Consider the following 115343-nt stretch of genomic DNA (forward strand, 5'->3'; position numbering starts at 1 on the left):
TCGAACGCATGTTGCTGCAGGCCCAGGTTTCCCAGAATGAGTCCGGTCGCTCCAGCGGCAGCAAGGGGGCGCAGGCGCTCTCCGACGAGCAGATCGAGGAGCTCAAGGCGTTCTATGGCCTCGACAAGCCCATGCTGGTCGCCTATTGGGAGTGGCTGCAGAAGCTGGCGGTGCTGGATCTCGGCGAGTCGACCCGCTATTACGAGCCGGTGTGGGATCTTATCAAGGACAGGTTGCCGGTGACCGCCTTCTTCGGGCTGGCCACCTTTCTGCTGAGCTACGCCGTCTCCATCCCGCTCGGGGTGGCCAAGGCGCTCAGACACAACACCCGCTTCGATTCAGTCAGCTCCATGCTCATCTACATGGCCTATGCGTTGCCCGCCTACGTGGTGGGCATCTTCCTCATCACAGTGTTCGCGTTTCATCTGGAGTGGCTGCCCATGGGTGGCTTCCCGGGAGACGAGTTTGACGGGATGGAGAACAGCTGGGATCAGATCCGTACCCTCTTCGCCCACGCGCTGCTGCCGCTCATCGCCTATGCCATCGGGGATTTCGCCATCCTCACCATGACCATGAAAAACAGCCTGATGGAGAACCTGTCGGCGGATTACGTACGTACCGCCGTGGCCAAGGGCTTGCCGTTTCGCAAGGCGGTGACCGATCACGCCATGCGCAACAGCCTGATCCCCATCGCGAGCCACCTGGGATCTGTGCTCACCGTCTTCTTCGGCGGATCCTTCCTCATCGAGACCATCTTCAACATCGACGGCATCGGCCTGCTTGGTTACGAGGCCATCGTGGAGCGGGACTACCCCACAGTGATGGGCATTCTGGCCATCACCTCCATGCTGATGCTGGTGGGCAATATCGTCTCCGACATCTGCGTCGCCCTTGTCGATCCCCGCGTGCGGTTTGGAGAGTGAACATGAACCTGAATCCGGTAACGCTGAAAAAACTCAAGCGTTTCAAATCGATAAAACGCGGCTACTACTCCTTTATCATCTTCACCACCCTGGTGCTGCTCTCCCTGCTGGCGGAGCTCTTGGTCAACAGCCGGGCACTGATGGTGAGCTATCAGGGGGAGCTCTATTTCCCCACCTATGGCGACGTGATCCCGGGTCAGCAGTTCGGGCTCGATTACGAGTACGAGACCAACTACCGCCAACTCCAAGACAAATTCGCCGCAGAGGGCAAGGGGGACTGGGTGCTGCTACCACCTGTGCCCTGGAATCCCTATGAGCAGGATTTCAAGCAGGACGCCTACCCACCCTATGCGCCGAGCCTGGCCGAGCGCCACCTGCTCGGCACCGACACCAGCGGCCGCGACGTGCTGGCGCGGCTGGTCTATGGCTTTCGTATCGCCATCGGCTTTGCCTTTATCGCGCTGGTGGCCAGCTACGCCATCGGCGTCACCATCGGCTGCATGATGGGCTTTCTCGGCGGACGCTTTGACCTGGTGCTGCAGCGCTTCATCGAGATCTGGTCCCAAGTGCCGTTTCTCTACGTCATCATGATCCTGGTGTCGCTGGCCAAGCCCAACTTCGGCCTGTTCGTGGCCATCAACGTATTGTTCGGCTGGATGGGCATCACCTGGTACATGCGCACCCTCACTTACAAGGAGCGGGCGCGGGACTACGTGATGGCGGCGCGGGCCCAGGGGGCCGGCACCGGGCGGATCATCTTCAACCACATTCTGCCCAACACCCTGATGATGATCGTCACCCTGGCGCCGTTTGCCGTGGTGGGCAACATCTCCACCCTGACGGCGCTGGACTACCTGGGCTTTGGCCTGGCCCCGCCCACCCCGAGCTGGGGGGAGCTGCTCTCCCAGGGGATCAACAACCTGGATGCCATCTGGATCGTGAGCTCGGTAGTGGCGGCGGTGAGTCTGGTGCTGATCATGGTCTCCTTTATCGGCGAGGCGATCCGCGAGGCGTTCGATCCGCGCAAATTTACCCGTTATCAGTGACCTGTGGCGCACCCAAGGCGCCGGGTTGCTCACCCTTAAATTGCTAAGCCCCCAGTGCAGGGGTATGACCAGGAAGTCAAACATGAACAATAAAATCAAATGGATAGGTGCTCTATTCTTGTTGGTGAACGGGACCTGGGTGTGGGCGGCCAGCCTGCCTGCGGATCTCAAGTGGGAAACCAACGACACCGACCCCGTGTTCGCCTCGCCCAAGGCGCTGCCCGGCGGCAGCATCACCATGTTTATAGACAGTTTTCCGCTGACGTTTCGCACCGTGGGGCCGGACTCCAACGGCGCGTTCCGCTCCTTCATCATGGACAACCAGCTGAGGCTCATCAGCTTCCATCCCAATACCGGCAACCCCATCCCTGCGCTGGCGACCCACTGGGCCATCGCGCCGGACAACCAGACCGTCTACTTCAAGCTGGATCCGCGTGCCAAGTGGTCCGACGGCAAGCCGGTGGTCGCCGATGACTACACCTTCGGCTACGAGATGATGCGCTCCAAGGACATCAAGGGGCCCTGGTTCAACAACTACTACACCACCGAGGTGGTGGCGGTGGAGAAGATTGATGACCACACCATCCTGGTCAAGGCGGGCACCCGCAAGGCCAAGCTGGATCTGCTCAACACCACCGAGTTGTGGCCCCAGCCCAAGCACTACTACAAGCTGACCCCCAACTGGGTGAAGCAGTACAACTGGGCCGTAGTGCCCACCACAGGCCCTTATGTGATGACCGACGTGAAGAAGGGCAAGTCCATCACCTTCAGCAAGCAGAAGGGGTGGTGGGCCCAGAACTATCGCTACAACCAGCACAGGTTCAACCTCGACACCATCAAGGTGCAGGTGATCCGCGATCACAACATCGCCTTCCGTCACTTCCTGAAAGGGGAGCTCGATACCTTCGAGATGATCCTGCCCAACTGGTGGCATGAGAAAGCGGTCACTCCCGAGTACAAGCAGGGATACGTGCAGAAGGTGATGGCCATGACCGACACCAAGCAGGGCGGGCAAGGGCTGCATCTCAATATCGCCACTCCCAAGCTGGCGGACATCAACGTGCGGCTCGGCATTCAGCATGCCCTCAACATCGACAAGATGATCAAGACGGTGCTGCGTGGCGACTACGACAGAGCCACCACCTTCGGCTCGGGTTTTGGCGAGTTCACCGACATGCAGCTGCCGGAGCGGGCCTATGACATCAGCAAGGCGCGCGACTACTTTGCCAAGGCGGGCTACAGCAAGCCGGGGCCGGACGGCATCCTGCAGAACGACAAGGGTGAGCGGCTGAACCTGGCGCTCACCTACACCAGCCAGGAGCACTCCAAGCGACTGACCGTGCTCAAGGAAGAGGCCAAGAAGGCGGGGCTGGATCTGGAGCTCAACCTGGTGGACGGCGCCACCGGCTTCAAGGCGATGCTGGAGAAGAAACACGAGGCGGCCTGGATGGGCTGGGCCGGCGGCGGTCTCTATCCGCAGTATTGGGAGTCGTTCCACTCCGCCAACGCCAACAAGCCGCAGACCAACAACCTGTTCAACGTGGCTGACAAGGAGCTCGACACGCTGATCGACGCCTACAACGTCGAGTTCGACATGGCCAAGCGGGCCGAGCTCTCTCGCCAGATCCAGCAGCGCATCTATGACTTGGCCATCTTCGTGCCCGGAGTCCAGCTCAACTACGTGCGGGCCAGCAGCTGGCGTTACGTGATGCTGCCCGAGGTGCCCGCCACCAAGAACACGCCGGATCTGCTCTACTGGCCCATGGACGGCTATCCCCACAGCAGTGGCGGCCTGCTCTGGCTCGATCCCAAGGTGAAGGAAGAGACCCTGAAAGCCAAGGAGGCAGGGGAGGCGCTGGCGCCCATCAACCTGCTCGACAAGACCTATGCACGTCACTGATATGGCGCAGAAGGGAGCAGCAGTCATGCCCAACACACAGGCTCCCCACCCGGGTGCCCGGGATCATGGGAGGCAGCTCGGCATGGATGATGGCCAGAGCAAGGCCCCGATTCTTGAGGTACGCGATCTCGAGGTGGAATTTGCCGTCGACGACGGCAGGATCAAGGTGCTCGACGGGGTCAGCTTCCAGGTTGCCCCCGGCCAGACCCTGGGGGTGGTCGGCGAGTCCGGCTGCGGCAAGAGCGTCACCTCGCTCGCCATCATGGGGCTGTTGCCCAAGCCCCATGGTCAGGTGGTGGCGGGCTCCATCCGTTTTCAGGGGGAGGATCTGCTCGCGCTGTCACCGGATCAGATGTACAAGGTGCGCGGCAACCGCATCTCGATGATCTTTCAGGAGCCGATGACGGCGCTCAACCCGGTGCAGACGGTCGGCGATCAGCTGATGGAGGTGTTCCGCCTCCACCGTCCCGATTACAACAAGGCCCAGCGCAGGGAGGCGGCCATCGCCATGCTGCAGAAGGTGGGGATCCCCGAGCCCGCCCAGCGCTTCGCCGTCTATCCCCACAACCTCTCCGGCGGCATGCGTCAGCGGGTGATGATCGCCATGGCGCTCGCCTGCGAGCCGGCGCTGCTTATCTGCGACGAGCCGACCACGGCGCTGGATGTGACCATCCAGGCCCAGATCCTGGAACTGATGAAGGAGCTGCAGGCCCAGACCGGCATGGCCATCATCTTCATCACCCACGATCTCGGGGTCGTGGCGGAGCTGTGCGACGAGGTGGTGGTAATGTATGCGGGCCGGGCGGTGGAGCAGGCCGACGTGTTCGAGCTGTTTGACCACCCGCGCCATCCCTATACTCATGGTCTGATGAGCTCGATCCCGCGGCTCGAAGATGAGCCCAAGAGCCTGCTCAAGACCATCAAGGGGCAGGTGCCCGCCCTGCACGAGATGCCCGCCGGGTGCCGTTTCTCCAACCGTTGTCCCCATGCCACCGAGATCTGCGTGAGGGCCATTCCGGCCACCGAGCAGCTCGCCGAGCGGCACGGGGTGGCCTGCCACCACTGGAGGGAGCTAGCCGTATGAAGACGCTTTTATCGGTGCGCGACGTGAAGCAGCACTTCCAGCTGGGCGGCGGCTTGTTGCGCAAGAAGTACCACGTCTACGCGGTGGACGGCATCAGCTTCGATCTCAAGCAGGGGGAGACACTGGGGCTGGTGGGCGAGTCCGGCTGCGGCAAGTCGACCCTGGGACGCACCCTGCTCAAGCTGTTCGAACCGACCGCCGGCACCATCACCTTCGAGGGGCGTGACATCACCCACCTCTCGCCCAAGGAGATGCGCTCCCTGCGCCAGGAGATGCAGATCGTGTTTCAGGATCCTGCAGAATCCCTCAACAGCCGCCACACGGTGGGGCAGATCCTGGAGGAGCCCTTCGTCATTCACGGCAAGGGCAACGCCGAACAGCGGCGGGTCTGGGTGCAGGAGCTGCTGGAGAAGGTAGGGCTGCCCGGCAGCGCGGTGGATCGCTATCCCCATGAGTTTTCGGGCGGCCAGCGACAGCGCATCGGCATCGCCCGGGCCATCGCCCTCAAGCCCAAGCTGCTGGTCTGTGACGAGGCGGTGTCGGCGCTGGATGTATCGGTGCAGTCCCAGATCGTCAACCTGCTGCTCACCCTGCAGCGGGAGATGAATCTCGCCATCATCTTCATCGCCCACGACCTGTCGGTGGTCAAGCACATCTCGGATCGGATTGCGGTGATGTATCTGGGCAGGATCGTCGAACTGGCCGAGGCCCAGTCGCTCTATCTGGCGCCGCGTCACCCCTATACCCAGGCACTCATCTCGGCCATTCCGGTGCCGGACCCGCGTCGGCGCAGCCAGCGCATCCTGCTGACCGGTGATGTGCCATCCCCCATCTCGCCGCCGAGCGGCTGCCACTTTCACCAGCGCTGCCCCTATGCCGGCGAGCTGTGCCGCACCCAGTCACCGAGTCTGCAGTCGTGCGACGGGGCCGGTCACCAGGTGGCCTGCCACACGCCGTTGCCACTGGCCGAGGCGATCCCCCTGGGAAAGGCAGTATGATGCCGGTGCCAGCATCGCAGCAAGATGGCACGGGAAACAACGAATAAAAAATGGGGCCTGCGGGCCCCATCTTCATGGTTGGAGTTCAGGTTTGGCCGTGGAACATCTGGCCAGGGCAGGACAGCGCCCCCGAGAGGGGATGGCTGCTGTGTGGATTGCTGTTGTTTGTAATTTTACTACTTAAATACCCGGTAACTCTTTCACGAAATTGGCCGCTGGTGGTATCAGGCGCCATAACGGAAGTAGTAGTTGCGGGTTGACGGTGCATAAGTATCTTTCTCTGCCACGCCTTTCTTGCTGGTTACACCCTTCAGGTGGAACAGTACTGCCAGATTCTCAAACATATATTCACCTCATCGCTCTGTCGTTGACTTGTTATCTGTGACCTGGGTCACGCTTTGATCCTATGGCCTTCTGTGAGCTGGATCAACCTTTTGTGTTGTAAATTTACATAAATCATGGAAAGGGTTTTCAAATCCAGCGCTGCTTATGGAGACGGTTTCAGCAGACTCTCAGATTGATCCCCGTGGTCTGGCTGACGAGTCTGGATTAGCTGCGGATGGGGGGGGCAGAGCAGTCCGGCGGTTTCGAGGGGAAGCACGCCAAGGGCTGGCGGGAGCAGGCAAAAAAATACCCCGCACCTGGCGGGGTATGTGGTGTAGCCGGTCGGCCTTGACCTGCGGGCTTATTTGGCCGGGATCTGTTCCAGCACGTGAACCAGCAGCTGCCAGAACCGCTCGACCGCCGGGATGTGCACCTTCTCGCCCGGCGCGTGGGCGCCGCGGATGGTCGGGCCGAAGGAGACCATGTCCCACTCCGGGTAGGCGCTCTTGAACAGACCACACTCGAGGCCGGCGTGGATCACCATGACGTTCGGCATTTCGCCGAACAGGGTCTGGTAGCTGCTCCGTACCAGCGCCATCACCGGGGAGTCCACGTTCGGTGCCCAGCCAGGGTAGGCGCCGGTAAACTCGCAGCTGGCGCCAGCCAGATTGAACAGGGAGCGGGTCATCTGCTCGACGCTCTCGCGACCAGAGTCGATCAGGGAGCGGATCAGGCACTGCACGTACACTTCGCCATCCTGGGTCTTGATGACGCCCAGGTTGGTGGAGGTCTCGGTCACGCCCGGGATGGCATCGCTCATGCGGATCACCCCGTTCGGGCAGGCCATCAGGGAGTCCAGCAGGCGAGCCTGCAGGGACTCGCTCATCAGCTGGGCCGGTTTCTCCTGGGCGGTGAGCAGCACGGTCAGGTTGGCTTCGGTGGCAGCCAGCTCGCTCTGGTAGATGCCGGTATAACGGTCAACCAGGGCCTTGAATTCGTTGACGCTGGCGGCGGGCACCAGCAGCTTGGCACGGGCCTCGCGCGGGATGGCGTTGCGTAGGGTGCCACCGTGGATCTCGGCCAGGCGCAGGCCCAGCGGCTCGGCGGCCTTGAGCAGACGCACCAGCAGCTTGTTGGCGTTGCCGCGGCCGCGATGGATGTCGACCCCGGAGTGACCGCCGCGCAGCCCTTTTACCTGCAGCTCGAAACCTTCGCCTTCAGCGGCGGCAACCTGCTCCAGCGGGAAGCGGATATTGGCATCCACCCCGCCGGCGCAGCCCATGTAGACCTCGCCATCCTCTTCGGAGTCGGTGTTGAGCAGGATCTCGCCCTCCAGCCAGCCCGCTTCCAGACCGAAGGCGCCGGTCATGCCGGTCTCTTCGTCGGTGGTCAGCAGCACTTCCAGCGGGCCGTGCTTGATGCTCTTGTCGGCCAGCACGGCCAGGCAGCCGGCCATACCCATGCCGTTGTCGGCACCCAAGGTGGTGCCGCGGGCGGTGACCCATTCACCGTCGATGTAGGCATCGATGGGATCCTTGGTGAAGTCGTGCTGGGTGTCGGCGTTGGCCTGGGGCACCATGTCGATGTGGGCCTGCAGCACCACCGCCTTGCGGTTTTCCATCCCCGGCGTGGCCGGTTTCTTGATGATGATGTTGCCGACGGCATCTTGCTTGACCGCCAGCCCTTCCCCTTTGGCCCACTGCATGATCCAGGCGCTCAGCTGGGCTTCGTGCTTGGAGGGGTGGGGGATGGAGCAGATCTGTTCGAAGAAGTGCCAAATCAGTTTGGGAGAGAGAGAGCTAAGCTGTGCCACGTCGGGACTCCTTACCAGCACGGAAAATGACAGAGCCCCGGCAGCGGGGCGAGGAAGAGGATAACGATAATACAGTCAATCACACAAAAATGTGAGCGATCAGCGCAAATTGCGGGCAGCTTGTGCTGGCAGGCGGGGGATTGGCAGCGAACTGCTCCGATGGGGGCAAAATGAGCCAGCACAAAAGATTTTTTTGTGATTCACATCACAAAAATATTGAGTTTATGGCGCCGACTGGTAAATTAACGACCGTGGTTCGCCACCCGTCAGGATGACGATGAATGCCTCCAGGGAACCGAAGCAAAGCAAGTGCGCCTCCATGGAACCGAGTGTCCGTTCAAGGATTTGAACCCGCATAAAGGTACGTAACTTGTTAAGCAATCAGGAGTTTATTATGTCAGGCAGCAATTCAACCTATTGGTTCGCCCAGTCTCTTTATACCCAGGGCTTCAGCTACCCGAACCCCTACGCCAACCGCCGTTGATGCGAGCCGTCAGCCAGGCTGACGACGGGCGTATCGAAAAAAGCAGGTGAGTGAGGAATCCATCCTCCCCCTGCTATTTTTTTATCTGCCGAGCGGCAAACCCCGCCGGGGAGAAGAAAAGAGGGAGTCAGCCGGACTTGCTTCGATTTTTTTCCTGCATTTCGCATACGTTTGCCAGTCAATTTATCCGCAAACGATGGTATCATGCCCGCCCAACAGCCTGTCTGCGGTCCTGCCCCCGGGTGAGATGACCGCCAGCTCTGCCCATCCTGCTTCCATTGCATCTGTTTTCGCTGCCGAGGGTCTTCTCCCGAGGCGGCCGCGGTGCAAGCCGAATTTGGGGAAAAGGGCCGTCAGCATTAACGAAATCACGTGCGTCTGCACGGGGTTTAAAGTCTTAAGTGATTGTTTTTATAACTCGTTGAGATCGATAGTATGCCGAAAAAGTTTTATGTGTCGTGGGACAACCTGCAACGTGAAGCGCGCCGTCTGGCCCGTCGTCAACTGCCTGTCAGCCAGTGGAAAGGGATCATCGCGGTCAGCCGCGGCGGCCTGGTTCCGGCGGCGCTGATGGCCCGTGAACTTGGCATCCGCAACGTCGAAACCCTCTGCATCTCCAGCTACGACCACAACAACCAGCGCGATCTGGTGGTGGTGAAGGCCGCCAGCACCGCGGGTGACGGCGAAGGCTGGCTGGTGGTGGAAGATCTGGTGGACACGGGCACCACTGCCAAGGTGATCCGCGAGCTCTACCCCAAGGCCAAATTCATCGCCATCTTCGCCAAGCCCATGGGCGAGCCGCTGCTGGATGATTTCGAAGTGGCCATCCCGCAGGACACCTGGATCGAACAGCCGTGGGACATGGCGCTGGAGTTCGCCACCCCCATCTGCGACGAAGAGTAAGCCGCAAAGCTGCTGCAAAGGGCCCCTGTATGGGGCCCTGTTTTTTTGTGGTGCAACTGGCTGCCCGGCGGCAAAAGTGGTTAAGATGGAGCCATTGCATGACAGAAATGAGTAACAGCTTTGGACTTGAACGACGACCTCAACCTGACCGAGCAGCTCTTTACCCGGGTCAAGAAGGTGCTGGAGACCTCCGAAGTCTCCAACTCCAGCCCGGTGGAGGAGCAGGATCACAATGTGGACGAGAGCTTCATCGACGGTTCCATGTCAACGCGCTGGTATCGTCTGCTGCGCCGGCCAACCTGGGCCTGGCAGGGGGCGGATCCGGTCGAGGTGGAGCAGACTCTGGCCCGCATCGCCATGGGCGAGGGCGAGCGTACCCACGAGCGCTTCCTCGACACCATCAAGGGTTATGTGCCCGGCAACTGGGTCTATGAGTGGAGCCAGCTGGCCGGCCGCTACTTCAACCGGGGGCGCGAGCTGGTGGCGCAGGGCGAGCGGGGCGCAGCCCTGAAAAGCCTGCTCAAGGCGGTACGTTACTACTCCATTGCCAGTTATCCCCACCTGAAGAATGACGAGCTGGCGGATCAGGCCCAGTTGCTCGGCAACATGGCCTACCGCGAGGGGGGCCGCCTGTTCAAGGTGCCGCTCAAGGAGCTCCAGGTGCCGTTTCGCGGCAAGCACATTCAGGGCTACCTGCACCTGCCGACCACCGACAAGCCGGTGCCCCTGGTCATCGTCAGCGGCGGCATCGACTCGCTGCAGGTCGACTTCCTCAACCTCTATCTCAAGTGCCTGGAGCCCAACGGCATCGGCATGCTGTCGCTGGACATGCCGGGCATCGGTTATGCCGAGCACTGGCCGCTGGTGCAGGACACCAGCAGGCTCCATCAGGCGGTCTTGAACCATCTGTCCGAGGTGGCCTGGGTCGATCACCAGCGCATCGCCATGGTGGGATTTCGTCTGGCGGGCAATGTGGCGGCGCGCCTCGCCTTCATCGAGCCGTTCAAGCTGCGGACCGTGGTCTGCATCGGTGCCGGTGTCAACCAGGTGTTTACCAATCATGAGATGTTCGCCCGCTGCCCGCGCATGATGCGGGACGGGCTGGCCAACCGCCTCGGCGCCGATGCGGCCGAGTGGGAGTCGCTGCGCACCAAGTGCCAGGTATTTTCACTCAAGACGCAAGGATTGCTGGGGACTCGCACATCTGTGCCGATATTGAGTATTGGACACAAGCGAGATTTCATTTGTCCCGAGCAGGATGTACGGGCATTGGCCTCCGCCAGCCGCAACGGCAAGGCGGTGGTGTTCGATAAACAACCCTTGCTGGAGGTGTACGACGAGGCGTTGAAAGAGATGGTCGACTGGCTCAAGAAGCACTTATGTACATGATATAGCGCTAAAATTTATCGTCATCCCAGGGTGACGTGGCTTGTTCAACAGGGAGGTTAACATGTCAGAAAGAGTGACCTACAAGCGACTGCTGAGGCAGTTTGCCGCGATTGGCCCCTATTTACGTGAGGACCTGTGTGAAGAGGGGCGTTACCGTTTCGACTGCCTTTCCGTCTGTGTCAGTGCCAAGCCGGCACCGGACAAACGGGAGTTCTGGGGCTGGTGGCTGGTGCTGGAGCAAGACGATCACAGCTTCAGCTACCACTATCAGGTCGGCTTCTACAATGCGGACGGGGAGTGGCTCGACAAGCCGTTGCCCAAGAAGCATCAGGTGGAAGTCGAACGCACCCTCAACCACTTCTACAAGCTCATCAGCGACAAGCTGCACCAGCTTGGTTGCCAGCTCGCTCCCGCCGAGCAGGTCACCAACGAGCTGACCGTCACCGCCGCCTGATGACCCGCCGCCCCGCCAGCCACCCATCGGCTGGCGGGGCATTTCTTTGCCGCGCAGCCGGCCATCCCGATTTCCCGCCTGCCGGGCGGCGTTAATTGCCTTGCAGGGCAACAGGGCCGTGGGTATAAAGGGATTCCTTACATTTCAGCCTTTTTGCTCCCATGGAAAACAGAACCATAGTCGTCAAACTGGGCACCAGCGTGCTCACCGGGGGATCTTCCCAGCTCAATCGTGCCCACATGGTCGAGCTGGTCAGACAGTGTGCAGCCTTGCACCGTGACGGCCACAGGGTCGTGATGGTCACTTCGGGGGCCATCGCCGCCGGCCGTGAGCATCTGGGCCACCCTCCGTTGGCGCCAACCCTGCCCAACAAACAGATGCTGGCGGCGGTGGGCCAGACCCAGCTGATCCGGGTCTGGCAGGATCTGTTCAACCTCTATGGGCTGCACATCGGCCAGATGCTGCTGACCAGAGCCGATCTGGAGGACAGGGAGCGCTACCTCAATGCCCGCGACACCCTGCGCACCCTGCTGGATCACCGCATCATCCCGGTCATCAACGAGAACGACGCTGTGGCCACCGCCGAGATCAAGGTGGGGGACAACGACAACCTCTCCGCTCGCGCCGCCATCCTGGCCGATGCGGATCTGCTGATCCTGCTCACCGACCAGAAGGGGCTCTTCACCGCCGATCCGCGCACCAATCCGGATGCCCAGCTCATCGAAGAGGTACAGACCATAGACGACACCCTGCGCAAGCTGGCGGGTGACAGCGTCAGCGGGCTCGGCACCGGTGGCATGGCCACCAAGCTGCAGGCGGCTGATGTGGCACGTCGCGCCGGGGTCAACGTGGTGATCGCCACCGGCCAGATGCCGGAGGTGGTGGGTCGTCTCGCCAGGGGCGAGCGTATCGGCACCCTGTTCCCGGCGCTGGCCTCTCCGCTGGAAGGGCGCAAGAGCTGGATCCTGGCAGGGCCGCCCCCTCACGGCGAGGTGCAGGTGGACCAGGGGGCTGTCGCCGCCATGCAGGAGAAGGGCTCCAGCCTGCTGCCCAAGGGCATAGTTGCGGTGAAGGGGGATTTCGTGCGCGGCGACGTGGTGCGTATTCTCGATCCCAAGGGGGCCGAGCTGGCGCGCGGCATCTGCCGTTACAATCATCTGGAGCTGGATAAACTGCGCGGCGTCCATTCGGACAACATCGAACAGGTGCTGGGTTACGGCTACGGCGCCGTTGCGATCCACCGCGACGACATGGTGCTGCTGTGAGGCGTCAGTCGCGGCAGAGCATGGGCTGCGGCACACCAGGATAAGAGAGGCGCCGCCATCAGGCGGCCCCGCAAGAACCAAAGGGAAGAGAGATGAGTCTGGAGAAAATGGGGCAGACAGCCCGCGAAGCCGCCTATCAGCTGGCCACCGTCAGCACGGCGCAGAAGAACCGGGCGCTGGCCGCCATCGCCGACGAGCTGGAGGCGCGCAGCCACCAGATCCTGGCCGCCAACGAGAAAGACATCGCCGCCGGGCGCGAGGTGGGCCTCTCCGAGGCCATGCTGGATCGGCTGCTGCTCAATCCGGCCCGACTGGCCGGTATCGTGGCGGACGTGCGCAAGGTGATCTCCCTGGATGATCCGGTCGGCAGCGAGATCGACAGCCGGGTGCTGGAGAACGGCCTGCGTCTCTCCCGTCGCAGGGTGCCCATCGGGGTCATCGGCGTCATCTACGAGGCGCGCCCCAACGTCACCATCGACATCGCCAGCCTCTGCCTCAAGACCGGCAACGCCAGCATACTGCGCGGCGGCCGCGAGACCTTCCACTCCAACCTGGAGCTGGTGCGGGTGATCCAGCGCGCGCTGGCGGCCTCCGGCCTGCCCGAGGCGGCGGTGCAGTACATCGACAATCCGGACAGGGCCCTGGTGGGTGAGCTGCTGCGCCTCGACCGTTACGTGGACATGATTATCCCCCGCGGCGGCGCCGGCCTGCACAAGATGTGCAAGGAGAACAGCTCGATTCCGGTCATCATCGGCGGTTTTGGCATCAGCCACATTTTCGTGGACGAGAGCGCCGATCTGGCCCGGGCCTTGCCCCTCATCGACAACGCCAAGGTACAGCGCCCCTCCGCCTGCAACGCCCTCGACACCCTGCTGGTGCACGAGAAGGTGGCGCCGGCCCTGTTGCCGCAACTGGTTGGCTTAATGAACGAGCGCAAGGTGGCCCTGGTGGCCACGCCGGAGGCCATGCCGCTGCTGGCGGGCGCCGACAGCCTGCGTGCCGCCGGCCCGGAAGACTTCGATACCGAGTGGCTCTCGCTGACCCTGGGGATCAAACTGGTGGCGGATGTGAACGAGGCGCTGGCTCATATGCGCGAGCACAATGCCGGTCACTCCGATGCCATCCTCACCAACGATCTGGCCAATGCCGAGCGTTTCGTCAACGGCGCCGGTTCGGCGGCTGTCTACGTCAACGCCTCCACCCGTTTCACCGATGGCGGCCAGTTTGGTCTCGGCGCCGAAGTGGCGGTATCGACCCAAATGTTGCACGCTCGTGGCCCCATGGGGCTGACCGAGCTCACCAGCTACAAATGGGTGGGATTGGCGGATTATCTGAGCCGCGCCTGAGCCCCCTTTTGGCCCTGTGTGAAGATGCCGACCCTGGTCGGCATTTTTTTGCTTTTTTCTTGCGGGCTATCAGGGGGTTGCATATAACTATCCAGCAGGGTGTGGCGATATTTTGCACACTTTGCTAGCAACAAAAACGGGAGCAGATTCAAGGATGAAGCAGACAGATTGGATAAAGCGCTGGGGAGCGCTGTGGCTGAGCATGCCACTGTTGCTGGGGGCGCTCTGTTTCAGCAGCAGCAGCCACGCCAGCTGGGATCAGGATCTCTATCGCCAGCTGGGGCTGGCCGGCAAGCTCGACAAACAGGTGTTTCGCAAGGCCCTCAACAGTTACCAGAGCGTGCGCCACAAGCGCAAACCCATTCTCACCATCATCGACTACAGCAAACCCTCAACCCAGCGCCGCTTGTTCGTCATCGACGTGAAACGCCACAAGCTGCTCTATCACACCTGGGTCAGCCATGGCCGCAATTCGGGTGAGCGGGACGCTCGCCAGTTTTCCAACCAGTTCAACTCCATGAAGAGTTCGCTCGGGGTCTATCGCACCGCCGAAACCTATCAGGGCAAGCACGGCTATTCGCTGCGCCTCGACGGCCTGAGCCCGGGCCAGAACAGCAACGCCCGCAAGCGGGCCATCGTCGTGCACGGCGCTGACTATGCGAGTCCCCGTCATCTGCTCAAATATGACAAGCTGGGGCGCAGCTGGGGTTGCCCGGCACTGCCCAAGGAGCAATCCAGGGCCATCATCGACATCATCAAGGGGGGCAGCGTCATCTACGCCCACGGCTGAGGCCTGCCTTAGGGCCAAAAAAGAAGGCCAGCATATGCTGGCCTTCTTTTTTCGGGTGATGGATTACTTGCGCACCACCAGCACGGGGCAGGGGGCGTGACGGACCACGGATTCGGCGACGCTGCCCACCAGCAGGTGGCTGATGCCGGAGCGGCCGTGGCTGCCCATCACCACCAGATCGGCCTTCTCTTCTTTGGCCTGTACGACGATCTCGTCGGCGGCGCGGCCGAAGCGTACCTCGAAGGTGGCCGGAATGGGCAGGCTGGCGATCAGCTCCTTCATCTGGCTCTTGGCCTGACGCTCCATCTCGTGGGTGATCTCGATGGCGGTCATGTGCAGGATCTTGTAGCTGTCGAAGCCGTGCAGCTGGTCCACCACGTGAACCAGTTTGAGTTCGGCCTGATGGCTCTGGGCCATGAATACGGCATAGTCGAGCACGGCTTGCGACATCTGGGAAAAATCGACCGGGCAGAGCAGGGTTTTGATGGATGGCATATGAAGGCTCCCCTATGGTTGGGTTACTAATGAATCTCATTGTCAATAATACCCATTCGGTCGGCAATAACCCTCGACTCGCTCGCAAAACCGGTAAAAAGTGGTGCTTTGCCGACGGATCTTCATATCATGGGATATGGCCTGTGCACCCTTGCCAGATAGGCCGGCTCGATGGGTGACAGCATTCGCCTCCGGAGAAATAGTCAAGACATGGTTCGTTTGCTGCTTTCATGGGTATTGCTGCTACTCTGCTGGCCCGGTCGGGCCGATCCCCTCAATGTCTATTGCGATGACTGGCCGGGTTTTTGCCAGCGGGATGGGCGTGGCATCTATCTGGACATAGTGCGTGCCATCTACCAGCCCAACGGCTACGAGGTCATCCCCCGCATCGTGCCCTACAAGCGGGCGCTGGCGGTGATCGCCCAGCAGGGGGGCGACATGGCGATGGGAGTCTACCGGGATGAGGTGAGCGGCGTGCTGCAGCCCCGTTATCCCGCCTCGGCCGATGACCTGACGGTGCTGATGCTCAAGAAATGGCAGCCCCAGTGGCTGGGCGAGTCGAGCCTCAAGGGACAGGGGGTGGTGTGGCTGCGAGGCTGGGCCTTTGACAAGTACATCCCGGTATCCATGCGCTGGCACGAGATAGACAGCCACGACATGGCGCTGCAACTGCTGGCCAAGGAGCGCTACCGTTACTATCTGACCGCCGGGGTGCTCTACTCGGAGGACTCCATTCCTGCCAACATGCATCGTACCTTCCTGCGCTGGATCCCGACCTACCCCATCTTTGCCGATACCGAGAAGGGTCGCACCCTGCAGCAGCTCTGGGATCAGGGCATGGTCAACCTGGTGCGGCACGGCACCCTGGCCGAAATCTACCGACGCTATCGGTTGCACGACTACTACCGCGGTTTTATCGAAGAGCAGGAGCGGCGGCTAAAGCCTGACAACTAAAACGCCCTGCGTCGGGGAGGGCTGGTTACCTGTTCAGGAACTTTTCTGTCAGCTTGCCGAGTTGCCGCGCACCTGCTTGGCCAGTGGGTCATAGAGAATGACGTTGACCGAGGCGGCTAGATTGATGCAGCCCTTGGGTATGGCCACGCAGATCACCTCCTGTTGCTCGTCTTTATCATCAGCGCCTCAACTGCTTGGCCAGCCGATCGTAGAGGATCACATTGACCGAGGCCGCCAGATTCATGCAACCGTGCGTCGGTACGTAGATCACCTCTTTCACCGCCTTGAAGCGGGCCGGCTCCAGGGTGCCGTCTTCGGGGCCGAAGATGTAGAAGGCGCGCTCGGGGTGGACGTAGTCCGGCAGCGAGGTCGCCCCCTCGATCAGATCCACCAGCACCGGGGTGCAGCCGTCCGGCACCATGGCCATCAGATCGTCGACCCCGAGCAGGGGGATCTGCTCCACCATCTGCTTGGTGTCGGTGACGAAACGGCGCGCCAGTTCGAAGCGGGTCCCCGTGTAGTAGACCTCGTCCGCCCCGTAGCAGCCGGCGGCCCGCATCACGGCCCCCACGTTCTCCGGTGACTTGGGGTTGACCAGCCCGATGCAGCAATAGCCTGCGTCGCCATGCGGTGCTGACTCATCCCCCTGTGGTGGCAGGCATTCGTGGTCTGACTCTCTCATCTCGCTCTCCTCTGTGGCGGCCGCATTATAAGCCGTGCCCGCCGGCAAACGCAGAAAAAGTAACAGGTAGAGGCCGAGATTCGCTTGCTTCCCATTGTCGAGTTTTTGTGCGCAAGCCGACAATTTTTGCACGAGGCGATGGCGGGTAAACGTTTTTTGGAAATAATGGACAAACGTTTGTAACTGGATGTTTGTCTATGACGGAACGTGAGCAAGAGATCCTCGCCCTGCTGCGCCAGGATCCCATGATTGCCCAGCAGGAGCTGGCGGACAGGCTCGGGATCAGCCGCTCGGCGCTGGCGAGCCACATCTCCAGCCTGATGCGTCAGGGCTATGTGCAGGGGCGCGGCTATGTGCTGCGGGAAGGGCCCTACGCCGTGGTGATCGGCGGTGCCAACATGGATATCTGCGGCTGCAGCCACGACAACCTGCGCATTGGCGACTCCAACCCGGGCCGGGTGCGCACCTCCGCCGGCGGGGTGGGGCGCAACATTGCCGAAAACCTGGCGCGCCTTGGCACCGACACCCGGCTGCTGACCGCGGTGGGTAACGATCAGTACGGCCATCACCTGCTGGAGGTGAGCCAGCGCGCCGGCGTCGACGTGCGCCAGGTGCTGGTGCTGGACGGCCAGGCCACTTCCTGTTACCTCAGCCTGCACGATGGCAGCGGCGAAATGAGCTGCGCCGTCAACGACATGGGGATCATCGACCAGCTCACACCGGCCCGGCTCGCCCCCCTGAGCGGCTTTCTCGGGGCTGCCCGGCTCTGGCTGCTCGACACCAACCTCGCCACCCACACCCTCGACTGGTTGTTCGAGCGTCAGGGGGAGCACACCATCTTCGTGGACACCGTCTCGGTGGCCAAGGTGGAGAAGATCCGCCCCTGGCTGCACCGCATCCACACCCTCAAACCGAATCGCAGCGAGGCGGAGCAGCTGTGCGGCTTGCGCATCGCCGGGCCCGACACCTGGCCCATGGCGGCGGCCTGGTTCCACCGCGCCGGGGTGCAGCGGCTGTTCCTGAGCCTCGGCGATCAGGGGATCTTTTATAGCGACGGGGAGTGCCAGGGCCATCTGTCCGTGCTCGGCAGCCCGGTCGTCAACGTGACCGGCGGCGGCGATGCCTTCATGGCAGGGCTGGCCCACGCCTGGTTGCAGGAGCAGGACATCGTCGAGACCACCCGTTTCGCCCTCGGCTGCGCCGCCCTTACCGTCAATTGTCCCGATACCGTCTTTTCCGGCCTATCCAAGGCCGCCGTTGAACGCATGCTGGAGGAGTACCCATGTTGAACGCTTACCTCGATATCCAACCGGTCGTCGCCGAAGCCCTGGCCGCCGGCAAGCCTGTGGTGGCCCTGGAGTCCACCATCATCTCCCACGGCATGCCCTATCCACAGAACGTGGAGACGGCGCGCCAGGTGGAGCAGGTGGTGCGGGACAACGGCGCCGTGCCGGCCACCATCGCCATCATCGATGGCCGCCTCAAGGTGGGTCTGGATGAGGGGGCGCTGGAGGCGCTGGGTCGGGCCGGCCACGCCGCCACCAAGTGCAGCCGCCGCGACATCCCCTTCGTGCTGGCCAACAAGGGGCTGGGGGCGACCACGGTTGCCTCCACCATGATCATTGCCGCCATGGCCGGGATCCGGGTGTTTGCCACCGGCGGTATCGGCGGCGTGCATCGCGGCGCCCAGGAGACCTTCGACATCTCCGCCGACCTGCAGGAATTTGCCCAGACCCCGGTGGCCGTGGTCTGCGCCGGCGCCAAGTCGATCCTCGACATCGGCCTGACCCTGGAGTACCTGGAGACTCAGGGCGTGCCGGTGATCGGCTACCAGACCGAGGAGCTGCCCGCCTTCTACACCCGCGAGAGCGGCTTCAAGGTGGATTACCGCCTCGAGAGCCCGGCGGCCATCGCCGAGGCGTTGCGCCTCAAGTGGGAGCTGGGGCTGGCCGGCGGCGCCGTGGTGGCCAACCCCATCCCGGCCCAGTTTGCCATGCCCAAGGCCGACATCGATGCCGCTATCGCCCAGGCACTGCGAGAGGCGGACGAGCAGGGAGTGAAGGGCAAGGCGTCCACCCCCTTCCTGCTGGCCCGGGTGTGCGAGCTGACCGGCGGCAACTCCCTGGCCGCCAACATCCAGCTGGTGCTGAACAACGCCGCGCTGGGGGCGCGCATCGCCGCCAGTCTGTAATCAGTTGCTGCAAACGAAAAAGAGGGCCTCTTGGCCCTCTTTTTTCATTTTGGCTCTGTGAGTTGCCGGGGGCGTTATTGCAGTACCAGCCGACCGTGCAGCGGCTGCACGGGTCTGTTGTTGGGGTGGTGCATCACCGCCTTGAAGGCATCGATCTGGGCCTGACTTATCTGCACCGGCTGTTTCATCACCAGCCAGCGCACCCCTTCCGAGCAGGGCGGGGTGGTCAGCGAGCCGCTGAAGCGGTAGTAGTCCCGTTTGGCGGGCAGCAACTGCTCCGCCGAGACCGCCTCCTTGAGCTGGTGCTGCTCACCTGCCTTGGCCGGCAACGACGTCCAGGCCCGGCCGAGGGCCGAATTCGCGCTGCCCGGCTCGAACATCACCGCGACCACCGCCAGCTCCCCCTGGTCATTGGCATGGACCAGGTGCCCCTCCAGGGGGTAGGATTTGCCCTCGATGAGGTTTTCGCTGGGAGCGTGGAAGTGGAACTGCTTGAGGGTGAAGTGCATGCCGTCGAGCTCCAGCGTGCTGCCCGGGGCATAGTCGACCTGCACCGTGTGGCCGTTGTTGGTGACGCTGCGGCCCCCCGCCAGGTAGTGAAACTGCAGCGGGGCCAGCTCGGCCTTGACCAGACCCGAGAGATTGACCGGCGACTGGTTGCTGCCCGCGCACTGGCCATATTCCGGGGTCAGGCTGGCCCATTTTGCCGGGCCGGCCTCGCCGCTGTATTCCCAGTGCACTGTAGCGGCAAAGGCGGCGGGGCAGAGCAACAGGGTGGCGGCCAACAGGGACTCTTTCATCATGCATCCTTATCTTGATTGAAAAGCACGGCGATCCGTTTCCTGCATTGACGAGGAAATAACGGAGGGCATCATCTGAATTGCGGGATACAGAAGGTCAGACGCTATTTTTATTATTGGCTGGGTGAACGCCGGCGATATTTATGATGCATTCAAGATGAATCTAAATAACGGGGCGGTCACGCCTGCATATTGAATAATCGCTTTATTCAATGACAGCAATCTAATTAATTGGCTGTCATTGTGGATGAATTTGCTCATAATTTATTCGTCAGAATTCAGCTCTTTTTTGCCGCGCAAGTCCCCGCCATCAGTCCGTCCGCAATATATTAATTCATTGTTTTTAATGTGGTTTTTGTTGGTCTCATTTGATCTTGAGCAAATTATGCACAGGCTTTCCCGGGCAGGCTGAGGCTGCTGTTATGCACAGCCACAAGGGAGAGATAAAAAATGAATAAATATTATCTGTTGCTGGCGCTGGGCCTGCCAGGGATGGGGTGGGCGAACGAGCCGATCCAGGCAGTGGAAGCAGCCAAGGTGAGCGCACCGGAAAAAGTCGAGTTGGGCAAGATGCTGTTTTTCGAGCCGCGGCTCTCGAAATCCAACGCCATCTCCTGCAACTCCTGCCACAACCTGGCGACCGGCGGAGTGGACAACCAGGTCAGCTCCCTCGGCCACAAGTGGAAGGAGGGGCCGATCAACTCGCCCACCGTGCTCAACTCCAGCCTCAACTTCGTGCAGTTCTGGGATGGGCGCGCCAAGGATCTGCAGGCGCAGGCAGCGGGCCCCATCGAGAACCCGCTGGAAATGGCCTTCAGCCACAAGCTGGCGGTGGAGACCCTGCACACCCTGCCCGAGTACCGGGCCCGCTTCAGCGCTGTGTACGGCAAGGGGGACTTCGGCATCGACGAGGTGACCGATGCCATCGCCGCCTTCGAGGAGACCCTGGTCACCCCCAACGCGCCGTTCGATCGCTGGCTGAAGGGGGATGCCAAGGCGCTGACTGCGCAGCAGCTGAAGGGCTATCAGCTGTTCAAGGAGAAGGGCTGCACCGCCTGCCACAACGGGGTGGCCATCGGCGGCAACTCCTACCAGAAGATGGGGCTGGTCAAGCCGTTCAAGACCGACAACCCGGCCCAGGGACGCGGTGGAGTGACCGGCGAGAAGCAGTTCATCGGCTGGTTCAAGGTGCCGACCCTGCGCAACATCGAGCTGACCTACCCCTACTTCCACGATGGCTCGGTGTGGGATCTGAAGGAGGCGGTGCAGATCATGGCGGACATCCAGCTCGGCCAGACCCTGAGCGAGCAGGAGGCGGACGACATGACCGCCTACCTCAAGAGCCTGACCGGCGAGCAGCCGCAGATCGTGTTGCCGATCCTGCCGCCCTCCCAGCCCGATACCCCCAGGCCTCAGGTCAAGAGCTGAGCGGGCGTGATGATTGCAGCGGAGCCGCCGGCTCCGCTTTTTTGTTCCTATCTATCTGATAAGCCTCTCGAAGTTACTGCACTACACAATGACAAAGGGATGACAATCCCCCAGCTGGCGACGGCGATTTTACCGATTTGCAGCCCTCTTCACATTTCCGACACGCTCACAATTCGTTCGATTGCCTTACTCATCCGACCTGGTGTCAAATCACTCCGCCTAACACAAGGAGTGGCATAATAATGAATAATATCAATAAATTAGTTCTGGCTATCGGATTCACTCTCACCACCTTCCCGAGCCTGGCGGCGGGCTTCCAATGCAAGGATCACGTCAAGCTCGGGGTGCCCAGCCAATCCAGTCAACTGCTGTGCCGGGACGGCTATGCCGCCGGTTACAACTACGACACCAAGGTCTCTGACTGGGTCTCTTATCGGATGACGGCCGCCAGCGCCCAGGGTCAGGTGCCGCGCAAGGATGCCTTTGCCGAGGACAAGGAGGTGCCGGTGCAGTTCCGCGCTACCCTGGCCGACTACAAGGGCTCCGGCTATGACCGCGGTCACCAGGCGCCCGCGGCGGACATGCGCTCCACCGCCACCACCATGAAGCAGAGCTTCCTGCTGACCAACATGACCCCGCAGCTGCCGGCGCTCAACCAGGGGGCCTGGCGCATCCTGGAGGAGAAGACCCGGCAGTGGGCCATCGCCTATCAGGATGTCTATGTGATCACCGGTCCCATCTTCACCAACTCCGATGCCTCCATCGGCAACGGTGTGACCGTGCCCCACGCCTACTACCGGGTGGTGATGGATGTAGCCAACCAGGAGGCGATCGCCTTCATCCTGCCGCAGGAGAACGTGTCGGCCAGCCGGCTGGCGGATTACATAGTGACGGTGGATGAGGTGGAGCAGCAGACCGGGCTCGATTTCTTCACCGAGCTGCCGGATGAACAGGAAGAGGCCATGGAGTCCCAGCTGATGGCCATGTGGAGCAACTGAGTTCACCCATGACGCTGATGAAAACAGGGGCCTGTCGGCCCCTGTTTCTATTTGCTCAGCTCATCACCGACCTTCTTGACGGTGTCCCGGGTGCCGTGACCGATCTCGCGGGTCACGTCCCGGGTGGTGTGGCCAATCTCGCGGGTCACATTGCGGGTGGTGTGCCCCACGGTTCTGCCCGCCTCCTTGATGTCGGCGCAGCCGCCGAGCAGGCTGCCCAGAACCAGGCCGAGGGCCATCAGGGCCATGCAGTCACGCCTCATGCCGTGCTCCTTCTCGTTTCATCATCGTTATGCCGATGGCGGCATTATGGCCTCGTGTGCAACGGGCGGGCAACCAGCAGGGTGTGGCCCGGGCCCGGGATCTCGTGCTCGGCCTCCACGTGGAAGTGGGCCTCGCGCAGGCACTGGTACAGCTCCTTGGAGTGGTAGAAGCGGCTGTTGCCGTTGGCCAGACAGGTGAAGTAGAGGGAGGTGGCGTTGAGACTGAAACTGGCGGCTTCAAAGGATTGGCGGTCCCAGAACAGCTCCAGGATGCAGACCCGGGCGTCCGGCTTCATGGCCAGCCGTATCCGGTTCAGGATGGCGACGATCTGCTCGTGACTGAAGCAGTCGAGGAACTGACTCATCCACCAGATGTCCGCCGCGCCGGGCAGGGTGCCTGGCTGCAGCAGATCCACCGGGTGACCCTGTACCCGCTCCGTCAGCCCCGCCTCATCGATGTTGCGGCGAGCCAGTGCCAGCTGTTCGGGCAAGTCCAGGATGGTGACTCGCAGGGCGGGATCCCGTTTGGCGCAGGCGATGGCCCACTTGCCGGTGTTGCCACCCAGGTCGTAGAGATGGCGCGGCTCGTAACCGAACACCTTGTCCTGGGCCTGCTGGAAGGCCCAGTCGGAGTAGAAGTGATCGAACGCGAACCAGCTGCGGCGGGCAGGCTCGGGCAGCTCGCTCAGGTGCGGATAGAGGGTCTGCCAGGGGCCGAACTCCTGCAGGCCGGCCGGCGTACCGTTGCGGATGGCGTCGAGCAGGTGGGCGAGGGGCTGGTAGCAGACGTGCTGGGTGAAGTCGAGATTGACCCGGCTCATGGTGTCGTTCAGCAGGTACTTGCCGACCCGCCCCAGCACATAGTGCTCCTCGGCCAGGTAGCAGAGCCCGCCGCCGAGCCCCATGTCCAGCAGCACGCCGGCGCCGTATTCACTCAGCTCGCATGCTTGGGCGATGTCGACCAGTGGTGCCCCCCGCTGGCCACGGGTCTCGAGATAGGCCAGCACCCCGGTTTCGCGCAGGCACCAGCTGGCCTGAAACAGCATGGGCCCGAAGGCGATTTTCTGGGCCTCGCTGATGGCTTCCAGCGCGTTGTAGGGGTCTGTCTGATAGTGATTCACGGGGGGCTCCTGCCGGATCAGCGGCTCTGCGCGCGGGCGAGTTCCAGCTGAATGGCCTGGTTCAGACCCAGTATCCAGCGGTTATAACTGCGGTGGATGCTGCCCTTGCCCTTGTCGTCCAGATTGACGCTGCTCACATAATTGATGGAATAATCGCGAGCGCTGTAGGGAATATTGATCACCGCCTGATGCTGACGCACATTGACCTGGCCCCGAATTAGTCCCGGCTGCTCCTGACGCATTACCCAGCTCTTGCTGATACCGGCCGTAATAATGGCGTTGGCGACCTGCTCCTCGGTGAGGTTGGATGGCACCGGATTGGCCGCCATATTGCGGATGGGCTGGCTGGTGGAGCAGGCGGCCAGCAGGGCACAGGCCAGCAGCAGGGATATTTTATTAATAATCTTCATAATATTTTCCTTGGGAAGGATATTCATCAATTGAGCGTGGCAATGAGACAACACAAATTGTTTATTTTCAATCACCAAGGCGGTGGATAATCCGGGCTGGCTATTATTTCTGATGAATAATGGTATTATCCGCCCGGTATTCACCTGATGACGCCATTCAATACCATGGCGCAGGCACTGCCCGTCGGGGGAGTGCCTTTTATGCTCTTCGCTCCCACCACGGTTTTAAGGACAGGTCGCCTGCAACATGCTCTCTTTCTCGCTGCTGGATAGTCAGGCGCTGTCACCCGGTCTGGCCGATGAGGCCGCCTGGCAGGCGTGGGCGCAGCAGGGGCGCTGGCCCGTCGACCCGCCGTTTCCCGCCACTCCCTTGCTGCCCATGATGATGGCGCGCCGCCTGAGCCAGGGCTCACGGCTGGCGGTACAGGTGGGTCTGAGCCTGCTGGCCCGCCACCAGGTAGACAGTGCCATCTTCGTCAGCCGCCACGGCGAGTTGGCCCGCTCCATGACGCTGCTGCGGGCGCTGGCGGACGGGCAGGCGCTCTCCCCCACCGATTTCTCCATGTCGGTCCACAACACCGCCGCCGGGCTCTGCTCCATCCAGGGCAAGGCCGCCATTCCCATGAGCTCGCTGGCTGCGGGGGAGAGCAGCCTGATGGCAGGCCTCACCGAAGCGGTCGGCGCCCTGCAGGCCGGCGCTCGCCGGGTGCTGCTGGTGGCCTTCGAGGGGCCTGTGCCCGAATTTCATCGCCCCTGGCTGGGGTCGGAGGCGCCGCCCCACGCGCTGGGACTGGTGCTGGAGGCCGGTGAGCAGTGGCGCTGCGAGGGAGTTAGCCCCGCAGTTGACGCTGCCCACCCGTGGCCCCAGAGCCTCGCCTTGTGGCGCGCCCTGCTGCTAGGCGAGCCGACCCTGATCCTCGGCGATGACCGTCAGGTGTGGAGATGGCAGCGTTGCTGAACCGGGCCTGGCGGTTGATCGGCACGGCCCTTGGCTTCACCCTGTTCGGGGTGGGGGGGCTGCTGCTCACCCTCTTCTGGTTCCCCTTGCTGGCGCTCTGTCTGCGCGGGGAGCGGCGGCGCACCCTGGCCCAGCTCACCATCCGCCACAGTTTCCGGCTGTTTCTCGCCATGCTGCGGGGCTGGGGGGTGCTCGACTATCGCGTCAGCGGCATGCCCGCCGATTTGCGTGGCGCCCTGGTGGTGGCCAATCACCCCAGCCTGCTCGACTACGTCATGCTGGCGGCCGAGATGCCGGTGTGCGACTGCATCGTCAAGCAGTCACTCTGGCGCAACCCCTTCATCGGCGGCGTGGTGCGGGCGGCCGACTACCTGCCCAACGTGGCGGGGGAGGATCTGCTGGCCCTGTGCATGGCGCGGATCCGGGCCGGCGGCCTGCTGCTGATCTTCCCGGAAGGGACCCGCACCACCCCGGGCGAACCCATCAAGCTGCAGCGCGGCGCAGCCCAGTTGGCGGTGCGCAGCCAGGTGCCGCTGCAGCTGGTGCGGATCCACTGCAGCACCCGATTTCTCACCAAGCAGGACAAATGGTTCAAGATCCCGGAAAATAAGCCGACTTTCACCATAGAATTCCTGCAGCAAGTGGCGGCGGACGAGGTGGTCGCCACCGGCCAGAGCAGTGCGCTGGCCGCTCGCCAGTTGACCCGGTTTCTCACCCGGGCCCTGCAACCCGGGCCCCAATGACAGCATATGGAACAGTTATGCAAGACCTGCATCTAGAGATAAAACAACTCATCATCGACAGCCTCAACCTCGAGGGGCTCACCCCTGACGACATCGACAGCCAGGCCCCGCTGTTTGGGGACGGCCTGGGGCTGGACTCCATCGATGCGCTGGAGCTGGGCCTTGCCATCAAGGGTCGCTACGGCATCGTCCTCTCCGCCGAGGATGAGAACACCCGTCGCCACTTTGCCTCCGTTGCGGCCCTGGTGGCCCTGGTGCAGGCCCAGTCGAAAGGGGAGGCCTGAGCCATGACCCGCGACGATATCTTTGCCCAGATCAAGGCCGCCCTCGTCGAGTTGTTCGAAGTCGACGAAGAGGCCGTCACTCCCGAGGCCCGCCTCTATCAGGATCTCGAGCTCGACAGCATAGATGCCATCGATCTGGTGGTGCATCTGCAGAAGCTGACCGGCAAGAAGATCAAGCCGGAAGAGTTCAAGTCGGTGCGCAGCGTCAACGACGTGGTGGATGCGGTCGAGCGTCTGCTGGCCGACGCCTGATGCCGGTGTCAGCCCTGCCATGATGCGCTGGCTCTCCTGGCTGGCCGGTGGTGCCCTGCTGCTCTACCCGCTGGCGGTCTACTGGGGGCTGACCCACGCCGGTCAAACCCCGCTGCTGCTCGGTCTGCTGCTCATCTTCTCGCTGCGACTCTTGCCCGGCCTGCTGAAGGGGCGGGTCCGGTTCGGCCCGCTGCCGGAGTGGCTCTGGCTGGGGCGCCTGCTGGCCTGCATCGGGCTGGGGCTGACCCTGCTCTCCGCTTTGTTCAATGCCCGGCACTGGCTGCTCTACTACCCGCTGGCGGTGAGCCTGGCGCTGCTGTGCCTGTTTGGCTGGAGCCTGACCCGCCCCATGAGCCTGGTGGAGCGGCTGGCCCGCTTGCAGGATCCCGCTTTGCCGGCGGCGGCCATCGGCTACACCCGGCGGGTGACCCAGGTCTGGTGCGGCTTCTTCGTCATCAATGGCGCCCTGGCGGCCTTCACCATCTGGCACGGGGATCTGGCGCTCTGGAGCCTCTACAACGGCCTCGTCAGCTACCTCCTGATGGGCTGCCTGATGGGGGCTGAGTATCTGGTGCGTCGCCGCCTGCTCAAGAGGCTGACCCCATGAGCCTGCTGCAAACCCTCTGGCAGCGCGATGGTGCCCAGCCGGTGGCCTTCGGCCCGCAGGGGGAGGTGACCCTGACCGAGCTGCGCCGCGCCAGCCTGCAACTGGCCAGGGCCATGGCCCGTCACGACGGCGCCGGCCGGCCAGGCGCGCGCTGGGCACTCTGCTTCGACGACAGCCTGCTGTTCACGCAAGCGTTGCTCGCCTGCGCCCTCGGCGGCTATCAGGCTATTCTGCCGGGTCATCAGCGGCTGGCCGGCCTGCAGGAACTGCAGAGCCAGTTTGACGGCCTGCTCACCGACGCCGAGCTGCCGGGTGCGGCGCTCACCGTGCCTCAGCTCAGGCTGCCGCTGGCCGATGCGCACGAGGGGCTGGACGCCGCACACGGTGATCTTGCGCCCGCGCGCCTGGATATCACCCTGTTCAGCTCCGGCTCCACCGGCGAGCCCAAGGCGATCCCCAAGGCCTGGCCCCAGCTGGAGGCCGAGTTGCGGGTGCAGATGGCGCTCTGGGGCGAGCGGCTGGCCGATGCCCGGGTGCTGGCCAGCGTCAGCCACCAGCACATCTACGGCCTGCTGTTTCGCATCCTGCTGCCGCTGGCTCTCGGCCGCCCGTTCGATCGCCGCACCATCGACTACCCGGAGCAGCTGGCGGCGCAAGGCGCCCCCTGGTGTTTGATCGCGTCGCCGGCGTTTCTGAGTCGGCTCGATCCAGCCATGCCCGCCACCGGCTGCCGGTTGATCGTCTCCTCCGGCGGTCCCCTGCAGCTGGAAGATGCCCGGCAAGCCCGGGCGCTCTTCGGCCAGCTGCCGGTGGAGATCTTCGGCAGCAGCGAGACCGGCGGCATTGGCTGGCGTCAGCGCCACCGGGAGCAGACCTCCTGGACGGCGCTGCCCGGGGTCGAGGTGCGGGTTGGCCCGGAGCAGGGGCTGCTGCTGCGCTCCCCCTTCCTGGCAGAGGACGACTGGCTGGCCTGCGCCGATCGCATCGCCCTGCACGAGGAGGGTTTCGAGCTGCTGGGACGCCAGGACAGGATCGTCAAGCTGGAGGAGAAGCGGATCTCCCTCAACGAGGTGGAGGCGCGCCTGCAGGCCCTGGCGGAGGTGGAGTCGGCCGCCGTGCTGCCGCTGCAGCAGGGTCAGCGCCAGATCCTCGGCGCCGTGCTGGTGCTAAGCGAATTGGGGGCCGCCCGCTGGGACGAGCTCGGTCAGGGGCGCTTCCTGTTGGCCCTGCGCCAGCAGCTGCGCCCCTGGCTCGAGCCGGTCGCCCTGCCGCGCAGCGTGCGCCGGGTCGTGCAGATGCCCGTCAACGCCCAGGGCAAGCGCCCCTGGCTACAACTCAAGGAGCTGTTCGATGAGCCTGTCCGCTGACACGCTGCCAACCGAGCTGGGTTGCGAAGTGCTGGCCGATGGCGTGCGCCTGCGGCTGCGACTCGATCCCGCACTGCCCTGGTTTGCAGGGCACTTTCCCGGCGCGCCCCTGCTGCCCGGGGTGACCCAGATCCACTGGGTGATGCACTACGCCGCCAGCCGGCTCAAGCTGACACTGCCGTTTCACGGGGTGGATCAGCTCAAGTTCCAGCGCCCGCTGCGCCCCGGGGCCGAGTGCAGCCTGCACCTGCAGTGGCAGGCGGACAAGGGCCAGCTCCTCTTCAGCTACCAGCTCGGGGATGAGTCGGCGAGCAGCGGACGGGTGCGGTTGACCCTATGAACCCTTGCCTTCTGATTCCCTGTTACAACCACGCCGGGCCGCTGGCCGCCGTACTGGCGCGGCTGGCCGAATTCAAGCTGCCCTGCCTGCTGGTCGACGATGGCAGCGAGCCCGTCGCCGCCGCCGCGCTCGATGCGCTGGCCGCCCAGCACCCCTGGGTCAGCCTGCTGCGCCATCCCCACAACCAGGGCAAGGGGGGCGCCGTGATGACGGGGCTGCGCCGCGCCCATGAGCTGGGGTTCAGCCATGCCCTGCAGGTGGATGCCGACGGCCAGCACGATCTGACGGATCTGCCGGCCCTGCTGGCGGAGGCGCGCCAACACCCGGCGGCGCTCGTCTCCGGCCGCCCGCTTTACGACGACTCCGTGCCCAAGGGGCGCCTCTACGGCCGCTATATCACCCATGTCTGGGTCTGGATCGAGACGCTGTCGTTCGCCATCAAGGACAGCATGTGCGGCTTTCGGGTCTATCCGCTGGCGTCCACCTGCGCCCTGCTGGAGCGGGTGGCCCTCGGCCGGCGGATGGATTTTGACACCGAGGTGATGGTGCGCCTGCACTGGGCCGGGGTGCCGATGCGCTTCGTGCCGACCCGGGTCATCTATCCCGTCGACGGCCGCTCCCACTTTCGGCTTTTTCGCGACAACCTCGACATCTCCTGGATGCACACCCGGCTGGTGTGCCGCCTGCTGTGGGATCTGCTGCTGCGCCTCTGCCGCTGGCCGGCCCGTCTCGGCGCCCGACTGACCCGGCTGTGGCGCGAGCGGCGCACCCACTGGTCGCGTACCCCGGAGCGGGGCTCATTGCTCGGCATGCAGATCATGCTGGCCAGCTACCGCCTGCTGGGGTGGCGCGGCTTCTCCCTGCTGCTCTATCCGGTCATCGGCTACTTCTGGCTGACCGGCCGCGCCCAGCGGGAGGCATCCCGGGCCTATCTGGCCCGGCTCGAGACCTTCGCCAACGCACAAGGCGTTGTGCTGCCCGCCGAGCCGAGATCGAGCTTTCGCCACTTCCTGCGCTTTGGCGAGGCGGCCCTCGACAAGCTGGCGGGCTGGCGCGGCGATATCACGGAGCAAGAGGTTGAACTGGTGGGGGCTGAGCACTACCAGGCCGCCATCAACAGTGGCAAGGGAGTGTTGCTGCTGGGCTCCCACCTGGGCGATCTCGAGTTGTGCCGGGCGCTTGGCAGTCGCAAGCAGGGGCTGCGCATCAATGCGCTGGTGTTCACCCGCCACGCGGCCCGCTTCAACGCCTTGCTCAAGCAGATCAACCCGGATTCGCACCTCAACCTCATCCAGGTGCAGGAGCTGGGGGCCGATACCGCCATCCTGCTCAAGGAGAAGCTGGAGCAGGGAGAGTGGGTGGTGATCGTCGGCGATCGCACCTCGGTGACCCGGGAGAAGCGGGTGATCTGGGCCGATTTCCTCGGCGCGCCTGCGCCCTTTCCCCTTGGCCCCTTCGTGCTCAGCAGTGTGCTGGGCTGCCCCGTCTACCTGATGTTCGGCCTCAAGGAGCAGGGGCGCTTTCGGGTGCATTTCGAGCCCTTTGCCGACGGCCAGCCCCTGCCGCGGCAGGGGCGCCAACAGATTCTCGCGTCCCGGGTACAGGCCTATGCCGATCGCCTGCAGCACCACTGCCTGCGCGCCCCGCTGGACTGGTTCAACTTTTTTGATTTCTGGCAGCTGACCGATGAACAAGAGTGAGATGAGCAGGGTTGTCTTCGGCGCGAAGCCGCTGACCATCGAAGACGTGGTGGCCCTGGCCGAAGGGCGCGCCACCCCCGCACTGAATCCGGATCCCGCCTTCATGGCCCGCATCCAGCGGGGCGCCGACTTTCTCGACCGGCTGCTGGCCGAAGAGGGGGTCATCTACGGGGTGACCACAGGCTACGGCGATTCGGTTACCCGGCCGGTGCCAACCGAGCTGGTGCCCGAGCTGCCGCTGCACCTGACCCGCTTTCACGGCTGCGGGCTGGGGGCGGATCTCGAGCTCGATGCCGCGCGCGCCGTGCTCGCCACCCGGCTCTGCTCGCTGGCACAGGGGGTCTCCGGGGTCAGCCCGGCCCTGCTCGAGCGCCTCTGCTGGCTGCTGGAGCAGGATCTGGTGCCGCGCATTCCGGAAGAGGGATCGGTGGGCGCCAGCGGCGATCTCACCCCGCTCTCCTACGTCGCCGCTGTGCTGGTGGGGGAGCGCGAGCTTCATCATGATGGTGTGCTGCGCCCCGCCGCCGAGGTCTATCGGGAGCTGGGGGTGACCCCCCTGACCCTGCGGCCGAAAGAGGGGCTGGCGCTGATGAACGGCACCTCGGTGATGACGGCGCTGGCCTGCCTTGCCTACGCCCGCACCGACTACCTGATGCGGCTGGCGACCCGGATCACCGCCCTGGTGAGTGTCGCCATGGGGGGCAACGCCTTCCACTTCGACGAGCGGTTGTTTGCCGCCAAGCCGCACCCCGGCATGCAGGGGGTCGCGGCCTGGTTGAGAGAGGATCTGGTGGCCGGTGAGCTGCCGCGCCACAGCGACCGGCTGCAGGACAGATACTCGTTGCGCTGCGCCCCCCATGTCATCGGGGTGGTGGCCGACAGCCTGCCCTGGTGGCGCCAGCTCATCGAAAACGAGCTCAACAGCGCCAACGACAACCCGCTGATCGACGGCGAAGAGGAGCACGTGATGCACGGCGGCCACTTCTACGGCGGTCACATCGCCATGGCCATGGACAGCATGAAGGCGGCCGTCGCCAACCTGGCCGACCTGCTGGATCGCCAGCTGGCCCAGCTGGTGGACAGCAAGTTCAACGGCGGCCTGCCGAGCAACCTCTCCGGCGCGCCACAGGGGCGGCAGATGATCAACCACGGCTTCAAGGCGGTGCAGATCGGCGTCTCGGCCTGGACCGCGGAGGCGCTCAAGCAGACCATGCCCGCCAGCGTCTTCTCCCGCTCCACCGAGTGCCACAATCAGGACAAGGTGAGCATGGGCACCATAGCGGCACGCGATGCGCTGCGGGTGCTGACCCTGACCGAGCAGGTAGGGGCCGCCTGCCTGCTGGCGGCGGTGCAGGGGGTGGAGCTGCGCCTCGCCCGGCCCACCCCCTTCACCCGCCCGCTTGGCTCGGCGCTGGCCGCCATGGTCACGCAGGTGCGGGCCGAGTTTGCCCCGCTGCTGGAAGACCGGGGGCTCGAGCCCGAGCTGAGGGCGCTGATCGCCCGCATTCGCCAGCGCCACTATCCCCTCTATCAGGACTCTTCACTATGAGCCGTATCCAGACTACGCCTGAACCCTGGCAGATCAGCACCGAAGTCGAGGTGACCATCCCGTTCCACGATGTGGACATGATGGCGGTCGCCTGGCACGGCCATTACTTTCGCTACATCGAGCTGGCCCGCTGTGCCCTGCTCGATCTCATCGATTACAACTATCCGCAGATGGAGGCCTCCGGCTACCTCTGGCCCATCATAGACACCCGGATGAAGTACCTGGCACCGCTTCGCTTCGGCCAGCGGGTGCGGGTGCGCGCCACCCTGACCGAGTACCAGAACCGCCTGAAGATCGACTACCTGCTGAGCGACGCCGCGAGCGGCACCCGCACCAGCAAGGGTTACAGCATCCAGGTGGCGGTGAGCAAGGCAAGCGGCGAGATGTGTCTGGCCTCGCCCCAGGTGCTGCTGGACAAGCTGGGGGTGAGCCAGTGAGCCGGCTGATGGGGCCGCTGCTGGCCGGTCTGATCCTGTTGCTGACATGGCCGCTGCAGGCGGCGCCCCTGAGCCGGGCCGAGGTGCAGCAGTTGCTCGCCCTGAGCCAGGCCAAGGAGGCCCGCTTCGAGCAGGAGAAGCAGGTGGCTGGGCTGAGCCAGCCCCTCAGGGCCTCCGGCGAGCTGCTGCTGGTACGCGATCTAGGGCTCTGGTGGCAGCAGCAGAAACCCTTCCCGCTGACCCTTGTCCTGACGCCGACGCGCATGGTGCAGCAGATGGCGGGCCAGCCCGCCACCGTCATCGACAACCCCCAGCTGCTGGAGTTCAGCCAGATGCTGCTGGCGCTGTTCGGCTCGGACGAGGCGACCCTGAGCCGTTACTTCAGCATCGACTTTCACAGCACGGAGGATGGCTGGCAGCTGGTGCTGGTGCCGACCCTGGCGCCGTTCGACAAGGTGTTCGCCAGCCTCACCCTGAGCGGGCAGGGGCAGCTGGATCAGCTGCTTATCGCCGACAAGCAGGGTGACAGCACCCGCATCCGCTTCAGCGACTGGCGCGAGCGCCCCCTGCCATTGACCCCTGAGGAGCAGGCCCGCTTTGCTGTCCACTAGTATCCCGCTGCGCCAGCGAACCGCTCCCGCCGGGACGAGGAGAGCCCACCTTGCTGCACGCTGAAACCACCTGGCGCCGGCTCGGGACCCTCTGGATCGGGCTCTGTCTGCTGCTGGCGGCTGTGCTTGCCTGGCAGCTGCCCCACAGCCGCATCAACACCAGCCTGATGGATCTGCTGCCCCACGAGTCCCGCAGCGATCTGGACCCGGCCCTGCAGCAGGGTCTGCTGCAGCAGCTCGACCGCCAGCTGGTCTGGCTGTTGAGCCTGCCCGCCGGCCAGGACGGGCGCGCCGCCGCCACCTTCTGGGCGCAGCAGCTCGGCGAGCTGCCTGCCCTGTCCCGCATCAAGGGGTATCAGCCCGAGCTGGCCCCCGCCTGGCAGCGTTATCTGCACGAGCTGGCTTGGCAGCGGCTGGATCCGGCGAGCCGGGCCCGGCTTGCCGGGGGCGCCGAGGGGTGGAGTCAATGGGTGCTCGGCCAGATCTACTCCCCCTTTGGCGGCGTCTCCCGCGCCGAGTGGCAGAGCGACCCTCTGTTGCTGACCCGGGCCGGGGTGCTGGCCGAGGCCCGCGGCCCCATGCAGCTCAAGGAGGGCTGGCTGGTAAGCCGGGACGACGCCGGCCGCGACTGGTACATGGTACGCGCCGAGCTGGATCTCTCCGCCTTCGACATCCAGCGCAACCAGGCGCTGCTGAGCGAACTGGCCGGGGCCGAGCAGCGCCTCGCCGACGCCTATCCCGGCACCGAGCTGCTGCGCCGCGGCACCCTCTTCTACAGCCAGCACGCCAGCAACCTGGCCCAGCAGGACATCTCCACCATAGGGCTGGGTTCCATGGTTGGGGTCATCCTGCTCATCTGGGGCGTGTTCCGCTCCACCCGGGCGCTGCTGCTCTCCCTGCTGCCTATCGGCGTGGGGCTGATGTGGGGGCTCGGCACCGTGCTGCTCCTGTTCGGCGAGATCCACGTCTTCACCCTGGTCATCAGCAGCAGCCTCATCGGCATCGCCATCGACTACGCCATCCACTTCTTGTGCGAGCGGCGGCTGCACGGCGACGACGAGACGCCCCACCAGACCCGACTCAAGTTGCTGCCTACCCTCTCGCTCGCGGTGCTGACCACCCTGATCGGCTATGGCCTGCTCTGGTTCGCCCCCTTCCCGGGGTTGCAGCAGCTGGCGGTGTGCGCCCTGGCAGGGCTGTTCAGCGCCTTCGTCACCGTGCTCTGCCTGTTCCCGCGCTGGGTCGGCCCGTTGCCGACAAGGCCGCTTTGGGGCCAGCGCTGGCTGCAGGGCTGGCTGCTGGCCTGGCAGCAGCGCCCGCTGCTGCGCATCGGTCTGCCGCTCTGCTGCCTGCTGCTGGCGGCCCTCGGCATCAGCCGGTTGCAGGTGGATGACGACATCCGCCGGCTGCAGCCTCTGCCGGTGGCGTTGCAGGGGCAGGAGCAGCGGATCCAGACCCTCACCGGTCAGCAGGGGGGCATGCAGGGCTTGCTGGTGACGGGGGCGGACGGCGAGCAGGCATTGCAACGGCTGGAGCGGCTCCACGGCCCGCTGGCCGCGTTGAAGGCGCGCGGTGCGCTGCAGGCGTTCGTCTCGCTTGCCCGCTGGCTGCCCTCGCTGGCGCGCCAGCAGGAGGATGCCGCCGCCATTCGTACCTTGCTGCCCGAGGTGGTGAGCCGGCTCAAGGCGGCCGGCCTGCCGCTGCAGCCGCCCGTGCGCGAGCCGCACTGGCTGACCCCGGCCGCCTGGCTGGCCAGCCCGGTCAGCGAGGGGAGCCGCTTGTTGTGGCACGCCCTGGCGGATGGCCGCGTTGCCATCTGGGTGCCGCTGGTGGGGGTGACGGACGAGAGTGCCCTGACAGCGCTGGCGGCGGCCGAGCCTGGGGTCTACTGGCAGGATCAGCGCAGCCAGTGGAGCCAGCTGTTCGCCCACTACCGCATCAAGCTGGCGGAGCTGCTGTCGGTGGCCATCGCGCTGGTGGCCCTGCTGCTGTGGCGGCGGATGGGGGCGGCGCGAGCGGCCCGGGTGCTGCTGGTCAACCTGATTGCGCTGGCCATGGGGCTGGCGCTGCTCGCCGCCTGCGGCCAGCCGCTCACCCTGTTCGGGGTGCTGGCGCTCAGCCTCATCTTCGGCATCGGCATCGACTACGGCCTCTTCTTCGCCCATAGCGGCAACGAGGCGGCGCGCCAGAGTTCCACCCTGCTCGCCATCCTGCTGGCCAACCTCACCACCCAGCTGGCCTTCGGTCTGCTGGCGCTGAGTCACACCCCCGCCATCGCGGGCTTTGGTCTGGTGCTGAGCGGCGGTATCTTTACCGCCTTCCTGCTCTCACCCCTGGTACTGGACCGGGTGCGACCGCAGTTGCCGGGGCCACATGGCCGGGAGCCAACCTCATCATGAAAGCCTTGTTCGTGTTCGTAATCCTGCTGCTGACCGGTTGCAGCAGCCAGCCGACCCCCACCGCCTATCTCGACAAGGGGACCGTTATGACGCTGCCGGCCCCCGTGCTGGCCGCCCCCTTCTATCGCCAGCAGCTGCTGACCGCCAGCGTGGGGGGGAGCAACCACCAGCTGATGACGGTGCTGGAGGCGGACGGCCACCAGCTGACCCTGGTGGGGCTGACCCCGAGCGGGGTACGGCTGTTTCTGGTGCGCTATGACCAGCAGGGCATCGAGACCCGCCAGCTCAGCCCGCTGCTCACCAGCGGCATGCCACCGGTGAGCCAGGTGCTGGCGGACGTGATGCTCTGCTACTGGCCGCTGGCCAGCTGGCAACCGCAACTGCCGCCGGGCTGGACGCTGCGTGACGAGGGGCTGCTGCGCCGGCTGCGCGCCCCCGATGGCACCCTGGTCACCGAGATCCGCTATCGCGACGCCGACGGCGTGCGCGAGCCGGTCGGCCTGCAGCAACACGTATTCAACTACCGCCTGCAACTGGAGACCCTGAGCCAATGAGCTGTTATATCGCCGCCTATGGCCTCGTCTCGGCACTGGGGACGGGGCGTGATGCCAGCGCCGAGGCGCTGCTGGCCTGGCAGAGAGAGGGCATCAGCCCGCTGGATCGCCACCGGGCGCCGCTGCTGGATGGTCGGCTGACCCCGGTCGGGCGGGTGGAAGGGGAGTTGCCGGTCATCCCGGCGGCGCTGGCCCCCTATGCCTCGCGCAACAACCAGTTGCTGCTGGCGGCGCTGGCCCAGATCCGGCCCGCCCTCGATCAGGCGCTGGCCACCTTTGGCAGCGACCGTGTCGGCCTGGTGCTTGGCACCAGCACCGCCGGGATCGGCGAGGCCGAGCTGGCGGTGGCCGCTGCCCGGCGCGGAGAGGCGGTGCCCCCCGAGTTTGACTATCGTCAGCAGGAGCTGGGCTCACCGTCGGAATTTCTGGCCCGCCATCTCGGCCTGACCGGGCCGGCCTGGACGATTTCCACCGCCTGCTCCTCCAGCGCGCGCGCCTTCATCAGCGGCCAGCGGCTGCTGGCGGCCGGACTGGCAGACGCCGTGCTGGTGGGCGGTGCCGACAGCCTGTGCGGGCTCACCCTCAACGGCTTTGACAGCCTGGAGTCCCTCAGCTGTGCGCGCTGCCAGCCGTTCGATGAGGCGCGCCAGGGGATCAACATCGGCGAGGGGGCGGCGCTGTTTCTGTTGAGCCGCACGCCTGCACCGCTGGCCCTGCTGGGGGCGGGGGAGTCCTCCGATGCCTGGCACATCTCGGCGCCTCATCCAGACGGGGTCGGCGCCGAGGCGGCCATGCGCATGGCGCTGGCCCAGGCGGGCCTGACGCCGGCGCAGGTGGGCTACGTCAACCTGCACGGCACCGCCACCCGTCTCAACGACGCCATGGAGAGCCAGGCGGTGCACCGGCTGTTTGGTGCCGAGGTGCCCTGCAGCTCCACCAAGCTGCTCACCGGCCACACCCTGGGGGCGGCGGGAGCCATCGAGGCCGCGCTCGCCTGCCTGCTGCTGGAGCGCGCTCTGCCACTGCCGCCCCAGCGGGTGGCCACGGCGGATCCGGCGCTGGCCCCCATCTGGCTAGTGAGCGGCGAGGTGCCACTGGCGGCGCCCCGGGTGCTCTCCAACTCCTTTGCCTTCGGTGGCAACAATGTCAGCCTGCTGCTTGGGAGCGTTCACCATGAATGAGTCAGGTTCACTGCCCGCCATCGAGACCCTGCTGCCCCACCAGGCCCCCATGCTGCTGCTGGACCGGCTCTGCGCTGCGGATGCCCAGCAGGCGCGCTGCGAGACCCGTATCGGCGCCCGCCATGCCCTGCTGCTGGATGGGGAGGGCAACCTGCCCGGCTGGGTCGGCATCGAGCTGATGGCCCAGACCATCGCCGCCTGGGCCGGCATGCAGGGGCGCCTGCGCGGCGAGCCGGTGCGCATCGGCATGCTGCTCGGCAGTCGCAAGTATCGCTGCCTGCGCCCCGTCTTCGCGGCCGGCAGCCTGCTCACCATAGAGGCGTGCTGCCTGTTGCAAGACGGCGGCATGGCCAGTTTTGATTGCCGGATCCTGCTGGCGGGGGAGGAGTGCGCCCAGGCGCGGCTCTCCACCTATCAGCCGAGCCCCGGCGAATTGTCCGATTTGTTAGCCTGAGGAAGCTTCATGATCTCTAGCGTATTGGTCACGGGCGCCAGCAAGGGGATAGGCCGCGCCATCGCCCTCAAGCTGGCGGCCGACGGTTTTTCCATCGTGGTGCACTACCACAGCGATCGGGCCGGCGCCGAAGCCACCCTGGCCAGCCTGCAGGCGGCCGGCGGGCAGGGGCGTCTGCTCCAGTTCGACATCGCCGATCGTGAGGGTTGCCGCGCGCGGCTGGAGGCCGACATGGCCGAGCACGGTGCTTATTACGGAGTGGTCTGCAACGCCGGCATCATCCGTGACGGCGCCTTCCCCGCCCTTACCGACGAGGAGTGGGACGGGGTGCTGCACACCAACCTGGACGGCTTCTACAACCTGCTCAAGCCCTGCATCATGCCGATGATCGGCCTGCGCCGGGGCGGGCGCATCGTGACCATCTCCTCGGTGTCCGGGTTGATGGGCAACCGGGGCCAGGTCAACTACAGCGCCGCCAAGGCGGGCATCATGGGGGCCACCAAGGCGTTGGCCCTTGAGCTTGCCAAGCGCAAGATCACGGTCAACTGCGTGGCCCCTGGCCTCATCGACACCGGCATGGTGGATGAGGAGGTGAAGGCGGAGGCGATGAAGATCATTCCGCTCAAGCGGATGGGGCAGGCCGACGAGGTGGCCGGTCTGGTCTCCTACCTGATGTCCGACATCGCCGGCTATGTCACGCGCCAGGTCATCTCCATCAACGGGGGCATGGTATGAAGCGAGTCGTAGTCACCGGCATGGCCGGGGTGACCGCCTTCGGGCAGGATTGGCCGAGTGTGCGGGCCCGCCTGCAGGCGGGGCGCAATGCGGTGGTGAACATGCCGGAGTGGGCCATCTACGACGGTCTCAACACCCGGCTGGCGGCTCCCATTCCGGACTTCACGCTGCCGGCCCACTATCCGCGCAAGAAGACCCGCGCCATGGGGCGGGTCTCGGCACTGGCCACCGTCGCCACCGAGCTGGCGCTGGCGCAGGCGGGATTGCTGGACAACCCGGTGCTCACCGACGGGCGCACCGGCATCGCCTACGGCTCCTCCACCGGCAGCACGGACCCCATCCGCGCCTTCGGGGTCATGCTCAACGACAAGAGCACCGCCAGCATCACGGCCACCACCTATGTGCAGATGATGCCGCACACGGCGGCGGTCAACACCGGGCTGTTCTTCGGCCTGCGCGGGCGGGTCATTCCCACCTCCAGCGCTTGTACCTCCGGCAGCCAGGGCATCGGCTACGCCTTTGAGGCGATCAAGCACGGCTACCAGACCCTGATGGTGGCTGGTGGGGCGGAGGAGCTCTGCCCGTCGGAGGCCGTGGTATTCGATACCCTGTTTGCCACCAGCCAGATGAACGACAACCCGGAGCTGGCGCCGCGTCCATTTGACCGGCAGCGGGACGGGTTGGTGATAGGTGAGGGGGCCGGTACCCTGGTGCTGGAGGAGCTGGAACATGCGCAGGCGCGCGGTGCTACCATCCTCGCCGAGCTGGTGGGTTTTGCCACCAACTGCGATGCCGCCCACGTGACCCAGCCCCAGCAGGAGACCATGCAGCTCTGCATGGAGATGGCGCTGGCCCAGGCCGGGCTCCAGCCTGAGGATATCGGCTACATCAGCGCCCACGGCACCGCCACCGAGCGCGGCGACATCGCCGAGAGTCACGCCACCGCCGCCATCTTCGGCGACCGCACCCCCATCTCGTCCCTCAAGAGCTACTTCGGCCATACCCTGGGGGCCTGCGGCGCCATCGAGGCCTGGCTGGCGCTGGAGATGATGCAGGAGGGGTGGTTTGCCCCCACCATCAACCTGACCGAGCCGGATCCGGCCTGCGCTCCGCTCGATCACGTGGTGGGCAGCGGTCGCACGCTGGCGGTGGAGTACCTGATGTCCAACAACTTTGCCTTTGGCGGTATCAACACCTCCCTCATCTTCAAACGCTGGTCCTGAGTGTCGGTGCCCTGCCTGGCAGGGCGCCGGTACAGGCTGGGTTTAGCCTTGATGAATTAATATGCCCCCCGTTTTTTTTCGGGAGGCATCATGTCTGTGTTATCTGCTTTTTCTTTTTCTGCCAAGCGTCTGCGCGTCATTCAGGGCGTTCTGTTATCCAGCTTGTTGTGGGCGCTGGCCGCCCCGGCCATGGCCGATGATGAATTTCGGCTGGGCAAGACCATTCTGCTCGGGGTTGGCGATCATCCCGCCATCATTCCCATGCTCGCCTGCCGGCCAACCAAATCCATCATGGTCAAGGCTGGGCGGGAATTAACCTTGGAGCGGGTCAAGGTGTTTTATGGCAATGATCGCAGCAAGACCCTCTATTTCGGCAAGGATCTGAGAGAGGATCAGGAGTCGGAGCGGAAATCCCTCGGCAGCCGGCTCTGCATCAAGCGGATCGAGGTATACGGCAATTCGGAAGGGAGTCGGGCCGGGGTCAAGGTGTACGGCCGCAAATAAGCAAAGGGCGGGGCAAATCCCCGCCCAGCTTTTATTTCTTCGGGCGAAACGGCTTGATGACGGCCTCGTCGCACTCGAGATAGGGGCCTTCCATCAGATCGATGCAGTAGGGGATGGCGGGGAAGACCGCATCCAGACATTCGCGGATGGACTTGGGCTTGCCCGGCAGGTTGACGATGAGCGAGCTGCCGCGCAGGCCGGCGGTCTGGCGCGACAGGATGGCGGTCGGCACGAACTTGAGGGATTCGGCCCGCATCAGCTCGCCAAAGCCTGGCATCATGCGATCGCACACCGCCTCGGTTGCCTCCGGGGTAACGTCCCGCTTGGCCGGCCCTGTGCCACCTGTGGTGACGATGAGGCTGCACTGCTCCTGGTCCGCCAGCCGGATCAGGGTTGCCTCGATCTGCTCCTGCTCGTCGGGGATCACCTCATAAAAGGGTTCCCATTCCGAGGTCAGATAGGCGTTCAGGGTGTCGATGATGGCCTTGCCGGAGAGATCTTCGTAGATGCCCGCACTGGCGCGATCGCTGACGGTGACGATACCGATTCTTGCCTTGCTCATGGTCTGCTCTTGGTTGCCGCTATAAGTGGCAAATAAAATAACATAATCAGCAAGATATGTTAAACCAGCCGGATGGTGGCGCGAAGGCGAGCGTCAAATGGCAAACTATATTGGCCACTTCCTTTCAATAAGACATAACATCTGCATATTGTCGTGCCAAAAATGTATAAACGCATCAGCCATCGATATTCAGGAATAATCGTTTGATCCATAACGAATAACCGGGTCGGATTTTCGCTGCGCCGTCATCTTTTGGCGCAGCGGGAGGGGAAAGCCGGCCTCATGGATTGAACCGCAGCGGGGTTCGGCTTATATAACACCTGAAGCGATTGGTGAAAATATGAACCGATTGTTGTTGTTTGAGTATCACCATGCAGCGGCTGGCCGCGGGAGGGCATATGGAGTTGCCTGATTTTGATACCTTGAAACGGCTGGCGGTGGTGGAGCCCGAGCGGCTCGACGAGTTGCTTCAGCAAGAGATAGAAGGGCTGATCGACAGGGTCAGCCCGCAGCAGCAAATGCGCCTGCGCGGCCTGCAATTTCGCATCGACTGTCAGCGCCAGCTGGCCAAGAACAACATGGACAGCTGCATCCGGATTGCCGCCATGATGCACGACTCCTTTTATTCCATGCGTTGTGAAATGGTTCAGCTCAATAATCCTGATTATGTTGAGCCGCTACCGGAATATAAAGAGAACAACATCCTCTATTTCAGTGATTATTATCGCAAGAGAAAATAATATTATTCCGGATAAGTCATTTTAATATATTCCCGCCATTGTTGTGGTTTCCGGGTGAGGCTATCTGACTGGCGTTGAACAGTTTGGGGTGATTTGTAATCTATTTGATGTATTTTTGTGTCGCTTTTTATTTTATTTGAGTTTGTTTATTGGCGTGATATGTGTAGATGAACGGCGCCGATAGTTAGGCTAACATGGCGACACTTTTTTAATTTGCTACGACTCGAAGGGATTATGAGAAGTATCACACCAAGGCGGGTGCTGTCGCGGGAGCAGCAGACGGAGATCACCCGGATCATCGTCAAGGTGGGCCAGATGCTGGCCCAGTTCGGCGCCGAGAGTCGCATCATAGAGCAGACCACGGTCCGGCTCGGCATGGCGCTCGGGCTGGAGAGCGTCGAGATGGCCATCTCCTCCAGCGCCATCGTGCTCACCAGCCTCTATCAGGGCAGTTGCGTCACCACCACCCGGCGGGTGCGCGAGCACGGCATCAACATGCAGGTGGTGTGCGAGATCCAGCGTATCTGCATCATGGCGGAGAAGGATCTGATCGGCGCGCGGGAAGTGCGTCAGCGCCTGGAGGCCATAGTACCGTTCCACTATCACCCCTGGCTGGTGGTGCCCATGGTGGGGCTCTCCTGCGGTGCCTTCAGTCTGCTGTTTGGCGGTGACTGGCCCATCTTCCTGGTGACCTGCTTCTCGGCTTCGGTCGCCATGCGGGCGCGCCAGCTGATGGCGCGTCATCACCACAGCCCCCTCATCAATTTTGCCACCACCGGCTTTATCGCCACCCTGCTCGCCTCCAGCGCGACCTTCTTCAACTGGGGGGCCCAGCCCTATCTCGCCATGGCGGCCAGCGTACTGCTGCTGGTGCCGGGCTTTCCGCTCATCAATGCGGTCTCCGACATGGTGAAGGGTTACTTCAACATGGGGCTGGCCCGTTGGGGCACGGCGACCCTGCTCACCATCAGCGCGGCGATAGGGATTATTCTCGCCATGTCGGTGACCGGTATCTGGGGGTGGAAGGTATGAAGATCTTTGACGCTGTATCGACCCTGTTGATCGGGGCAAACCGGCTATCCATCAGCGCGCGGAACCATATCGGGATCATTCTCGCCATATCGGTGACAGGAAGCTGGGGGAGGGTGCCATGATGGATCTGCTCTGGCTGCTGGCCAAGGATGCCTTCTGGTCGGCCATTCCGGCGGTGGGCTTTGCCATGCTGTTCAACGTGCCGCCACGGATGTTGAAGTACTGCGCCATGGGCGGCGCCCTGGCTCACAGCCTGCGCACCCTGCTCATTCACCATGGCATGCCCATCGAGTGGGCCACCCTGGCGGCGGCGACCACGGTCGGTTTTGTCTGCGTCTACTGGTCGCGCCGGCTGCTGGCACCGCGCCCGGTGTTCAGCGTTGCCTCCATCATTCCCATGATCCCGGGCAGCTACGCCTTCAAGGCGATGATCGCCGTGGTGGAGCTCAATATCTCCGGGGTGACCATGGAGCTTATCCAGAGCGCGGTGGAAAACGGCCTCAAGGCGTTGTTTATCGTGGGGGCCCTGAGTTTCGGTTTGGCGATCCCCTCCCTGGTCGTGTACCGTAATCGCCCCATTATCTGACAGACGGTGCGAGAGGTTGACCCCATGATGATTTCCATGATTGCCGCCATGGCCCACGATCGGGTGATCGGCCTGGACAACCAGATGCCCTGGCACCTGCCGGCGGATCTGGCCCACTTCAAGCGGGTGACCCTGGGCAAGCCGGTGCTGATGGGGCGCAAGACCTTTGAATCCATCGGGCGGCCGCTGCCTGGCCGCCGCAACCTGGTGATCAGCCGCAACCCCGACTACCGGGCCGACGGCGTGGAGGTCATCGACTCGGTGGACGCTGCGCTGGCGCTGCTGGCCGGCAGCGATGTTACCGAGCTGATGGTGATCGGGGGCGGTCATCTCTACGGCCAGCTGCTGCCACGGGCCGACAGACTCTATCTGACCCGCATTGATCTGGCGGTGGAGGGGGATACCCGTTTCCCGGCCTTTGACGAGGGCGACTGGTCCTGTATCGAGCGCGAGTCACATCAGCCCGACGAGAAGAGCCCCCACCCCTACTGTTTCGAGACCTGGCAGCGGCGCTGAGACCAGTATGATCGTGTGACCCCTATTCAATAATGGGTTGACGTTTTTTGAGTGAATGACATGGATAGTGATTCAACAGTGCCTATTGCCGCCCTGCTCGCCAAGTTCGATTACGCTTCCTGGCCCCGCTTTCCCAAGCGAGAGCCCTATTGTCGCAAGAAGTTGCTAGCAAGGGTTTCCAGTGAAAATCAATTCTACGATGCAGATCGACAATGGATTGACAAGACGATCGCCAATATCCCCGTTCCTGAAGGGGATGAATACGCGCTTTTACCAATAGTCGAGAGCGTTTGCCTGGCGGAGCTGGATCACTTGCTGGGAACAAGCCTGCTGGCAGGCGTCTGGCCACAAACAGAATATCGCCGCTATCCGCTGCTCTATTGGCAACTGGTGCGTTACTACCAGATAGAGTTGTATCGCAGCAAACAGTTGAACCAGTTGCAGCCCCATGCAGGATTTAATTTTAAGCGCATGGGTTATGTGGCGATGCTGCTGGCCTTGCTCGGTGATCGCCGTCGTTTGACGGATTGTGTGGCGTTGGTTCATAGCGCCCCGGCTATCTGCCCAGCGACTAGGTATATTCGTCCCTATTTTATAGAAACCTTTGCCTTGCAGCTCACCAGCCGCTTTCTGGGGTGGGGGCCCTTGCCACTGGGCGTCGACCTGGCTCAGGAGCCGCTCTATCTGGCGCTGTTGACCTTGTGGGACAGTGACGATGTTGGCACGGTGGGACACTTGTTGACCCAGGCATGTCATTTGCACACTTACGGCGAGCTCAAGGATCCCCGTTTCCATCGAGAGGAGGCGATCATCGGCTGGTGGCACTACTGGCCGCTGGAGGTGCTGTTGGTATTACGCCTGCGTCAATGGGCGGGGTTGCCCTTGCCGGTAGTAGAGCATCCCCTGATGGTCGCGCCTTTTGATGTGCTGCCACCTGCGCTGGAGGATCCCGCCGAGGTGTGGCCTTACGAAGCCTTGCCGCGCCACTTTGCCACCCACTATCCCGAAGCTCCGGGACTGTTGGCGCAGATGTGCCAGCCCCCCGCATCCGCAGCGCCAGGCGTCTGGCCAACGCTGAGTGAACTGGAGCAGGTGCTCTCACGTGGTGTGCCCAAATGGCCGCCACAGCGTGGTGATGCTCCCACACCGGGCAGAAAGAGTGCCACGACATCCTCATCGACCCCATAAGAGAATCTGTATGTCTCCTTGCCTGAGCGCCTTGCTCGCCCAATTTGATTACGCTTCCTGGCCCCGCTTTCCTAAGCGAGAGCTTTATTGTCGCAATAAGTTGTTACCAAGGTCATCAAATGAGGATCTGCATTGCAATGCAGAGCGACAATGGATTGATAAAACGCTTGCCAATATCCCTGTTCCTGAAGGGGATGCATACGCGGTGCTACCAATGGTCGAGAGCGTTTGCTTGGCGGAGCTGGATCACTTGCTGGGTACAAGCCTGCTGGCAGGCCGTTGGCCACAAACGGCATATCGCCGCTATCCTCTGCTCTATTGGCAACTGGTGTGTTACTACCAGATAGAGCTGTATCGAAGTAAACAATCTGGTCAATTAAAACCCGATGCTGGTTTCAAATTTCATCGTATAGGCTTTGTGGCAATGCACCTAGCTTTACTTGGTGATCGCCGTCGTTTGACTGATTGTGTGGCGTTGGCTCATAGCGCCCCGGCTATTTGCATCGCGAATGAATATATTCGCCCCTATTTTATAGAAACCTTTGCCTTGCAGCTAACAAGCCGCTTTCTGGGGTGGAGGCCCTTGCCACTGGGCGTCGATTTGGCTCAGGAGCCGCTTTATCTGGCGCTGTTGACCTTGTGGGATAGTGAAGATGTGGGAACGGTGGGACACTTGTTGACCCAGGCATGCCATTTGCACACTTACGGCGGGCTCAAGGATCCTCGTTTTCATCGAGAGGAGGCGATCATCGGCCGTTGGCACTACTGGCCGCTGGAGGTGCTGCTGGTATTACGCCTGCGTCAATGGGCGGGGTTGCCCTTGCCGGTAGTTCGTCATCCCCTGATGGTCGCGCCTTTTGATGTGCTGCCACCTGCGCTGGAGGATCCCGCCGAGGTGTGGCCTTATGAAGCCCTGCCGCGCCACTTTGCCACTCATTACCCCGAAGCTCCGGGACTGTTGGCGCAGATGTGCCAGCCCCCCGCATCCGCAGCGCCCGGTGTCTGGTCTGGTCTGCGCGAGCTGGAGGCAGTTCTGGCCCAAGGTCTCCCTAAATGGCCACCACGGCGGGGTGATGTACTCAAGACCACATGAAAACAAGATAACGGTGACTGCGGTTACTATTGCAAAAGTTCGTACAAGCCAATCCCAAAAGGTGCCGAACTGGTTACCAGATAACAGGACATGGCCTGTGCCCGGCCTTGGTATTGTCCAGTAGGTGGAGCTTTTTTATTGCTTCACTTAACTGCCCTCTAGCATTCCCTTATTTATTGCCTGTCTATCAATAGAGCCGTAAGGAATTGCCTAGTCCTTCGGCCTGTGCGGGATCCTGTCTGGTTGCCCTCTCCAATCTGCCTGATTTTCACTTTTCTTGGTTTGTCAAAACGCAATAACGATTAGTTATCTAACAAATGCATTAGTCAATTGTCGATCTTTGCATATAAGCTTGTGTTTTTTGTTGCTCAAATTAACAAGCTAAATCAATTGCTTGTATGTATCTCATTCGGATGGGACTCTTTTGGTTATTTTGTTTTTGCTTTTAATTGCTTAGTGTTAAAAGTAATTGGCTCACGTTCGACGGTTTGCCAGGCAGCCCGTCGGCCAAGAAAAAAGGACAATATGACAGTCAAACTCGAGGTCAAATCACTCTACAAAATCTTCGGCGATCAGCCGGAAAAAGCGTTCAAATTGCTGGCCAAAGGCCATGACCGCGCCAGCATACTGCAAAAAACCGGGCAGACCCTGGGGGTCCAGGATGTCAATCTGGCCATCGACGAAGGGGAGATCTTCGTGGTGATGGGCCTCTCCGGCTCGGGCAAATCCACCCTGGTGCGTCTCTTCAACCGGCTGATCGAGCCGAGCCGCGGTCAGGTGCTGATCGATGGCGAGGATATTGCCGCCATCTCCGACAGCGAGCTGCGTCAGGTACGCCGCAAGAAGATCAGCATGGTATTCCAGTCCTTCGCCCTGATGCCGCACCTGAGCGTGCTGGAAAACACCGCCTTCGGGCTGGAGCTGGCCGGGGTGCCGCTGGCGGAACGTCAGCAGAGCGCCCGCCAGGCGCTGCAGCAGGTGGGGTTGGGGCAGTGGGTCGATGCCTTTCCCGATGCGCTCTCCGGCGGCATGAAGCAGCGGGTCGGGCTGGCCCGTGCCCTTGCCAATGACCCCGACATCCTGCTGATGGACGAGGCTTTTTCGGCGCTGGATCCACTGATCCGCACCGAGATGCAGGATGAACTGCTCAAGCTGCAGGCCAGCCAGCAGCGCACCATCGTCTTCATCTCTCACGATCTGGACGAGGCGATGCGCATCGGCGATCGCATCGCCATCATGCAGGACGGCCAGATGGTGCAGGTCGGCACCCCGGACGAGATCCTCAACCAGCCCGCCAACGACTATGTGCGCGCCTTCTTTCGCGGGGTGGATCTGGCCCATGTATTCAGCGCTCGCGACGTGGCCAGCCGCAAGCAGATGCCGCTCATCAAGAAGCACACCACCGACGGGCCGGGCAACGCCCTGCGCCAGCTCAAGGAGCAGGAGCGGGAGTTCGGTTACGTGGTGGATCGCCGGCGCCGCTTCCTCGGGGTCGTCTCGGTGGAGTCGCTCGGTCAGGCTGTCAGGGCCAAAGGCAGCCTGGAGCAGGCGCTGCTGGCGGACATCCAGCCCATTCTGGCGGACACCGCCCTCAACGAATTGATCAGCCAGGTGGCGGCCGCCCCCTGTCAGGTGCCCGTAGTCGAGGAGGATGGCACTTATCTCGGCCTCATCTCCAAGGCCAACCTGCTGAACACCCTGGACAGGAGTACCCCGGCATGAAGCGGATGAATCCCCATTTTTTACTGAGCGGGCTGCTGGCCCTGGTGCTGCTGGCGAGTCCCTCCCTGTGGGCCGATGAGGTGGCGGCCGACCCCTGGGGCGCCACGGCTTCCAGTGCCACCGAGGTGGCCGATCCCTGGAGCGATACCGCCACCGCCGCCACCGACTGGCAGAACCAGATCGAGACGGTGGACACCACGGCCGCAGTCGACTGGCTGGATCCCTTCCAGCAGGCGCTGGTGCCGCTGGATAGCTGGGTCGAGGGGGGCATCGGCTGGCTGGTGGAGAACCTGCGGCCGCTGTTCCAGCTGATCCACGCGCCGGTGGAGCTGACCCTGAACGGCATGACCCATCTGCTGCAGACGGTGCCCTCCACCCTGATGATCGGCCTGCTGACCCTGATCGCCTGGCAACTGGTGAACGGTCGCATGGCGCTGGGGACCCTGGTCTCGCTGGTGATGGTGGGGCTTATTGGCGCCTGGTCCGATGCCATGGTGACCCTGTCGCTGGTACTGACCTCGCTCTTTTTCTGCGTCTTGCTCGGGTTGCCGGCCGGCATCCTGCTGGCGCGGAGCGAGCGACTGTCACGCTGGACCCGGCCGTTGCTGGATGCCATGCAGACCACCCCGGCGTTCGTTTACCTCATCCCCATCGTGATGCTGTTCGGCATCGGCAACGTGCCCGGGGTGGTGGTGACCGTCATCTTTGCGCTGCCGCCCATGATCCGGCTCACCATGCTGGGCATTCGCCAGGTGCCTGCCGATCTGGTGGAGGCGGCCCACTCGTTCGGTGCCAGCCCCTCCCAACTGCTGTTCAAGGTGCAGTTGCCGCTTGCCATGCCCACCATCATGGCCGGGGTCAACCAGACCCTGATGCTGGCGCTCTCCATGGTGGTGATCGCCTCCATGATCGCGGTAGGGGGCCTCGGCCAGATGGTGCTGCGCGGCATCGGCCGACTCGACATGGGGCTCGCCTCCATCGGCGGCCTCGGCATCGTGCTGCTGGCCATCGTGCTCGACCGCCTCACCCAGGCGATGGGACAGCCGGATCGCAGCCGGACCGGACGCTGGTATCAGCGCGGCCCCGCCGCCCTGCTGCTGCGCCTGCTCGGTCGCGACAAGCCAATCGATTACAAAGGAGTAAATGCATGAGACTGATCACCAAAAGGCTGACCCTGGGCTCCCTGCTGCTGAGCGCCCAGCTGTTCGGTCCGCTCGCCATGGCCAGTACCGAGCTGCCGGGGGAGGGCGTGCGCGTTCAGCCCCTGCAGAGCTCCTTGCCGGAGGAGAGCTTTCAGACCCTGCTGGTCAGCAAGCTGATGGCGCGCCTCGGCTATGACGTCCAGCCGGCCCAGGAGGTGGACTACAACGTGGCCTACGCCTCGGTGGCGCAGGGGGATGGCACTTTTCTGGCCTTCAACTGGATACCGCTGCAGAACAACAAATATGAGCAGGCGGGGGGTGACAAGGTGTTCTTCCGTGAGGGGACCTATGTGGCCGGGGCCGCCCAGGGTTATCTCATCGACAAGCAGACCGCGACCCGCTATGGCATCACCAACCTGGGACAGCTCAAGGATCCCAAGCTGGCGGCGCTGTTTGACGGCGATGGCGACGGCAAGGCCGATCTCATCGGTTGCAACCCGGGCTGGGGCTGCGAAGAGGCGATCAACCGCCATCTGGCCGAGTTTGGGCTGACCCCCACCGTCACCCACAAGCAGGGCAACTATGCGGCGCTGATCGCCGATACCCAGGCCCGCTTCAAGAGCGGCAAGCCGGTGCTCTACTACACCTGGACCCCCTACTGGCTCAGCAGCGAGCTGGTGCCCGGCCGGGATGTGGTGTGGCTACAGGTGCCCGCCGATGGCCCTGATGCGGCCAAGACCCGGCTGCCGAACGGCAAGAACTACGGCTTCCCGGTCAACACCATGCACATCGTCGCCAACAAGGCGTTCGCCGAGACCAACCCGGCTGCCGCCAGGCTCTTCTCCATCGTCAAGCTGCCGCTCAATGACATCAACGTGCAGAACGGCCTGATGAACAAGGGGCAGAACAAGCCGGCGGATGTGGAGCGTCACGCCGATGCCTGGCTCAAGGGCCATGAGGCACTGGTGAACGACTGGCTGACCCAGGCGCGCGCCGCCGCTAGGTAATGAGGGGCGGTACGTAACCCTTTTACGCAAAGAAAAACGCCCGGCAGTTGCCGGGCGTTTTTTTATGGGAGCCGTGCGGGGATAACGTCTGGCTCAGATGCCGGAGCCGTCGCTCTCGCCACTCTCCTCGTGCAGACCGCACTCGCGCTTGAGGCCGAAGAAGCGGGTCTGCTCCTCGCTCATGCCGGGCTCCCACTTGGTGGTGGTGTGCACGTCGCCGACCGACAGGTAGCCCTGCTCCCACAGGGGGTGGTAGGGGAGGTCGAACTCCTTGAAGTAGTAGAAGACGTCCTTGTTGCTCCAGTCGATCACCGGCAGGAACTTGAAGCGGCCGCGCTGGATGGCCAGCACCGGCAGCTTGCCCCTGCTGCCCGACTGCTCCCGGCGCAGGCCCGAGAACCAGGTGCGGGCACCGAGCTCGTTCAGGGCGCGGTCCATCGGCTCCACCTTGTTGAGCTGGTTGTAGCGGGTGATCCCCTCCACCCCCTGCTCCCACAGGAGGCCGAAGCGGGCCTCCTGCCAGGCCGGGGTGAGCGCGGCCCGGTAGATCTTGAGGTTGAGGGCGAGCCGCTCGGTCAGCTCGTCGATGAAACGGTAGGTCTCGGGGAAGAGATAACCGGTATCGGTCAGCACCACCGGCACGTCTGCCCGCTCGCGGCTCACCAGGTGCAGCATCAGCGCCGCCTGGATGCCGAAACTCGACGACAGTACATGCTCCCCCGGCAGGTTGGCCAGGGCCCAGCGCACCCGCTCGGGGGCGCTCATGGCGTCCAGCTCCCGGTTGAGGGGAACCAGCGCCTCGACCTGCTCCTCCCGGCCCAGGGCTAGCAGGGCGTCGAGGTCGAGCCGGCCGTTGGCGGTGCGCGCCAGCCGGGCTGTATCACTCTGTTCAGGCTGCATAGAAGTCCCTCGCGGAGTCGATGACCGGAGCTATGATGCCGGCGCGAATGACGAAGTCGCCGAAGCACTCGCCTGGGTTGCGATCCTTGGCCCAGCGGCCGATCAGGGCGTCCAGCTCGGCCAGGATCTGCGGCTCCGTGATGTTCTCCAGGTGCAGGCGCGGGATGCGGGTCCCCTCCAGGTTGCCCCCCAGGTGCAGATTGTAGCGACCCGGTGCCTTGCCCACCAGACCCACCTCCGCCAGCATGGCGCGGCCGCAGCCGTTGGGGCAGCCGGTGACCCGGAAGATGATGGCGTCATCTGCCAGCCCATGTTTGGCCAGCAACCCTTCGATATCGGTGACAAAGGCGGGCAGCATACGCTCGGCCTCGGCCATCGCCAGCGGGCAGGTGGGCAGGGCCACGCAGGCCATGGACTGCTTGCGCTGCTCGCTCACGCCGTCATCCAGCAGGCCGTACTGGCGCGCCAGCGCCTCGATGCGGGCCTTCTCGCCGGCCGGGACGCCTGCGATGATGAGGTTCTGGTTGGCGGTGAGGCGAAAATCCCCCTGATGCACCTTGGCGATCTCCAGCATGCCGGTCTTGAGGGGCTTGCCCGGGAAGTCCAGCAGGCGGCCGTTCTCGATGAACAGGGTCAGGTGGTGCTTGCCGTCGATCCCCTCGACCCAACCGAAGCGATCGCCGCGGCTGGTGAACTCGTAGGGGCGAACCGGCCCGAACTGGATGCCGGCACGGTTCTCCACCTCGGCCTTGAAGGCCTCGACCCCCACCCGTTCAAGCGTGTACTTGGTCTTGGCGTTCTTGCGGTTGACCCGGTTGCCCCAGTCGCGCTGGGTACTGACCACGGCGGCCGCCACCTCCAGCACGTGGGAGAGGGGCACGAAGCCGAAGTCGCTCGCCTTGCGCGGATAAGTGGTGGTGTCACCGTGGGTCATGGCCAGACCCCCGCCCACCAGCACGTTGAAGCCCACGAGCTTTCCGTGTTCGGCAATGGCCACGAAGTTGAGATCGTTGGCGTGGATGTCCACGTCGTTGTGGGGCGGGATCACCACGGTCGTCTTGAATTTGCGCGGCAGGTAGTTGGAGCCCAGGATCGGCTCCTCGTCATCCCCCAGCTTCTCGCCGTCCAGCCAGATCTCCACGTAGGCGCGGGTCTTGGGCAGCAGGTGCTCGGAGATCTTCTTGGCCCACTCGTAGGCCTCCTGGTGCAGCTCGGACTCCACCGGGTTGCTGGTGCAGAGCACGTTGCGGTTCACGTCGCCGGCGGTGGCGATGGAATCGATGCCGGTGCTGTTGAGGGTCTGGTGCATCAGCTTGATGTCGCGCTTCAGTACCCCGTGGAACTGGAAGGTCTGGCGGGTAGTCAGGCGGATGCTGCCGTACAGGCTGTGTTCCTCGGCAAACTGGTCGATCACCAGCCACTGGGCCGGGGTGATGATGCCGCCGGGCAGGCGGGCACGCAGCATGACGTTGTGCAGTGGCTCCAGCTTCTGGGCCGCGCGCTCGGGGCGAATGTCGCGGTCATCCTGCTGATACATGCCGTGAAAGCGGATCAGCTGGAAGTTGTCGCCGTTGAAGCCGCCAGTGAGCGGGTCCTTGAGATCCTGCTCTATGGTGCCGCGCAGAAAGTTGCTCTCGCGTTTCAGACGTTCGTTGTCGGCCAGCGGTCCTTCCACCGGTCCTGGAATAACTTGTTTGCTCATCAATAGACATCCCTTTGATAACGTTTGGCACGACGCAATTCGCTCAGATACTCTTCTGCTTCCTCACGGCTCTTCTGGCCATGTTCGGCAATCACATCCAGCAGGGCTTCCTGCACATCCTTCGCCATGTGGTTGGCGTCGCCGCACACATAGAAGTGAGCGCCTGCTTCCAGCCACTGGTAGAGCTCGAGCCCCGCCTCGCGCAGGCGGTCCTGCACATAAATCTTGTTGGCCTGATCCCGGCTGAAGGCCAGGGAGATCTTCGACAGCAGGCCCGACTTCACATAGCGCTGCCACTCCACCTGATAGAGGAAGTCCTGGGTAAAGTGCGGATTGCCGAAGAAGAGCCAGTTCTTGCCGTCGGCCCCTTGCGCTTCCCGCTCCTGCAAGAAGGCCCGGAAGGGGGCGATGCCGGTGCCAGGGCCCACCATGATGACGGGGGTATCGGGGTTTTGCGGCAGGCGGAAGTTGTCGTTGTGCTCCACGAATACCCGCACCTCGGCATCCTCCGGCAGACGGTCCGCCAGGTAGGAGGAGGCGGCGCCGCTGCGCACTGTGCCATCTTCCTGCGGGTAGCGCACCACGCCGACAGTCAGGTGCACCTCTTCCTCCACCTCGCTCTGGCTGGAGGCGATGGAGTAGAGGCGTGGAGTGAGCGGGCGCAGCAGGCCGATCAGCTGTTCGGCTGTGAGCGCGGTCGGGAAGCGTTTGAGCACATCCACCACCTGGGCGCTGGCCACCAGGGTGTTGACCTGGGCCTTGTCGCCGGCCAGATCTTTGAGCGCCGCGTTGTCTGAGATCTCTGCCAAGCCGGTGATAAAGCCGCCGTGCAAGCGGGTCAGCTCCAACTCGCGGCTGAGCACCTCGCGCAGGCTGCCGCGGGCGGTGGCCTCGTCGCCGGAGAGATGAGCCAGCGCCAAGACCTCACCGACCAGGTCGGCATCGTTGTCAAACCAGATGCCCAGCGCATCCCCCGGCTGATAGCGGATGCCGGACTCTTCCAGGCTGATCTCGATGTGGCGAATATCCTTGGTCGAGTCGCGACCGGTGATCTTCTGGTTGACCGAGAGTCTGGCCGGGAAGGGGTTCTCCTTGCTGTACTGGCTGTGGCCGACCGCTTGTTGGACCGCGCTGGCCACGCTGCTGCCGGCAGGGCCGGCAGAGAGGGTGGCGGCGATGGCGTTGAGCGCCTGTTCGCCCCATGCCTTGGCGGCATCCTGATAATCCACGTCCAGGCTGGCGAGTTCATGCACCCGATCGGCGCCGGCCTTGGTCAGCAGGCTGTCAAAGTCCTTGCCGGTCTGGCAGAAAAATTCATAGGAACTGTCACCCAGCCCCAGCACGGCGAACTTGAGCCCTTCCAGCTTGCCAACCTTGCCCTTCTTGAGCTGCTCGTACAGATCGACCGCGCTCTCCGGTGGTTCACCCTCCCCGTAAGTGCTTACTACTACCAGCAGGTGGGTCTCTTTCTTGAGCTGCTTGGGTTTGTAGTCCGCCATGGAGGTGAGGGTCACCGGCAGGCCACGGGCTTCGGCCTGCGCCTTGATGGCGCTGGCCACGCCCTTGGCGTTGCCGGTCTGGGAGCCGTAGAGAATGGTCAGATTGCCGCTGGGGGCGGCGGCGGCTGCCCCGGTCACGGCAGGCTGGCTGCCTGCCTGGGAGAGACCGTAGAGATAACCGCTCACCCAGGCCAGTTGCTGGGTATTGAGGGTCGATAGCGCCTGGCTCAGCTGTCGCTGCTGCTCGTCAGAAAGGGGAGTCAGGTTGGTCAGGGAGTCCTTCAATTGCATCACACACGTCTTCCATGGTCCGATTTTTGGTCAGGTTAAGGGGTGTGATGGATAACAACAAAGAATAAAAATGTCTTTTTTATTCTATTACTGCATTAAAAAGGCGATGGAGAGGGTCGCAAGGCGACGCAGGTCGACAGGGTTCTCATGGTATAAAGGCGATGAATGAGCCCGTATTACCCACACAGGAAGCGTGAATGTCGATCATCAGCTTGTTTCATGTCAATGCTTTCAGCCGGCGCCCCTTTGGCGGCAACCCGGCGGTGGTGGCGCTGGGGCCGAGCCAGCCGGATGCCACCCTGCTGGCCATGGCGGCCGAGTTCAACCAGTCGGAGACCGCCTTTCTGGTGCCTTTGGGCCGGGCCCGCTACCAGCTGCGCTGGTTTACCCCCGAGCTGGAAGTGGATCTCTGCGGTCACGGCACCCTGGCGGCGGCCCACGTGTTGTGGCAGACGGGGGCGGTGGCAGAGGATGAGGTCATTCGTTTCGAGACCCGCAGCGGCGAGCTGGTGGCCAGGCGCGAAGGGGAGTGGATCTGGCTCGATTTCCCGCGCATTGCCCCGGCGCCGCTCGTTCTGGATCCGGCCTATGCGGCGGCGGTCGGTTGCCAGCCGCTGCAAACCCTGGCGGCTGGTGCCAAGTTCTTGCTGGAGCTCGCCAGCGAGGAGGAGGTCCGCGCGCTCAGCCCAGATTTTCCGGCCCTGCGCGCGCTGCCCGGCCGCGGCCTGATGGTGACGGCGTCCTCGCTCGACCCTGACCATGACTTCGTCTCCCGTTACTTCGCCCCCTGGGTCGGGGTAGACGAGGATCCGGTGACCGGCTCCAACCACTGCGCCCTGGTGCCCTTCTGGGCCGAGCGGCTAGGCAAACAGCAATTGCGGGCCCGCCAGATCTCGGCCCGGGGCGGGGAGCTGCGCCTTGAATTGCAGGGAGATAGGGTGCTGATGGCGGGTCAGGCCGTCACCCTGTGGCAGGGGGAGTGGCTGCTGCCACCAGCCTCATAAGCGCGAGACTGACGGCGGCTTGAGCGTTCGCCACACCGGTTTGTGCCTACCATAAAAAACGCCCCGCAGTTGCGGGGCGTTTTGATTGTCATGGACGGCAGCTGTGCTGCTGCGGCCCTGTTTCTTCGGCGCTTACTTTTGTGGACGCAGAGCAGGGAACAGGATGACGTCGCGGATGGTGTGGCTGTTGGTGAACAGCATCACCAGACGGTCGATACCGATACCCTGACCGGCAGTCGGCGGTAGACCGTGTTCCAGCGCGGTGACGAAGTCGGCGTCGTAGAACATGGCTTCGTCGTCACCTGCGGCTTTTTGGTCAACCTGGGCCTGGAAGCGCTCGGCCTGATCTTCCGCATCGTTCAGCTCGGAGAAGCCGTTGGCCAGCTCGCGGCCGCCGATGAAGAATTCGAAGCGGTCGGTGACGTCCGGGTTCTGGTCGTTGCGACGGGCCAGCGGGGAGACGGCGGCCGGGTACTCGGTGATGAAGGTCGGTTGCAGCAGCATGTGCTCCACGGTCTCTTCGAAGATCGCGGTGATCACGTGGCCCAGTTCCCAGCTCTTCATCAGCTCGATGTGCAGGCGCTTGGCGACGGCGGTGGCCTTCTCCAGGGTCGCCAGATCGTCGCGGGTCACATCCGGGTTGTACTTCAGGATGGAGTCAACCATGGAGAGGCGCTGGAACGGCTGACCGAAATCGATGGTCAGGCCCTCTTCGCCCTCTTTGGCGTAACGGATCTTGGTGTCGCCCAGGATGTCCTGCGCCAGGGTGCGCAGCATCTCTTCGGTGAGATCCATCAGATCGATGTAGTCGGCGTAGGCCATATAGAACTCGAGCATGGTGAACTCGGGGTTATGGCGAACGGAGATACCTTCGTTACGGAAGTTGCGGTTGATCTCGTAGACACGCTCGAAACCACCGACCACCAGACGCTTCAGATAGAGTTCCGGAGCGATACGCAGGTACATGTCGATGTCCAGTGCGTTGTGGTGGGTGATGAACGGACGGGCAGAAGCGCCACCCGGGATGACCTGCATCATGGGGGTTTCCACTTCCATGAAGCGCTTGTCATTCAGGAACTTGCGGATACCGGCCACGACCTTGGTACGGGTCACGAAGGTCTTGCGGGACTCTTCGTTGGCGATCAGATCCAGGTAACGCTGACGGCAGCGGGCTTCCTGATCGGTCAGACCTTTGTGCTTCTCGGGCAGCGGGCGCAGGGCCTTGGTCAGCAGGCGAATGTCGGAGACGTGAACGGAGAGTTCGCCTGTGTTGGTGCGGAACAGGGTACCTTCGACACCCACGATATCGCCCAGATCCCACTTCTTGAACTGCTCGTTGTAGAAGCCTTCCGGCAGGTCGTCACGGGTGACGTAGACCTGGATCTTGCCTGCCATGTCCTGCAGGGTGGCGAAAGACGCCTTGCCCATGATCCGGCGGGTCATGATGCGACCGGCAATCTTCACCCGTTTACCCAGTGCGGCCAGCTCGTCGGCGCTCTTGTCGCCAAACTCGGCGTGCAGATCGCCGGAGAGGTGGTCACGACGGAAGTCGTTGGGGAAGGGGTTGCCCTGGGCGCGCAAGGCGGCCAGCTTGGAACGACGCTCCTGCATCTCGTTGTTCAGTTCGAGAGTTTGGTCGACTTCCGGAGTGGTGGTTTGTTCAGACATGGTGATTCCTGCTGTTCTGTTTTTTTACAGGCCTGACTTCAGGCTAGCTTCGATAAACTTGTCCAGATCGCCGTCGAGTACCGCCTGGGTATTGCGGGTTTCGACGCCGGTACGTAGATCCTTGATGCGCGCATCATCCAGCACATAGGAACGGATCTGGCTGCCCCAGCCGATGTCGGACTTGGTCTCTTCGAGGGCTTGCTTCTCGGCATTCTGCTTCTGAATTTCCAGCTCGTAGAGCTTGGCCTTCAGCTGCTTCATACACTGATCTTTGTTTTTGTGCTGGGAACGATCGTTCTGGCACTGTACCACGACCCCAGTGGGAATGTGGGTAATACGTACCGCGGATTCGGTCCGGTTGACGTGCTGACCACCGGCGCCGGAGGCACGGTAGACGTCGATGCGCAGGTCGGCCGGGTTGATCTCGATGTCGATGTCATCGTCGATCTCGGGGTAGACGAACACGGAGCAGAACGAGGTGTGGCGACGACCGCCGGAATCGAACGGCGATTTGCGCACCAGACGGTGTACGCCGGTCTCGGTGCGCAGCCAGCCGAAGGCGTACTCACCGGTGAATTTGATGGTGGCGGACTTGATGCCGGCCACGTCGCCTTCGGAGCATTCGATGAGCTCGGGCTTGTAGCCGTGGGCATCGCCCCAGCGCAGGTACATGCGCAGCACCATGTTGGCCCAGTCCTGGGCCTCGGTACCGCCGGAGCCGGACTGGATGTCGATGTAGCAGTCGGAGGGATCGTGCTGACCGGAGAACATGCGGCGGAACTCGAGATCCACCAGCTTGGACTCCAGCACGTCGGCTTCGGCCACGGCTTCGTTGAAGGTATCTTCGTCTTCACCTTCCACGGCCAGCTCGACCAGCATGGCCACGTCGTCAGCACCCTGGGTCAGGGTGTCGATGGTACCGACCACGTTTTCCAGCGCGACGCGCTCCTTGCCCAGCGCCTGTGCGCGCTCGGGTTCATTCCAGACGTCCGGCTGTTCCAGCTCGGCGTTGACCTCTTCTAGACGCTCTTTCTTGGCGTCATAGTCAAAGGTACCCCCTAAGCAGCTCGGTCCTCTCAGACAGCTCCTTAAGCTTGTTTAATACAGGATTGACTTCAAACATCGTGAAAACTCTCGGGGTCGATGTGATTTAAAAACGGGATATTCTAGCCAATTGTGGAAGGAATAAACAGGGTCGGCTGTCCTTGTGCGTGCCCGGTAGTCAATTTCTGGTGCAGTTTTCCCCAACTCGGTGGAAAATATCGCCCACCGCCCCATTTTCCGGTTCAGTTTTGTGCCGACGGGTCGTTAATAACTACGCAGTGCTGTGCACTTTTTGGGAAATCCTGTTCCTGACCTCCATAAGAAGAACGCATGATGAAAAATCTATCACTCAAGCAGAAGATACTGTTGTCAGTGGTCATCGCCCTCTCGCTGGTGATCCTGCTGCTCTCTTGGCAGAGCTACACCAGCCAGAAGTCCCTGTTGCTGCAAGGCAGTCAGGAACAGGTGCAACGCCTCGGCAACCAGCAGGCCGCCAGCGTCAGTGACTGGCTCGCGGCCCGTCGCGACGTCATTCAGGCGCTCGGCAACAAGGCCGGTGCCGAACCCCTCAACGCCCTGCAACAGGCGCAAGTCTCCGGCCGCTTCCAGCTCACCTACTTTGGCGAGAGCAGCGGCAAGATGAACGACTCCGATCCCTCCATCAATCGTGACGGTTACGATCCCCGCTCCCGCGGCTGGTATCAGGAGGCGATGGGCAAGGGTGGCATGATCGTCACCAAGCCTTACCTTGACGTGGCCTACAACATCATGGTGGTGACCCTGGCCCAGCCGGCGCAGGGCGGCGTGGTCGGCGGCGACCTCTCCATCGCCTCCTTGGTGGAAGACGTCACCAAGATGAAGCTGCCGGCCGACGGTTTCGCCATCATGATGCACAAGGACGGCACCGTCATCGCCTACAAGGACGCGGCCAAGGCGATGAAACCGGCCACCGAGATCGACAACGATCTGACCAATGCCCTGATCGAGCAGAGCAAGACCAGCAACAGCCTGGTGCCGGCCTACTTCGACGGCGAAGGGCGCGACAAGCTGCTGTGGGCGGTGGATATCCCCGACACCGACTGGGAGCTGGTGCTGGTGCTGGACAAGGAGACCCTGGAGGCGCCGCTCTCTTCCCTGCTGATGACCCAGCTTGGCCTGGCCCTGCTGGTGCTGGTGGGCAGCATCCTCGCCATCTCCTGGCTGGTCAGCCTGCTGTTGGGGCCCCTTGGCAAGGTCTCCCAGGCCCTGGCCCGCATCGCCGACGGTAACGGCGATCTGACCCAGCGCATCAAGATCGACACCAACGACGAGGTGGGTCAGCTGGCCAACAGCTTCAACCGCTTCGTCGGCAGCCAGCACCAGCTGATCGGCAACATCCGTCAGCTGGCCAACGAGCTGAACGCCGATGCCGAGCGCAGTCTGGTGACCAACCAGGCCGCCGTGGACGAGTTGCAGCGCCAGCAGCAGGAGGTGACCATGGTCGCCACCGCGGTTACCGAGATGGCGAGCGCCACCATGGAGATCGCCGGCAACGCCGAGAACACCGCCGCCGCGGCCCAGCAGTCTGCCCAGAGCAGTGAGCAGGGCAAGATGCTGGTGAACCAGACTCGTCAGTCCATCAACGGTCTGGCCGAGGAAGTGGGGCAGGCGACCGAGGTGATTGGCGAGCTGAGCCGCCACGCCCAGGCCATCTCCGGCATCCTCTCCACCATTCAGGGTATCGCCGAGCAGACCAACCTGCTGGCGCTGAACGCGGCCATCGAAGCGGCCCGCGCCGGTGAACAGGGCCGCGGTTTCGCGGTAGTGGCGGACGAGGTGCGGGTGCTGTCGCGCCGTACCCAGGACTCCACCCAGGAGATCCAGTCCACCATCGAGACCCTGCAGCAGACCACGGCCCGTGCGGTGAGCCTGATGCAGACCAGCCAGGGGTTGGCGGACAACAGCGTGAAAGACGCCGATGCCGCCGCCGCTGCGCTCGAAGAGATCACCCAGGCAGTCAGCCTCATCTCCGACATGGCGGGCCAGATCGCCACGGCCGCCGAGGAGCAGACCCAGGTGACCGGCGAGATCACCCAGAACACCACCGCCATCAAGGATGTGAGTGACGAGATCACCGCCGCCGCCATGCGCGATCTGGATCAGGCCGAGAGCCTCAAGGGGCGGGCCACCGACCTGAACAAGCAGGTCTCGACCTTTATCCTGTAAGTGCTTGAACGCGGCAAGCACGGCCGCCATGACCAAGCCCCGCACTCTACCGAGTGCGGGGCTTTTTGTTTATGGGTCTCGCCACGGCTATCCATGAAGGAAGTGGTGCAGAGAAGCTGGCCAGCAGAAATGGCAGAGCCCACCAGGGGGTGGGCTCTGTTCATATACGTCTGACGGGAAAGGAATTACAGGAAGGGCAGTGCCAGGAACAGCTTGATCACCATGGCGTTGATGATGTCGATGAAGAAGGCGCCCACCATGGGCACTACCAGAAACGCCAGGTGGGAGGGACCGAAGCGCTGGGTGATGGCCTGCATGTTGGCGATGGCGGTGGGGGTGGCCCCCAGACCAAAGCCGCAGTGGCCCGCTGCCAGCACGGCCGCATCATAGTTGCGGCCCATTACCCGGAAGGTGACGAAGATGGCGTAGAGCGCCATGGCCACGGTCTGGGCCGCCAGCAGGATGAAGATGGGCAGCGCCAGGTTGGCCAGATCCCACAGTCGCAGGCTCATGAGCGCCATCGCCAGGAACAGCGACAGACTGACGTTGCCGAGCAGGGAGACTTCGCGGTCGCTCACCTCGTGCCAGTTGAGCAGGGTCAGCACGTTGCGCAGCAGCACGCCGACGAACAGCACGCAGACGAACACCGGCAGCTCGAAGGCGCCGCCCTTGAGATAGGCGGAGAGCATCTCGCCCCCCTTCAGGCTGATGGCGATCAGCGCCAGGGTCTCGATCAGGCTGAAGGTGGTGAGCGGGCGCTCCATGTCCGGCATCTCGAAGCCTTGCGGCGCGTCGTCCCGGTTGTGCTCCTCGCCGGGCACCTGCACCTTCTTCACCAGATAGCGGGCCACCGGACCACCGATCAGGCCCCCCAGCACCAGGCCGAAGGTGGCACAGGCGATGGCGAGCTCTGCGGCGGATTGCACCCCGTACTTCTCGGTGAAGGTGGCACCCCAGGCCGCCCCGGTACCGTGGCCGCCGGAGAGGGTGATGGAGCCGGCCAGCAGTCCCATGTGGGGATCCAGACCGAGCAGGGTGGCCAGACCCACCCCCAGGCTGTTCTGCACCAGCAGCAGGCCGGTGACCACCAGCAGGAAGGTGAGCACCGCCTTGCCGCCGCGCTTGAGGCTGGCGAGATCGGCGGAGAGACCGATGGAGGCGAAGAACGCCAGCATCAGCGGGGTTTGCAGGCTGGTATCGAACTGCAGCTCCATCTGCAGGGTGGCGCGCAGCAGCAGCAGCACCAGGGCGACCACCAGGCCGCCGGCAACCGGTTTGGGGATGTTGAAGGTGCGCAGCAGCCCGACTCGGGTCACCAGCAGACGACCGAGCAGCAACACAAGGGTGGCTGCGACCAGGGTGGCGTAGGAATCAAGTTGTAGCATTCAGTACTCCCATGTTGATTGGCTGTGTCTTTCGTTGATGCAGACTCACAGATTCAGCCGGGATAAAAACAGTGTGGCTCAGGTGCCAACAAAGAAGGGGCGACATGCCCCCGCCCCACGTAAGAATGGGACCGGTGCGGGCCTGAATTGATCAGGCATCCAGATGAGATTCATGAAAAATCGAGCGGATAGTAGCAAAAAACACCACTTATATCCACATTTGTCAGATAAATGGTCGCTCATTGTGTTTGTTGTGAAATTTAACACTATCGGGTTAGTCGCGGTGCAAGCCGGGGTGAGGGCTATTTCCTGGCTGTCATTTGGGGCACCAGTCCCTATAATTCGGCGATTTTTGGCCCGCGGACGGCACTGGTGGGATGTGAGCCGGCGGCCTGGCGCGCTATCATGTGCGGGCTTTCGGCCCATGGCGAATGCGGCAGGCAGTCGATGCCACCGTTTCGTCCCGTTTGAGCCACGATTCGCGGCTGTTGTGCCCATCAAAGAGGAGAGGGTGTGAAGAAGTCCATCTATATCGCCTACACAGGCGGCACCATAGGGATGCAGCGTTCCGACCACGGCTATGTGCCGATGGCGGGCTTCATGGAAGACTGTTTGGCGCGGATGCCCGAGTTCCATCGTCCCGAGATGCCGGATTACCATATTCACGAATATGCGCCCCTCATCGACTCTTCCGACATGACGCCGGCGGACTGGCAGCGCATCGCCGAGGACATTCGTGACAACTACGAGAAATACGACGGTTTCGTCATCCTGCACGGCACCGACACCATGTCGTTCACCGCCTCGGCGCTCTCCTTCATGCTCGAAGATCTGCACAAGCCGGTGATCATCACCGGCTCCCAGATCCCGCTCGCCGAGCTGCGCTCCGACGGTCAGCAGAACCTGCTCAACGCCCTCTACATCGCGGCCAACTACCCGATCCACGAGGTGACGCTGTTCTTCAACAACCAGCTCTATCGCGGCAACCGCAGCAAGAAGGTGCACGCCGACGGCTTCCACGCCTTCGATTCGCCGAACTACCCGCCGCTGCTCAACGCCGGCATCGCCATTTCGCTGGAGGCAGGCGAGCTGGGCGTGCCGTCCGAGCGGCCGCTGGTGCTGCACGACATCACCCCCCAGCCCATCGGTGTGGTGACCCTCTATCCCGGCATCTCGGCCGAGGTGATCGCGAACATCCTGCAACAGCCGGTACGGGCGCTGATCCTGCTCTCGTTCGGGGTGGGCAATGCGCCGCAGAATCCGGCCATGCTGGCGCTGCTCTCCGAGGCATCGGCCCGTGGCGTCATCATCGTCAACCTGAGCCAGTGTCTGCACGGCAAGGTCAATATGGGGGGCTATGCCACCGGCAACGCCCTGTCGCGCGCCGGGGTCATCTCGGGCTTTGACATGACCGCCGAGGCGGCGCTGACCAAGCTGCACTTCCTGCTGAGCCAGGATCTGCCGGCGCCGCGCATCCGCGAGCTTATGCAGCAGTCCCTGCGGGGTGAGCTGACCCCCTGAGAAACTGTCCACGACCTTACTGCGAAGCCGTGATCAAGGCTCATGTGCTGCTCGGAATCCTCATGTATGCGTATACACTCCGGTTCCTGTGCTGCTCTTCACCTTGCTGACGTCTTCTCGCGACAGGTCGTGAACAGCTTCTGACCTCCCTACCATGGGGGGAGAGGGGATAGATCGAGGTGACGAGGTTTGCCATGAAGATCGCCGGCAGGTGGCCCGCTTACTGTTAGCAGGTGCGTGCTAGCTCCCTTCTCCCCTGGTGGGAGAAGGGCCGGGGATGAGGGGGATGAGTCATCCTGCATAGAGAGGAAAAAAGAGGGGAGCCATTATGGCTCCCCTCTTTCGTTTCGTTACCGCGATAGGTGACGTGCGGCCTGCCTCAGTGGCTGAGGTCGACCCGCACTATCTCTTCCTCGTCGCGATACTGGCGCTTGAGCTCGCTCTTGCTCTTCATCACGATCTCGCCGTCACGGCCGATGTTCATGTGCTCGGGGTTGTCGAGGTGCATCGCCTGCCAAGCCATCACAGCCTGCAGCGATGTGGCCTTCTGCTCGTCGGTGAGCGGCTTGCCATCAGGCCACTTGCCGAGCTCGACCGCCGTCTTGAGGCGTTCGTACACCTCTTTGGGCATCTGCCTGATTGCTTGCAAAAACTCACCTTGTTGAACTGACATCCGGCCTTCTCCTTGAAATTGAGCCATGAACCCGGGCTTAAGCGGCAGATCCTGGCGGGCTATGCAGGCAGATCCTGGCGAACCGCGCCAGCCATCTGCTCCATCACCCGCACTACCTGACAACTGTACCCGAACTCGTTGTCATACCATACGTAGAGCACGCAGTGATCCCCCTCGGCGATGGTGGCCTGGGAGTCGACGATGCCTGCAAAGCGGGAACCCACCATGTCGGAGGAGACCAGCTCGGTGCTGGCGCTGAAGTCGATCTGGCGATGCAGGGCCGAGCTCAGCGCCATCTGCTGCAGATAGGCGTTGAGGCTCTCCCGATCGGTGGTCTGCTCCAGCGACAGGTTGATGATGGCCAGCGACACGTTGGGGGTAGGCACCCGGATGGCGTTGCCGGTCAGCTTGCCCTTGAGCTCGGGCAGCGCCTTGGCCACCGCCTTGGCGGCGCCGGTGCTGGTCATCACCATGTTGAGGGCCGCGCTGCGACCGCGTCGCTCGCCCTTGTGATAGTTGTCGATGAGGTTCTGGTCATTGGTGTAGGAGTGGACCGTCTCCACGTGACCGTGGCGGATGCCGTATTTGTCCTGCATCACCTTGAGCACAGGGGTGATGGCGTTGGTGGTGCAGGAGGCGGCGGAGATGATGCGATCGTCAGACGTGATCACCTGGTGGTTGACCCCGAACACCACGTTCTTCATCTCCCCCTTGCCGGGAGCTGTCAGCAGCACCCGGGCGGTGCCGCGCGCCTTGAGGTGCTCGGACAGACCCGCCTCGTCACGCCAGACGCCGGTGTTGTCGACGATCAGCGCATCGTGAATGCCGTAGGCGGTGTAGTCGATGTCGGCCGGGCTGTTGGCGTAAATCACCTGGATGAAGGTGCCATTGGCGATGATGGCGCTGCGTTCCACATCCACTTCGATGGAGCCGTTGAAGGGGCCGTGTACCGAGTCACGGCGCAGCAGGCTGGCACGCTTCTCCAGATCCCCGTCGCGACCGCCACGCACCACGATGGCACGCAGCCGCAGGGAGTTGGCTGCGCCGGTGCGCTCGATCAGCAACCGGGCCAGCAGACGGCCGATGCGGCCGAAGCCGTACAGCACCACGTCGGTCGGAGCCGGTACGCCGCGACCCAGGGCCGGTGCCAGCTTGGCACGCAGGTAGTCGTCGATGCCGGCTTCATCCTGGTGAGCCTGCCAGTAACCCACGGCCAGCTTGCCCAGATCGATCTCGGCGGCGGTCGGGTTCAGGGCCAGGATGGCTTGCAGCAGGGGAAAGCTCTGTTGGATCGGGAGGGGGGCTCCCTGGTGGCGGCGAACGACCCGGTGGGCCTTGAGGATATCGATGGTAGAGGCGTTTTGCAGCGGGCGGCCGAAGATGGTGATCTCGATCCCTTGCTGACGGTAGAGGCGACCGATCAGGGGTTGCATGGCTTCGGCGAGCTCCTGGCTCTCCTGCCACGCCTGCAGATAGTGCTCGTGGGTCATTAACCAGATCCTTTATTTCACGTTGTTGGGGCAAATAGAAATTCGTCGAATGCAGATCAGTGTAGGGGTGTATATTTCGTTATATTATTCTGCAGTCGCGGCCTTATACGGCGCGCGCATTGTAATGGATATGTAACCGGTTTGCTAGCCGTAGGTGGCCGCTCGAGGCTCCCGTTGTTATCAACCTGCGTTTTCAACAAGATGTGAGCCATGGCCAATTTGCCCCTGCGACAGACCTTCATCATGCTTTCCGTCGGCCTTGCCGTTGCGGGCTGCAATGACGACCGGATCCACAATATTTGCAGCAACCATCCCGAGCTCTGTCAGGATCTGGTAGACGATGGCTGGTGCCGCTACGAGCGTACCGACATCATTCGCAGCCGCTTCTATCTCAAGGAGGAGGGGACGGATCGGCGCAAGTATGAGCTGATGCGCAACCTGGAGCGCTACCTCAAGTGCGCCGAACGCTCCACCAACATCGAGTACAAGAATGCCCGCGAGCAGAAGAGCCCGCGGGTGGAGGGGATGCTGGCGGCCGGCGACCAGCTGGCCCAGCTCGATGCCGCCACCCGCAACGCCAAGGATCCCTATCTGCTGCTCTGGCACTGGACCAACAACACCAACGAGCTGGCCCGCCAGCAGTTTCTGGCGCTGGAGGGGCAGCCCGCGCTGGAGGAGCCCGAACTGCAGCTGGCGCTCGGGGGCATCTATGCCAAGCGCGAGCCGCAAAAGGCCATCGCGCTGATGCAGCACGCCCTCTCTCTCTACCGGGAAGGAGATCAGGTGAACGGCCGCATCCTCACCTCCCTCAGCACCCTCTACATGGGCCAGAAGGAGTACGGGCAGGCCTATCTGTGGGGCAAGGTGAGCGAGTCGTTCCAGAACGCCGCCGAGGTGTCGGCCAGCCGTTTCAGCCTCTACCACTCCCTGAGCAAACAACAGCAGGAGGGGCTGGACAGCCAGGCCGCCATCCTGGTCGAACAGCTGAAAAGCGGAACCTATCGTCCCTGAGTCCTGATGAACCACATTGAACCTCTGGCCAGCGACTGGCCGCACCCCTTCGATATCCGGCTCACCCACGGCCGGGTCAATACGGATGGCCGCCAGCTGGAGCGGGTCACCGTCCGGGCCATCGTGCTGCGTGGCGACCAGCTGCTGCTGGTGCACTCCAGTGTCAACGGCGATCTCATGTTTCCCGGTGGCGGTATCGAGCACGGGGAGTGCCACAACACGGCCCTGGCCCGCGAGCTGCGCGAAGAGTGCGGCGCCGAGCTGGTGGCGGTCGGCGCCCTGCTCGGGCAGACGCGGGAGTACCGTCCGGCCCGCGAGACCGACTACGACGCCTACTGCATCCGCTCCTTCTACTACCTCTGTCAGGTGGGGGAGAACTGGAGCGAGCCTCGGCCCCAGCCCTACGAGATCAGGCTCGGTTTCACCCCTGGCTGGTTCGAGCTGGCCGAGGCGCTGCAGACCAACAAGACCCAGCTGGCGGGCTCCTGCCCCCAGTGGACGGCGCGGGAGACGCGGGTGCTGGCCGAATTGCAGCACTGGCACGGTGCCGGCCTGCTGGGCTGAGCACTTTCACTGCACCAAAAAAAAACCGCCGATTGGCGGTTTTTTTGCGTTGGTTGCCGATCAGGGTGTGCAGACCGGGCAGAGGGCGTAGGTGCCCTGCGGATCGTTGAAGCGGGTCAGCGGGTCCAGGCTGCGGTTCACCTCCACCAGCGCCTTGCCAAGGCTGGCCGGCAGCCAGCTCTGCAGGTGCGAAGCCAGCACCTGGGCGCTGCTGTCGAACAGCTGGCGCAGGAACTTGTCCTTGGCCGACTCTTCCTGCTCGATGGGGGCGACCTGCCACTCCTTGAGGTTGGCCAGCTCGGCTGCCGCCTTGATGGCCGCCTCCTGATCGCCAAACTCGTCCACCAGGCCCAGCGCCTTGGCATCCTGGCCGGTCCAGACCCGGCCCTCTGCCGCTTTCTCGGTCTCTTCCGGGCTCAGGCCGCGGCCCTTGCTGACCAGACCGACAAAGCGCTGGTAGGTATCTTCCACGCTCAGCTGGATCGCCTGGCCGACGTGTTCCGGCAGGGCACGGGTCAGGCCGACGCCGACATAGTCGGTGGTGCCAACACCGTCGGTGTGCACCCCGTACTGGGAGAGCGCCTTGTCGATGGTGGCGAACATGCCGAACACTCCGATGGAGCCGGTGAGGGTGGTGGGGGAGGCGAAGATCTTGTCCGCATCGGCGGAGATCCAGTAACCGCCGGAGGCGGCGTAGCTGCCCATGGAGATCACCACCGGCTTGCCTGCCTGCTTGAGGGCCAGCAGCTCGGCGCGGATCTGCTCGGCGGCAAAGGCGCTGCCGCCGGGGCTGTCGACCCGCAGCACCACAGCCTTCACCTTGTCGTCGCGGCGGGCATCGGCCAGCAGATCGGAGAGGCTGTCACCGCCTATGGTGCCGGCAGGCTGGACACCATCCATGATGGCGCCGCTGGCGACGATGAGACCTACTTCATCCTTGCCGCTCTGGGGATACTGGCTCGGAATGGCGGCCAGGTACTCCTTGAGGCCAACCCCCTTCCAGCCGTGGTCATCGCTCTCGCCCACTTCCTTGATCACCGCCTGGGTCATCTCGTCGCGGGTCGCCAGCTGGTCCACCAGACCGTTGTCGAGGGCGTAGTTGGCGGCGTTGCCGCCGGCCTTGCGCAGCAGCTCGAGGAAGCGATCCTTGCCCGGTGCCACGGCGTCCGGTTCGATTTCACGCTGCTCGGCCACGTCGGTCACATAGGATTGCCACAGCTGATCCAGCCAGCGCTGGTTTGCCTCCTTGCTCTCGGGGGACATCTCGTCGCGGGTATAGGGTTCGACGAAAGACTTGTAGGTACCGACCTTGAACACGTGCGGGGTGATGTTGAGCTTCTCCAGCGCCGACTTGTAGTAGGTCTGGTAGACGCCGAGCCCCTCGATCACCACGGCGCCGCTCTGGTTGAGCAGCACGTGATCGGCGTGGGCGGCCAGCAGGTACTGGCCCTGAGTGTAGAAGTCGGCCATGGCGATGACCGGCTTGCCGCTCTCCTTGAATGCATCGATGGCGTTCGCCACCTCCTGCAGTTTGGAGAAGCTGGTGCCCTGCAGCCCCTGGGGCTTGATCACCAGCGCCTTGATGCGATCGTCATCCTTGGCGTTCTTGATGGCCCACAGCAGATCGGAGAGGACGATCTCGCTGGGCAGCTCGTCGCTGTTGTCCACCTGGCGCAGCAACTGCACCGTGGGATCGGTTTGCGAGCGCTGTTCCACCAGCACGCCGGAGAGATTGAGGGTGAGGGCCCCTTCGATGGGGGCGCTGGGGGCCTCTTTCTGGCTGACGCTGAAAACGATGATCAAAACCACGACGAGAAACAGCAGATTGACCAGCATCAGCCGGGTGAAATTGAGCAGGCGCCACAGGCTGCGAAACAGCCAACCCAGACCTTTGAAAATAGACATAGTCGCGTTATCGCCCTGTTAATGGGGAGGGAAGCGCCATTATTAACCAGTTGGCCGGTGAAATGCCATTTCCGCTTGGAGAGGATTGGAGCCGGTGAGTTCGGAACACGTCTGTTCGCCGAAAAATTGTCCAAACATTTGTTTGAAAAAGCATTTTTGATTCTTTACTCTAGCCTCGGTTTGATAACAAAAAATTAACTGGAGGCCCTGTGAGCCGCCCACCCATGCTGCCACCTTGTTCCAGGCCTGAGTCCGGACGGCGGGGGATGGGCGTGGTGCCATCCAGCCCGGCCCCGAAAAGGAGTTCATGATGAGCCGTTACCCGACCCTGCTGACCCCCCTCGATCTGGGCTTTACCCAGCTGCGCAACCGCGTGTTGATGGGATCCATGCACACCGGACTCGAAGAGGAGAAGGGGGGCTTTGACAAGCTGGCCGCCTTCTATGGCGAGCGGGCCCGGGGCGGGGTCGGCCTCATAGTGACCGGCGGTATCGCCCCCAACCTGCGCGGCCGGCTGGTGCCCCACGGCTCCCAGCTGAGCTTTCCCTGGCAGGTGGCCAAGCACAAGAAGGTGACCAGTGCGGTGCATCAGGAGGGGGGCAAGATAGCGCTGCAGATCCTCCATGCCGGCCGCTACGCCTATCATCCGTTCAGCCTGGCGCCGAGCGCCCTCAAGGCCCCTATCTCTCCGTTCAAGCCGCGCGCCATGAGCGAGCGGCAGATCCGCGGCACCATCCGCGACTTCGCCGCCACCGCGCAACTGGCCAGGAGCGCGGGCTACGACGGGGTCGAGGTGATGGGCTCGGAAGGCTATCTCATCAACCAGTTCATCTGCGAGCGCACCAACAAGCGCACCGACGGCTGGGGTGGCAGCAGCGAAAACCGCATGCGCTTCCCGGTGGAGATTGTCCGCGCCATCCGCGAGCGGGTCGGGCCGGATTTCATCATCATCTTCCGCCTCTCCATGCTGGATCTGGTAGAGCAGGGCTCGACGCTGGAAGAGGTGATTGCGCTCGGCAAGGCGCTGGAGCAGGTGGGGGTCACCCTCATCAACACCGGCATCGGCTGGCACGAGGCGCGCATTCCCACCATCGCCACCAGCGTGCCGCGCGGCGCCTTCAGCTGGGTGACCGCCGAACTGAAAAAACACCTCAAAGTACCGCTTATCACCACCAACCGCATCAACACCCCCGAGGTGGCCGAGCGCATTCTGGCGGGCGGCGAGGCGGATATGGTCTCCATGGCGCGCCCCTTCCTGGCCGACCCCGAATTCGTCATCAAGGCGGCCGAAGACAGGGCGGACGAGATCAACACCTGCATCGCCTGCAACCAGGCCTGCCTCGACCACATCTTCAAGCAGAAGCGTGCCTCCTGCCTGGTCAATCCGCGCGCCTGCTTCGAGACCGAACTCAACTTCGGCCGGGTGCCTCAGCCCAAGAAGCTGGCGGTGGTGGGGGCCGGTCCCGCCGGGCTGGCGTTTGCCTGCTACGCCGCCGAGCGCGGCCATCAGGTGAGTCTGTTCGATCAGGCGAGTGAAATCGGCGGCCAGTTCAACTTCGCCAAGCAGATCCCGGGCAAGGAGGAGTTTCATGAAACCCTGCGCTACTTTGCCAAGCGGCTGGAGAAGTGCGGCGTCGAGCTCTATCTGGGCCAGCGCCAGAGCGCCGAGAGCTTGCTTGGCGGCGGCTTTGACGAGGTGATCCTCGCCACCGGTATCCGCCCGCGCACCCCCAACATTCCGGGTATCGAGCATCCCAAGGTGCTGAGTTACCTGGACGTGCTGCGGGATCACAAGCCGGTGGGCGAGAAGGTGGCGGTGATCGGCGCCGGCGGCATCGGCTTCGACGTGGCCGAATATCTGGTGGAAAAACGGGCGGATGGGGGCCAGAGCCGGGATCACTGGCTCAAGGAGTGGGGCATCGACAAGCAGCTCGGCGAGCGCGGCGGTCTGACGACCCCGGTGATCGACGCCCCCGAGCGCCAGATCTGGCTGCTCCAGCGCAAGGAGAGCAAGGTGGGCGATGGCCTGGGCAAGACCACTGGCTGGATCCACCGCACCGTCTTGAAGAACCGCAAGGTGGAGATGCTCTCCGGCGTGCAGTATCTGCGCATCGACGACGAGGGGCTTCACATCCGGGTGGGCGACCAGCAGCAGTGCCTGCCGGTGGATCAGGTGATCATCTGCGCCGGCCAGGAGCCGCTCAAGGAGCTGCAGGCCGGTCTGCAGGCGGCGGGCAAGCCGGTACACATCATCGGCGGCGCCGATGTGGCCGCCGAGCTGGATGCCAAGCGCGCCATCCGCCAGGGGGCCGAGCTGGCGGCCCTCATCTAGAAGAGGTTCAGGCACGGGAAAGCGAGAGGGGCGACAAGCCCCTCTTTGCATAGGAAATCTCCTTGCTCTGGCAGAGCCGGCGCTTGTGGCTTGACTGAAATTAACATAGGGTCAACAAATACCTGTCTGGCGTCATGAGGGATGTACCGCCAGACGGGGGCAGGCTCAGCAAGCCAGATATGCCCCCTTGGTGCCACCATTGGCCTGAACGTGTCGACCAATCCCCTCTCCCGGACAAGGCAATAAGGACATTACCATGTGCCCGGCAACACCCATAAACCCAGTCTGCAACCCTGCTCCTCGTGTTGGCTCAGTCGCATTGGCGGTGATGCTGTATTGCTCACCGGCGTTGGCGGATCCTGCCGGCAGATTGATCTTTCTTGGCTGGACCAGCGATCAACTGCATTCGGTCTGGCTCTCAGCCGTGTCATCCGGCCAGTTTGAGGTGGAGTCGGCCAAGCAGGGGCAAGTCTATGACAACTGGAGTCAGGACCGCAGAGGCCTACATCTGACCCTGTCACCCGAGGTACAAAACGGCGGTACCCACAAGCTATATGCCTATCTGGATACGACATCAGGTAAACGAGTCCTGCTCGATACGGATAACCAGCAAAATGGACATTTCACCTTTCCCGGTAATTTCACTCCGCCCACTCTGCCGACCAGGCCGCTCCCTCCTATCGCTGTTTTGCCTCCCGAGAGCGGTGTAACACCGCCGATAGGTACTCTGCCGCCACAAGGGATGATGCCGACCCGGCCCGGTGGCGTAACACCGCCGGTGGGCACTTTGCCGCCGCAGGGGATGATGCCGACTCGGCCCGGCGGCGTAACACCACCGATGGGCACTTTACCGCCACAGGGGATGATGCCGACCCTGCCCGGCGGCGTAACACCGCCGGTGGGCACTTTACCGCCACAGGGGATGATGCCGACCCGGCCCGGTGGCGTAACACCGCCGGTGGGCACTTTGCCGCCGCAGGGGATGATGCCTACCCGGCCCGGCGGCGTAACACCGCCGATGGGCACTTTGCCGCCGCAGGGGATGATGCCGACCCGGCCCGGCGGCGTAACACCGCCGGTGGGCACTCTGCCGCCGCAGGGAGTGATGCCGACTCGACCCGGAGTTTTACAGCCGCCCACAGGTCTGCTGCCCACACCTGTGCTCCCGATGGTAACGCATCCGGCCGGAGAGCTGGCGAGCGAGCGCGCCTGGAATGAAACCAGATTGTGCGTCATGGCAGACGAGCGAGCACAGCTGCCGCCCACTCTGCGCGATCGATATCCGGATTGTCCCTCTTCCCGGGAGGCTGTGGTTGTGGTGGGGCAGCCACAGCCCAGACGCTGGGCCTTGTGGGGGGACGAGGTCTACTACGACATAGCGGATCACCGGGAAGGGAGCGATCTGTCCGGCAGTACCAATGTGTTTACCTTGGGGGCAGAGACTCGTCTCGATCAGGCTATGTCGCTGGGATTTGCCGTCTCCCGACTCGACAGCAAGGCAAGTGCCTTCGAAGGGGGAATGAGGCTGGCTGCAGGGGGCTACAATCTGGGCCCCTACTTCACTTATCAATTGTCGAAACGCTGGATGCTGGATGCGACCCTGATGTATGGCTGGATGGACAACGAGCAAGGCTTGTTGTTTCTCAGCGGTGACTACGGTTCGACGTCCGTGAGCGGCAACCTGGGGGGCTCGGCCCAGTTCGAGTGGGACGCGTTCACCCTCCGTCCCCGACTAGCGATCAGTTACAGTCATGGCCGCAGTGACGGCTATCGGTTGCAAGGGGATTACCGTGGCCTTCCCCTGCAGCTGGAACGGGGGAGCGACAGTTACAACCAGGGCAACCTGACGGGGACGCTGGAGCTGAGCCGGCTCTATCATACCCGCGATGGTGTGCCGGTGATGCCTTATGGGGAACTGGGTCTCGATTATGGCTTTGAGAGACCTAACGATGGCTATATCCTGACGGGCAATCTGGACATGGCCCGCACCCAGCCGTTGAGCGGCACTATGCGGGTCGGGCTGCGCACTCTGCTGGGTGGAGACACCACGGTCACGGCCAGTACCGGTTATCTCAGCCTGGGTCAGGGGGGGCTGAATGTCTGGGAATGGAGGCTCAATCTTTCCAGGTCATTCTGAGCCCGGGCCCGACCTTTTCTCAATGAAGGAGATTTTGATGGATGCACTGACGTTATTGCTCAACCGCCACTCCTGTGGCCGTCTGGCCGAGCCCGCCCCGAGCGGTGAGGTACTCGACAATATCCTCAAGGCCGGGCTGCGGGCGCCGGATCACGGCACCCTGACCCCCTGGCAGTTCATCCTGTTCGAAGGGGAGGGCCGCGAGCGGTTGGGCACCCTGCTGGCGGAAGCCGCCCGTAGCCGCGGTGAGGATGAAGAGAGCATCAAGAAGTGCCGGGAAGCTCCACTGCGCGCACCGCTGGTGATCGCGGTGGCGACCCGCCATCAGGAGCACCCCAAGGTGCCGCGGCTGGAGCAGGAGCTCTCCGCCGGCTGCGCCCTGATGGCGATGCAGATGGCGGCCCAGGCCCAGGGCTTCAACGGCATCTGGCGCTCCGGCTGGTTTATCTTTGACGAGCAGATCCAGGCCGGCCTTGGCCTTGGCACAGACGATCAGCTGGTGGGCTTCCTCTACCTCGGCACCCCCATGCTGGAGGCCCGCAAGCTGCGCGAGCTGCCGGTGAGCGAGTTCGTGCGCCGCTTCTAGTCTGATGAACTGTCGATAAAGCCCTGACTTGTCAGGGCTTTTTTGTTTCTGGCGACAGGCTGTACTGATAAATGAAAAATTGCCAAGAGGCAGGCCGTCGCTGGCAGGGAATTTTTTAAATAGTGAGATGCCGTTCTCAATCCTGGTTTATTACGCTATGTAAAACGTTTGCGCCTCGTTAATATCCCTGTGCCAGTTTAGAAGGTGACCCCTTCTAATTTTCTGCGATGAGAGTCGCAATTCCGTAGCACCTTTTTACAGCCCAACGTCTTGATGACATTGGGCTTCATTTTTTTGGGCGCTTTTTAGGTACCGGTACCCTCAACCTCCTAGGACCGGAAAGGTCACCTTTTTACAGACCATCATGGTCTTGATGACATTGGGCTTCATTTTTTTGGGCGTTTTTTAGGTACCGGTACCCTCAACCTCCTAGGACCGGAAAGGTCACCTTTTTACAGGCCATCATGGTCTTGATGGCGTTGGCCTTCATTTTTATGGGCATTTTTTAGGTACCGGTACCCTCAACCTCCTAGGGCCGGAAAGGTCACCTTTTTACAGGCCAGCATGGTCTTGATGACATTGAGCTTCATTTTGATGGGCACTTTGCAGGTGCCGATCCCCTTAATTCCGTAGCGCCCGGCGCGCGCCGCTAGCTTACCGGCGTCTTGCCTTTGGCGGGCAGCACGCGGGCCGGGTTGCCGGCCACCCGGGCACCGGCTGGCACATCTTTGGTGACCACGGCTCCGGCGCCCACGATGGCCTCCCGCCCTATGGTGACGCCGGGCAGCAGGATGGCGCCACCGCCAATCCAGACCCTGTCCTCGATGGTGACCGGCAGCGCGGTCTCCACCCCCTGGATCCGTTCATCGGCGTCCAGCGCATGGGCGGCGGTGTAGATCTGCACGTTCGGCCCTATCATCACCTCGGCGCCGATGCGAATGGGGGCATTGTCCAGCAGGGTGGCCCCCATGTTGATGTAGCTGCGCTCGCCAAGATGGATGTGGCGGCCATAGGTGCAGTAGAGGGGTGGGCAGATAAAGGCGCCCTGGGCCAGCTCACCGACGATCTGCTGCAGCAGCGCCAGCTGTTCATCCTCCTCGTCGCTGCGATTGAAGCGGCGGTACAGGCGGGCCGTCTCCCGGCGCAGCAGATCCAGTTCCGGTGCCATGCAGTTGTAAAGCTGGCTGGCGATCATCTTGTCGTACTCGGTCATGGGAGCTCCTGTGGCTTGTCTTTGTGGCGCCTAGGTTATACATGCTAGCGGCCCGGTCGCCGGATAACCGTGATCAGCGGCCCGCTACGGGCAGCACCAGATTGGTCGGCCTGCCCTCGGCAAAGGCAATCAGGTTGTCAAAGGCGGCCTGAAAGTAGAGTTGGTAGCTGTTGCGCTCCACATAGCCAAGATGAGGCGTCGCCAGCACATTGGGCAGGCGCAGCAAAGGCTCGCTCTGCGCCGTGGCGGGCTCTGCATCGAACACGTCGAGGGCTGCACGCCGGGTCGGGTTGGCGACGAGTTCGGCATAGAGGGCGCCGGGCTCGACAAGCTCAGCCCGACTGACGTTGACCAGCAGGGAGTCCGCTTTCATCCGCGCAAGATCGGCGCGGGTCACGCAGCCACGGGTGGCCTCGTTCAGGCGCAGATGCAAAGAGAGGACGTCGGCCTCGCGAAAGAAGCTCTCTTTGTCACAGGCGCTGGCATGGCCATCCTGCTCGGCCTGCCGGCGGGAGCCCTCGCTGCCCCAGATCAGCACCGACATGCCGAAGGCCAGACCGTAACCGGCCACCAGTCTGCCAATCTTGCCGTAGCCCCAGATGCCGAGCGTCAGCCCCTGCAAGGTACGCCCCAGCCCCAGTGTGCCGGACTGCTGCCACTGCCCCTGGGCGAGGGCATGGCAATAGGCCGGGAGGTGGCGGGAGGCCGCCATGATGAGGGCCCAGCAGAGCTCGGCGGGCGCCACCGGGCTGCCGATGCCTTCGGCGACGGCCACCCCGTGGCGCTGACACAGGAGGGGGTCGATATGCTGGCTGATCTTGCCGGTCTGGCTGATGAGGCGAAGGGAGGGGAGTCTGCGCAGCAAGGCTTCGTCGATGCGGGTGCGCTCGCGGATGAGCACCAGCGCCTCCACCCCTGCCAGCCTGGCGGCAAGGCGCTCGGGGTCAGGTTCGCTTCGGGTGAGAATGGTGACGTCGTGGCCCGCCAGGCGGGTAAAGCAGGGCAGATGACGCACCTGATCCTGATAGTCGTCCAGTATGGCAATCCGCATAAGCACTCTGTGTCGCAGGGGGGACTGGCGGCCTATCCTACCGGAAACGGGGTGAGCTGTGTGGTCAAATGAGCATGTATGGCGCTGGGTGGTGGAATCAGCGAAGAAGCGGCTGCCGCCGGCGGGCCGAAAACAGACGGGGCTCCCGTGTGGGAGCCCCGTTGATAGTTTGGCAAGTGCCGCTTAGCCGAGTTTGTAGCTGATGGGCTGGCAGCCGCCGTGGCTTGTTGCTTATCAGCCGAGTTTACGGCCGATGGGTTGGCTGCCGCTGTGGCTTGTTGCTTATCAGCCGAGCTTGCGGCCGATGGGTTGGCAGCCGCCGTGGCTTGTTGCTTATCAGCCGAGTTTACGGCCGGAGAGGCGGCACCACTCTTCCTTGACGGCGGTCGGGTCCATCTCGAACCACTGGCCGTAGATGGTCTCCAGCTCTGGCGCCTGGCTTTCCAGTACACCGGAGAGAGCCATCAGGCTGCCCGCCTTGCCGTGGCCTGCGATAAGCGGCGCCAGCTCGCGCAGCGGGCCGGCCAGAATGTTGGCGACCACCACGTCCGCTTCGACATCTTGCGGCTGATCCGCCGGCAGATAGAGTTCGATCTGATCGGCGACGCCATTGCGCTCGGCGTTGTCACGGCTGGCCTGGATGGCCTGCGGATCGATGTCGATGCCGATGACCCGGGCCGCGCCCAGTTTCAGGGCGGCGATGCCGAGGATGCCGGAGCCGCAACCAAAGTCGACCACTGTCTTGCCAGCCAGATCCAGCCCGTCCAGCCACTGCAGGCAGAGCGCCGTGGTGGGGTGGGTACCGGTACCGAAGGCCAGACCCGGGTCCAGCATGACGTTGACCGCATCGGGGTTTGGCACGTCGCGCCAGCTCGGGCAGATCCAGAGCCGCTCGCCGAACTGCATGGGGTGGAAGTGATCCATCCACTCGCGCACCCAGTCCTTGTCTTCCAGCTGCTCCACCTTGTAGCCCACGTCTTCGCCGAAGATCTGCTGGAAGAAGGCGATGGTGGGCGCCGGATCGGTTTCGGCGTCGAACAGCCCCATTACTTCGGTCTCGCCCCACAGCGGGGTTTCGCCCGGCATGGGTTCATAGACGGGCACATCCTTGGCATCCATAAAGGTCACCGCCTGGGCACCACGCCCCAGCAGCATGTTGCTCACCTTGTCTGCGGTCTTGGCAGTGGCGTTGATTCGAATTTGTATCCAGGGCATGGCGTCGACTCTTCATAAATGTGAAACCGCGGGATTCTATCATCATGGGCGTGTGCTGTCGTGGTTTGCCCATGCAGTGTGGTGGAAGAGGCGGACTTTGCCGAGTTGGCACGGTTCATGTATTCCTCATTGAGTGACGGGAAGCAACCTGTTCCCGCTGAATGCTTTGCTCTAGGAAAGTTCCGTCATCTTTTTCAGCCACCTTCGGGTGGCTTTTTTTTGCCCGCAGAGTGGCCCGGGGCTGCAGACCTCGGTGGCAGGGCACAATGTGGCAAGCAAGCGGGGAGGGGGGCGAGATTGGCACACTAGCTGCAAAGGTTCAGAGGTCCTGCATAAGGATATGTGTGTGATTGTTACCCCAACGTTCAGGTATTTAGGGCCATCCCGGCGGGATGGCCCCTTTTTTTTGGCTTTTTTATGGTGAAGCTGCGTGGTGACTGTCTGTTGCCTGATATGTGCTGTGCAGTGATGGGGCTTGTCACTGGTGAGTTCACCCCATGATGGTGCAGTTTTTACCCATAAGGGATTAGTTGCCGAACCGGCTCATGTCGATCACCAGCTTGCCCACCATGCGGCCGGCTTCCACCTCGGCATGGGCCTGAGCCAGGGTCGTCGGGGTCAGCTCGGGTACCACCTTGCTGAGGGTGCTCTTGACCACGCCCTGATCCACCAGGGCGGCGACCAGCCCCAACAGGTTGTGCTGCTCAATCAGGTCCGGAGTCTGGAACAGGGAGCGGGTAAACATGAACTCCTGGCTGAAGGTGACGCTCTTGCTCTTGAGCAGGGAGAGATCCCAGGGCTCGCTCGATTCGGCGATGGTGCAGATATGGCCGAACGGGCTGATGAGGCTGGCCATGGCATCCCAGTGCTGCTCGGTGGCATTGGTGCAGAAGATGGCGTCCACCTGGTTGATGCCGAGGGCGGTGAGCTCCTCTTGCAACTGGTGATGGCTCACCACCTGATGAGCCCCCATCTGCAGGCACCAGGCCCGGGTTTCGGGGCGCGAGGCGGTGGCGATCACCTCCATGCCGGTGAGCTGGCGGGCCAGCTGGATGGCGATGGAGCCGACCCCGCCGGCGCCGCCGATGATGAGCAGTCGTCCGCGGCTCTCGCGGGTGAGGCGCATGCGCTCGAACAGGGTCTCCCAGGCGGTGATGGCGGTGAGCGGCAGGGCGGCCGCTTCCAGGTCGCTCAGGCTGGCGGGGGCGAGGGCGGCGATGCGCTCATCCACCAGTTGCAGGGCGCTGTTGCTGCCGGGGCGGCTGATGTCGCCGGCATACCAGACCCGGTCGCCCGCCTTGAACAGGGTCACCTCAGGGCCGACGGCGATCACCTCGCCCACGGCGTCCCAGCCCAGCACCCGCGGGCTGCTCTCGACCTTGGCCTTGGGGGCGCGCACCTTGGTGTCGACCGGGTTGATGGAGGTGGCGTTGACCCGCACCAGCAGGTCGTGCGGGTCCGGTGTCGGGTCGGCCAGATCGGCCTCGATGAAGCAGTCGGGATGATCGCTCGGCAGATAGTGGGTCAGGGCGATGGCTTTCATGGCAGTTCCTTTCAAATCGGTTGGATGGGGATTGCCAGCCACTCTAGTCTGGTTGATTATTCAGATTAAGATGAGTAATTGGTAAAGACTGTTTGAATATATGAACAATGTCGAACTGGAGTTGATGGGGCTGTTTGCCACCGTGGTGGAGCAGGGCAGTTTTACCGGCGCGGCCGAGCTGCTTGGCATGCCCAAATCCTCGGTCAGCCAGAAGATCTCGCGGCTCGAATCCCAGCTCGGGGTGCGCCTGTTGCAGCGCACCACCCGCCGGTTGAGTCTGACCCCGCAGGGAGAGGTCTATGTGGAGCAGTGCCGGGCGCTGCTGGCGCTGGCCCGCAGCGCCAATCTGGCGATGGCGCGGCTGCGCGCGGCCCCGGCCGGCCGGGTGCGGATCACAGCGCCGGAGGCTACCGGCACCCTGCTGCTCGGCCGGATCCTGGCCGAGTTTCGGGCCCTCTATCCCGAGGTGGTGCTGGAGCTGACCCTCTGCGATGAGCAGCTCGATCTGGTGGGGGAGGGTTATGATCTGGCACTGCGGGCGGCGCCGCTGAAAGACTCCAGCCTCATCTGCCGGCGCATCGGTCAGGTGCCGCGGTACTTGGTGGCGGCCCCCGCCTATCTGGCGGCCCACGGCATGCCGCAACAGCTGAGCGAGCTGGGTCGATACGCCTGCCTGGTGCACACGTCGTTGCCGGTGTGGCCGCTGCAGGAGGGGGGCTGGCGGCCGCAGGGGGCCTGTATCAGCAACAGCCTGCTGGCGCTGCGGGAGCTGGCCATCAATGAAGGGGGAATTGCCCTGCTGCCCCATCACGTCTGCGAAGGGGATCTGGCGAGTGGCCGCTTGCAGAAGGTGTTGCCCGAGCTCGCCGTGCCGCCCAACCCCTTCTATCTCATCTACCCGAGCCGGGAGCACCTGGCCCCCGCCCTGCGCAGCCTGATGGATTTTGTGGCCGAGCGCCTGCCGTTTGCCTGAGGCTACCAGCCGCTCTGGCCGGCGGACTCCTGATTGGGTTTGAGGCCGAGCGGCACCGACTGGCGCTCCGCCAGCATGCGGATCTGCCCTTCGATCAGGCTGGCGTTGGGGCCCAGCACCAGCACCAGCTGATGGTCATTGAGCTGGATCCAGGAGAGGCAGCCCAGCCCCAGCAGGCGGGATTGATCCACCAGAGAGATGTCGCGTACCCGCAGGCTGAGGCGGGTCAGGCAGACGCTCATGGCCTGCAGGTTGTCCATGCCCCCCAGCACCTTGAGGTACTGGATCGCCAGCATCTGGGGATCGGAGGGGGCGACGCTGGCAAGGCGCGGGTGTTCCGGGGCGATGGGCTTGCTCGGCAGGCTGAGGGGCGTGCGCTCCAGCAGCTGATAGAACAGCAAGGTGTAGGCGACGAAGAACAGGATGCCGACCGGAATGAGCCAGAAGCTGTGCTCGCCGGCGTGGTAGCTCAGCACCAGATCCAGCAGGCCGGCGGAGAAGTAACTGCCCACCTTGATGCCGAGTGCGCTGCAGGTGGCGAGCGACAAGCCGGTCAGCAGGGCATGGGCCAGAAACAGCCAGGGGGCGGTGAAGGCGAACAGGAACTCGATGGGCTCGGTGATCCCCACCAGCGCCGAGGTGAGCGCCAGGGTGAGCAGCAGCCCCCCCTGCGGCAGCCGCTGCATGCGCTGGCGGTGCAGCCAGATGGCGAAGCAGGCGCCAGGCAGGCCGAACATGATGATGGGGTAGAGCCCGGCCACATAGCCTTCGTGCAGCGGCTGGGCGCTGGCCAGCGCCTGCAGGTTGCTCTCCCCCAGCCCGATGAGGCTGCCCAGCACCTGGTGCAGACCGAGCGGGATCAGCAGCCGGTTCAGCACGCCGTAGCAGAAGGCGCCGAGCGGGGTGGTGAGCAGCTCGGAGGCGAGCAGGGTGATGCCCTGCTCCAGCAGTGGCCAGAGCAGCGCGAGGGGGAAGGCCAGCAGCAGGCAGGCCAGTGCCGAGGCGAGCAGGCTGGTAAAATCGCCGTTGACCAGCCGCAGCCAGTGGGGCATGGGGTGGCGCTTGAGCCAGGGGTAGACGATGGCGGTGGTCAATCCCGCCAGCAGGCCGCAGATCATGTCGCTGTGCAGGCCGGGGGCCAGAGTGCCGAGCGCCGAGCTCAGCAGCAGGAAGTTGACCGCGCCGGCCAGCGCCTGGCTCCCCTCGCCCTGGCGGCTCAGCCCGAAGGCGATGGCCACCGCATAGATGAGCGGCATCTGGCTGAACAGGGCGCGACCGGTGAGGGAGAGCACCGCCAGATCCAGCACATCCGGCTGGCCGAGCCGATAGAGCAGGGCCGCCAGCGGCAGGATGGAGACCGGCAGCAACAGGGCGTAACCGAGTCGCTGCAGGGCTTGGGTCAGGATCTGTCTGGCGTTCTGGACGGGCATAAGGGTGCACTATTTTGTGACATGGCGCACAGTTTACCCTTAAAGCACCCATTTTGGGATAGTTTCGGAACCCTTTATTAATCCATTGCTGAACAAGGTTCGAAGAGCCGCCGCACGCTCTGGCTTGGAGCCGGGGTGAGCAGGCTGACCAGCACGAAGGCAATCAGCCCCAGCGCCAGGCTCGGCACGATGGCGTGCAGGCCGGCCAGCTTGATCCCCCACTGGCTCAGGACGGCGTAGCAGAGAATGCCGCACACCATGCTGGCCAGGGCTCCCGGGCCGTTGGCCCGTGACCAGTAGAGGCCGAGCACCAGCGGCCAGAGGAACACCGCCTGCAGGCCACCGAAGGCGAGCAGGTTGAGCCAGATGATCATCTCGGGGGGCTGGAGCGCCGCCAGCAGCACCAGGGTACCCAGGATCAGGGTGCAGAGCAGGGAGAGGCGCGGCACCCGTACCTCCAGCTTCTCCTGGCCGGCCTTCTCCGGGCTCAGGTAGTTGAGGTAGAGATCCTTCACCAACGTGGCGGAGGCCTGGATCAGCTGGGAGTCGATGGTGGACATGATGGCCGCCATGGGGGCCGCCAGGAAGACCCCGGCCAGCCAGGGGGGCAGCACCTCCATCATCAGGGAGGGCATGATCTTGTCCGGGCTGTCCATGCCGGGCAGGATGGCGCGGCCCAGCGCCCCGGCCAGGTGCATGCCGAACATCAGGAAGGCGCTGACGATGGTGCCGATCAGGATGCCGCGGTGCAGCGCCTTGCTGTCGCGATAGCCAAAACAGCGCAGGGCCGAGTGGGGCAGTCCCACCACCCCGACGCAGACCAGCACCCAGAAGCTCAGCATGAAGGGCTGGGTCAGCATGTCGCCGGCCCCCTGCGGGCTCACCAGCTTGGGGTCGATCGCCTTGAGCTGGTGGATGAGGTTGGGCAAACCATCCCCCGCGATCAGGATCCCCGCCAGCAGGGCACCGGTGCCGATCAGCATGATGATCCCCTGCAGCGCATCCGTCATCACCACGGCGCGAAAGCCGCCGATCACCGTGTAGAGCAGCACGCAGCCGGCAAACAGGAACAGCCCCTGCTGGTAAGAGAGGCCGGTGGCGGTCTCCAGCAGGCGGGCGCCGCCGATGAACTGCACCACCATGGTGGCAATGAAGGCGAGGATGATGGTGACCGAGCCCAGCACCACCACGGCCCTGCTCTGGTAGCGGGCCCACAGCATGTCGTTGATGGTCACCGCATTGACCCGGCGGGCTATGATGGCGAACTTCTTGCCAAGCACCCCCAGGGTGAGCCAGACGGTGGGCAGCTGGATCATCGCCAGCAGCACCCAGCCCAGGCCAATCTTGTAGGCGGCACCCGGCCCGCCGATGAAGGAGGAGGCCGAGGTGTAAGTGGCCACCAGAGTCATGGCCAGCACCAGGCCGCCCATGCTGCGGTTGCCGATGAAGTACTCCTGCACGAAGTCACCGCCCACCCGGTGGCGGCTGGCCCAGAAACCGACCCCCAGCACCAGCACCAGATAGATGCACAGCGGCAGCAGCAGCTCAAGATTCATGGGGAGGCTCCTTGTCATCGAGGGGCTGGGAGTCGAGGGGGATATCCACGAACAGGCGATCCACCATCAGGCCGCACAGCACGATGAACAGCAGCGGCATCAGAATGCAGCTGAGCAGGAACCAGAGCGGCATATCCCAGAATTCGATCTCTTCGGGGATGAAATAGGCCGTGCCATACCAGGCAAGGAAGTAGAGCAGGGTCAGCAGCAGGCAGAGTGCTGCTTCCCGACGAGCGAGCGCAAAACGGTTCACCTTGGCCTCCGACAATTTCGAGGGGCGCAAGGATAACAAAAAAGGGCCATGTCGCCATGGCCCTTTTTCAGCAGAAGATCTGCGGACGCGAGTCTTACAGACCCAGCTTCTTGTGCAGGTAGTGGATATTGGTACCACCGTGCTGGAAGTTTTCGTCCTTCATGATCTCTTTTTGCAGGGAGACGTTGGTCTTGATCCCTTCCACCACCAGCTCGTCCAGCGCCTGACGCATGCGGGCAATGGCGACGTCGCGGTTTTCACCGTAACAGATCAGTTTGCCGATCATGGAGTCGTAGTAGGGCGGCACCTTGTAGCCGGCGTAGATGTGGGAGTCCCAACGCACGCCCAGACCACCCGGCGCGTGGAAGCGCTGGATCAGGCCCGGAGACGGCATGAAGGTGGCCGGGTCTTCGGCGTTGATCCGGCACTCGATGGCGTGGCCACGGATGCGGATGTCCTGCTGGGTGATCGACAGGGGCTGGCCGGCGGCGATGCGCAGCTGCTCCTTGATGAGGTCGACGCCGGTGACCATCTCGGTAACCGGGTGCTCTACCTGGATACGGGTGTTCATCTCGATGAAATAGAACTCGCCGTTTTCGTACAGGAACTCGAAAGTACCCGCACCGCGGTAGCCGATCTCGATACAGGCGCGCACGCAGCGCTCACCGATGAACTTGCGCATCTCGGCGGTGATGCCCGGCGCCGGTGCCTCTTCGACCACCTTCTGGTGGCGACGCTGCATGGAGCAGTCGCGCTCGCCCAGATAGAGGGCGTTGCCCTGGCCGTCTGCCAGCACCTGGATCTCGATGTGGCGCGGGTTCTCCAGGTACTTCTCCATGTAGACCATGTCGTTCTTGAAGAACTGGCCTGCTTCGGACTTGGTCAGCGCGATGGCGGCAGCCAGCTCGGCTTCGCTGCGCACCACGCGCATGCCGCGACCACCACCGCCACCGGCGGCCTTGATGATCACCGGGTAGCCGATGCGCTTGGCAATGGCGGCGTTGTGTTTGGCATCGCTGTCAACCGGACCGTCGGAGCCCGGTACGCAGGGTACGCCCGCCTTCTTCATCGCCTCGATGGCGGAGACCTTGTCACCCATCAGGCGAATGGTCTCGGCGCGCGGGCCGATGAAGACGAAGCCGGATTTCTCGACCACTTCGGCAAAATCGGCGTTCTCGGAGAGGAAGCCGTAGCCGGGGTGAATGGCAACGGCACCGGTCACCTCGGCGGCGGCGATGATCGCTGGCACGTTGAGGTAGGAGTCGGTACTGGCCGGTTTGCCGATACAGATGGTTTCGTCGGCCAGCAGCACATGCTTGAGCTCCCGGTCGGCGGTGGAGTGAACGGCCACTGTCTTGATCCCGAGCTCTTTACAGGCGCGCAGGATCCGCAGGGCAATTTCACCGCGGTTGGCGATGACTACTTTGTCCAACATGGGTGGCGATTTCCCTTATTCGATGATGAACAGCGGCTCGTCGAATTCGACGGCCTGACCATTTTCAACCAGGATCGCTTTGATCACGCCGGCCTTGTCGGATTCGATTTGGTTCATCATTTTCATGGCTTCGACGATGCACAGGGTATCGCCGACATTGACGTGCTGGCCCACTTCCACGAACGGCTTGGCTTCCGGGCTGGAAGAGCGGTAGAAGGAACCGACCATGGGGGAGCGCATCAGGTGACCGGCCGGGGTGGCGTCGGCAGCCGGTGCTGCGGCGGCCGGGGCGGCGGCGACAGGAGCGGTTACCGGAGCAGCAACCTGCGGCATGATCATCTGCGGAGCAGCGGTCACCTGACCGGAGAAGTTGCGGCTGATGCGAACGGACTCTTCACCTTCGGAGATCTCCAGTTCGGCGATGCCGGACTCTTCAACCAGTTCAATCAGCTTCTTGATTTTGCGGATATCCATTAGCATTCTCTTTCTTCTTTATCTGATCAGTGATTATCAAGCCGCGCGCAACTGGTGCACGGCCGCGGTTAAAGCGAATTGGTAGCCATCGGCCCCCAGCCCACAAATGACCCCCTTGGCGACATCAGACAGATAGGAGTGATGACGGAAGGGTTCCCTGGCGTGGACGTTGGACAGGTGAACCTCGATAAAGGGGATGGCCACACCCAGCAGCGCATCGCGGATGGCGACGCTGGTGTGGGTGAAGGCGGCCGGATTGATGATGATGAAGTCCACCTGACCCATGGCCTGGTGGATGCGGCCGACCAGCTCATGTTCGGCGTTGGATTGCAGGTGTTCCAGTGTGACCCCGAGTTCGCCGGCACTTAGCGTCAGATCGGCGACGATCTCATCGAGCGTCTTGCTGCCGTAGATGCCCGGTTCCCGTTTGCCCAGCAGGTTCAGGTTCGGCCCGTTGAGCAGGAGAATTCGGTGTTTTTGCGACATATTGAGTACATCCTCGATGATAATGCTGCTATCTGTCAGCTATCTTGTGGACTACCAGAAATCTAGCCATTTTCTGCTCAAATCGGTGTGCACTGGCACACAGATTTCGCAATTATATTGATTTCGTGAAAATTAGCAGCATTTTACTGGTCTAATCTCTACATCTGTCTGTTTTTTGCTCTATCAGGTCGGTTGTCAAAACACTCACTAGCAGGAATGACAAAGCCGGCACAGGGCCGGCTTTGGAGGCAAAAGGCAGACGGGATCAGGCGGCTTCGGACTTCTCGCGAATGAGTTTGTCCACTACGCCCGGATCCGCCAGGGTGGAGATATCCCCCAGGCTGTCGGTCTCGCCGGTGGCGATCTTGCGCAGAATGCGCCGCATGATCTTGCCGGAACGGGTCTTGGGCAGCCCCTCGGCCCAGTGGATCACGTCAGGGGTGGCGATGGCGCCGATCTCCTTGCGGACCCACTCCTTCACCTCCTTGTGCAGCTCCCGGCTCGGCTCTTCGCCGGCGATCAGGGTGACATAGGCATAGATGCCCTGGCCCTTGATCTCGTGCGGTACCCCCACCACAGCCGCTTCGGCGATCTTCGGATGAGCCACCAGCGCGGATTCGATCTCGGCGGTGCCCATGCGGTGGCCGGAGACGTTCAGTACATCATCCACCCGGCCGGTGATCCAGTAGTAGCCATCCTCGTCGCGACGAGCACCGTCGCCGGTGAAATAGCGGCCGGGGAAGGTGGAGAAGTAGGTCTGCTCGAAGCGCTCGTGATCGCCGAATACGGTGCGCATCTGGCCAGGCCAGGAGTCGGTGATCACCAGGTTGCCCTCGGTGGCCCCCTCCAGCGGCTCGCCCATGTTGTCCACCAGCGCCGGCTGCACGCCGAAGAAGGGGCGAGTGGCCGAGCCTGGCTTGAGATCGGTGACGCCGGGCAGCGGGCTGATGAGGATGCCGCCGGTCTCGGTCTGCCACCAGGTGTCGACGATGGGGCAGCGCTCGTCGCCTATGGTGCGGTAGTACCACTCCCAGGCTTCCGGGTTGATGGGCTCGCCTACGGAACCCATGATGCGCAGGCTCGAACGGGAGGTACCCTCAACTGCCTCGTTGCCCTTGGCCATCAGCGCGCGGATGGCGGTGGGGGCGGTGTAGAGGATGGTGACCTGGTGCTTGTCCACCACCTGGCTCATGCGGTTGGTCGCCGGGTAGTTGGGCACCCCTTCGAACATGATGGTGGTGGCGCCGTTGGCGAGCGGCCCGTAGACCAGGTAGGAGTGGCCGGTGACCCAGCCCACGTCTGCGGTACACCAGTAGATGTCCTCCTCGTGGTAGTCGAAGATGTACTTGAAGGTGAGGGTGGCATAGACCAGATAGCCGCCGGTGGTGTGCAGCACCCCCTTGGGCTTGCCGGTGGAGCCGGAGGTGTAGAGGATGAACAGCGGGTCTTCGGCCCCCATCGCCTCCGGCGGGCAGTCGCTGCTGACGGCAGCCGTTGCCTCATGCCACCACAGATCGCGGTGGTTGTGCCAGGCGATGTTGCCGCCGGTACGTTTGAGCACGATCACCTTGCTGACCTTGGTCTCCGGGTTGGTGAGCGCTTCATCCACGTTCTTCTTGAGCGGCACCGGGCGGCCACCGCGCAGCCCCTCATCGGCGGTGACGACGATGGTGGAGCCGGAGTCGATGATGCGACCGGCCAGGGCTTCTGGCGAGAAACCGCCGAAGACGATGCTGTGCACGGCACCGATGCGGGTACAGGCCAGCATGGCGATGGCCGCTTCCGGCACCATGGGCATGTAGAGGCAGACCACGTCGCCGCGATGCACCCCTTGTGCCTTCAAGACGTTGGCAAACTTGCACACCTCGGTGTGCAGCTCGCGATAGGTGAGCTTGCGATCCTCGGCCGGGTTGTCCCCTTCCCAGATGATGGCGACCTTGTCACCGCGCTCGCTCAGATGGCGATCCAGGCAGTTGGCAGAGACGTTGAGCAGGCCGTCTTCATACCACTTGATGGAGACGTGGCCCGGATCGTAGGAGGTGTTCTTGACCCGGGTATAGGGCTTCATCCAGTCGAGGATCTTGCCCTGCTCGCCCCAGAAGGCATCCGGGTTCTGCACCGAGGCCTGGTACATGGCCTCATAGCCTGCCTTGTCCAGCAGGGCGCCCTGGCTGATGTGGGCTTTGACCGGGTAGACCTTGCTCTCGCTCATGTGTCACTCCTTTGAATACATTTTTGTAATGATTGGATAACAACTTATACCTTTGGCGGGGGAGGGCAATTAGACTTTTGGATAGATGGCAACATCCGCTTACAGTCGCGTCGATGACAATTCATCGCCGATTGGGTAAAACGTCGCTTTTACCGATGGAGACAGCCCCCGTGTTGACCCTGCTTCTTTGCTCCTCCCTCTGGCAGTTCGAGGCCCCGAAGGCCACCGATGAGGCCGCATTGGCTGCCCCCCATGCCAACGGTCTTGAACTGACACCGACACAGCCCGATTCATCCTCACTGCGGGATCACATCAGCGGCCAGCTGAGCGAAGCATGGCTGGCGCGCAAGCCACCGGTGTCCGTCACCCTCGGGGAGAAAAAGTCCTCCTATCCGCAGGACTCCTTGCTGGAAGAGTCACGTCGGCAGCAGGACGAAGGGTGGGACGCCAGGCTGACCTTCAACGATTGAGTTGGCTGTGGCTGTCCCCCCCTGGCGCGGGGCTCAGCACCAGTGATTCCTGCCCGCTGCCTGCTGCGCCGCCAGATGGGGCTCGGCCAGCGGGTGGCTGAACAGATAGCCCTGCCCCTCCTGACAGTGGAGGGATTGCAGAAACTGGCGCTGGGCCTGGGTCTCTATCCCTTCGGCGGTCACCATCATGCCCAGGCTGTCGGCCAGGTTGACGATGGTGCGGCACAGCTCCCGGCTGTGCTTGTCATCGGGCAGCGCCTGCACGAAGGTCTTGTCTATCTTGATCCGATCGATGGGCAGGCTTTTCAGCAGGCTCAGGGATGAGAAGCCGGTGCCAAAATCGTCGATGGCGATCTGCACCCCCAGCTCCTTCAGCCGCTTGAACAGCTGCAGACTCTGGTCGACCCGCTGGATGATGCTCTCGGTGACCTCTATCTCCAGCCGTTGTGGCGGAAAACCGGTCTCGGCCAGGATGGCGGCGACCCGCTCCACGTAACCTGCCGAGCGCATCTCCCGTACCGACACATTGACCGACAGTCTGGGCACCGCCAGCCCTGCGGCCAGCCAGGCTTGCCCCTGCTGGCAGGCGGTACGCATCACCCACTCCCCGATCTGCTCGATGAGACCGCACTCCTCGGCCACCGGAATGAAGCGGGTCGGCCCTATCATGCCCTCGCTGGGGTGTTGCCAGCGCAGCAGGGCTTCCAGCCCGCTCAGCTGGTTGCTGGCCAGGTCCGTCATGGGTTGATAGAGGATGTAGAGCTGCTGCTGCTCGATGGCCTGGAACAGCCCCTGCTCCATACTCAGTCGCTCCCGGGTCTGTTCCGTCATGTCCGGGGTATAGAAGAGGTAACCGTTGCGGCCCTGGTTCTTCGCCTCGTACATGGCGCTGTCGGCGGCACTGACCAGGGTGTCCGGGGTGGTGGCGTGTTCCGGATAGAGGGCGATGCCGATGCTGGCGGAGACGGCCACCCGCTCGTGATCCAGCTCGACCGGTTCGCGCAGGCGGGCCAGCAGCTGCTCGGCGAGCCTGGCCAGCTCCTCTGGCTGCTCGAAGTAGGGGATCAGCACCAGAAACTCGTCGCCCCCCAGCCGGGCCGCCACGTCGTTGTGGTGCAGCAGTCGGCGAATGCGCTCGGCCAGCAGCTTGAGCAGCTCGTCCCCGGCCCGGTGGCCCAGGGTGTCGTTGATCAGCTTGAAGCCGTCCAGATCGATGAACAGCAAGGCGAGCTGTTGCCGGTTGAGGTGGGCGGTCTTGATCTCCAGCTCAAGCCGCTCCTGCAACAGGTTGCGGTTGCCGAGCTCGGTCAGGGGATCGTGATAGGCGAGGTGGTTGAGCTGTGCCTCGGCCTTGCGAATGGCGCTGATGTCGGAGAAGGCGATGACATAGTTGGTGGTGTTGTGGCGGCTGTCGTGGACGGCGCTGACATGCTGCCAGGAGGTGAAGTAGCCGCCATCCTTGCGCAGGCACATCATCTCGCCATGCCAGGCGTGGCTGCCGGGCAGCAGGGTGTGCCAGGGGTAGTCGATGTCGGTGTGGCGGCGCGGGTGCATGATGGCTTCCGGTGACTTGCCGACGACCTCCTCCTCCTCGTACTGGGTCATGCTGCAGAAGGCCGGGTTGACCGAGATGATCTGGCGCTGGCCATCCATGATGATGATGCCTTCGGCGGCGGTTTCGAACACCACGTTGGCCTGGCGTAGCTTGTCTTCCTGGGTGCAGCGATCGGTGGCGTCGTGGATCACCCCGGTGATGCGTCGCCCCAGATGTTCGCTGGCTGCCACGTGATCGGCATGGATGTCGACCCAGCCTCGCTGCTGATCGGGCCCCAGGTAACCGAGGGTGAGATGAATGGGGGCCGTGCCCTTGAGCGCCGCCCTGAGCTGTTCGCCAGAGAGGGGATCGAAGCGCTTGATGAACTGATCCATTCCCCCCTGAAACTCGCTGGCGGCGGTGCCGAGCAGCTGCTCGACCCGGCCGTCAAACTGCAGTCTGTCCTCCTTGACGTGCCACTCCCACACCCCGATCCGGCCGGCATTCATGGCCAGTTGCAGCCGCCGCTGCGACTCGACCTGTTCGGTCACGTCGCGCACTATGGTGAGAATGCCGTCGGGCACGCCCTGTTCGTCGAGCATGGGGCTGTAGATCGCCTGCCAGTGGCGTTGCTGGCCCTGATGGGCCGCGGTATGGCCGCTCAGGTTCAGCTCGACCCGGGGGACGCCGCTGCTGATGATCTGCTGGAACAGGGGCTCCAGCACGGGGGCCAGGGCCGGGACGATTTCCCGCAGGGTGTGGCCGTAGTGCTCCTCCCGGGAGAGGCCGTTGAGGTCGGCCAGGGTCTGGTTGACGCTGCGGCAGCGAAAGTGGCGATCGAAGATGCCTATGCCAAACGGGGCCAGTTCGAACAGCTGCTGCAGCTCGTTCACGCTCAACTGCCCCGCCTGCGGCGGATCGGGCATGGCGTCGAAAAGCTCTTTCCCCATCACGGGACTCCGAAATTGACTGTTTTGTCATTTGAGGTGTTGTCAGTATGGCATGAAGCCTACTGGAGGGAAGATGTGGGGGCTCATTTGCCCCCAATTTGGTTATTTTCCGAAGTGGTAGCTCAGGGTGAGGTTGATCACCGGTTGCCAGTCATGTTCCTTGATGAGCCACTGTTTGGCGCCGAACTCGGTGCCAAGGCGCCATTGCTGCCAGCACCAGCTGCGCTCCAGCGTGAGCCCCCAGTCCCGCAAGCCTTCGTTCGCCCCATAGGCGGCCATGTGGGCCTGACTGCCGCGGGTCAGCCAGAGATTGAGGGAGAGCCCGGCGGGCAGCGGCAGGCTGTGCTCCATGTACCAGAGCTGGCCATAGCGCCCGCTGACGTCATAGAGCTGGCCCAGGGTCAGCTGGTGATCGTCATCCAGTTGCCAGCCCAGGCGCCAGAGCGCGCTGAAGCGGGTGCGGTCGATCACCTCCATCGGGCTGACGCCGAGGGCGATAAAGCTCTTGTCGTAGAGCGGCAGCGCCACCCCGGCGCTCTGGCCGTCGGCGAAGATGAGGCCGACCTGGGTCTCCCGCTCGTAGCCGACCCAGAACTGGGTGCTGTCGCTGCTGCCGCTGCCCGCCTGCTTGCTGTCCAGCTGCCACTGACCGCCGATGGCCAGCTCCTTGGCGCAAACCGGCAGCGCCAGGAGCAGCAGCACCAGCCAGTGCTTATTTGTTGCCATAGAGCCGCACCCAGTCCCGATCCTGATGCATGCCCATCAGGTGGCAGATGATGCCGGAGCGCTGGAAGGCGTAGATGAGCAGCACGCTGGTGGCGCTGAGCGCCATGATGAGGCCGAAGTTGTTGGGCAGGATGGTGCCCTGGCGGGCGGTCCACCACAGCAGGAGCGGGCCCCACAGGTGCACGAAGATGCTCTTGTGGAAGATGAAGACGGTCAGCGAGTACATGCCGATCCAGTTGAGGGGGCGCCAGCAGAGACGGATGTTGCGCTGATGCAGCCAGAGCACGGCCCCGATCACCAGAAACTCCATTCCCCAGATGCCGGCACGCCCGATCATGTCCATCGCCAGCTCGTGCTCGTTGGCGTAGATGTCGCTGAGCTCGACCGTGCTGGTCTCGCCGAACATGAGATAGCAGGCCAGCGCCAGCAGCGAGAGCGTCAGCACCAGCGTGTTGAGGCGGTCCCGCCATTGGGGCCGCTGATGCCAGCACCAGCCGTAGAGGAAGCCGAAGCAGCCGCTGGCCATGAAGAGGTCGAGGCGGGCATCCAGCTCGTAATCGGGGTGCACATGCAGCTTCATCCAGCCGTCGAGGTGACCGAGCAGATCCTGCACGCCGAGCTGATCCAGCAGCAGGCTGAGCAGGGTCAGCAGCAACATGCCGCGGATGCCGAACCAGGCGTAGACCAGCGAGAAGAGCGCCAGCAGGCACATCCACAGCATCACCGGATAGAAAGAGATCGCCTCGCCGAAGTTGGGGGCGATGACCAGTCCTTCCACATAGAGCACCAGTATGATGCTGGCGAACAGCACCAGCTTGCCGCCCAGCTGCGGTCTGAAGCTGGCCTGATCACGGCGACTGAGGTTGAAGGCGGCCAGCGCCAGGTAGATCTGGCTGACCCAGGGGATGAGCCAGGCCGACACCTGGGCCGTCAGATGATCCATGGGCAGCAGCTGACCGGCCATCGCCTTGTGGGAGAGGTAGAAGCTGTCCCACAGGGCGTGCTCCCGATTGAAGAAATCGATGTACCAGTAGTTGAGGTAGCCGGTGTAGTGCTCGAAGACGGCCATGAAGATGACGAGCCCTCGCAGCAGATCGAGGCCCGTGATGCGCGCATCCTGTGGAGGCATGCTGATGCTCCTGTATCGGTCGGAAAAGGAGCGGCACTATAGCGGTTGTCGTGAAACTGAACGGGAGCTGAATGTAAGCGAATGTTACCCGCAATTACCCCGCTGACCTTGCCACAAGGGCAACCGGGGGGATCGGGCTGTCATGATTTGTAATAGTTTTGGCGCTTTTTCAGCCTTTCTGGCGGCCAAACGCCTGGATGCCGCGCACCAGGACCAGCCAGCCGACCACGTGAAACGGCAGCGCCATGGCGTAAAGCAGCAGCCAGTGGGCCTCGCTGCCGCTGCTATGGATGAAGTCGATCCAGGCGGCCAGCAGGGCCAGCATGCCCGCTATCTGGAAGCGGCGGCGCAGCACCACCTCGACACCGAGGTTGGCAAGATAGAGCGTCAGCAGTATGCCGGCAAAGCCGGTGAGCTGGGCGGTGCCGTAGAGTTCCCGGTCCGGATTGAACAGCAGGGTGACGAGGGGAGTAATGCCCTGATCCTGCGGGATCAGGGCCAGCAGCCAGCATGCTATCAGGAGCAGGGCTGTCTTCATCGGCTTAGTCGGCGGCTTGCGCCGGTTTGACCAGGCTGAGGTAGTTGGCATCCATCTTGAGGAATACCCCCAGCAGCCGGGCACTGGCGCCGTAGAAGCCGAACTGGTCGGAGGCGCGGCAGGCGCTCTCGAATTTGTCGAACCAGCCGAGCAGGTGGCCGTGCAGCAGGGACTCCTGCTCGCCGAGCCAGCTTTCACGCTGGGCGGCGGTGGTCGCCTCGGCGGCACGGATGATGAGGTTGCCCATCAGATCCAGCTCGATGGCCAGGTGATCGGCAGGCTCCTTGTATTTGTCGCTGACGTTGATGCCGAGGCGATCGAGGCGGGCCTGCATCTCGCTCATGGGGGCCTGCATCAGCAGCTTGCCCTCGCCGCGATAGAGCGATTCGTAAGGTAGGGCGCCCTGCTTGGGATCCACCAGGAACAGGCCGGCGAAGTCGGCGGCGAGCTCCAGCTGGCGATCGGGGCGCACCAGCAGGCGGGCGATAGCCTCGTTCAGTTCTGCCACGGCCTCGCGCATGGGGTCGAGAGTGGAGAGGCTCTTCAAGAAGCTGCGCACGTCATAGGTGTCGTATTCAGCGATCTGTGCATCACTGAGCTCGGCAGCGAACAGGGTGGAGAACCACCAGTAAAGCTCGGCCCGGCGTTCGCTGGTAGCCATGAATTCCTGCATTTATCCTCCGTGGATGACAATCGGGAGCCATAGAGGCTCCCGATTCTAACGACTTTAAAAATAAAGGAAACTCAAGGGGTGACTTTCGTCCCCCCGGGTCACAGTGCCGGGAACATGGGATCTATGCCCTTGGCGGATTCCGGCGCTCCGAAGGCGGTGACGACCGGCGCCTGCCCGCGGAACTTCTCGATCTCCACCAGCGCTGTGTGGGCCGTGGTGGCCTGCGCCAGGCTGGAGGAGCCGATATCTGCGGTCAGCACGTTGGGGTCGCCATAGGTACACAAGGTCCCCACCTTGCCGCCCTCCTGCGGGCCGTACCAGGCCCCCTCCTGGATGCGCACCACGCCGGGGGCGTAGTCTTCGCTCACCACCAGACCGGCCAGCACCTGACCGCGGCCGTTGAAGACTCGCACCAGATCCCCGTCCTTGAGCCCGCGCGCCCTGGCGTCTTGCGGGTTCATGTAGACCGGCTCGCGCCCCTGCACCGTGTAGGTGGCACGGTAGGCATCGGAGGAGCAGAGCTGGCTGTGCAGCCGCTTGTCCGGGTGACAGGATTGCAGGTGCAGCGGGAACTGCTGGCTGCCATGACCGCCGTGGGAGCGCTCGTAAGGCTCGATCCAGACCGGGTGGCCCGGGCAATCCGCGTAGCCGTAGTCGGCGATGGTCTTGGAGTAGATCTCGATGAGGCCGGACGGGGTGCCCAGCGGCTCCAGATCCGGCTCCTTGCGGAACGACTCGTGCCGCACCCAGGGCTGGCCCGCCGGGAAGCTGACGAAGCCTTCACCGTGCCAGAACTGGCTGAAGCGGGGCAGGCGGATACCGATGCCGCGGCCCTGCAGGCGGGCGTCGTCATAGATGCTCTGGATCCACTCCAGCTTGCTCTTGCCACCGGTGAACTCGGCCTCGCGATCGAAACGACGGCAGAGATCGGCGAAGATGTCGTAGTCGTCGCGCGCCTCGAACAGCGGCTCGACCACCTTGTGCATGGCCAAGATGCCGGCGTTGGAGTGGGAACCCCACTGCTCGATGTCATCCCGCTCGTAAGTGGTGGTGGCCGGCAGCACGATATCGGCGAAGCGGCAGCTGGCGGTCCACTGGTGATCCACGCTCACCACGGTTTCCAGCTTGCGCCAGGCGGCGATCATCTTGTTGCGATCCTGCTGGTGGTGGAACGGGTTGTTGCCGCAGAACACCGCCATCTTCATCTGGGGGTAGGTGATGGTCTGACCGTTGAAGGCGATGCGCTTGCCCGGGTTCAGGATGCAGTCGACGAAACGGGCCACCGGGATGAACCTGGAGTAGCCCTTCCAGTCGCCGTTGTGCAGCGGCTTGACCCCGGGGATGACGGAGCTGAAGCCGGACATGATGGGGCCGCTGGAGGTGATGGTGCCCGCTCCGTTGTAGTGCCAGCCAAAACCGTAGCCGCCGCCCGGCAGGCCGATCTGGCCCAGCATGGAGGCCAGTACCACCAGCATCCAGGCGTACTGTTCGCCGTGGTGCATGCGCTGTACGCACCAGCCGCCGATGAGCTGGGTGCGGCCGCTGGCCATGGTGCGCGCCAGCTCGCGAATGGTGTCGGCAGGCACGCCACAGATGGCGGAAGCCCACTCGGCATCCTTCACCTGGCCATCCTTGGTGCCCAGCAGATAGGGCAGGAACTTGTCAAAGCCGGTGGTGTAGTTCTTCAGGAACGCCTCGTCGTGACGCTTTTCGCTGTAGAGGGTATGGGCGATACCCAGCATCAGGGGCACGTCGGTCTGCGGGTTCAGGGTAACCTGATCGCAATTGAGGTACTTCTGGGTCTTGGACTTGACCGGGTCGACGCTGATGACCCTGATCTCGCCCTTGGCCACTTTCTCTTTCAGCTGGGCCCAGTATTCGTAGACGCTGTGATCCGGCACCAGCCAGCCCACCTGCAGGTTCTTGATGGGATCAGAACCCCAGATGACGATGGTCTTGCTGTGCTCCAGCACCAGGGGCCAGGAAGTCTGCTGCTCGTACACTTCCATGGCGCCCGCCACGTGGGGCAGGATCACCTGGGCGGCGCCGGTGGAGTAGTCACCGGCCTTGGCCAGATAGGTACCGTGCAGGTTCATGGCGCGGCCCAGCATGGCGCCGGCGGAGTGCAGCTTGCCCACCGACTGCCAGCCTGAGTGACCGGCGTAGAGGGCGCTCGGGCCATGGGTCTTCTGCACCCGCTCCAGCTCGTGATAGAAGAAGTCCAGCGCCTGGGACCAGGTCACCCGCACGAAGCGGTTCTGGCCGCGCTCGCTGGTGTCGGACTGGTGGCCCTTGCGCAGCCAGTCCAGCCGCACCATGGGGTAGCGGATGCGGGAGGGGTTGTAGACCACTTCACTCAGGGCCTTGAGCATCTCGGTCGGATGCTTGTCATGCTCGAACGGCAGGGTCTCGACCCAGCGGCCGCCCACCACACGGGCGCGGAAGGCGCCCCAGTGGGAGCCGGACTGCACCAGTTTTTCGCCGGACTCGGCGGCCATCACGGCGCGACCGAGCAGGGAGGGGCCGATCAGGGTGCTGGCACCGCTGGCCAGCAAGCCACCCAGAAAACCACGACGGGAAATATTGATCATCTTGTTATTCCTCTTTCGAATCCGGAATTAGTGGCTGCCCTGACCACCGGTATCGGCGGCATGGTTTTGCAGGTACTTGAGCAGGGTGCGCTCCTCTTCCTTGCTCAGGCGGTAGTAGGCGGACATGGCCTTGAGACCCGAGATCCAGCCGTTGGCGGTGAAGTGAGCCGGATCCGGCGCCGCGTGGCAGGAGTTGCAGGTGGACTTGTACATCTCGCCGGCATAATCCCAGATCGGTTTGAGGGAGGATTCGAGGCCCTTGCCATCGACCCAGGCCTGCACCTGTACCTGTTCCCACTCGATGTGGGTGGCGCTGTCGGTCTCCTGTTTCAGGATCTGTTCGTTGGCCCTGAGCTCGTCACGGATGGTGGCCACGAAGACCCGCTTGCCCATGTACTCGCTCAGCACGCGGCCCTTGCCTGCGGTTTCGCGCCAGCCTTCGATGGTCACCTTGAGACGATCGCCGCTGCGGGCCACCACCTCGATGCGGGAGGCGGGCAGCAGCTTGCCGACCGGATCGGTACTCTCTTCGCTTTCGTAGAGATCCTTCTCGCCCAGGGTGTAGAGGGTCTCGGCGGCCGGTGCCTCTTGCGCATCGCTTGCTAGGGTGGCGTAGGTGGCACGGAAGCCGCCCGCCATGTTCGGCAGCTCGTGGGCAATCCCCTTGTGGCACTCGATGCAGTTCATGTTCTTGGCGGCGGCATCCTTCATCGCCAGGGCGGCGGCGGGGGACTGCTTGGCGTGGTCCATGTTGTCGTAGCTGTGGCAGGACTTGCAGGTCTTGGAGTTCTGGCTGCTCATGCGCGCCCAGACCTTCTCGGCCAGGTGCAGACGCCGGTCTTCAAACTTCTCCTGGGTGTCGATGCTGTGACCGATGTACTGCTGATAGAGGTCGTTGGCCGCCTCCATCTTGCGAGCTACCTTGCCGACGAAGTCCTTCGGCTGGTGGCAGTCGGTACAGACGGCCTGGACGCCGGAGGCGTTCTTGAAGTGAATGGACTCCTTGTACTCGGGGTAGACGGTGTCCTTCATGGTATGGCAGGAGATACAGAACTCGAGGGTACTGGTCTTCTCGAAGCCGTAGTGCAAGCCAACGGTACCGGCCAGGGTGACCCCGACGCCGGCCAGCACCAGCGCCAATACCGACCAGCGGCGGCTGGGTGTGCGCAGGAAATGCCACAGTTTTTTCATCATGCTCTCTCACATCACTTTTTTGATGGAGGCCATGATAGGGAGGCGTTGTGAACAGGGCTGCCGTCGGAAATTAATGAAATAGGGGTATTTATGACAAAATATGAATAGAATAACCCTCCCTTGTTAAACGCCGCGGACCTTGCCCATGAGCCACCACATTCTGGTTGTTGAAGATGATGCCGTCACCCGCGAGAAGCTGACCGGCTATTTCGAACGGGAGGGCTATCGGGTGACCGCGGTCGAAAACGGCCAGGAGATGCGGGCCGTGCTGGCAGAGCAGGAGGTGGCCCTGGTGATGCTGGACATCAACCTGCCGGGGGAGGATGGCTTGCTGCTGACTCGTGAACTGCGCGCCCGCAGCACAGTGGGGATCATCCTGGTGACCGGTCGCAGCGATGCGGTGGACAGGATAGTGGGCCTTGAGATGGGAGCCGACGACTATGTCACCAAACCGTTTGAGCTGAGGGAATTGCTGGTGCGGGTCAAGAACCTGCTGTGGCGAATCTCGTTGGCCGCAGCCCAGCCGAGTGAGCCGGCGGTGGCCGACGATGCGGTGCGCTTCGGTCCCTGGCGCTTCGATATTCCCCGTCGCCAACTCAGCAAGGACGGGGTGCCGGTGCGCCTGACCAAGGCGGAGTACGAGGTGCTGGTGGCCTTTATTGCCAACGCCGGGCGGGTGCTGAGCCGGGAGCGGATCCTGGCCCTCACCAGCCACCGCGGCGATGGCCCGAGCGATCGCACCATAGACGTACTGATCCGCCGCCTGCGCGGCAAGATGGAGCAGGATCCCCGTGACCCGCAACTGTTCGTCACCGTACACGGGGAAGGCTATCTGTTTGCCGGCGAGCTGGCCGCCTGATCCTTGGCTTTGCTAGGCGCTCAGGCCGATGGCCGGGTGTCGAACTGCGGGCAGTCGTCCCCTATCTGGTGCCAGGGCGCCTTGGAGCCGACGAAGATGTGAAACGCGGGCTTCTGGCTCGGCGCCTCGTCCAGTATCCCCAGCCGTAGATTGATCTTGCCCGTGCTGCGCTTCTGGCTGAACAGGCTGGAGCCGCAGTGGCGGCAGAAGGCGAGGCTGGTCTCGTCCGATTTCTGGTAGCGGCCGATGGCCTCGCTCCCCTTCGCGATGGTCACCTTGTCACCATCCAGCCCGCCGACGGAGGCGTAGTCCGCCCCGGAAAACTTGCGGCATTCGGAGCAATGGCAGTTGCCCATGTAGTCGAACTGATCCGGCAGGGTCAGGGCCACGGCGCCGCACAGGCAGCTCGCATGCAATGTGTTCATCTCTTCTCCTTGAGTGCTTGGTTAGTTGCCGCTGGCGTCGACGCCGACCCGGTAGACGGGGCGAAAGGTGCCATCGGACAGCGAATCGGCGGGATTTGCTAGGGGGGCCTCCAGGGTCAGGATGGGGGGCCCCATCACCCGCGGGCACTGCTGCTCGCCGGCCTCGGGACTTTGCAGCAGGCAGACTGCCTGGGCCAGCGCGAGGCGCCCCTGCTGGCGCATCTGGTCGCTGTTGGCGGCCAGGACCTTGCCCCGGCGCAGGCCGCGCTGCACCCCGTGGCTGAAGTAGGTGCTCAGCACTTTGGGGCGATCGAGTTGGCGCTGCGCCAGCTCGTTGACCGCCACCTCGGCGGCGATGGCGCCCCCCACCAGATAGTCGAGGTCGGGGTGGCGGGCCAGGGTCTGCTGCACCAGGGTGCGCTGGATCTCGCGGCTGTTGTCACCGCGCGCCGTGGTCACCAGCCTGATGGCGCTCCCCTCGATGCCGTCGGCAAAGCCCGGCTCGACGAAATTGTTGCCACCGCTCGCCTGCGGGCCGGGGAAGAGCGCCACCGTCACCGGCGGGCTGCCGGCAGGATGGCGCTTGGCCAGCCAGTGGCCCATCTGCCAGCCCATCTGATACCAGGAGACCCCCACCTTGGCCTTGACCAGTCCGGCGGGCAGATCGTTGACCAGGCCGAACACCGGCAGCGGGCTGGCGCCGATTGCCTCGCCGAGCCCGTCGTAGCTCACCGCGCCGAGCAGGATGGCATCGCTCCCCTCGCTCACGCACTGCTGCAACTGGCGGCGCTGTTCGGCAAGGGCGCCGTAGCCCCCCGCCTCGTGGATACGCAGCTTCACGCCGAGTCGCTTGGCCTCCTCCACCATGCCCTGATTGAGCGACAGCCAGTAGGCGTCGCGCAGGTGGGGGTAGAGGGCGCACAGGGTCAGGGGGCGGGTGACGGGGGCGGGCCCTTGCCAGTTCAAACGGACCGGTTGGCCGCCGAAGGCGCCGTCCGGCCAGTGATCCACCTCGAAGGCGAGGACGCAGGCCGGGAGCAGCAGGAGCAACAGGGAGAGACAGACGCTTCGCATGGCCGGGGGTTTTGTTAAAGTGTGGGGCCATATTATCCGGTCAAAGTCGACCACAACCAAGGGGCTTCGCGTGAGAATCTTTTCTGGCCTGGGCGGCAAGTTGTTGCTGGCCTTCTCCCTGATGGCGCTGCTGACCCTGGGGGCCTCCCTGCTGGGCTGGTTCGGGCTCAGCCACCTGCGCCAGCTGGAGCAGGGGGTGCAGCAGACCCTGGCGGATCAGGAGCTGGCCCGCACCCTGGCGCGGCTCGGCGGCGAGATCCAGAGCTCTTCCCACCTGCTGGCCTCCGCCACCAGCGAGGGGGAGCGGGAGCATCAGGGGCGGCTGCTAACCCTGCAGGGGCAGCAGATGCAACAGGTGCTGGAGCAGCTGGGCCATGGTGGCGGCAAGCAGACCCCAGACGAGCTGCATCGCCTCAGCCAGACCATCATTGGCAACCTGGGCCAGCAGGGCTGGCTGGTGGGAGAACGGCTGACGCTGATGGCCGACGGTAGCGCCCTGCGCTCCCGGCTGGTGACGGCCGCCGGTCAGGTGGCGGAGCTGGCCCGCAGCCAGATGGAGAACGCCGAAACCGTGATGGTGGCGGGGCTTGGCTCCCTCTATTCACTGCAAGGGCGGTCTGCAGATGGGGCGATCGACCGGCTGCTGGAGCAGGATCTCGACTGGCTGGAGCAGATGACGGAGCTGCGCCACCGTACCCTGATGCAGCAGCAGCGTATCGAGGAGATCTGGCGCAGCGACCGGCAGGACGGGCTGCAAACCCTGCTGCAGGAGGTGCGCGGGGAACTGGCCATCCTGCGGCTGCGAGCGGGAGCGGTGACCGATCCGGCCCGCCGCCAGGCGGTGGAGCAGGCGCTGACTGTGCTGGAGCAGAGCGATCGGCTGGTGCAACTGCGCAGCGACTGGCTCGGCAAGGGGGAGGCGCTGCGGGTGCTGGCCGCCGCCAACGACGCCCTGATGGGGAGTCTCAACCGTCAGGTCGGTACCCTGGTCAGTCAGGCCCGCGATTCCTTGGGGCAGAGCCAGCAGGCATTGAGCCAGCGGCTCAAGCTGCTGGAGCGGGCCCTGATGGTGATCGGCCTGCTCACCCTGGTGCTGCTCATCCTGTTGATGTGGCGGGTGGTCTATGGTCGCATCGTCTGGCCGCTGCAGCGAGCGGTCGCCGGGATGAGCCGGCTGGCGAAGGGGGATCTGGCGCCGCTGACGCCGGTTGGGGAGGTCGGGCGCGACGAGCTGGCGGAGCTGGGGCGGGCGCTGCAGGTGTTTCGCGACAACGCCATCGAGCTTGGCCGCTACCAGCGGGAGCTGGAGTCGCGGGTCGAGGAGCGCACGGAGCAGCTCAGCCACGCCAATGCGCGCCTCAACGAGGAGGTGGAGAAACAGCGGCTGGCCCGCGCCGAGGCGGAGCAGGCCAACCGGGCCAAGTCGGTGTTCCTCGCCACCATGAGCCACGAAATTCGCACCCCCATGAACGGCATCCTCGGCGGCCTCACCCTGCTGGAGGACACCCACCTCAGCGAGACCCAGCAGCGCTACCTGGCCGCCATCGAGCAGAGCGGCGAATCCCTGCTGGAGATCCTCAACGACATTCTCGACTACTCCAAGATCGAGGCTGGCCATGTGGAGGCGCGCCGCGAGCCCTTCTCCCTGCGCCCGCTGGCCGAGGAGCTGATCGCCCTGTTCGGGCCGAGGGCCGACGCGAAAGGGGTGACGCTGGCGCTGGAGTATGCCCCCTCACTTCCCCCCGTGGTGGAGGGGGATCGGGGCAAGCTGCGCCAGGTGCTGGCGAACCTCTTGGGCAATGCAGTCAAGTTTACCGGCGAGGGGCACATCACCCTGGTGGTGGCCCCGTTTGCCTGCGCGGGTCCCTGCGCCGAGCCCTGCATCCGCTTCGTGGTGAAAGACACCGGCCCCGGCATTCCGGCCGGGGAGCAGGAGGCTGTGTTCGAGGCCTTCCGCCAGCGCAAGCGGGACATGGGCCATCAGGGGGGCACGGGGCTGGGGCTTGCCATCAGCCGCCGGCTGGTGGCCGTCATGGGGGGAGAGCTCACGCTCTCCAGCGAGCCGGGGCAGGGCTGTGAGTTCAGCTTCAGCCTGCCGCTGCAGCGTTCGGCGGCCCAGCTGCCGGTCAGCGCCCAGCCGGTGCGCCTCGGCCAGCCGCGGGAGATCCTGCTGGTGGAGGACAACGAGATCAACCGGCTGGTGGCCGAGGGCATGCTGACGCGCCTCGGCCACAGGGTCACCCTGGCCGAGGATGGGCGCAGCGCGCTGGCGCGGGTGACCGAGCGCCCCTTCGAGCTGGCCCTGCTCGACATCAACCTGCCGGACATGGATGGCATGACGCTGCGCGAGGATCTGGTGGCCATCAGCGAGGAGGAGCATGGCTGCGGCCTGCCCGCCATCGCCATCTCGGCCCAGATGTACCCGGAGGATGTGCGCGCCTGTCTGGCGGCGGGGTTTGCCGATTTCGTCGGCAAGCCGGTGCGGCTGGCGGCGCTGGCCGCGGCCATCGACCGTTTGTCAGCGGGGGAGGAGGCGCCTCCCCTGGCGGCGGGCGAGCCGCTCGCTGGTACCGGGACCGCCAACCGGGTGCTGGAGGCGGATCTGACCCTGCTCGGCAGTCAGCGCATCCGCCAGCTCATCGCCCTGTTTGCCGAGCAGGGGGTGCCCTTGGTGGTCGAGCTGGCGCACAGCGAAGGGGAAGCGCAGCGCGCGCTGGCCCACAGGCTCAAGGGCAGCGCCCTGGCGCTCGGGCTGGATGATTTCGCGGCGCAGTGCGCCGCCGTGGAGCAGGGGCAGCTGGATGGGGGGGCGCTGGCCGGGCCGTTTGAGCAGGCGCTGGCCGGTTTGCAGGCCTGGCAGACGAAGCATCTGCCGGATTAGCGGCAAGGGGGCATGGTTCACGCCCTCGCAGGAAAGTCATTGCTCTTCGCGGTAGAGCGGCTGCCTGCACTGGGCGCAGAGGTGCTGGCGACGGAAGTCGGCCTGGTGCACCAGGCCCACATCCAGCTGCTGATGATGGCCGCAGTGAATGCAGAAGAGGATGTCGCCGTCGATAGCGTCCGGGTGCGCTGCCAGATACTGCTCGCGGGTGGGCAACTGGTCCCATTGGGTGGTGAAAGGGCTCTTGCGACTGCCGGTGTAGTAGATCCAGTAGAACAGCGCGAATACCGAAATAATCAGAAACAGCATCAAGTTATCCAGCATGGCTTACTCCCGTGAGTCTGCGGTGTGACAAGACAAGAGGGTGACGCGAGCAGCAGTTGACCGGATGCGGTGAGGGGCCCTTACGTTGCCGGCCTGCGCGCCGGGCAACTGCTGTGCCTGTTAAAGATGTTATCTGTTAGTAAATGCTATATCCATGATCTGGCTCTGGTTTTGGCCGGCATGATGAGCCATGCTCCGGCTGTTGGCCGAGTGTATCGGTGGCGGATGAAGGGGGGATTGGCCAGGCTGGCGTGGGCTTGCCGGCGGGTCGCAGCCCGCCTGGTCGGTGTGAAATTTGCGACGCATTTTACATTTTTTAAACAATTTTTTGGGTGGTTGGACTGTCTCTTTGATCCAGCTCACGTTACAATGCGCCTGCCCACTTCACCTATCGCGCAAACGATTTTCAGGAGAGAAACGGATGTTGAAACGTGACATGACCATTGCCGGCTATGATCCCCAGCTGTGGCAGGCCATCACAGACGAGACCCGTCGTCAGGAAGAGCATATCGAGCTGATTGCGTCCGAGAACTACACCAGCCCCCGCGTCATGGAAGCCCAGGGCTCCCAGCTGACCAACAAGTACGCCGAGGGTTACCCCTCCAAGCGCTACTACGGTGGTTGCGAGTATGTGGATGTGGTTGAAACCCTGGCTATCGAGCGCGCCAAAGAGCTGTTCGGTGCCACCTACGCCAACGTGCAGCCGCACTCCGGCTCCCAGGCCAACAGCGCCGTCTACATGGCCCTGCTGCAACCAGGCGACACCGTGCTGGGTATGAACCTGGCTCACGGCGGTCACCTGACCCACGGCTCCCCGGTCAACTTCTCCGGCAAGCTGTACAACATCATCCCCTACGGCATCGACGAGTCCGGCAAGATCGACTACGACGAGATGGAACGTCTGGCCGTTGAGCACAAGCCGAAGATGATGATCGGCGGCTTCTCCGCTTACTCCGGCGTTGTCGACTGGGCTCGCATGCGTGAGATCGCCGACAAGATCGGTGCTTACCTGTTCGTCGACATGGCCCACGTGGCTGGCCTCATCGCCGCCGGTGTCTACCCGAACCCGGTGCCCCACGCTCACGTGGTCACCTCCACCACCCACAAGACCCTGGCCGGTCCGCGCGGTGGTCTGATCCTCTCCGCCGCTGACGACGAGGAGCTCTACAAGAAGCTCAACTCCGCCGTCTTCCCGGGTGGTCAGGGTGGCCCGCTGATGCATGTCATCGCCGGCAAGGCCGTTGCCTTCAAAGAGGCGCTGGAGCCCGAGTTCAAGACCTATCAGGCCCAGGTCGTCAAAAACGCCAAGGCGATGGCTGCCACCTTCATCGAGCGCGGCTACAAGATCGTCTCCGGCGGCACCGACAACCACCTGATGCTGGTTGATCTGATCGGCCGTGAGCTGACCGGTAAGGATGCTGACGCAGCGCTGGGTAAAGCCAACATCACAGTTAACAAGAACTCCGTGCCCAACGACCCGCGCTCCCCGTTCGTCACCTCCGGTGTGCGCATCGGCACCCCGGCCATCACCCGCCGCGGCTTCAAGGAAGCCGAGTCCATCCAGCTGACCCACTGGATCTGCGACGTGCTGGACAACCACGACAACGACGAAGTGCTGGCCAACACCCGCGAGAAGGTGCTGGACATCTGCCGCCGTTTCCCGGTTTACGCATAATCGACCTGCTTTTCAGGTTGAACGGCAATGCCACCCTCGGGTGGCATTGTTTTTTGTGGCGTCTGGCAACATGAGAGGGGCTATGAGTCAGCACAGCAAAGAGCAGCAGGGCACAGGGGGCGGGCCCAAGGCAGATCGGGACTTGGCGTCGGCAGCGCTCAGGCAGGCGATCCGTGCCCAGTATCATTTTCGCGCCAGCGAACAGGGGCTGCTGGCCTGGGACGTGCGCCGGCTGGTGTGGCTGAGCCGCGATCTGCCGGTGCAGGGGGTGGCACTCGGCGAGATTGCCGAGCTCGACCAGCAGCACTGGTACGGCCATGGCGCCGCCAGCCCCACGGTGCGCAGCGTGGTGGAGCACTGCCAGCTCATGATGGCGGCCGATCTCGCCTATCCCATCCTGCTGGACAGCGCCGGCCGGGTGATGGACGGCATGCACCGGGTGGGCAAGGCATTGATGCTGGGCCACAGCCATATCGAGGCGCGCCGCTTTGCCGTGGATCCGGCGCCCGACTATCAGGATTGTGACCCCGACACCCTGCCTTATGATGACTGAGCCCGGTCGAATGGATGACTGGGATGGGCGCCTAAAACAGCTCTGATGTTCAAGAAACGGATGGCAGGAGATAGCTCAATGAAGAGAGTGCTGGAGATCCGGAACTACCGGCTCAAGGTCGGTAGTCGGGCAGAGTTCCATAGGCTGGTTGCAGAGCTGAGTTTGCCGCTGCACCGCGAGTGGGGAATGGATGTGGTGAATCATGGCCCTTCCTTGCACGATCCGGACGTCTATTTTTTGATGCGGGCTTACGATGATCTTGACGATCTGAACCGTTCACAGGCGGCATTCTATGCCACGGATGCATGGAGAAAAGGTCCGAGAGAAGCCATCGTCGAGCTGATAGAGAGCGACACCAATACTGTGCTCTGGCTGCCTGATGTCGCCATTGATGCACTTCGTGGTTGCTGATGGCTTCTGTCACTTCCCTTGTTTTCACGGGCTTTTACCGGTTCCGGATGGCCGTGCTACACTGGCCGGCCTAGAGCCGGCCCCGGTGGTCGGCGCCCTTTTCCGTCAACGCCGGAGGTCCGATGCATTGCCCTTTCTGTAGTGCGGTAGATACCAAGGTGATCGATTCCCGTCTGGTGGCCGAAGGCCATCAGGTACGCCGCCGTCGCGAATGCCTGCTCTGCCACGAGCGCTTCACGACCTTCGAGATGGCCGAGCTGGTCATGCCCCGCGTCATCAAGTCCAACGGCTCGCGCGAGCCTTTCAACGAAGACAAGCTGCGTGCCGGCATCCTGCGGGCACTGGAGAAGCGGCCGGTGAGCATGGAGGCCATCGAGAAGGCGGTCAACCACATCAAATCCCGCCTGCGGGCCACCGGTGAGCGCGAAGTGGCCTCCGAGCTGGTGGGCAACCTGGTGATGGACGAACTCAAGGGGCTCGACAAGGTGGCCTATATCCGCTTTGCCTCCGTCTATCGCAGCTTTGAAGACATTCGTGAGTTTGGTGAAGAGATCGCCAAGCTGGAGAAGTGAGTCTTTCTTCCAAACCAGGTTGCCGCGTTCGATTACGCTGCGCTAATCGAACCTACGATATTGCGTAAGCCTGGATGTGCTGTCAGAGGAGCCCAGATGTTTAGTCAAGACGATTACCAATGGATGAGCCGGGCCCTCGAACTGGCCCGCCGCGGCCGTTACACCACGGCGCCCAACCCCTGTGTCGGTGCCGTGCTGGTGAAGGCTGGCGTGGTGGTGGGAGAGGGCTGGCATCAGCGGGCCGGTCAGCCCCATGCCGAGGTCTACGCCCTGCACGCGGCCGGCGATGAGGCCCGCGGCGCCACCGCCTACGTGACCCTGGAGCCCTGCTCCCATCACGGTCGCACCCCGCCCTGCGCCGAGGCGCTGATCAAGGCCGGCGTGAGCCGGGTGGTGGCCGCCATGGTGGACCCCAACCCTCAGGTAGGGGGACGCGGCCTGCGCATGCTCTCCGAGGCGGGCATCAAGACCGATTTCGGTCTGCTGGCAAGCGAAGCTGAGGCGCTCAACCCGGGCTTTTTCAAGCGGATGCGTACCGCCTTCCCACAGGTGACGGTCAAGCTCGGCGCCAGCCTGGATGGCCGCACCGCCATGGCGAGCGGCGAGAGCCAGTGGATCACCTCCCCGGAGGCGCGTCGTGACGTGCAGCGACTCCGGGCCCGCCACGATGCTGTGCTCTCCAGCGCCGAAACCGTGCTGGCGGACAACGCCTCCCTCACCGTGCGCTGGGACGAGCTGCCCCCCTCGGTCAAGGCCGTCTATCCCAAAGAGACCCTGCGTCAGCCGCTGCGGGTCATCGTCGACTCGCAGAACCGGCTGACCCCGGATCTGCCCCTGTTCCAGAGCGAGAGCCCGGTGCTGCTGGCCCGCCACAAGGCGGACGGCGACTGGCCAGCCTGGGTACAGCAGCTGGAGGTGCCGCTGCTGGATGGCAAGCTGGATCTGGTCAGCCTGTTCATGCTGCTGGCCAAGCAAAACGTCAACTCGGTACTGGTGGAGGCGGGGCCCCGCCTGTGCGGCGCCTTGCTGGACAAGGGGTTGGTGGACGATCTGGTGCTCTATCAGGCGCCCAAACTGATGGGGGATGAGGGGCGCGGCCTGTTCCATCTGCCCGGGCTCACCCGGCTGTTCCAGGCACCCAAGCTCAACATCAAGGATGTGCGCATGGTTGGCCAGGATATTCGTATTACCGCCAAAATAGCCTGATTTATCAATGTTAAAGGGGGTATTGTCGCCCCCGTCATCAGCAAGGTGATCTGCATGTTTACCGGAATTATCGAAGCGGTGGGAACCCTGGCCGAGCTGCGTCGCCAGGGCGAAGACATGGCCCTCACCGTGCACGCGCCCACCCTGGATTTTGGCGACGTCAAGCTGGGCGACTCCATCGCCACCAATGGTGTCTGTCTTACCGTGATCGCCCTGGGCGACAAGCGCTACACCGCCGACGTGTCGCTGGAAACCCTCTCCCGCACCGGTTTTTCTGCCGCCAAGGTGGGCGATCGGGTCAACCTTGAGAAGGCGCTGATGCCCACCTCCCGCCTCGGCGGTCACCTGGTCTCCGGCCACGTGGACGGGGTGGGGGAGGTCAAGAGCGTCTCCAGCAGTGGCCGTGCCATCGAGTACTGGATCAAGGCGCCGACGGAGCTCTCCCGCTACATCGCCGAGAAGGGCTCCATCGCGGTGGACGGCATCAGCCTTACCGTCAACGCCGTGCAGGGGGATCTGTTCCGGCTGACCATCGTGCCCCACACCGCCCAGGAGACCACCATAGCCGGCTGGAAGCCGGGCAGGAGCGTCAATCTCGAGGTGGATCAGATAGCCCGCTATCTGGAGCGGCTGATGACGGGTCAGCGCCAGGAGAGCAGTGCCTCCACCCTGACCCTGGATAAGCTGGCCCGCTCCGGTTTCCTGTGACGGAACCTCGGCGGGAAAAACGCTTTTCTGTGATCCCGCTCCGATTGAAATGGGGCCCCGCGTGCCCCATCTAGAGCACAATAGGCAGTATCACGTCGAGCCGACTGGCTCAATCCCCGAAGCATGTTGATGGAGTAGCCCATGGCGCTGAGCACGACCCAGGAAATCATTGCCGATATCAAGGCTGGCAAGATGGTGATCCTGATGGATGACGAAGACAGGGAGAACGAAGGGGACCTCATCATGGCCGCCTCCTGTGTCCGCCCGGAAGATATCAACTTCATGGCCCGTTACGGCCGGGGGCTCATCTGTCTGACCCTGACCCGGGATCGCTGCAAGCAGCTGGCGCTGCCGCTGATGGTCGACCGCAACAACGCCCAGTTCTCCACCGCCTTCACCGTGACCATCGAAGCGGCCGAAGGGGTGACCACCGGCATCTCCGCCGCTGACCGGGCCGTCACCGTGCAGGCGGCAGTGGCGCCCGATGCCAAGGCTTCCGATCTGGTGCAACCCGGCCACATTTTCCCGCTGATGGCCCAGGATGGCGGCGTGCTGACTCGCGCCGGCCACACCGAGGCGGGTTGTGACCTGGCCCGGCTGGCCGGTTACGAGGCCGCTTCCGTCATCGTCGAGATCTTGAACGAGGATGGCACCATGGCGCGCCGCCCTGATCTCGAGATCTTCGCCGAGCAGCACGGCATCAAGCTTGGCACCATTGCGGATCTCATCGAATACCGCAACCAGCATGAGACCACAGTCGAGAAGGTGGCCGAGTGCAAGCTGCCCACCGAATATGGCGAGTTCGACCTCATCACCTTCCGCGACACCATCGACAACCAGGTGCACTTCGCCCTCAAAAAAGGCGAGGTGAGTGCCGACCAGCCAACCCTGGTGCGGGTCCATCTGCACGACGTGCTGAGTGATCTGCTGCAGACCGACCGCCACGCCGCCCGCAGCTGGCCGCTGCCCAAATCCATGGCCCGCATCGCCGACGAGGGCGGGGTGCTGGTGATCCTGGGGGCGGAAGCCCACGGTGCCGAGCTGCTGGCCAGGGTCAAGGGCTTCGAGGCCGCCGACAAGGGGCTGGCGCCGGAAGGAGCCAAGTGGCAGGGTACCTCGCGCCGGGTCGGCGTCGGCTCCCAGATCCTCAAGGCGCTGGGGGTGGGCAAGATGCGCCTGCTGAGCTCGCCGAAGAAGTATCACGCTCTCGGCGGCTTCGGCCTGGAAGTGGTGGAGTACGTCGGCGAGTAAGCGCCGCATACGGCTGAAATCATCCTCATGGCCGCCCGTTGCGGCCATGGTTTTTTGTCGTGGGTCTGTTGTGCTAGAATGTGCGCACTTTTGACTCCGGCCCTTTTGCTTTCACAGATACAGGATTTCCAATGAAGGTTATCGAAGGAAATATCGCCGCTCCTGAAGCGCGCGTTGCGATTGTCGTTGCTCGTTTCAACAGTTTCATCAACGACAGCCTGGTGAGTGGTGCACTGGACGTACTGAAGCGTCAAGGCCAGGTACAGGACAGCAACCTGACCCTGGTGAAAGTGCCGGGCGCGGTTGAAATGCCGCTGGTCATCAAGAAACTGGCCAAGAGCGGCAAGTATGACGCCATCGTGGCAGTCGGCACCGTCATTCGTGGCGGCACCTACCACTTCGATCTGGTCGCCAACGAGAACAGCAAGGGCATGGCCCAGGTAATGATGGAATATGAAATTCCGGTTGCCTTCGGCGTACTGACCACTGAAAACATTGAACAAGCCATCGAGCGTGCAGGTACCAAGGCGGGTAACAAGGGTGCAGAGGCTGCACTGGCAGCGCTCGAAATGATCAACGTCCTGAAAGAACTGGACGTGTAACGAGGAGAAATGCATTGAAACCGTCTGAGCGCCGCAAGGCCCGCCATTGCGCCACCCAGGCCATCTACCAGTGGCAGATGACCAAGGCCAACGTGGGCGACATCGAAGAGCAGTTCAAGATCGATCAGGACACCAAGGGTGTGGATCTGAACTACTTCCGCGATCTGCTGTTCGGGGTAGCCCTCCACTGCAACGAGCTGGACAAGGTCTTCGCACCTTTCCTCTCCCGTCCGCTGGAAGAAGTGGACATGGTGGACAAGGCGATCCTGCGTCTGGCGACCTATGAGCTGACCCGTCGTGATGATGTGCCGCCGCGCGTGGTGATCAACGAAGCGATCGAGCTGGCCAAAGCCTTTGCTGCCGATGACAGCCACAAGTTTGTCAACGGTGTACTGGACAAGGTGATCAAGTCGCTGGACAAGCGCTGATCCCTGCGTTCATCAGCATTCCATGCTGATCGATGTTCTGTCGCGAGCCGTCGTCAGCAAGGTGAAGCGCAGCGCCAGGCCGACGTGTATGGAAATACATGAAGAGCCCGGCAGCGACCAGCCTTGAACACGGTCTCGCAGCAAGAGCCGCAACAGCATCTAATAGAGGAGCCAGCTTAATCGCTGGCTTTTTACTGTATGGGTGAATTTGAGCTGATTGATAAGTACTTCAAGGTCCCCCACGCCCGCAAGGACGTGGTGATGGGCCCTGGGGACGACTGCGCCCTGCTGACCCTGCCCCCCGACACCCAGCTGGCGGTGAGCACGGATACCCTGGTGAGCGGCGTACACTTCTTTCCCGACATGGATCCGGTAGACCTCGGCTACAAGGCGCTGGCGGTCAATCTCTCCGATCTGGCCGCCATGGGCGCCGAGCCGCGCTGGGTATCGCTGGCGCTGACCCTGCCCACCGTCAACGAAGCCTGGGTGGCCGGTTTTGCGGAAGGTTTCCTCGAGCTTGCCGAATACTACAATGTGGCACTGGTGGGCGGGGACATGACCCGCGGCCCGCTCTCCATCACGGTATCGGTCAAGGGCTCGGTGCCGGCCGGCCGTGCTCTGCTGCGCAGTGGTGCCAAGGCCGGCGACGGTGTCTATGTGACCGGCACCCTGGGGGATGCCGCGCTGGCGCTTTCCCACCTGCTGGCCAAGCGCACCCTCAACGAGAACCAGCTGGCGGCCGTGCTGCCGCGCCTCGATCACCCCCATCCCCGCATTCTGGCCGGTCAGGCCCTGCGCGGACTGGCCAGCAGCGCGCTGGATCTCTCCGACGGCCTGGCCTCGGATCTCGGCCACGTGCTCAAGGCGTCGGGCGTGCGGGCCCAGATCGATCTCGGTCTGCTGCCGCTCTCACCCGTGCTGCAGGATGCGGTGAGCGAGCAGGATGCCTGGCAGCTGGCGCTGGCCGGTGGCGATGACTACGAGCTCTGCTTCACCGTGCCGGAGGAGCATCGCGGCGCGCTGGACACGGCGCTGGCCAACTGCGGCGTCAAGTTTACCCGCATCGGCCGCATCGTTGCCGGCGAGCCCGGCATCGACTATCTGCACGGCGAGCAGCCGGTCGAGCTGACGCTGAAAGGGTGGGATCACTTCGCATGAGCTGGTTCATGATAAAGCCCGAGCTGAAGCGGTTGAACCTCAGAAACCCGCTCCACTTCCTGGCGGTGGGCTTTGGCTCCGGCCTCTCGCCCAAGGCGCCCGGCACCATGGGGACGCTGGCCGCCATCCCCCTCTACCTGCTGGTGAGCGGCTTGCCGACAGCCTGGTTTATTGCCCTGCTGGTGGTCGGGTTCCTGATCGGTATCCGCATCTGCCAGAGCGCCACCGATGCCATCGGCATGCCGGATCACGGCGCCATCGTCTGGGACGAGGTAATCGGCTTTGGCGTCACCATGATAGCGGCGCCGGCCGGCTGGGAGTGGGTGCTGGCCGGCTTCGTGCTGTTTCGCCTGTTCGACGTGCTCAAGCCCTGGCCCATCTCCTGGTTTGACCGCCGCATCCACGGTGGCTTCGGCATCATGCTCGACGATCTCATCGCCGCCCTGTTCGCCCTGTTTTGTATGCAATCGCTGGCATACTGGCTGGGGTGACGGGGATTACGAGGGGGAATGCAGCGCTGGCATCCCCCTATTTATCTCTGTTTAGTTTTCATTCATCGGCATATGCTGCCGTTAAAAAATCATTTCACATAAATATTCACTACTCATTCGAGGCTTGAGACTATTGTGTCAATAGTGAATATTCCCGCCTGTTACACCCTTGTTGAAAGTAAAAGCACTAAAACGTCATTTATGTGGTCATAAAGTCTGGATATGTGATTGTAGTCATCATTTATGACTGCCGTGCTGGCTGCTAACTGAGCAAAGTATTGCGAAATTGTATAACCCGATCATTTACACTCGCCGTCAAACCGTCTAAGTTACTCGCGGGTTATTCCAAAAAAATGCAAAAAACCCGCCCGGATCGCTGGTTTCGTTGTCTCATGGATTGAGCGTTTAGTCGTCATATCAAACACTCACGATCACGCCAAGGCACGACCGGCATCTGCGGCCGATTTACGGACGAATTATTTGGGACGGATGTCCCCCGCAGAGGTAACCATGTCCTTGCTCGAAGTGAAAAACTTGCGGATCGAGTATCCCTCCCGCTACGGGGTACTGGCCGCAGTGAAGGATCTCTCTTTCTCCATCGAAAAAGGGGAGATAGTCGGTGTCGTGGGTGAATCCGGCGCCGGCAAGTCCACCATCGGCAACGCCGTCATCGATCTCCTGAGCCCGCCGGGTCGCATCGCCCGTGGCGATATCTACCTCAATGGCGAGCTCATCTCCGGCAAGAGCCAGAACGAGATGCGGGCCATTCGCGGCTCGCGCATCGGTTTCATCTTTCAGGATCCCATGACCTCCCTCAACCCGCTGTTCACCGTCGAACATCAGCTGGTTGAAACCATCCTGGCCAACACCGACCTGTCACGTGAGGCGGCCTTTGCCAAGGCGCTCGAGCTGATGAAGGCGGTCGGGATCCCGAGCCCGGAGCTGCGCATCAAGCAGTATCCGCACCAGTTCTCCGGTGGCATGCGCCAGCGGGTGGTGATCGCCATCGCCCTCTCCGGTGATCCTGAGCTCATCATCGCCGACGAGCCGACCACGGCGCTGGACGTCTCCATCCAGGATCAGATCCTCCAGCTCATCCGCACCCTCTGCAAGGAGCGGCAGGTGGGCTGCATGCTGGTGACCCACGACATGGGCGTGGTCTCCAACGTTACCGACAAGGTGGCGGTCATGTATCGCGGCGATCTGGTGGAGTTTGGCACCACCGAACAGGTGCTGGGTCGCCCCAACCACCCTTATACCCGCAGCCTCATCTCGGCGGTGCCCCGCTCGGATGTGAAGCTGGTGCGCTTCCCGCTGGTCTCCTATATCGAGGATGCCGGCGCGGCAGATACCAGCATCGATCTCAAGACCCACTGGCTCGGTCAGAGCCAGGACGAGCGTGCTTATGAAGGGGCGTTGCTGCGGGTGGAGAACGTGGATCTGAAGTTCGTCACCAAGGACTCCTTCTTCCCGAGCCGTCGCCAGTATGTACGGGCCTGCAACAATATCAGCTTCGAGATCTTCGAGGGTGAGACCTTCGGCCTGGTGGGGGAGTCTGGCTCCGGCAAGTCGACCATCGCCCGCGCCATCACCGGCCTCTATCCGCCCGATACCGGCAAGATCTTCTTCGAGGGGATCGACTTGACCGCCCTCAAGGGTGAGCATGAGCGTCGTCCATTGCGTCGCCAGATGCAGATGGTGTTCCAGAACCCTTATTCGTCGATGAACCCGCGCATGAAGGTGCGCGACATCATTGCCGAGCCGATCCGCTTCCACAAGCTGGCGAGCAGCGAGAGCCAGATCGCCGGCATAGTGGGGGATCTGCTGGATCACGTGGGGCTCGGCCGCGGTGCCGGGGTCAAGTATCCCCACGAGTTTTCCGGTGGCCAGCGTCAGCGCATCTCCATCGCCCGGGCCCTGGCGACCCGGCCCCGTTTCCTCATCTGCGACGAGCCCACCTCGGCGCTGGATGTGTCGGTGCAGGCCCAGATCCTGAACCTGCTCAAGGATCTGCAGCAGGAGCTTGGCCTCACCATGCTGTTCATCAGCCACGATCTGCCGGTTATCCGCCAGATGTGCGATCGCATCGGGGTGATGCAGCACGGTCACCTGGTGGAGGTGGCCGAGACCGAGAAACTCTTTACCAATGCCGAGCATGAGTACAGCCGCAAGCTGATCTCCCTCATGCCGGAGTTCAAGGGAATGTCCCGCGAGGGGCTGGAAATCGCAAGCTAGGAAAGCACCGGCTCGCCGGTATCTATGTCAATAAAAAAGCCAAAAGCATGGAGAAAACAATGAAAAAAGGATTGTCCAAGATTGCACTGGCGCTGTTTGCCGCTGGTTTCGCCTTTAACGTCTCCGCTGTCGACATCAAGGTCGGTGTCGCCTCTGACGCCACCTCGCTGGACCCGCAGGAACAACTCTCCGGTCAGACCCTGGAGATGTCACACCTGGTGTTCGATCCGCTGATGCGTTACACCCAGGACCTGAAATTCGAGCCGCGCCTGGCCGAGAAGTATGAGCGCATCGACGACAAGACCGTCCGCTTCTTCCTGCGCAAGGGCGTCAAGTTCCACTCCGGCAACGACTTCACCGCCGACGACGTGGTGTGGACCGTCAACCGTCTGAAGTCCTCCGTCGACTTCAAGGCCATCTTCGACCCCATCGCCGAAGTGAAGAAGGTCGATGAGTACACAGTGGATCTCGTCACCGCCAAGCCGTTCCCGCTGGTGCTGCAGACCGTGACCTACATCTTCCCGATGGACTCCAAGTTCTATACCGGCAAGACAGAGGCGGGCAAGGACAAGGGCGAGATCGTCAAGAACGGCGACTCCTACGCCTCCACCCACGTCTCCGGTACCGGCCCGTTCAGCGTCAAGTTCCGCGAGCAGGGCGTGAAGCTGGAATACGTGCGCAACGCCAACTACTGGGACAAGGCCTCCAAGGGCAACGTTGACAACCTGACCGTGGTCCCCATCAAGGAAGACGCCACCCGCGTGGCGGCACTGCTGGGCGGCGACGTGGACATGATCTACCCGGTTGCGCCGAACGATCTGGAGCGCGTGAAGAACGGCAAGGACACCCAGCTGGTGACCCTGTCCGGTACCCGCGCCATCATCATCGAGCTGAACCAGAACACCAACCCGGCGCTGAAAGACAAGCGCGTGCGTCAGGCGATCAACTACGCCATCAACCAGGTGGGTATCGTCGAGAAGATCAACAAGGGCTTTGGCACCCCCGCCGGCCAGCTGAGCCCGAAAGGCTATGCCGGTCACAACGATGCGCTCAAGCCCCAGTATGACCTGGCCAAGGCCAAGGAGCTGATGAAGGAAGCCGGCTACGAGAAGGGCTTCAAGATGAGCTTTATCTCCCCTGCTGCCCGCTACGTCAACGACGTCAAGATTGCCCAGGCCGTCTCCGCCATGCTGGCCAAGATCAACATCAAGGTGGATCTGAAGACCATGCCGGTGGCCCAGTACTGGCCGGAGTTTGACAAGTGCGCCGCGGACATGCAGCTGATCGGCTGGCACTCCGACACCGAAGATACCGCGAACTTCTTCGAGTTCCTGACTTTCACCAAGGATGCCAAGACCGGCATGGGCCAGTACAACTGTG

General features: G+C 63.2%; 106 protein-coding genes and 1 pseudogene (2 of these 107 cut by a window edge). 68 read left to right on the top strand and 39 right to left on the bottom strand.

The features are described 5' to 3' along the window. From ACB031_RS04850 to ACB031_RS04870, 5 genes are all read left to right on the top strand, one after another. On the top strand, positions 1-923 hold the 3' portion of the coding sequence (locus ACB031_RS04850) for an ABC transporter permease subunit (RefSeq protein WP_010633023.1). 103 nt of this gene lie to the left of the window's left edge; only the last 923 of its 1026 coding nucleotides appear in the window; the start codon falls outside the window, past its left edge; it ends in the stop codon at positions 921-923. Between the two features lie 2 nt (positions 924-925). Beyond that, positions 926-1969 carry an ABC transporter permease gene (locus ACB031_RS04855; protein WP_244367157.1) on the top strand — a complete coding sequence of 348 codons (1044 nt, stop codon included), beginning with the start codon at positions 926-928 and terminating at the stop codon, positions 1967-1969. 82 nt (positions 1970-2051) lie between these two features. Continuing rightward, a complete protein-coding gene (locus tag ACB031_RS04860) occupies positions 2052-3869 on the top strand; it encodes an extracellular solute-binding protein (RefSeq protein WP_371139136.1) in 1818 nt (605 codons plus the stop codon). Between the two features lie 25 nt (positions 3870-3894). Beyond that, a complete protein-coding gene (locus tag ACB031_RS04865) occupies positions 3895-4953 on the top strand; it encodes an ABC transporter ATP-binding protein (protein WP_195879064.1) in 1059 nt (352 codons plus the stop codon). Next, positions 4950-5951 carry an ABC transporter ATP-binding protein gene (locus tag ACB031_RS04870; protein WP_017781039.1) on the top strand — a complete coding sequence of 334 codons (1002 nt, stop codon included), beginning with the start codon at positions 4950-4952 and terminating at the stop codon, positions 5949-5951. Before ACB031_RS04865 ends, ACB031_RS04870 begins: the two co-directional genes overlap by 4 nt. 685 nt (positions 5952-6636) lie before the next feature. On the opposite strand, the gene ACB031_RS04875 is transcribed toward ACB031_RS04870, so the two are convergent. Next, on the bottom strand, positions 6637-8088 hold the full coding sequence (locus ACB031_RS04875; RefSeq protein WP_371139137.1) for an aminoacyl-histidine dipeptidase: 1452 nt from the start codon (positions 8086-8088) through the stop codon (positions 6637-6639). Between the two features lie 919 nt (positions 8089-9007). On the opposite strand from ACB031_RS04875, the gene gpt reads away from it, so the two are divergent. The 6 genes and pseudogenes from gpt to ACB031_RS04905 all read left to right on the top strand — a co-directional run bounded on the left by gpt (position 9008) and on the right by ACB031_RS04905 (position 14719). After that, complete coding sequence (gpt, locus tag ACB031_RS04880) at positions 9008-9475, top strand: xanthine phosphoribosyltransferase (RefSeq protein WP_005297888.1); 468 nt, start codon at positions 9008-9010, stop codon at positions 9473-9475. Between the two features lie 120 nt (positions 9476-9595). After that, positions 9596-10864, top strand: coding sequence for an esterase FrsA (frsA, locus tag ACB031_RS04885; RefSeq protein WP_268009545.1), 1269 nt, complete (start codon positions 9596-9598; stop codon positions 10862-10864). Positions 10865-10925: 61 nt separating this feature from the next. Then, complete coding sequence (gene crl / locus ACB031_RS04890; protein WP_005297893.1) at positions 10926-11318, top strand: sigma factor-binding protein Crl; 393 nt, start codon at positions 10926-10928, stop codon at positions 11316-11318. A 161-nt stretch (positions 11319-11479) separates the two neighbouring features. Next, positions 11480-12583 (top strand): glutamate 5-kinase, encoded by a 1104-nt coding sequence (gene proB, locus ACB031_RS04895; RefSeq protein WP_371139138.1) that lies wholly within the window; start codon positions 11480-11482, stop codon positions 12581-12583. A gap of 80 nt (positions 12584-12663) precedes the next feature. Next, positions 12664-13929 (top strand): annotated as a pseudogene (locus tag ACB031_RS04900) (glutamate-5-semialdehyde dehydrogenase); the annotation flags it as partial. Between the two features lie 154 nt (positions 13930-14083). Next, entirely contained in the window at positions 14084-14719 is a 636-nt protein-coding gene (locus ACB031_RS04905; protein ID WP_279485335.1) for a murein L,D-transpeptidase catalytic domain family protein, read from the top strand. Positions 14720-14782: 63 nt separating this feature from the next. Here ACB031_RS04905 and ACB031_RS04910 read toward each other — a convergent pair whose 3' ends face one another. Continuing rightward, positions 14783-15214, bottom strand: coding sequence for a universal stress protein (locus tag ACB031_RS04910; RefSeq protein ID WP_005297901.1), 432 nt, complete (start codon positions 15212-15214; stop codon positions 14783-14785). 210 nt (positions 15215-15424) lie between these two features. Between ACB031_RS04910 and ACB031_RS04915 the strand changes: the two genes are divergently transcribed. Continuing rightward, positions 15425-16168, top strand: a complete 744-nt coding sequence (locus tag ACB031_RS04915; RefSeq protein ID WP_017766362.1) for a hypothetical protein — start codon at positions 15425-15427, stop codon at positions 16166-16168. Between the two features lie 48 nt (positions 16169-16216). Here the strand turns inward: ACB031_RS04915 and ACB031_RS04920 are convergent, their stop codons facing one another. Together ACB031_RS04920 and ACB031_RS04925 are read right to left on the bottom strand one after the other, a co-directional pair. Then, the gene (locus ACB031_RS04920) at positions 16217-16315 is read right to left on the bottom strand and encodes an RNA methyltransferase (RefSeq protein ID WP_236672655.1); all 99 of its coding nucleotides are present in this window, start codon (positions 16313-16315) and stop codon (positions 16217-16219) included. Positions 16316-16346: 31 nt separating this feature from the next. Next, on the bottom strand, positions 16347-16850 hold the full coding sequence (locus tag ACB031_RS04925; protein ID WP_274181557.1) for an RNA methyltransferase: 504 nt from the start codon (positions 16848-16850) through the stop codon (positions 16347-16349). Between the two features lie 197 nt (positions 16851-17047). On the opposite strand from ACB031_RS04925, the gene ACB031_RS04930 reads away from it, so the two are divergent. Both ACB031_RS04930 and ACB031_RS04935 read left to right on the top strand, forming a co-directional pair. Beyond that, positions 17048-18139, top strand: a complete 1092-nt coding sequence (locus ACB031_RS04930) for a PfkB family carbohydrate kinase (RefSeq protein ID WP_024941444.1) — start codon at positions 17048-17050, stop codon at positions 18137-18139. Continuing rightward, entirely contained in the window at positions 18133-19041 is a 909-nt protein-coding gene (locus ACB031_RS04935; RefSeq protein ID WP_005297912.1) for a pseudouridine-5'-phosphate glycosidase, read from the top strand. The genes ACB031_RS04930 and ACB031_RS04935 overlap by 7 nt, the downstream gene beginning before the upstream one ends. 74 nt (positions 19042-19115) lie before the next feature. Here the strand turns inward: ACB031_RS04935 and ACB031_RS04940 are convergent, their stop codons facing one another. Further along, on the bottom strand, positions 19116-19841 hold the full coding sequence (locus ACB031_RS04940; protein ID WP_371139139.1) for a carbonic anhydrase: 726 nt from the start codon (positions 19839-19841) through the stop codon (positions 19116-19118). Positions 19842-20291: 450 nt separating this feature from the next. Here ACB031_RS04940 and ACB031_RS04945 point away from each other — a divergent pair, with 450 nt between their 5' ends. Further along, on the top strand, positions 20292-21269 hold the full coding sequence (locus ACB031_RS04945; RefSeq protein ID WP_371139140.1) for a cytochrome-c peroxidase: 978 nt from the start codon (positions 20292-20294) through the stop codon (positions 21267-21269). 242 nt (positions 21270-21511) lie between these two features. Further along, positions 21512-22267 (top strand): DNA/RNA non-specific endonuclease, encoded by a 756-nt coding sequence (locus ACB031_RS04950; protein WP_336288786.1) that lies wholly within the window; start codon positions 21512-21514, stop codon positions 22265-22267. Between the two features lie 47 nt (positions 22268-22314). On the opposite strand, the gene ACB031_RS04955 is transcribed toward ACB031_RS04950, so the two are convergent. From ACB031_RS04955 to ACB031_RS04965, 3 genes are read right to left on the bottom strand one after another with little or no spacing between them, the layout of a single operon-like run. After that, a complete protein-coding gene (locus tag ACB031_RS04955; RefSeq protein ID WP_005297921.1) occupies positions 22315-22530 on the bottom strand; it encodes a hypothetical protein in 216 nt (71 codons plus the stop codon). A gap of 44 nt (positions 22531-22574) precedes the next feature. Then, on the bottom strand, positions 22575-23651 hold the full coding sequence (locus tag ACB031_RS04960) for a methyltransferase (protein WP_371139141.1): 1077 nt from the start codon (positions 23649-23651) through the stop codon (positions 22575-22577). Between the two features lie 17 nt (positions 23652-23668). Further along, positions 23669-24061 carry a hypothetical protein gene (locus ACB031_RS04965; RefSeq protein WP_371139142.1) on the bottom strand — a complete coding sequence of 131 codons (393 nt, stop codon included), beginning with the start codon at positions 24059-24061 and terminating at the stop codon, positions 23669-23671. 247 nt (positions 24062-24308) lie between these two features. On the opposite strand from ACB031_RS04965, the gene ACB031_RS04970 reads away from it, so the two are divergent. The 18 genes from ACB031_RS04970 (at position 24309) to ACB031_RS05055 (ending at position 39959) form a co-directional block, all read left to right on the top strand. Continuing rightward, entirely contained in the window at positions 24309-25019 is a 711-nt protein-coding gene (locus ACB031_RS04970) for a beta-ketoacyl synthase chain length factor (protein ID WP_371139143.1), read from the top strand. Next, positions 25004-25762 (top strand): lysophospholipid acyltransferase family protein, encoded by a 759-nt coding sequence (locus tag ACB031_RS04975; RefSeq protein WP_017781051.1) that lies wholly within the window; start codon positions 25004-25006, stop codon positions 25760-25762. Before ACB031_RS04970 ends, ACB031_RS04975 begins: the two co-directional genes overlap by 16 nt. Before the next feature lie 17 nt (positions 25763-25779). Continuing rightward, positions 25780-26046, top strand: a complete 267-nt coding sequence (locus ACB031_RS04980; RefSeq protein WP_005297932.1) for a phosphopantetheine-binding protein — start codon at positions 25780-25782, stop codon at positions 26044-26046. Between the two features lie 3 nt (positions 26047-26049). Then, the gene (locus ACB031_RS04985; RefSeq protein ID WP_005297934.1) at positions 26050-26298 is read left to right on the top strand and encodes an acyl carrier protein; all 249 of its coding nucleotides are present in this window, start codon (positions 26050-26052) and stop codon (positions 26296-26298) included. After that, positions 26267-26905, top strand: a complete 639-nt coding sequence (locus ACB031_RS04990; protein WP_371139144.1) for a hypothetical protein — start codon at positions 26267-26269, stop codon at positions 26903-26905. Before ACB031_RS04985 ends, ACB031_RS04990 begins: the two co-directional genes overlap by 32 nt. Continuing rightward, entirely contained in the window at positions 26902-28272 is a 1371-nt protein-coding gene (locus ACB031_RS04995) for an AMP-binding protein (protein ID WP_371139145.1), read from the top strand. The genes ACB031_RS04990 and ACB031_RS04995 overlap by 4 nt, the downstream gene beginning before the upstream one ends. Continuing rightward, a complete protein-coding gene (locus ACB031_RS05000; protein WP_123246695.1) occupies positions 28256-28612 on the top strand; it encodes a hydroxymyristoyl-ACP dehydratase in 357 nt (118 codons plus the stop codon). The genes ACB031_RS04995 and ACB031_RS05000 overlap by 17 nt, the downstream gene beginning before the upstream one ends. Beyond that, positions 28609-30312: a glycosyltransferase gene (locus ACB031_RS05005; RefSeq protein ID WP_371139146.1), complete on the top strand. Its 1704-nt coding sequence runs from the start codon at positions 28609-28611 to the stop codon at positions 30310-30312. Before ACB031_RS05000 ends, ACB031_RS05005 begins: the two co-directional genes overlap by 4 nt. Next, the gene (gene hutH / locus ACB031_RS05010) at positions 30299-31861 is read left to right on the top strand and encodes a histidine ammonia-lyase (RefSeq protein ID WP_371139147.1); all 1563 of its coding nucleotides are present in this window, start codon (positions 30299-30301) and stop codon (positions 31859-31861) included. Before ACB031_RS05005 ends, hutH begins: the two co-directional genes overlap by 14 nt. Then, positions 31858-32298, top strand: coding sequence for a thioesterase family protein (locus tag ACB031_RS05015; RefSeq protein ID WP_324053288.1), 441 nt, complete (start codon positions 31858-31860; stop codon positions 32296-32298). Before hutH ends, ACB031_RS05015 begins: the two co-directional genes overlap by 4 nt. Then, complete coding sequence (locus tag ACB031_RS05020; RefSeq protein ID WP_371139148.1) at positions 32295-32909, top strand: outer membrane lipoprotein carrier protein LolA; 615 nt, start codon at positions 32295-32297, stop codon at positions 32907-32909. The genes ACB031_RS05015 and ACB031_RS05020 overlap by 4 nt, the downstream gene beginning before the upstream one ends. Before the next feature lie 50 nt (positions 32910-32959). After that, the gene (locus ACB031_RS05025) at positions 32960-35308 is read left to right on the top strand and encodes an MMPL family transporter (protein WP_371139149.1); all 2349 of its coding nucleotides are present in this window, start codon (positions 32960-32962) and stop codon (positions 35306-35308) included. Beyond that, the gene (locus tag ACB031_RS05030; RefSeq protein ID WP_099358795.1) at positions 35305-35862 is read left to right on the top strand and encodes a DUF3261 domain-containing protein; all 558 of its coding nucleotides are present in this window, start codon (positions 35305-35307) and stop codon (positions 35860-35862) included. The genes ACB031_RS05025 and ACB031_RS05030 overlap by 4 nt, the downstream gene beginning before the upstream one ends. Beyond that, a complete protein-coding gene (locus ACB031_RS05035) occupies positions 35859-37043 on the top strand; it encodes a beta-ketoacyl-[acyl-carrier-protein] synthase family protein (RefSeq protein ID WP_371139150.1) in 1185 nt (394 codons plus the stop codon). Before ACB031_RS05030 ends, ACB031_RS05035 begins: the two co-directional genes overlap by 4 nt. Then, the gene (locus ACB031_RS05040; RefSeq protein WP_371139151.1) at positions 37036-37497 is read left to right on the top strand and encodes a thioester dehydrase; all 462 of its coding nucleotides are present in this window, start codon (positions 37036-37038) and stop codon (positions 37495-37497) included. The genes ACB031_RS05035 and ACB031_RS05040 overlap by 8 nt, the downstream gene beginning before the upstream one ends. 9 nt (positions 37498-37506) lie before the next feature. Then, positions 37507-38232: a 3-ketoacyl-ACP reductase FabG2 gene (locus ACB031_RS05045; protein WP_010633053.1), complete on the top strand. Its 726-nt coding sequence runs from the start codon at positions 37507-37509 to the stop codon at positions 38230-38232. Then, positions 38229-39455 (top strand): beta-ketoacyl-ACP synthase, encoded by a 1227-nt coding sequence (locus tag ACB031_RS05050; RefSeq protein ID WP_005297952.1) that lies wholly within the window; start codon positions 38229-38231, stop codon positions 39453-39455. The genes ACB031_RS05045 and ACB031_RS05050 overlap by 4 nt, the downstream gene beginning before the upstream one ends. A 165-nt stretch (positions 39456-39620) precedes the next feature. Beyond that, the gene (locus ACB031_RS05055) at positions 39621-39959 is read left to right on the top strand and encodes a DUF2541 domain-containing protein (protein WP_371139401.1); all 339 of its coding nucleotides are present in this window, start codon (positions 39621-39623) and stop codon (positions 39957-39959) included. A gap of 31 nt (positions 39960-39990) precedes the next feature. On the opposite strand, the gene mog is transcribed toward ACB031_RS05055, so the two are convergent. Next, positions 39991-40521 carry a molybdopterin adenylyltransferase gene (gene mog / locus ACB031_RS05060; protein ID WP_371139152.1) on the bottom strand — a complete coding sequence of 177 codons (531 nt, stop codon included), beginning with the start codon at positions 40519-40521 and terminating at the stop codon, positions 39991-39993. A gap of 398 nt (positions 40522-40919) precedes the next feature. Here mog and ACB031_RS05065 point away from each other — a divergent pair, with 398 nt between their 5' ends. The 9 genes from ACB031_RS05065 to proX all read left to right on the top strand — a co-directional run bounded on the left by ACB031_RS05065 (position 40920) and on the right by proX (position 49547). Continuing rightward, positions 40920-41261 (top strand): DUF3135 domain-containing protein, encoded by a 342-nt coding sequence (locus tag ACB031_RS05065; protein ID WP_279699912.1) that lies wholly within the window; start codon positions 40920-40922, stop codon positions 41259-41261. A 234-nt stretch (positions 41262-41495) separates the two neighbouring features. Further along, positions 41496-42293: a threonine/serine exporter family protein gene (locus tag ACB031_RS05070; protein ID WP_005297956.1), complete on the top strand. Its 798-nt coding sequence runs from the start codon at positions 41496-41498 to the stop codon at positions 42291-42293. A gap of 118 nt (positions 42294-42411) precedes the next feature. Further along, positions 42412-42879 (top strand): threonine/serine exporter family protein, encoded by a 468-nt coding sequence (locus tag ACB031_RS05075; protein ID WP_005297957.1) that lies wholly within the window; start codon positions 42412-42414, stop codon positions 42877-42879. A 24-nt stretch (positions 42880-42903) separates the two neighbouring features. Next, entirely contained in the window at positions 42904-43395 is a 492-nt protein-coding gene (gene folA / locus ACB031_RS05080) for a type 3 dihydrofolate reductase (protein ID WP_371139153.1), read from the top strand. Positions 43396-43455: 60 nt separating this feature from the next. Continuing rightward, on the top strand, positions 43456-44583 hold the full coding sequence (locus tag ACB031_RS05085; RefSeq protein ID WP_258118712.1) for a hypothetical protein: 1128 nt from the start codon (positions 43456-43458) through the stop codon (positions 44581-44583). Between the two features lie 10 nt (positions 44584-44593). After that, positions 44594-45676 (top strand): hypothetical protein, encoded by a 1083-nt coding sequence (locus ACB031_RS05090; RefSeq protein ID WP_371139154.1) that lies wholly within the window; start codon positions 44594-44596, stop codon positions 45674-45676. A 525-nt stretch (positions 45677-46201) separates the two neighbouring features. After that, the gene (gene proV, locus ACB031_RS05095) at positions 46202-47398 is read left to right on the top strand and encodes a glycine betaine/L-proline ABC transporter ATP-binding protein ProV (protein WP_211052779.1); all 1197 of its coding nucleotides are present in this window, start codon (positions 46202-46204) and stop codon (positions 47396-47398) included. After that, entirely contained in the window at positions 47395-48549 is a 1155-nt protein-coding gene (gene proW, locus ACB031_RS05100; protein ID WP_211052772.1) for a glycine betaine/L-proline ABC transporter permease ProW, read from the top strand. The genes proV and proW overlap by 4 nt, the downstream gene beginning before the upstream one ends. Then, the gene (gene proX, locus ACB031_RS05105) at positions 48546-49547 is read left to right on the top strand and encodes a glycine betaine/L-proline ABC transporter substrate-binding protein ProX (RefSeq protein WP_211052770.1); all 1002 of its coding nucleotides are present in this window, start codon (positions 48546-48548) and stop codon (positions 49545-49547) included. Before proW ends, proX begins: the two co-directional genes overlap by 4 nt. Positions 49548-49640: 93 nt before the next feature. On the opposite strand, the gene ACB031_RS05110 is transcribed toward proX, so the two are convergent. Genes ACB031_RS05110 through ACB031_RS05120 form a run of 3 tightly spaced genes read right to left on the bottom strand, consistent with a single transcriptional unit; the run spans position 49641 to position 53939 of the window. After that, positions 49641-50447 carry a phosphoadenylyl-sulfate reductase gene (locus ACB031_RS05110; protein WP_211052768.1) on the bottom strand — a complete coding sequence of 269 codons (807 nt, stop codon included), beginning with the start codon at positions 50445-50447 and terminating at the stop codon, positions 49641-49643. Further along, positions 50437-52149 (bottom strand): assimilatory sulfite reductase (NADPH) hemoprotein subunit, encoded by a 1713-nt coding sequence (gene cysI / locus ACB031_RS05115; protein WP_211052766.1) that lies wholly within the window; start codon positions 52147-52149, stop codon positions 50437-50439. The genes ACB031_RS05110 and cysI overlap by 11 nt, the downstream gene beginning before the upstream one ends. Continuing rightward, entirely contained in the window at positions 52149-53939 is a 1791-nt protein-coding gene (locus ACB031_RS05120) for an assimilatory sulfite reductase (NADPH) flavoprotein subunit (protein WP_211052901.1), read from the bottom strand. Before ACB031_RS05120 ends, cysI begins: the two co-directional genes overlap by 1 nt. A 197-nt stretch (positions 53940-54136) precedes the next feature. On the opposite strand from ACB031_RS05120, the gene ACB031_RS05125 reads away from it, so the two are divergent. Then, entirely contained in the window at positions 54137-54943 is an 807-nt protein-coding gene (locus ACB031_RS05125; RefSeq protein WP_211052752.1) for a PhzF family phenazine biosynthesis protein, read from the top strand. Between the two features lie 132 nt (positions 54944-55075). Here ACB031_RS05125 and lysS read toward each other — a convergent pair whose 3' ends face one another. Both lysS and prfB read right to left on the bottom strand, forming a co-directional pair. Continuing rightward, positions 55076-56611, bottom strand: coding sequence for a lysine--tRNA ligase (gene lysS, locus ACB031_RS05130; protein ID WP_005297982.1), 1536 nt, complete (start codon positions 56609-56611; stop codon positions 55076-55078). Between the two features lie 24 nt (positions 56612-56635). Then, positions 56636-57734, bottom strand: a protein-coding gene (gene prfB / locus ACB031_RS05135; RefSeq protein WP_099358782.1) for a peptide chain release factor 2 whose coding sequence is annotated in 2 segments (ribosomal slippage) — positions 56636-57658 and positions 57660-57734 — 1098 coding nt in all. Because the reading frame shifts where the segments join, the coding sequence is not laid out codon by codon here. Positions 57735-57988: 254 nt separating this feature from the next. Between prfB and ACB031_RS05140 the strand changes: the two genes are divergently transcribed. Further along, the gene (locus tag ACB031_RS05140; protein WP_017780299.1) at positions 57989-59860 is read left to right on the top strand and encodes a methyl-accepting chemotaxis protein; all 1872 of its coding nucleotides are present in this window, start codon (positions 57989-57991) and stop codon (positions 59858-59860) included. Positions 59861-60045: 185 nt separating this feature from the next. On the opposite strand, the gene gltS is transcribed toward ACB031_RS05140, so the two are convergent. Then, positions 60046-61245 carry a sodium/glutamate symporter gene (gltS, locus tag ACB031_RS05145; RefSeq protein ID WP_017780300.1) on the bottom strand — a complete coding sequence of 400 codons (1200 nt, stop codon included), beginning with the start codon at positions 61243-61245 and terminating at the stop codon, positions 60046-60048. Between the two features lie 513 nt (positions 61246-61758). Between gltS and ansA the strand changes: the two genes are divergently transcribed. Beyond that, positions 61759-62766 carry an asparaginase gene (gene ansA, locus ACB031_RS05150; RefSeq protein WP_005297986.1) on the top strand — a complete coding sequence of 336 codons (1008 nt, stop codon included), beginning with the start codon at positions 61759-61761 and terminating at the stop codon, positions 62764-62766. Positions 62767-63145: 379 nt separating this feature from the next. Here the strand turns inward: ansA and ACB031_RS05155 are convergent, their stop codons facing one another. Then, a complete protein-coding gene (locus ACB031_RS05155; protein ID WP_371139155.1) occupies positions 63146-63439 on the bottom strand; it encodes a YeaC family protein in 294 nt (97 codons plus the stop codon). A 59-nt stretch (positions 63440-63498) separates the two neighbouring features. Next, positions 63499-64929 carry a glyceraldehyde-3-phosphate dehydrogenase gene (locus ACB031_RS05160; protein ID WP_371139156.1) on the bottom strand — a complete coding sequence of 477 codons (1431 nt, stop codon included), beginning with the start codon at positions 64927-64929 and terminating at the stop codon, positions 63499-63501. Between the two features lie 210 nt (positions 64930-65139). On the opposite strand from ACB031_RS05160, the gene ACB031_RS05165 reads away from it, so the two are divergent. Further along, entirely contained in the window at positions 65140-65940 is an 801-nt protein-coding gene (locus ACB031_RS05165; RefSeq protein WP_017766725.1) for a DUF2989 domain-containing protein, read from the top strand. Between the two features lie 6 nt (positions 65941-65946). After that, entirely contained in the window at positions 65947-66504 is a 558-nt protein-coding gene (locus ACB031_RS05170; RefSeq protein ID WP_042052132.1) for an NUDIX domain-containing protein, read from the top strand. 60 nt (positions 66505-66564) lie between these two features. Here the strand turns inward: ACB031_RS05170 and sppA are convergent, their stop codons facing one another. Then, positions 66565-68409 carry a signal peptide peptidase SppA gene (gene sppA, locus ACB031_RS05175; protein ID WP_258118736.1) on the bottom strand — a complete coding sequence of 615 codons (1845 nt, stop codon included), beginning with the start codon at positions 68407-68409 and terminating at the stop codon, positions 66565-66567. A gap of 310 nt (positions 68410-68719) precedes the next feature. Between sppA and ACB031_RS05180 the strand changes: the two genes are divergently transcribed. The 3 genes from ACB031_RS05180 to ACB031_RS05190 all read left to right on the top strand — a co-directional run bounded on the left by ACB031_RS05180 (position 68720) and on the right by ACB031_RS05190 (position 73464). Further along, positions 68720-70741 carry an NADPH-dependent 2,4-dienoyl-CoA reductase gene (locus ACB031_RS05180; RefSeq protein WP_124249687.1) on the top strand — a complete coding sequence of 674 codons (2022 nt, stop codon included), beginning with the start codon at positions 68720-68722 and terminating at the stop codon, positions 70739-70741. Positions 70742-71579: 838 nt separating this feature from the next. Then, entirely contained in the window at positions 71580-72878 is a 1299-nt protein-coding gene (locus ACB031_RS05185) for an autotransporter domain-containing protein (RefSeq protein ID WP_371139157.1), read from the top strand. A gap of 37 nt (positions 72879-72915) precedes the next feature. After that, entirely contained in the window at positions 72916-73464 is a 549-nt protein-coding gene (locus ACB031_RS05190) for an NAD(P)H nitroreductase (protein ID WP_021467339.1), read from the top strand. Between the two features lie 649 nt (positions 73465-74113). Here the strand turns inward: ACB031_RS05190 and ACB031_RS05195 are convergent. The 4 genes from ACB031_RS05195 to ACB031_RS05210 all read right to left on the bottom strand — a co-directional run bounded on the left by ACB031_RS05195 (position 74114) and on the right by ACB031_RS05210 (position 78486). Further along, entirely contained in the window at positions 74114-74677 is a 564-nt protein-coding gene (locus ACB031_RS05195) for a sugar O-acetyltransferase (RefSeq protein WP_371139158.1), read from the bottom strand. Between the two features lie 73 nt (positions 74678-74750). Beyond that, on the bottom strand, positions 74751-75728 hold the full coding sequence (locus ACB031_RS05200; protein WP_371139159.1) for a D-2-hydroxyacid dehydrogenase family protein: 978 nt from the start codon (positions 75726-75728) through the stop codon (positions 74751-74753). 336 nt (positions 75729-76064) lie between these two features. Then, a complete protein-coding gene (gene prmA / locus ACB031_RS05205) occupies positions 76065-76943 on the bottom strand; it encodes a 50S ribosomal protein L11 methyltransferase (RefSeq protein ID WP_010675412.1) in 879 nt (292 codons plus the stop codon). Between the two features lie 526 nt (positions 76944-77469). After that, positions 77470-78486 carry a zinc-binding alcohol dehydrogenase family protein gene (locus ACB031_RS05210; RefSeq protein WP_371139160.1) on the bottom strand — a complete coding sequence of 339 codons (1017 nt, stop codon included), beginning with the start codon at positions 78484-78486 and terminating at the stop codon, positions 77470-77472. A gap of 100 nt (positions 78487-78586) precedes the next feature. On the opposite strand from ACB031_RS05210, the gene ACB031_RS05215 reads away from it, so the two are divergent. Beyond that, positions 78587-79459 carry a LysR family transcriptional regulator gene (locus ACB031_RS05215; protein ID WP_054545430.1) on the top strand — a complete coding sequence of 291 codons (873 nt, stop codon included), beginning with the start codon at positions 78587-78589 and terminating at the stop codon, positions 79457-79459. A gap of 2 nt (positions 79460-79461) precedes the next feature. On the opposite strand, the gene ACB031_RS05220 is transcribed toward ACB031_RS05215, so the two are convergent. From ACB031_RS05220 to acs, 7 genes are all read right to left on the bottom strand, one after another. Beyond that, a complete protein-coding gene (locus ACB031_RS05220; RefSeq protein ID WP_005298024.1) occupies positions 79462-80889 on the bottom strand; it encodes a PTS transporter subunit EIIC in 1428 nt (475 codons plus the stop codon). A gap of 77 nt (positions 80890-80966) precedes the next feature. Beyond that, a complete protein-coding gene (gene panF / locus ACB031_RS05225) occupies positions 80967-82445 on the bottom strand; it encodes a sodium/pantothenate symporter (RefSeq protein ID WP_362795739.1) in 1479 nt (492 codons plus the stop codon). Further along, positions 82435-82713 (bottom strand): YhdT family protein, encoded by a 279-nt coding sequence (locus ACB031_RS05230; protein WP_010633080.1) that lies wholly within the window; start codon positions 82711-82713, stop codon positions 82435-82437. The genes panF and ACB031_RS05230 overlap by 11 nt, the downstream gene beginning before the upstream one ends. A 79-nt stretch (positions 82714-82792) precedes the next feature. Continuing rightward, a complete protein-coding gene (gene accC / locus ACB031_RS05235) occupies positions 82793-84133 on the bottom strand; it encodes an acetyl-CoA carboxylase biotin carboxylase subunit (RefSeq protein WP_005298029.1) in 1341 nt (446 codons plus the stop codon). 15 nt (positions 84134-84148) lie between these two features. Further along, positions 84149-84607, bottom strand: coding sequence for an acetyl-CoA carboxylase biotin carboxyl carrier protein (gene accB, locus ACB031_RS05240; protein WP_216973307.1), 459 nt, complete (start codon positions 84605-84607; stop codon positions 84149-84151). 36 nt (positions 84608-84643) lie between these two features. After that, entirely contained in the window at positions 84644-85093 is a 450-nt protein-coding gene (gene aroQ, locus ACB031_RS05245; RefSeq protein WP_005298040.1) for a type II 3-dehydroquinate dehydratase, read from the bottom strand. 265 nt (positions 85094-85358) lie between these two features. Then, positions 85359-87305 carry an acetate--CoA ligase gene (gene acs / locus ACB031_RS05250; RefSeq protein ID WP_005298042.1) on the bottom strand — a complete coding sequence of 649 codons (1947 nt, stop codon included), beginning with the start codon at positions 87303-87305 and terminating at the stop codon, positions 85359-85361. A gap of 170 nt (positions 87306-87475) precedes the next feature. Between acs and ACB031_RS05255 the strand changes: the two genes are divergently transcribed. Further along, positions 87476-87775 (top strand): hypothetical protein, encoded by a 300-nt coding sequence (locus ACB031_RS05255; RefSeq protein WP_371139161.1) that lies wholly within the window; start codon positions 87476-87478, stop codon positions 87773-87775. Between the two features lie 33 nt (positions 87776-87808). Here ACB031_RS05255 and ACB031_RS05260 read toward each other — a convergent pair whose 3' ends face one another. From ACB031_RS05260 to torC, 7 genes are all read right to left on the bottom strand, one after another. Further along, positions 87809-90259, bottom strand: coding sequence for an EAL domain-containing protein (locus tag ACB031_RS05260; protein WP_371139162.1), 2451 nt, complete (start codon positions 90257-90259; stop codon positions 87809-87811). A gap of 102 nt (positions 90260-90361) precedes the next feature. Beyond that, positions 90362-90985 (bottom strand): hypothetical protein, encoded by a 624-nt coding sequence (locus ACB031_RS05265; RefSeq protein WP_208200737.1) that lies wholly within the window; start codon positions 90983-90985, stop codon positions 90362-90364. Beyond that, positions 90972-92114, bottom strand: a complete 1143-nt coding sequence (locus ACB031_RS05270; protein WP_208200736.1) for a hypothetical protein — start codon at positions 92112-92114, stop codon at positions 90972-90974. The genes ACB031_RS05265 and ACB031_RS05270 overlap by 14 nt, the downstream gene beginning before the upstream one ends. A gap of 169 nt (positions 92115-92283) precedes the next feature. Then, positions 92284-92652: a hypothetical protein gene (locus tag ACB031_RS05275; protein ID WP_017765174.1), complete on the bottom strand. Its 369-nt coding sequence runs from the start codon at positions 92650-92652 to the stop codon at positions 92284-92286. 4 nt (positions 92653-92656) lie between these two features. Continuing rightward, positions 92657-93325 carry a molecular chaperone TorD gene (torD, locus tag ACB031_RS05280; protein ID WP_371139163.1) on the bottom strand — a complete coding sequence of 223 codons (669 nt, stop codon included), beginning with the start codon at positions 93323-93325 and terminating at the stop codon, positions 92657-92659. A 98-nt stretch (positions 93326-93423) separates the two neighbouring features. Further along, complete coding sequence (gene torA, locus ACB031_RS05285) at positions 93424-95916, bottom strand: trimethylamine-N-oxide reductase TorA (protein ID WP_371139164.1); 2493 nt, start codon at positions 95914-95916, stop codon at positions 93424-93426. Between the two features lie 27 nt (positions 95917-95943). Then, positions 95944-97110, bottom strand: coding sequence for a pentaheme c-type cytochrome TorC (torC, locus tag ACB031_RS05290; protein WP_371139165.1), 1167 nt, complete (start codon positions 97108-97110; stop codon positions 95944-95946). 145 nt (positions 97111-97255) lie between these two features. Between torC and torR the strand changes: the two genes are divergently transcribed. Then, entirely contained in the window at positions 97256-97969 is a 714-nt protein-coding gene (torR, locus tag ACB031_RS05295) for a two-component system response regulator TorR (protein WP_279972232.1), read from the top strand. Between the two features lie 20 nt (positions 97970-97989). On the opposite strand, the gene ACB031_RS05300 is transcribed toward torR, so the two are convergent. Further along, positions 97990-98394 (bottom strand): GFA family protein, encoded by a 405-nt coding sequence (locus ACB031_RS05300; RefSeq protein WP_017765169.1) that lies wholly within the window; start codon positions 98392-98394, stop codon positions 97990-97992. 21 nt (positions 98395-98415) lie between these two features. Then, positions 98416-99468 (bottom strand): TMAO reductase system periplasmic protein TorT, encoded by a 1053-nt coding sequence (torT, locus tag ACB031_RS05305; RefSeq protein WP_065016771.1) that lies wholly within the window; start codon positions 99466-99468, stop codon positions 98416-98418. Positions 99469-99538: 70 nt separating this feature from the next. Between torT and torS the strand changes: the two genes are divergently transcribed. Then, entirely contained in the window at positions 99539-102349 is a 2811-nt protein-coding gene (torS, locus tag ACB031_RS05310; RefSeq protein WP_371139166.1) for a TMAO reductase system sensor histidine kinase/response regulator TorS, read from the top strand. Between the two features lie 36 nt (positions 102350-102385). Here torS and ACB031_RS05315 read toward each other — a convergent pair whose 3' ends face one another. After that, entirely contained in the window at positions 102386-102673 is a 288-nt protein-coding gene (locus ACB031_RS05315; RefSeq protein ID WP_017765166.1) for a hypothetical protein, read from the bottom strand. 421 nt (positions 102674-103094) lie between these two features. On the opposite strand from ACB031_RS05315, the gene glyA reads away from it, so the two are divergent. The 13 genes from glyA to ACB031_RS05380 all read left to right on the top strand — a co-directional run. Next, a complete protein-coding gene (glyA, locus tag ACB031_RS05320) occupies positions 103095-104348 on the top strand; it encodes a serine hydroxymethyltransferase (RefSeq protein ID WP_005298078.1) in 1254 nt (417 codons plus the stop codon). A gap of 82 nt (positions 104349-104430) precedes the next feature. Continuing rightward, positions 104431-104901 (top strand): hypothetical protein, encoded by a 471-nt coding sequence (locus tag ACB031_RS05325; RefSeq protein ID WP_201898915.1) that lies wholly within the window; start codon positions 104431-104433, stop codon positions 104899-104901. Between the two features lie 78 nt (positions 104902-104979). Then, entirely contained in the window at positions 104980-105312 is a 333-nt protein-coding gene (locus ACB031_RS05330) for an NIPSNAP family protein (protein ID WP_117402475.1), read from the top strand. Between the two features lie 122 nt (positions 105313-105434). Next, entirely contained in the window at positions 105435-105884 is a 450-nt protein-coding gene (gene nrdR / locus ACB031_RS05335) for a transcriptional regulator NrdR (RefSeq protein WP_005298086.1), read from the top strand. 96 nt (positions 105885-105980) lie between these two features. Further along, entirely contained in the window at positions 105981-107090 is a 1110-nt protein-coding gene (ribD, locus tag ACB031_RS05340) for a bifunctional diaminohydroxyphosphoribosylaminopyrimidine deaminase/5-amino-6-(5-phosphoribosylamino)uracil reductase RibD (protein WP_371139167.1), read from the top strand. 54 nt (positions 107091-107144) lie between these two features. Then, complete coding sequence (locus ACB031_RS05345) at positions 107145-107798, top strand: riboflavin synthase (protein WP_226008923.1); 654 nt, start codon at positions 107145-107147, stop codon at positions 107796-107798. 141 nt (positions 107799-107939) lie between these two features. Then, the gene (gene ribBA / locus ACB031_RS05350; RefSeq protein WP_010633099.1) at positions 107940-109049 is read left to right on the top strand and encodes a bifunctional 3,4-dihydroxy-2-butanone-4-phosphate synthase/GTP cyclohydrolase II; all 1110 of its coding nucleotides are present in this window, start codon (positions 107940-107942) and stop codon (positions 109047-109049) included. Positions 109050-109180: 131 nt separating this feature from the next. Beyond that, positions 109181-109651 carry a 6,7-dimethyl-8-ribityllumazine synthase gene (gene ribE, locus ACB031_RS05355; protein WP_010633100.1) on the top strand — a complete coding sequence of 157 codons (471 nt, stop codon included), beginning with the start codon at positions 109181-109183 and terminating at the stop codon, positions 109649-109651. Between the two features lie 14 nt (positions 109652-109665). Further along, positions 109666-110079: a transcription antitermination factor NusB gene (nusB, locus tag ACB031_RS05360; RefSeq protein WP_005298096.1), complete on the top strand. Its 414-nt coding sequence runs from the start codon at positions 109666-109668 to the stop codon at positions 110077-110079. Positions 110080-110277: 198 nt separating this feature from the next. After that, positions 110278-111237 carry a thiamine-phosphate kinase gene (gene thiL / locus ACB031_RS05365; RefSeq protein ID WP_017784575.1) on the top strand — a complete coding sequence of 320 codons (960 nt, stop codon included), beginning with the start codon at positions 110278-110280 and terminating at the stop codon, positions 111235-111237. Further along, positions 111234-111728 carry a phosphatidylglycerophosphatase A gene (locus ACB031_RS05370; protein ID WP_005298100.1) on the top strand — a complete coding sequence of 165 codons (495 nt, stop codon included), beginning with the start codon at positions 111234-111236 and terminating at the stop codon, positions 111726-111728. Before thiL ends, ACB031_RS05370 begins: the two co-directional genes overlap by 4 nt. A gap of 510 nt (positions 111729-112238) precedes the next feature. Next, a complete protein-coding gene (locus ACB031_RS05375) occupies positions 112239-113963 on the top strand; it encodes an ABC transporter ATP-binding protein (RefSeq protein WP_005298102.1) in 1725 nt (574 codons plus the stop codon). A 59-nt stretch (positions 113964-114022) separates the two neighbouring features. Further along, on the top strand, positions 114023-115343 hold the 5' portion of the coding sequence (locus ACB031_RS05380) for an ABC transporter substrate-binding protein (RefSeq protein WP_139431600.1). Its footprint extends 236 nt past the window's final position; only the first 1321 of its 1557 coding nucleotides appear in the window; it begins with the start codon at positions 114023-114025; the stop codon falls past the right edge of the window.

It is taken from the genome of Aeromonas sp. S8(2024), from assembly GCF_041403085.1.
In the GTDB taxonomy this organism is placed as follows: Bacteria; Pseudomonadota; Gammaproteobacteria; order Enterobacterales; family Aeromonadaceae; genus Aeromonas; species Aeromonas dhakensis.

Coding starts and splice junctions, on each gene's coding strand:
- ACB031_RS04855 (WP_244367157.1), top strand. CDS start 926: ATGAACCTGAATCCGGTAACGCTGAAAAAACTCAAGCGTTTCAAATCG.
- ACB031_RS04860 (WP_371139136.1), top strand. CDS start 2,052: ATGAACAATAAAATCAAATGGATAGGTGCTCTATTCTTGTTGGTGAAC.
- ACB031_RS04865 (WP_195879064.1), top strand. CDS start 3,895: ATGCCCAACACACAGGCTCCCCACCCGGGTGCCCGGGATCATGGGAGG.
- ACB031_RS04870 (WP_017781039.1), top strand. CDS start 4,950: ATGAAGACGCTTTTATCGGTGCGCGACGTGAAGCAGCACTTCCAGCTG.
- gpt (WP_005297888.1), top strand. CDS start 9,008: ATGCCGAAAAAGTTTTATGTGTCGTGGGACAACCTGCAACGTGAAGCG.
- crl (WP_005297893.1), top strand. CDS start 10,926: ATGTCAGAAAGAGTGACCTACAAGCGACTGCTGAGGCAGTTTGCCGCG.
- proB (WP_371139138.1), top strand. CDS start 11,480: ATGGAAAACAGAACCATAGTCGTCAAACTGGGCACCAGCGTGCTCACC.
- ACB031_RS04905 (WP_279485335.1), top strand. CDS start 14,084: ATGAAGCAGACAGATTGGATAAAGCGCTGGGGAGCGCTGTGGCTGAGC.
- ACB031_RS04910 (WP_005297901.1), bottom strand. CDS start 15,214: ATGCCATCCATCAAAACCCTGCTCTGCCCGGTCGATTTTTCCCAGATG.
- ACB031_RS04915 (WP_017766362.1), top strand. CDS start 15,425: ATGGTTCGTTTGCTGCTTTCATGGGTATTGCTGCTACTCTGCTGGCCC.
- ACB031_RS04925 (WP_274181557.1), bottom strand. CDS start 16,850: ATGAGAGAGTCAGACCACGAATGCCTGCCACCACAGGGGGATGAGTCA.
- ACB031_RS04930 (WP_024941444.1), top strand. CDS start 17,048: ATGACGGAACGTGAGCAAGAGATCCTCGCCCTGCTGCGCCAGGATCCC.
- ACB031_RS04935 (WP_005297912.1), top strand. CDS start 18,133: ATGTTGAACGCTTACCTCGATATCCAACCGGTCGTCGCCGAAGCCCTG.
- ACB031_RS04940 (WP_371139139.1), bottom strand. CDS start 19,841: ATGAAAGAGTCCCTGTTGGCCGCCACCCTGTTGCTCTGCCCCGCCGCC.
- ACB031_RS04945 (WP_371139140.1), top strand. CDS start 20,292: ATGAATAAATATTATCTGTTGCTGGCGCTGGGCCTGCCAGGGATGGGG.
- ACB031_RS04950 (WP_336288786.1), top strand. CDS start 21,512: ATGAATAATATCAATAAATTAGTTCTGGCTATCGGATTCACTCTCACC.
- ACB031_RS04955 (WP_005297921.1), bottom strand. CDS start 22,530: ATGAGGCGTGACTGCATGGCCCTGATGGCCCTCGGCCTGGTTCTGGGC.
- ACB031_RS04965 (WP_371139142.1), bottom strand. CDS start 24,061: ATGAAGATTATTAATAAAATATCCCTGCTGCTGGCCTGTGCCCTGCTG.
- ACB031_RS04970 (WP_371139143.1), top strand. CDS start 24,309: ATGCTCTCTTTCTCGCTGCTGGATAGTCAGGCGCTGTCACCCGGTCTG.
- ACB031_RS04975 (WP_017781051.1), top strand. CDS start 25,004: ATGGCAGCGTTGCTGAACCGGGCCTGGCGGTTGATCGGCACGGCCCTT.
- ACB031_RS04980 (WP_005297932.1), top strand. CDS start 25,780: ATGCAAGACCTGCATCTAGAGATAAAACAACTCATCATCGACAGCCTC.
- ACB031_RS04985 (WP_005297934.1), top strand. CDS start 26,050: ATGACCCGCGACGATATCTTTGCCCAGATCAAGGCCGCCCTCGTCGAG.
- ACB031_RS04990 (WP_371139144.1), top strand. CDS start 26,267: ATGCGGTCGAGCGTCTGCTGGCCGACGCCTGATGCCGGTGTCAGCCCT.
- ACB031_RS04995 (WP_371139145.1), top strand. CDS start 26,902: ATGAGCCTGCTGCAAACCCTCTGGCAGCGCGATGGTGCCCAGCCGGTG.
- ACB031_RS05000 (WP_123246695.1), top strand. CDS start 28,256: ATGAGCCTGTCCGCTGACACGCTGCCAACCGAGCTGGGTTGCGAAGTG.
- ACB031_RS05005 (WP_371139146.1), top strand. CDS start 28,609: ATGAACCCTTGCCTTCTGATTCCCTGTTACAACCACGCCGGGCCGCTG.
- hutH (WP_371139147.1), top strand. CDS start 30,299: ATGAACAAGAGTGAGATGAGCAGGGTTGTCTTCGGCGCGAAGCCGCTG.
- ACB031_RS05015 (WP_324053288.1), top strand. CDS start 31,858: ATGAGCCGTATCCAGACTACGCCTGAACCCTGGCAGATCAGCACCGAA.
- ACB031_RS05030 (WP_099358795.1), top strand. CDS start 35,305: ATGAAAGCCTTGTTCGTGTTCGTAATCCTGCTGCTGACCGGTTGCAGC.
- ACB031_RS05035 (WP_371139150.1), top strand. CDS start 35,859: ATGAGCTGTTATATCGCCGCCTATGGCCTCGTCTCGGCACTGGGGACG.
- ACB031_RS05040 (WP_371139151.1), top strand. CDS start 37,036: ATGAATGAGTCAGGTTCACTGCCCGCCATCGAGACCCTGCTGCCCCAC.
- ACB031_RS05045 (WP_010633053.1), top strand. CDS start 37,507: ATGATCTCTAGCGTATTGGTCACGGGCGCCAGCAAGGGGATAGGCCGC.
- ACB031_RS05050 (WP_005297952.1), top strand. CDS start 38,229: ATGAAGCGAGTCGTAGTCACCGGCATGGCCGGGGTGACCGCCTTCGGG.
- mog (WP_371139152.1), bottom strand. CDS start 40,521: ATGAGCAAGGCAAGAATCGGTATCGTCACCGTCAGCGATCGCGCCAGT.
- ACB031_RS05065 (WP_279699912.1), top strand. CDS start 40,920: ATGGAGTTGCCTGATTTTGATACCTTGAAACGGCTGGCGGTGGTGGAG.
- ACB031_RS05070 (WP_005297956.1), top strand. CDS start 41,496: ATGAGAAGTATCACACCAAGGCGGGTGCTGTCGCGGGAGCAGCAGACG.
- ACB031_RS05075 (WP_005297957.1), top strand. CDS start 42,412: ATGATGGATCTGCTCTGGCTGCTGGCCAAGGATGCCTTCTGGTCGGCC.
- folA (WP_371139153.1), top strand. CDS start 42,904: ATGATGATTTCCATGATTGCCGCCATGGCCCACGATCGGGTGATCGGC.
- ACB031_RS05085 (WP_258118712.1), top strand. CDS start 43,456: ATGGATAGTGATTCAACAGTGCCTATTGCCGCCCTGCTCGCCAAGTTC.
- ACB031_RS05090 (WP_371139154.1), top strand. CDS start 44,594: ATGTCTCCTTGCCTGAGCGCCTTGCTCGCCCAATTTGATTACGCTTCC.
- proV (WP_211052779.1), top strand. CDS start 46,202: ATGACAGTCAAACTCGAGGTCAAATCACTCTACAAAATCTTCGGCGAT.
- proW (WP_211052772.1), top strand. CDS start 47,395: ATGAAGCGGATGAATCCCCATTTTTTACTGAGCGGGCTGCTGGCCCTG.
- proX (WP_211052770.1), top strand. CDS start 48,546: ATGAGACTGATCACCAAAAGGCTGACCCTGGGCTCCCTGCTGCTGAGC.
- ACB031_RS05110 (WP_211052768.1), bottom strand. CDS start 50,447: ATGCAGCCTGAACAGAGTGATACAGCCCGGCTGGCGCGCACCGCCAAC.
- cysI (WP_211052766.1), bottom strand. CDS start 52,149: ATGAGCAAACAAGTTATTCCAGGACCGGTGGAAGGACCGCTGGCCGAC.
- ACB031_RS05120 (WP_211052901.1), bottom strand. CDS start 53,939: ATGCAATTGAAGGACTCCCTGACCAACCTGACTCCCCTTTCTGACGAG.
- ACB031_RS05125 (WP_211052752.1), top strand. CDS start 54,137: ATGTCGATCATCAGCTTGTTTCATGTCAATGCTTTCAGCCGGCGCCCC.
- lysS (WP_005297982.1), bottom strand. CDS start 56,611: ATGTCTGAACAAACCACCACTCCGGAAGTCGACCAAACTCTCGAACTG.
- ACB031_RS05140 (WP_017780299.1), top strand. CDS start 57,989: ATGAAAAATCTATCACTCAAGCAGAAGATACTGTTGTCAGTGGTCATC.
- gltS (WP_017780300.1), bottom strand. CDS start 61,245: ATGCTACAACTTGATTCCTACGCCACCCTGGTCGCAGCCACCCTTGTG.
- ACB031_RS05155 (WP_371139155.1), bottom strand. CDS start 63,439: ATGTCAGTTCAACAAGGTGAGTTTTTGCAAGCAATCAGGCAGATGCCC.
- ACB031_RS05160 (WP_371139156.1), bottom strand. CDS start 64,929: ATGACCCACGAGCACTATCTGCAGGCGTGGCAGGAGAGCCAGGAGCTC.
- ACB031_RS05165 (WP_017766725.1), top strand. CDS start 65,140: ATGGCCAATTTGCCCCTGCGACAGACCTTCATCATGCTTTCCGTCGGC.
- ACB031_RS05170 (WP_042052132.1), top strand. CDS start 65,947: ATGAACCACATTGAACCTCTGGCCAGCGACTGGCCGCACCCCTTCGAT.
- sppA (WP_258118736.1), bottom strand. CDS start 68,409: ATGTCTATTTTCAAAGGTCTGGGTTGGCTGTTTCGCAGCCTGTGGCGC.
- ACB031_RS05180 (WP_124249687.1), top strand. CDS start 68,720: ATGAGCCGTTACCCGACCCTGCTGACCCCCCTCGATCTGGGCTTTACC.
- ACB031_RS05185 (WP_371139157.1), top strand. CDS start 71,580: ATGGGCACTTTACCGCCACAGGGGATGATGCCGACCCTGCCCGGCGGC.
- ACB031_RS05190 (WP_021467339.1), top strand. CDS start 72,916: ATGGATGCACTGACGTTATTGCTCAACCGCCACTCCTGTGGCCGTCTG.
- ACB031_RS05195 (WP_371139158.1), bottom strand. CDS start 74,677: ATGACCGAGTACGACAAGATGATCGCCAGCCAGCTTTACAACTGCATG.
- ACB031_RS05200 (WP_371139159.1), bottom strand. CDS start 75,728: ATGCGGATTGCCATACTGGACGACTATCAGGATCAGGTGCGTCATCTG.
- prmA (WP_010675412.1), bottom strand. CDS start 76,943: ATGCCCTGGATACAAATTCGAATCAACGCCACTGCCAAGACCGCAGAC.
- ACB031_RS05210 (WP_371139160.1), bottom strand. CDS start 78,486: ATGAAAGCCATCGCCCTGACCCACTATCTGCCGAGCGATCATCCCGAC.
- ACB031_RS05215 (WP_054545430.1), top strand. CDS start 78,587: ATGAACAATGTCGAACTGGAGTTGATGGGGCTGTTTGCCACCGTGGTG.
- ACB031_RS05220 (WP_005298024.1), bottom strand. CDS start 80,889: ATGCCCGTCCAGAACGCCAGACAGATCCTGACCCAAGCCCTGCAGCGA.
- panF (WP_362795739.1), bottom strand. CDS start 82,445: ATGAATCTTGAGCTGCTGCTGCCGCTGTGCATCTATCTGGTGCTGGTG.
- accC (WP_005298029.1), bottom strand. CDS start 84,133: ATGTTGGACAAAGTAGTCATCGCCAACCGCGGTGAAATTGCCCTGCGG.
- accB (WP_216973307.1), bottom strand. CDS start 84,607: ATGGATATCCGCAAAATCAAGAAGCTGATTGAACTGGTTGAAGAGTCC.
- aroQ (WP_005298040.1), bottom strand. CDS start 85,093: ATGTCGCAAAAACACCGAATTCTCCTGCTCAACGGGCCGAACCTGAAC.
- acs (WP_005298042.1), bottom strand. CDS start 87,305: ATGAGCGAGAGCAAGGTCTACCCGGTCAAAGCCCACATCAGCCAGGGC.
- ACB031_RS05260 (WP_371139162.1), bottom strand. CDS start 90,259: ATGGGGAAAGAGCTTTTCGACGCCATGCCCGATCCGCCGCAGGCGGGG.
- ACB031_RS05265 (WP_208200737.1), bottom strand. CDS start 90,985: ATGGCAACAAATAAGCACTGGCTGGTGCTGCTGCTCCTGGCGCTGCCG.
- ACB031_RS05270 (WP_208200736.1), bottom strand. CDS start 92,114: ATGCCTCCACAGGATGCGCGCATCACGGGCCTCGATCTGCTGCGAGGG.
- ACB031_RS05275 (WP_017765174.1), bottom strand. CDS start 92,652: ATGAAGACAGCCCTGCTCCTGATAGCATGCTGGCTGCTGGCCCTGATC.
- torD (WP_371139163.1), bottom strand. CDS start 93,325: ATGCAGGAATTCATGGCTACCAGCGAACGCCGGGCCGAGCTTTACTGG.
- torA (WP_371139164.1), bottom strand. CDS start 95,916: ATGATCAATATTTCCCGTCGTGGTTTTCTGGGTGGCTTGCTGGCCAGC.
- torC (WP_371139165.1), bottom strand. CDS start 97,110: ATGATGAAAAAACTGTGGCATTTCCTGCGCACACCCAGCCGCCGCTGG.
- torR (WP_279972232.1), top strand. CDS start 97,256: ATGAGCCACCACATTCTGGTTGTTGAAGATGATGCCGTCACCCGCGAG.
- ACB031_RS05300 (WP_017765169.1), bottom strand. CDS start 98,394: ATGAACACATTGCATGCGAGCTGCCTGTGCGGCGCCGTGGCCCTGACC.
- torT (WP_065016771.1), bottom strand. CDS start 99,468: ATGCGAAGCGTCTGTCTCTCCCTGTTGCTCCTGCTGCTCCCGGCCTGC.
- ACB031_RS05315 (WP_017765166.1), bottom strand. CDS start 102,673: ATGCTGGATAACTTGATGCTGTTTCTGATTATTTCGGTATTCGCGCTG.
- glyA (WP_005298078.1), top strand. CDS start 103,095: ATGTTGAAACGTGACATGACCATTGCCGGCTATGATCCCCAGCTGTGG.
- ACB031_RS05325 (WP_201898915.1), top strand. CDS start 104,431: ATGAGTCAGCACAGCAAAGAGCAGCAGGGCACAGGGGGCGGGCCCAAG.
- ACB031_RS05330 (WP_117402475.1), top strand. CDS start 104,980: ATGAAGAGAGTGCTGGAGATCCGGAACTACCGGCTCAAGGTCGGTAGT.
- nrdR (WP_005298086.1), top strand. CDS start 105,435: ATGCATTGCCCTTTCTGTAGTGCGGTAGATACCAAGGTGATCGATTCC.
- ribD (WP_371139167.1), top strand. CDS start 105,981: ATGTTTAGTCAAGACGATTACCAATGGATGAGCCGGGCCCTCGAACTG.
- ACB031_RS05345 (WP_226008923.1), top strand. CDS start 107,145: ATGTTTACCGGAATTATCGAAGCGGTGGGAACCCTGGCCGAGCTGCGT.
- ribBA (WP_010633099.1), top strand. CDS start 107,940: ATGGCGCTGAGCACGACCCAGGAAATCATTGCCGATATCAAGGCTGGC.
- ribE (WP_010633100.1), top strand. CDS start 109,181: ATGAAGGTTATCGAAGGAAATATCGCCGCTCCTGAAGCGCGCGTTGCG.
- thiL (WP_017784575.1), top strand. CDS start 110,278: ATGGGTGAATTTGAGCTGATTGATAAGTACTTCAAGGTCCCCCACGCC.
- ACB031_RS05370 (WP_005298100.1), top strand. CDS start 111,234: ATGAGCTGGTTCATGATAAAGCCCGAGCTGAAGCGGTTGAACCTCAGA.
- ACB031_RS05375 (WP_005298102.1), top strand. CDS start 112,239: ATGTCCTTGCTCGAAGTGAAAAACTTGCGGATCGAGTATCCCTCCCGC.